Origin of the sequence: Photobacterium lipolyticum (assembly GCF_003026475.1) — a bacterium.
Lineage (GTDB): Bacteria > Pseudomonadota > Gammaproteobacteria > Enterobacterales > Vibrionaceae > Photobacterium > Photobacterium lipolyticum.
The window spans coordinates 1-82,550 of sequence record NZ_PYMC01000018.1 but is presented as its reverse complement, the minus strand read 5'-3'; the positions used below and the strand labels follow the sequence as shown (position 1 = coordinate 82,550).

Genomic DNA, 82,550 nt, shown 5'->3' with positions numbered 1-82,550 from the left:
GGGATCGTTGACGCCGTCTGTCACTGACACTTCGACCGTCAAGCTCTTCAGGTCCAGCTCGTCGTTGTTGACCGCGGCCACACCTGCGGCAGTCAGTTTCACGTCGGTGCCGTCGATGGTGAAGTAGCCGTTTGGATCGTTCTCTATCGCGGTGGTTAAGTTTTCGCTGTCGGTGTCGCTGACCTCGAAGCTCGCCACCACGGTGGCTGTGCTCACGCCATCTTCTGCGATGCTATCGACCGCCGTCACGTCGATGGTCGGCGCGTCGTTGACTGGGGTCACACCCACGTTAACACTAATCGTATCGGTGCCGTTGTTGCCGTCGCTGACCACCACGGTGAAGCTGTCGCTGCCGTTGTAGTCGGTGTTCGGGGTGTAGGTCCAGGTGCCGTCGGCACTGACGATCACGCTGCCATTCTGTGGCTCGGTACCTTTTTCGAAGCTCACGGTATCGCCGTCGATATCAGTGGCCTTCAGGGTGCCGCTGACCGGCTTGTCTTCCGAAGTGGTGACGCTGATGTCATCGCCCAGTGGCTTGTTGTTCTCACCCTCTAAGACTGGCGCGTCGTTGACCGGGGTCACGGTTACTGTCGCGGTGGCCGCGTCGGTGGCGCCCTGGCCGTCGCTGATTTCGTAGCTGATGGTTGCTTCGCCGTTGAAGTTGTCGGCCGGCGTGAACACCAGCTTGCCGTCGTCGATCGCCACGGTGCCTTGCTCGGCAGGGACGGTCGCTTTCGTGATGGTCAGCGTGTCGTTATCGACGTCGCTGTCGTTGTCCAGCACATCGATGGTCAGCGGCGTGTCTTCTTCGGTGCTCAGCTCGGTATCGTCGTTCGCCACTGGCGCGTCGTTGACCGATGTGACTCCAACATTCACCGTGATCGTATCAGTGCCGCCGTTGCCATCGCTGACCACCACGGTAAAGCTGTCGCCACCGTTGTAGTTTTCATTCGGAGTATAGGTCCAGGTGCCGTCGGTATTGACGGTAACACTGCCGTTTTGTGGCTCGGTGCCTGTCGCGAAGCTCAGGGTATCGCCGTCGACATCGGTGGCTGTTAGCTGGCCGCTGACCGGGGTGTCTTCCTCGGTGGTGACGCTGACGTTATTCGCTTCAGGTTGAGTATTATTGTTGCCTGCTGGAGTATTGGTGTCACTGTCAGAGACTGAATCATCAATAACTGAGCTTTCTTCATCACGATCTTCATCGACTAGTAGAGAGTCATCTTTTATTACCGCAGAGGTTGAATAGTCAGCATTCGCTATTGTTTCTTCGGCCTGGCGCTCGACATCAACGAAGTCGAATCCGCCGGTGTTGCCGGTTTGATTACCCGCTGCCGTTTCAGGAAGAGAAAGTGTCGGATCGTCACCTGAAGCAATCAGGGATTGAATTGCTGCAATTTCGTCACTGAGCAATGCATCTGTGGAAGCATCGGGAACGGATTGTTCATTACCAAGGGTAAGTACGGAACCATCTTGCTGAATAATGGCAATCTCCGTGCCATTGTCGAACAAAAGAGTGGCCCCATCAGGGATTACATCATCAACGGTCAGAGGATGTCGGGCATTGTTGAATTCAGCAACAGCATTGCCTTGTAGAGCGGTAATACGTCCTGATTGCGTTGTGATATATGATTCCATAGCCTTGAACTCTACCCTGGTATGTTATTGGTGTTTTTATAAATAGTTTGGTATCGCTTCCTGTATTTGCACGGTGAATCAGAGACTCAGCGATCACAACGCGCAGGAAGCGATATTGTAACATTCTGTCAAATAATTGGAATGAACATCTCGGCAGATGTCTGATTTTTGACGGTTGGGTCACTGGTTATGAGTGATTGTTTTTTTTGCCGTTTTTCTTACTTGAAAAGCGGTGAGAGTAGGGTTTGTTATTGGGCCTGATTGTGTATCTGGTCGAAATCAGCGAGAATAGCTCTAATTGGGTTCATCCTTCTTTTTTCTCTTTCTGTTGTTGTATGAGATTTGATCGTATCAACAGAGATCGGCTTTTACATATAAAGAATACTGTAATGTCACTAACTGAATTTCAAAGCGAAGTCTCTAAAAGACGTACTTTTGCTATCATTTCTCACCCGGATGCGGGTAAAACAACAATTACTGAAAAAGTATTGTTATTCGGAAACGCGATCCAGAAAGCCGGTACTGTAAAAGGTCGTGGCTCTAACCAGCACGCAAAATCAGACTGGATGGAAATGGAGAAAGAGCGTGGTATCTCGGTAACCACATCGGTAATGCAGTTCCCGTACAATGATTGTCTGGTAAACTTGCTGGATACCCCGGGACACGAAGATTTCTCGGAAGATACGTATCGTACTCTGACAGCGGTCGATTCATGCCTGATGGTGATTGATGCGGCTAAAGGTGTCGAGGATCGTACCCGTAAATTAATGGAAGTTACCCGTCTGCGTGATACGCCGATTGTTACTTTCATGAACAAACTGGACCGTGATATTCGTGATCCGATGGAGCTGCTCGATGAAGTGGAAAACGAGCTGAACATTGCATGTGCACCAATATCATGGCCAATCGGATGCGGTAAAGAGTTCAAAGGTGTTTACCATATTCACCGTGATGAAGTGATCTTATACGCAACAGGGCAGGGTCACACGATCCAAGAGCAGCGTATTATCAAAGGGTTGGATAATCCTGAGCTGAATGCTGCGGTAGGTGATTATTTAGCTGAACAAGTTCGTGAAGAATTAGAGTTGGTGCTTGGCGCATCACACGAATTCGATCGTGAATTGTTTCTCCGTGGTGAATTAACACCAGTATTCTTTGGTACCGCTCTGGGTAACTTCGGTGTTGACCATATGCTGGATGGTTTGACGGAGTGGGCGCCTACGCCATTACCTCGTCAGGCCAATGAGCGTGATGTGGAAGCAACAGAAGAGAAGTTCTCTGGCTTCGTATTTAAGATTCAGGCAAACATGGATCCTAAGCATCGAGACCGTATAGCGTTCATGCGAATAGTATCTGGTACTTACAACCAGGGCATGAAGATGAACCACGTCCGCACAGGCAAGAATGTTAGCATTTCTGATGCAGTGACTTTCATGGCCGGTGACCGCTCACGAGCTGAGAAAGCGTATGCCGGTGACATTATCGGTCTGCATAACCATGGCACGATTCAGATTGGTGATACGTTTACTCAAGGTGAACAGCTGAAGTTTGCGGGTATTCCTAACTTCGCGCCAGAACTGTTCCGTCGTATCCGTCTCAAAGATCCACTAAAGCAAAAGCAGTTGCTTAAAGGCCTGGTTCAGCTTTCAGAAGAAGGAGCGGTACAGGTATTCCGTCCGTTGCAGAACAATGATTTGATTGTTGGTGCGGTAGGTGTGCTTCAGTTTGATGTGGTTGTTGCTCGCCTGAAAGCAGAATATAACGTTGAAGCCATCTACGAAGGTGTAAACGTTGCGACTGCACGTTGGGTTGAGTGTGATGATGCAAAGAAACTGGAAGAGTTTAAGCGCAAAAATCAGATTAACCTGGCATTGGATGGTGGCGACAACCTGACTTATGTTGCGCCAACGATGGTGAACCTGAATCTGGCGAAAGAACGTTTTCCTGACATCGATTTCCGTGCAACACGTGAACACTAATCGTTAAGTACCGGTTACTAACAGCGAAAACGAATCAGCCGTCACATTTGTGGCGGTTTTTTTTGTTTGTTAAAAGATGATTATTACTTGTATACTCCAGCGGTTGCATATCATGCCCAGATGGTATTGTTCGGTGTAATTGGTATTAATTGTCAGGGAGTTGACGATGGACGTCGCGCAGAGTCGTGAAATATATCCCGGAGTAGGGGCTCCATCACCATTAGGTAGTTCCGTAAAAGAGACGGGGGTCAATTTCAGCCTGTATTCCAAAGATGCCACTCAGGTTACCCTGCACCTGTTTACTGACCGTAATTCTGATAGCCCTTTTCTCTCATTTGTACTCAATCCATTGATTCACAAACGCGGCCATTACTGGTTTATCTTCATTGCCAATATCGGTCATGGCCAGATTTATGGCTTTCAGGTTGATGGCCCGTGGGTACCTGAAAAAGGCCTGCGTTTCGATAAAGACAAAGTGCTGATAGATCCATACTGTCACGCTATTTGCTTTAGTGATCATGATAACAGGCAGCGAGCTATCGGGCCCGGAACCAATATGGATGCCTGCATGAAAAGTATAGTCGTCGATCACCGGGTCTTTGACTGGCAGGACAGCGAGTCTCCCCGTCATTCGCTGACTGAGACCATGATTTATGAAATGCATGTGGGGGGGTTCACCCGGCATCTGTCTTCTGGCATAGCGGAAGAGCATCAAGGCACTTTCGCCGGCATTATTGATAAAATACCTTATCTTAAATCTTTAGGGGTAACGGCCGTTGAGTTGATGCCAGTGCAGCAGTTTGATGTGTCGGATGCACCGGAGGGCCAAGAAAATTACTGGGGATACAGCCCGATTAATTTTTTTGCTGTGCATACCGATTATAGTGTTGGAAAACATCCGCTGAGTGCCATTAATGAATTTAAGGAGCTGGTCAGAGAGCTGCATAAGGCCGGTATTGAGGTCATACTTGATGTGGTGTTTAACCATACAGCAGAAGGGGGCGAAGGCGGGCCGACATTCTGCTTTAAAGGGTTACAGAATGGTGCCTATTATCTGATTAACCGGAAAGATGGTTCATACGCTAATTACAGTGGTTGCGGTAACACCTGTAATGCTAATCATAGTGTATTACGGCGGATGATCATTGATGCGCTGCATTATTGGGTGACCGAAATGCACGTTGATGGTTTCCGTTTTGACCTAGCTTCCGTTCTGGCTCGTGACAGTCGGGGAGTACCGATGAAAGAACCGCCGCTATTGTGGTCAATCGATTCAGATCCCATTCTAAGTGGCACAAAAATTATTGCGGAAGCCTGGGATGCGGCTGGTTTGTATCAGGTGGGTTCCTTTATTGGTGATCGTTGGAATGAATGGAACGGTAAATTCCGTGATGATGTTCGGGCTTTCTGGCGGGGAGACATTGATAGTGTCAGCCGTTTTGCCTCCCGTATGCTGGGCTCGCCCGATATCTATGGCAGCCGTCATCATTCGTCCCATCGTTCTGTCAATTTTCTCTGTGCCCATGATGGTTTTACCCTCAATGATTTGGTGAGCTATAACCAGAAACATAATCAGGCCAACGGAGAAAACAACCGGGACGGAGATAATCATAACGTGTCCTGTAACTATGGAATTGAAGGGCCTACCGATTTTACTGAGATTGAGACCCTGCGCCATCGTCAGTGCAAAAACATGCTGGCAACACTGTTTCTATCGCTGGGAACGCCGATGATCTGCATGGGGGATGAAGTCAGGCGAACCCAGCAGGGTAATAACAATGCGTATTGTCAGAATAACGAGATAAGCTGGTTTGACTGGCGGTTAGTTGATAAGCATGCCGATTTACTGCGGTTTGTAAAACTGCTCAGCCAATTCCGCCGTGCTGAGCCAACTATTGAGAGGAACATGCACTTGTCACTAAGCTCGGCATTAGAAAATGTCGATATTTGCTGGCATGGCCTTAAGCCTTATCAACCTGACTGGTCAGAGCATTCCCATTCGCTGGCGTTGACCGTCAGCCATCCGAAAACGAAAGATGAACTGTATGTGATTTGCAATGCGTATTGGGATCCGCTTGAATTCACATTACCAGAGCGGGAGCTAACGGGCTGGCATTTATTGATCAATACGGCTGAAAGCAGCCCGCGAGACATTTACGCGCTTGATGAAGTGCCAGCTTATCCTCATAAGACCATCTTGGTAAAAGGCCGTACTATGGTCGTGATGATAGCGAAATCAATATAAGCCGATTAATCTTACTGGATAAGAATAGGGGAGTAAGAAAATGCGGGAATGGTTGAAACAAGGTGTAGAGGAAACTGACTTGGTAAGGCCTCAACTGAATGATAATGAATAGTTTTATATGCTAATAGATAGCCATTGTCATTTCGACTTCCCGCCATTTTCAGATGATCCAGCACATTATCTTGAGCTGGCTCGTCGTGCCGGAGTGGGGGTTATTGTGATCCCTTCGGTAGGGGAGCGGAACTGGGCGCTTGTTGAGCAACTTAGCCTGCAGTATCCCAACCTCTATTATGCTTTGGGCCTGCATCCCTTTTTTAGCCATGAGCATAGTGACACCGCTATCTCTAATTTGGCTTCACGCTTAAGCGCTATCAGTGAAGGTGATGAAAAGAAAAAATGCGTTGCAGTCGGTGAGTGCGGACTAGACTTTGCCATTGCTGATGTTAATAAAGAACTGCAAATAGAACTGCTTAAAGAGCAGGTTGTGTTAGCGAACTGCATGGGTTTACCCGTCATTTTACACTGCCGAAAAGCGTTTTCCGAGCTGATGGTGGTTCTGAGGCAAAACCCACCGATTTTGGGCGGTGTGTACCATGGTTTTAGCGGCAGCACTCAACAAGCCAAGCAACTTATTGATCTAGGTATCAAAATTGGAGTCGGTGGAACGATTACCTATGGTAGGGCGAATAAAACGCGCCATACTATAGCCAGTCTGCCATTGGCAGAGCTTATGCTGGAGACCGATGCTCCTGATATGCCCGTTGCCGGCTTTCAGGGCGAACCTAACCGTCCTGACAGGCTATGTAACATTTTGCGAGTATTAGCCGAGATACGAGTGGAATCGGAACGGCAAATAGAAGAGGTGACAACCTTAACTACAGCTGAACTTTTTCATATTGCCTTGTGATATAGATCTCATTATCTGAACGGTTGCGCTAATCGGTTGCGCTAGCTGTCGGCGTGTTCGTGATCTTGCTCACGATTAGCACTAAACTTTTATCTCCTTTCCTTGGAAAGTGTGATGTTCGCATTACTTTATCTGTCTCCGCATGAGTATAATTCGCTGGACTCTTAATGAGCCAAATTGTCGAGACGCCAAACTTAACTACTAAAAGGGAAGCCATAAACTATGAGCGTGTTTATGAGCCTGGTTGGGATCGTAGTACTGCTAGGTCTAGCAGTTCTGCTATCAGATAACCGTAAAGCTATTAATTTACGTACTGTTGGTGGTGCATTTGCCATCCAATTCTTATTAGGTGCATTTGTTCTTTATGTACCTGTTGGTCGCGATGTGCTTTACGGCATGTCTCAAGGTGTAGCTAATGTAATTGGCTACGGTAATGACGGTATTAACTTCCTATTCGGCGGTTTGACGTCAGATAAGATGTTTGAAGTATTCGGTGGCGGCGGTTTCGTATTCGCCCTGCGCGTGCTGCCAGTTATCGTATTCTTCTCTGCATTGATCAGTGTGCTTTACTACCTGGGCGTTATGCAGATTGTTATCAACGCACTTGGTGGTGGTCTACAAAAAGCACTGGGCACTTCTCGTGCGGAATCCATGTCTGCGACAGCTAACATTTTCGTTGGTCAAACGGAAGCTCCACTGGTTATCCGTCCGTTCGTGCCAAAAATGACTCAATCTGAGTTGTTCGCAGTAATGTGTGGTGGTCTTGCTTCTGTTGCTGGTGGTGTACTAGCGGGTTATGCTTCTATGGGCGTGCCTCTGGAATACCTAATCGCGGCATCATTCATGGCTGCACCTGGTGGCCTGTTGTTTGCTAAGATCATCAAACCTGAAACAGAAACACCAATCGAGCAACTTGCTGGCGATGCTGACGATGAAGCTGACAAACCAGCGAACGTTATCGATGCAGCTGCTGCGGGTGCTTCTTCTGGTATGCAACTAGCACTGAACGTTGGTGCAATGCTTCTAGCCTTCATCGGCCTGATTGCACTAGTCAACGGTCTGCTGGGCGGTGTTGGTGGTTGGTTCGGTATGCCTGAGCTGACACTGGAACTGATCCTTGGTTATGTTTTCTCTCCACTTGCATTCCTAATCGGTGTGCCATGGGAAGAAGCAACCATCGCTGGTTCTTTCATCGGTCAGAAACTGATTGTAAACGAATTCGTTGCTTACCTAAACTTCGCCCCTTACCTGGGTGAAGCGGCTGAAGTTATTCTTTCTGAGAAAACTAAAGCAATCATTTCTTTCGCACTATGTGGTTTTGCTAACCTGTCTTCAGTAGCAATCCTACTAGGTGGTCTGGGTGGTCTAGCGCCAAGTCGTCGTCACGACATCGCTCGCTTCGGTATGAAAGCTGTAGCAGCAGGTACGCTATCTAACCTGATGTCTGCAACAATTGCAGGTCTGTTCTTGTCTCTATAATTACTGACAAGTTCAGCACTAAAACGCCACAGCCTTGCTGTGGCGTTTTTTTTTGAGCTGCGTTTTAGCAATACCAATGAATTTGGTATAAAAGTATTTTCAACAGATTTCGTAATAATGCGGTGTGGGCGTTTTTTTTTAACTCATAAAATCGATTGCGCTCCGCTTTCTACAATTTTCTTTTGTTAGCATTATTCCATTGGTTCAAGCGGCACCTTTTGGGCTGCAAGCTACACTCATAAATATGAACTGAAAGACAGAGTGATAGGTTTATGAGTGAAGTATTACTGGCAATCTTGGCGGGATTTATCGTCGGTGTGTTATTTTCGGCAATCAAATTACCCATTCCAGCTCCTCCGGTATTGCCGGGAGTAATGGGAATTGTTGGTGTCTATGCTGGTGGGGCTGCTTATCATTGGATTCTTGAGAAAATCATGACGGGTTAATAAGCTTTAAATTACTACTTATCAGTACCTTGATGCCGATTATGAATGTAAACAGATTGTCCACGTACGGAAACACGACTTTGGTGGTGACACGCATCAGACATTGCTATTATTGGTGAGCGCCATCATAAACTGACAATTGCTGTTTCAGTATTCCCCCATCGTGATGGGATTGCCGTCACGATTTTACTGAACGGCACAAACTAGCAAGGCGCTCTTTCTCCGGTCTCTGTGTTAAGAGCCGAGAGGCTGAGCGTCTAGCGCGGTGAAAAGGATATCAATCAGGTAATGCAATCTCGCGTTGTTTACCTGAGTCTTCAAGGAACCAAGTCCGCTCATCTAACTGTTCGCTGTAGGCGGGCCGTTTGGCGGTTTGGAAAAAGACTTATCGTCGAGCGTATGGAACAGTTTCTATAAGCTTGGTAGAAAATAACTGGACTGGAGATAGTCATGAGCGATTTAAAAGCTGCTGCACTACGTGCACTTAAATTAATGGATCTTACAACACTGAACGATGACGACACTGATGCAAAAGTGATCGAACTGTGTAAGAACGCCAAAACAGCCGTAGGTAACACCGCAGCAGTATGTATCTACCCACGCTTTATTCCTGTTGCTAAGAAGCAACTGCGTGAGCAAGGTACGCCTGAAGTCCGTATTGCAACGGTTACAAACTTCCCTCACGGTAACGACGATATTGAAATTGCAGTCGCTGAAACCAAAGCTGCTGTTGCTTACGGTGCAGACGAAGTTGACGTTGTTTTCCCTTACCGCGCCCTGATGGCCGGTAATGAAGAAGTTGGCTTTGAGCTGGTTAAGCAGTGTAAAGCAGCATGTGGCGATATTCTGTTAAAAGTGATCATCGAAACGGGTGAGCTTAAGACCGCAGAACTTATCAAGAAAGCATCTGAAATTTGTATTAAAGCAGGTGCTGACTTCATTAAGACCTCTACAGGTAAAGTGCCAGTAAATGCGACACCAGAAGCTGCTGAAATCATGCTTACTGTGATTAAAGACATGGGTGTTGAGAAAACAGTTGGTTTCAAACCCGCTGGTGGCGTTCGTACAGCTGAGGATGCACAAGCATTCCTAGCGATGGCTGACCGCATTCTTGGCGGTGACTGGGCTGACAACATGCACTACCGTTTTGGTGCATCTAGCCTGCTGGCTAACCTACTGCACACACTCGGTGAAGGCGAAAAAGCGGCTGAAGGCGGCTACTAAGTCTGAATCCATAAGGTGGCATTGTTGCCACCTTATTTAGTTTTACCTGCAACTATTCATTGTTCCAGCTATTACACAACAGCTTGTGTGGACTCGTGCATCTAAATGATGACGAAATATGGGAAATTACTGATATTTCTCATTCAAAAACAATCGAATAGTTATCTATCCTACGAATAACACAAGATTGGGAAATATCATGTATTTACCACAAGAAATTATTAGAAAAAAGCGCGACAACATTGTTCTAACTGCTGATGAAATTAACTTCTTCATTCAGGGCATTGCGAAAGAGACCGTTTCTGAAGGCCAGATTGCCGCATTTGCAATGGCAATTTACTTCAATGATATGACCATGGACGAGCGTGTAGCACTGACTTGTGCGATGCGTGATTCAGGCATGGTGATTAACTGGGACCACATGAACTTTGATGGCCCGATTGTCGATAAACACTCTACCGGTGGTGTAGGTGATGTGACCTCTCTGATGCTTGGCCCTATGGTGGCGGCATGCGGCGGTTATGTACCGATGATCTCAGGCCGTGGCCTGGGTCACACTGGCGGTACACTTGATAAACTGGAAGCGATCCCTGGCTATAACATTACCCCATCAAATGAAGTATTTGGTCAGGTGACCAAAGAAGCGGGTGTGGCAATTATTGGTCAGACGGGTGATTTAGCCCCGGCTGACAAGCGTGTATACGCAACGCGTGATGTAACCGCAACGGTTGATAACATTTCCTTGATCACAGCATCTATCTTGTCGAAGAAACTGGCTGCTGGCCTGGGTTCACTAGTGATGGATGTCAAAGTCGGTTCTGGCGCATTCATGCCAACGTATGAAGCATCAGAAGACCTGGCGAAATCTATTGTTGCTGTAGCCAATGGTGCAGGTACAAAAACCACGGCATTGCTAACAGACATGAACCAGGTATTGGCATCAACAGCTGGTAATGCGCTGGAAGTTCGTGAAGCCGTTCAGTTCCTGACCGGTGAATACCGTAACCCTCGCTTATTTGCCGTGACCATGGCATTGTGTGCCGAAATGCTGGTAAACAGTGGCCTGGCTACTGATTTGGAACAAGCGAACGCGAAACTGCAGGCGGTACTGGATAACGGTAAAGCAGCAGAGTGTTTCGGTAAGATGGTTGCAGGCCTGGGTGGCCCGGTAGACTTCGTGGAAAACTACGACAACTACCTGGAAAAAGCGGAAATCGCGAAACCTGTATTTGCAGAGACCACTGGTTTTGCTTACTCAATGGATACTCGTGGCCTAGGTATGGCGGTTGTTGGCATGGGCGGCGGTCGCCGTGTTGCTAGCGACACTATCGACTACGCTGTTGGCCTAAGCGATATGATCCGCCTGGGCGATGCAGTGAACGCAGATACCCCTCTGGCGGTTGTACACGCCCGTACCGAAGCGCAATGGGAAGAGGCGGCTCAAGCTGTTCGTAACAACATTACGATTGCTGACCAGAAGCCAGAACCAACCCCTGAAGTTTACCGTCGCGTTCGCCCTGAAGATGTTTAATGGAGTCAAAATGAAACGTTCAATTATCCTTGTTCTCGATTCTTTCGGTATCGGTGCGACAGAAGATGCCGTTGATTTCGGTGATGTAGGTTCAAATACTCTTGGTCATATTGCCGAGGCGTGTGCACGCGGCGAAGCCGACAATGGTGAGCGTAGCGGCCCACTGCACCTGCCTAACCTGAATAAATTGGGTTTGGGTAAAGCGTGTGAAGAGTCTTCAGGTACCTTCCCTGAAGGCCTGGATGCCAATGCCGAAATTACTGGTGCATATGGCCACGCAAAAGAACTATCGTCTGGTAAAGACACCCCGTCAGGTCACTGGGAAATGGCTGGTGTACCGGTATTGTTTGAATGGGGCTACTTTACAGATCACAGCAACAGCTTCCCGCAAGAGCTATTAGACAGCATCGTTAAGCGTGCGAACCTTCCGGGTTACCTTGGTAACTGCCATGCATCGGGTACTCAGGTACTGGATGACTTGGGTGAAGAGCACATGCAAACGGGCAAACCTATCTTCTACACATCTGCGGATTCTGTTTTCCAGATTGCCTGCCATGAAGAGACGTATGGTTTGGATAACCTGATGACGCTTTGTCAGATCGTTCGCGAAGAGCTTGCAGATTACAATATCGGTCGTGTTATCTCCCGTCCTTTCACAGGTTCGGGCAAAGGCAAGTTCGAGCGTACAGGTAACCGTCGTGATCTTTCTGTTGAGCCGCCTGCAACAACATTGCTGCAGAAGCTGGTCGATGAGAAAGGCGGTGACGTTATTGCTATCGGTAAGATTTCTGATATCTACGCTGGCTGCGGTATCTCGAAAAAAGTAAAAGCAACAGGTATCCCTGCACTGTTTGAAGCAACCCTAGAGCAAATCAAACTGGCGGGTAACAATAGCTTGGTATTCACCAACTTTGTTGATTTTGACTCAGCATATGGTCACCGTCGTGACGTTGCCGGTTATGCGGCTGCGTTGGAGTATTTTGACAAGCGACTACCTGAAATTCTTGAATTGTTACAAGAAGATGACGTGCTAATTCTTACTGCAGACCACGGTTGTGATCCAACGTGGGAAGGTACGGATCATACGCGTGAGCACATCCCTGTATTGGTAACGGGCTCTAAAATTAAGGCCGGTTCACTAGGTCGTCGCGAGACATTTGCCGATATCGGCCAGAGTCTGGCTGAGTACTACGGTACGTCTGATATGGAATACGGTAAGTCATTCCTATAAACACGATTTAATATCCCTGTCGCTGTTTCGTTCTATAGTTTCTGTAGTTCGAAGCAGCACTTTTCAATTTGATGATTGATAATTGATGTTGGGTTGAATCAGTCCAACGGATAAATGGAAGGAAATAACGATGGCAACTCCACATATTAATGCTGAAATGGGTGATTTCGCTGACGTCGTACTGATGCCGGGTGATCCGTTACGTGCAAAATACATTGCAGAAACGTTTTTAGAAGATATTAAAGAAGTCTGTAACGTACGTAGTATGCTTGGTTTTACTGGTACTTATAAGGGCCGTAAGATCTCAGTGATGGGCCATGGTATGGGGATCCCGTCTTGCTCTATCTATGCGACCGAACTGATCAAAGACTTCGGTGTGAAGAAGATCATTCGTGTTGGTAGCTGCGGCGCTGTACGTGATGATGTAAATCTGCGTGATGTTGTGATCGGTATGGGTGCCTCTACGGACTCTAAAGTAAACCGTATTCGCTTTGGTGATCACGATTTTGCAGCACTGGCTGATTACGGTATGGTGCAAAACGCAGTAGAAGCGGCGAAAGCAAAAGGCATCGATGTTAAAGTGGGTAACATCTTCTCTGCAGATCTGTTCTACAACCCGGATTTTGATTTCTTCCAGACAATGAAGAAGTACGGCATCGTTGGTGTTGAGATGGAAGCGGCGGGTATTTACGGTTTAGCCGCTGAGTTCGGTGCTAAAGCACTGACTATCTGTACGGTTTCAGACCACATTCTACGTGGTGAAGCGACAACATCGGAAGAGCGTCAGCTAACGTTCAACGACATGATGGAAATCGCGCTGGAATCTGTTCTGTTGGGCGATGCTGAATAAGCGATATCGACAGTAACACCAGAGCTAAAAAAGACGACCAATGGTCGTCTTTTTTATGTCTTGGTGTTGAGTATCGAGAGACGAGTGACTAGATACGAGTTACTCTCTACTCGAATCCTGTCACTTACTCGAATCTCGTCACTTGCCCCTGAAATTAATCCTTCGCATTTGCCGTTAGTAAGAATGGGAAATGCCAGATATCTTTACGGCGACCAAAGGTATAAGCCAGTAAGAAGCCAATAAATACTGCTGCCAGTACTAAGCCTCGGACGATATTGGTCATATCTTCGATCTGGCTAGTGGCGTTTTCAACCAGCTTGCCATGCTCCAGAGTAATACGAATAAATCCAATGACATGTTTATCCGATAAGATCGGCTCGACAATTTGCTGGCGACCGAAACTGGCGATCGATAATGGCGTCGATAAGCCTGTCACCTGTTCCAAGGGCATCGCGTCTTCAGTTTTCGCTAAAGTGATCCCTTCCAGGTCATAGATACTGGCATCAAGGATCAGCGACTCTTGAGAGATCTGCTGTACCAGTACCTGAAGTTTGTCCTGGTTATCCTCTAATACGTCTTTTTCTGCCGTTTCAGCAGCCTGGCGAACTACCATACGTGATAACGACTGAGTTTGCTCACTCAGCATCTGGTAGTTACGGAGATTAAGATCTGAGCCATATTCCAGCATGGTAACCAAACCACCTATGCAGATGATTAAGACAAAAATTTGCCATGCGCGCTGTAATCGTGTCTTCTTGAGTTTCATCATAACCAATATAAATCAGCAATTAGCCTTGTAGAACAAGGATAGAATAGCTTTATTCTATATTCTACATGGCGAAAATAAACGATTATCATATTGGGGCTTGCCCTGACAAATTGCAATAGGGTACTTTGATGGTAGAAGTAAAGAGTTGCGTGGGGTAAAAGCTGGAAACCTCAGTGATTACCCCCAGGCCGCTTTTGAATTAAATGGATAACATGAACATGGATGCGCAAAGAGTACTAACAGTAAAAAAACATTCCTCATTACAACAACGTTTTCCTGAAACAGTTGCGAGCTCTAATCTCGATAAGAAGCATGCCCGCTGGCTGTTATACGGTCGCAATATAACTCGTCAGCATATTGAAGACATAGGACAGCAGGCGAAAGAAGAACTGAGTGTTGTGGCGGCATGGAAAGTCGGATCTTATGATGCGTTATTGATCCTCAACGAGCTGTCTGATGAGGTCGCTGCCGCCGTGAGCCAGCAGCAGCTTGATTTTGCTCGCACTTCTGAGCTACCGGATCTTTCTGAACCGGGTTTGGTTGTCATGGATATGGATTCGACGGCGATTCAGATTGAGTGTATCGATGAACTTGCCGTGTTAGCCGGTGTCGGTGAACAGGTTGCAGCGGTGACTGAGCGTGCCATGCAAGGTGAGCTGGATTTTGAACAGAGCCTGCGTCAGCGCGTCGCGGCCCTGAAGGGAGCCGACGAGTCCATTTTAGAATCGGTGCGTTCAACCTTGCCATTGATGCCTGAACTGCGGGAGCTGGTGGCGACATTGCATCAGTACGGCTGGAAGGTGGCCATAGCCTCCGGTGGCTTTACCTATTTTTCAGATTATCTGGAAGAGGAGTTGGACCTGGTGCATACCCAGTCAAATACTTTGGAAATTGTCGATGGTAAGCTGACAGGACAGGTCGTGGGTGATGTTGTTGATGCGCAGGTGAAAGCGGATATTCTGCGTGAGCTGGCTGAAGATTTTGACATTGAGTTGCATAATACGGTTGCGATTGGTGATGGTGCGAATGATCTGGTGATGCTGGCGGCGGCCGGGTTAGGGATTGCTTATCATGCCAAGCCGAAAGTGGACGCAGCAGCGCCGGCGGCTATTCGTCACGCTGATCTGGGCGGAGTGATGTGTATTCTGTCTGCATCCCTGTTACCGCAAGGCATAAGCTGGTAGAGACTATTTTTGGGTTCGGAATATTAAGAAAAGGAGCCGTAAGGCTCTTTTCTGTTTTTAGTCCAATTCAGGTAATACATGGTGAGCAGGGGGGATTGTCATATTAATCAACAGTATCCTGCTGAAATTTACGTTTTAGCAACTTTTTATGGTTTTGCTGCAGGGCTTGTAAAAGGGATTCCTCTTTGAGTGGTTTAATCAGCACTGAGTTAGCACCGGCAGCAATAAAATCATCGTGGGTCTGTTGAAATGCATCAGCAGTTAAGGCAAAAATAACGGTTTTTCGATTTAAGTCATTGCGGATCATTTTGGTGGCTTCAATACCATCCATCATCGGCATATGGTTATCCATAAGGATCAGGTCAAAGTCATGTTTTTTGACCCGCTCTACGGCCTGTTGTCCGTTTTGAACGCATTGCACATGATGGCCTTGCTTTTCACAAAAAGTCTTCGCGACCAGAGCATTAATTTTATTATCTTCAACGACTAAAATATCGAGCCCTTCAATCTTTACCGTGTCCAGGTTGTCGTCCGGCTCAGGCTGTACAGCTGTATGTGATTTGGCCAGGGATAACTGCAACGCAAAAACGGTTCCCGTGCCAATAGTACTTTCCACGGATATCTCTCCGTCCATAAGTTCAACCAGTTTCTTCACAATGGACAAGCCTAATCCGGAGCCACCATATCCCCGTGTAGTTGAATTTTCCGCCTGAACAAAGGGTTCAAATAATTTGTCGATTCGCTCTTTTCGAACACCGATCCCGGTATCGGAAATAATTAACCGCAGGGTAACCATCTGGTCATTTTCAGCAATGAGTTCGAGGGTTAATTTTACCGTACCCAAGTGAGTAAACTTCACGGCATTACTCAGCAAGTTAAACAGGATCTGACGAATTCTGGCATCATCAGCGAACAGCTGAAGTGGTGTGTCAAGTGTGTTGCAAACCTCAAGGGTTAACCCTTTCTGATGACACAAAGGCTGATAAATATCAGAAATTGAGCGGATGATATCGTCTAGCTGAAAATCAACTTTATTTAACTCCAGCTTACCCTGTTCAATTTTTGAAAAATCAAGAATATCGCTAAGTAATGTCAGTAAGTGGTTACCACTCTCATAGAGCACTTTCATCTGCTGTTGCTGTTCATGGCCGGTCAGCGTTTTCTGGATGATTTGTGCCATCCCCAAAATACCGTTGAGCGGGGTACGTATCTCATGGCTCATGGTGGCTAAAAAGGCGGATTTTGCCCGGTTTGCCTCTTCAGCGGACAGGCGGGCATTATGACTGTCTTCCTCGGCCTGTTTTATCATAGATATATCAAGCCCTTGGGCGATAACAGCAGTCGTCTTACCGTTGACTATTACCGGTGCCATATTCCATGCAAATGAACGACCTTGCATTGTGCTGAGAACAATATTCTCAACAATCTTGCCGGCAGCAGCTTGTTGTAAATATTCAGCGGCATCGCGTTCAAACTGTTCAAAATAATTTAGAGAATGGGACTTCTTAATATGAAAGCCAAGGCATTTCTTTGCTGCCGGATTTATGTGCTGAAGCGTTAAATCGGTATTCCAAACAAGAATGGGGGAAAACGCAAAGTTAAACAAATCATCTAATGAACGCTCTTTCTCGCTAAGCTGAACCAGGGTTTTTTCAAAGGCTTTGCCTATACGGTTAAATTCGCTGATCTTGCCAGTATTATAAGGCTGGATATTGTTTTGCACCGTGGCATTTCGCGCATAGTTAACCAGTTGATTTAGAGGCGTCAACATACTTCGACGGAAAAAACAAACAACTAAAATGACCATGATGATGATCAGGGCAGCCCCAATCATTGCACTTTGTAGATATTGTGATTTCAGCGTAACGATATTGTTGTTACTGTGCAGGATAACAAAGGAAAGGCCATTTATATTCTCTTTAAGGTTAACCGGAATTTTATGCAAATAATCGCTTTCTGACATTTCCGGAGTCGATAGGGTAATATAACGGTACATGGTTAAATAGTCCGGGTCATCCGATCTGATCGATGACGCTAAAACCTGCCCGTTATAAGTGATCATCAGTGCTTTGTTACCACTGGCCTGCCGCATCATTTGCACCAACGCCGTGTTATCATTCAGTACCACGGCCACGTACAGTGCAGCCGCAATTTTTCCGGATTCAGGCAAAATAACAGGCGCCTGACGAAGGAGTATCTGGCTCTCACCGAGTACGGTTGTAACAGAACGAAGGTGCCAGCCGTTTTCCGGCAGGCGATCTCCAATCAGTCGGTTTAATTCAGTGATATCCAGGCCGAGAGAAAGGCTGTTGCTGTCATTCCAGATCACCCCGTGATCCATGGCGATAAATCGAAAGTCCGGGCTACTTTCAGGGGTGCTTTCATCAAGCCCTGAAAAGTAACGGTCTAATACACGGGGATCTTGTTTTTCAAGGTGCTGGTGAATAGCTAACTCAACAGCACTGCTATCCTGGCCATAACGTAGCGCGCCAAGCTGAAAGCTCAATACCGCGTGTAACAAGTGATCAATTTGCTCGAAATGGTGCTGGGTTTCCCGTTTTACTGCCTGGTACCCAGACTGGAAATTTAGCACCATAAGAGCAAAGAGGACGACGGAGAAGCTCGCCAGCAACAGTCTTAAGATAATATGCGAGAGAGGTTTTTCTTGTTTTTTTGCCATCATAATTACCTGACTTCGTTATTGGTCGGAATAACGAAAAGCACGGTGTTTTAAGGTATTGAGTCGCTCTTTGCTGATCCCTTTGGTGACCAGCACCAGTTCACCGGAATAAACTAGTGGAACAGGTCTGTTTTGCCGATCAAGCTTAATAGCTTCAGCCATAGCGACACCGGTATCATCGTTCATTCGCATGACTGTTACATCTAAGTCAGCATTTTCAATGGCTTCAAGTTCAGCCGAGCCGCCTCCCCAGCCGTTAACCCGTACCTTATTTTGCAATCCCAGCTGTTTTATCGCGTCAGCGGCACCAAGGGCAACATCGGTTGCACAGGCATAAAAAAAGTCTAAATTCGGGTATTCGCGCAATGTCGACAGGGCGGCCTGATAGGCTGACTCACGGTTCGCTTTGGTATAGTACGAGGTTCTAAGTTTAATGGTTTCGGCGCTTTGCATGGCCCCAATAAAGGTGTCGCCCCGAGCAGTACTTACGTAGCCCTTAGAGAAATACAACATGCCATAATCAGCACTTCGGGGGAACGCGGCTTTATAGTAATCCGCTAGCATCCGGCTGCCTGTTGCATGATCAAAGCCGACATATAAAAAAGGCTGCTTATCCTGCCACGCCTTCAAGGGCGTAGTAATATTTTGCAGGATAATTTTAGGCCGCCCCCTACTGACAATACGCTCGATAAATTTTTTATGGCGTAGGGTATCCAGGGTGAAAATCAGATAATCGGGATCGGACTTTAATGCTTCAAACAGATATCGGCTTTGTTCTCTCGGCTCTAATGAAGGCTTGGTGAAAAAAGGCTCCAGTTGATAAGGAATGCCAAGCTCTGCCATCCTGGACTGAAATGCCGAGATATTTCTGCGCCAATAATCGGACACTTGCTCAGCTGGGAGGACCATCGCGACTCTTAATGGTTGCTTGGCTCTCAATGTTGGCGGGCTTGCTGGTAGCTGAACTTGAGCAGAGAATGCTATGGACAACGGTATTTGCTCGGGATGGGTGGTTAGGTACTCGCTTAGTTCCCAATAATCATGCAGGGGAGCAGCTGGTACGAGGCTTGAAAAAAAGCCAATGACGAGCACAAAATTGAGTTTGATCAGCAAGTTGTCCATAACTAACAGTTCATCCTAAATCGATTTGGGTGTGCCGATAAATTAGACATACACATCATTAAAATAGTCTATATCATCAAATAATGTCCGATTTATTAACGATCTAACCGCAGCAGAATGGAAAAATACTAAGGTTGATGATGAAGGTCACCTTATTAGTTAATTTCGAGCCTGACTAAGACTTCATCGGTAATATTGAATATCTCGCCACAGCCAATTAACGAGGTGAATTCCATCTCCAGTGCGCGGGCTCGGTGCATAGTGAGGCGAGCCAGTTGGCCGAGATCTTCACGGATCAATGCCGTCATAGGGTTTAAAACCGGCACTGCGGTAACACGAATAGCAATAAACTCCCCGTGGCGTCGTGCTTTTTTGATAAAGCCAATGCGTTGCTCTGCATCATCAAATTCATCTAGTAGCCTACTTTCGATATGGTGAATAGTGTCGTCCTGGCGCTGTATCCAAAGGTACAATTCATGGATAAATGGTTGGCGAACCTCAACCGGGCGCATGGTTTCAGCCAGCATCCGGTTTACCCGGTTTTTAAAGACAGGATGCAGCGAAAAATGATTTCCGCCTGCTAGCTGGTTGAACAGCTTTGGTAGCGTAGGTAATGGAAAATTACTGCCAATTGCCTTGAGAGTGACCTTATGCTCGCACTTTTCGGCAAAATAGGGTACGCAGTTCAGACGTGTTAACAGCATTTGATGCATCGCCAGCAGAAGCTCCCCTGCAGGCAAGTTCTCCTGCGCTAACTTCAGCTTAGCTTCGTTGCGCTTGATCAGACGGCGTAAAAAAAGTTCCCCTTTTAGCGCCTCTTCTCCGCTGCCTGTCGCTAGCTGAATACTACGGCAATCAGGGCTAACCCGAACAATACGATAAGGCAAATTTCCCAATGGTGCGTTTTTATCAAGCTTTTGTAATTGAGTGAATTTAACCGTGACCTTATCGTCTCTTTTGGTCTGAAATGGTTCAGCCAGAGTAAGATGCAGCCCTCGACTGGAAAAGTCGACAGTCGCTCCGGCGACTGTTCCCATTTTAGGATGGTGAAGCTCGACAGGAGTCTGATAGATAAACCGGGATTCGCTTCGTTGCGGTTTCGGGTCGAAGAAAATGGCTTTGGCCTGACAGATTGGGTTACGCTGATGTCGGAATGATCCCAAGGTTTTTGCCGGTAGCTTAGGTTTGGCAGTCAAGCGGTAGTCATGCTGGGCTTGGGTATTGGTTAAGTCTTGCAATACGCCAATATGTGTCAGGTCTTGAAACTGTTCAACCGGCTCTTCTGCGATATCATGAAGGCGATTGAGATCTTCCGCGCTTAACGGATATACCGTTAAGCGGGTAACTCGCCAGCTCTTGCGTGATGCACCCACCTGCCAAAATAGCTGACGCTGCTCCTGAGTCATTTCCGGTAACGCCGCGGAATAAAAAAAGGTTTTCTGCTCATGTTCAAGATTAAAGCTGTAGATCAGGGTACTGCATTGCTTGAGTCCGGTTTTGCCCAGGCTCGCCATCCGCTCTTTTGATAGCAAGTGATTGAGTACGGGCTGATTACGCTCGTCGTGCCAGTCTTTCCATATATTGTGGTTCTGCTCTGTGAGCAGGCAGTACTTCAATTCTGTGCCGGAAAAAAACAGTGGCATACTGGAAGTGTGCTTCAGGAAGCAATGTTCATAGCCTTTGGTACGGGCCTGGATGACCTTGTCTTCGTGATTATTTCGGGTACGATTGTTGGCTGTTTTTTGATTGCGTTCAATGGCTTCTTTTATCGCAAGGTTGTCATCTAATGCGATCAGGCGCAGCCATTTAAAGCTATCGTTGTCTTTGTTGCTATCGATACCTAAAATTCGGTATTCCGTTCCTTTGTTCAGGCGGGCATCGTTGTACTCTTCAGCCAGCAAAGGGAAACGAGCAATGATTGTCTGACCTAAATTGTACTTAAATGCTGACGGTACTTTGAATTTAGCGCCAGAATAAGAGAGATCCGATGTCACCCCATGAACACTCTGGCCGAGAGGCAGGCTCAGATTGACCTGAGTGGCAATTTGCAGACGATTTTCCTCGCGGGTCAGGTAATGGCCGAAGCGAATAAGCGTGGCATCAAATTGGGTATCGCGCGCCGACTGGAGAGGGGTTTGCGGGTTAATCTTTCCTTGCTGGTGGAGTACTCGAAAGTTATTACGAGTATTGGTCAAGGCTTCATACAGGCCAGTACGATATTTCCCGCCATAGACTTTTATACGTCGGTGATAAGTATTTATGGCAACGTCATCAAGCCAGTGGGTGAGACCATGCAAATCGTATGGGCGGCATTCCCCCTTTACTCGTCCGCGAAGATCAATAATCTTCTGGCACGGAGCCATTATGCGATTAAGTTCAAACTTTATTTTCAGGCGAGTCGGCCCTGTTTCATCCACAGTCAACAACTGGAAGACGTCATTAAAATCTTCACTGTCATAAACGGGGAGAAGTTGTTCGATTAGTCCGCTATAGTCATCCATCAATATGCTTTTTTCTGATACATTACCCCTTGGTTTGTTATCTGCATTTTGCAGTAAAACTTTAGCCTGTATCAGGTTTAATCTGCTAAAAGCGACGTTTAAATACTCTTTTTGAAAATAGTGCGCGGTTGATCAATAAATTAGGATGCGAGATGGCAAAAACAAAGCGCGCTTATGTGTGTAGTGAGTGTGGTGCAGATTTTCCCCGTTGGCAGGGGCAGTGCAGCGCTTGTGCTGCCTGGAATACAATTACAGAGTTTACGATTCCTAAAACCAAGACAGCGATAGGCACATCAGCGACGTCCGGTAGTTATGCGGGAACGACAACGAAGATCCAGAAACTGTCTGAAGTTGAAAACAAAGATATGCCCCGTTTTAGTTCGGGGATCGGTGAGTTTGATCGCGTCTTAGGCGGCGGTATTGTACCGGGCTCGGTACTATTGTTATGTGGTGATCCAGGGGCCGGTAAATCTACCCTTTTATTGCAGAGTATTGGCGCTGTTGCTGCCGAAAAATCGGCACTTTATGTTTCGGGTGAGGAATCGGTTCATCAGATTTCCCAACGTGCTAAACGTTTGAGTACGCCAAACCTTGATAAAATCAGTGTGGTTGCTGAAACCTCGGTTGAGCAGGTGTTAAATCACGTTGTTCAGCAAAAAGCGGAGTTTGTCATTATTGACTCCATTCAGACCATGACGGTGGCACACTCCGATTCCGCTGCCGGTAGCCCAAGCCAGGTAAAAGAATCGGCTGCGGCGTTAACACGTTTTGCCAAAACCGAAGGGGTGACCTTCGTGATTGTCGGCCACATTAATAAAGATTCGAATGTGGCCGGACCCATGCAGCTGATCCACATTGTTGATGGTTTGTTTGCCTTATCATCAACGTCTGATGAGAAGTTCAGGGTATTGCGTACCTCAAAGAACCGTTTTGGTGCAGATTCGGAATCTTGTTTTTTTGCCATGACAGAACAGGGCATGAAGCAGGTTAAAAATCCATCGGCAATCTTCCTTAGCCGTTCGAATAAAAATCACGCCGGATCCGCCTGTACGACCTTGTGGGAAGGAACAAGACCGTTGCTGGTGGAAATACAAGCGCTGTGTAATAACTCGGTTACAGAGAATCCTCGTCGGTTATCCGTCGGTTATGATACCAACCGTTTGGCGATGTCGATTGCGGTGCTGGCCCGCCATGGCGGGGTCATGCTGTCAGACATGGATATTTTCGTTAACTGTGTAGGCGGTATTAAGATTGAGGAGACCTCTGCCGATCTGGCCGTGCTGCTTTCAATCTATTCGAGCTTTAAGAATGCACCGATCCCGCAAGATGTTTTAGTCTTTGGTGAAATCGGTCTGAATGCGGATATTCGTCCGGCAGCTAATGGGATAGAGCGGATCCGTGAAGCAGCTAAACAAGGCTTCACCCGGGTTATAGTGCCGAAAGCGAATGCCAGTCGCAAGATGAGTGGCGTTGAAGTTATTCCGGTCGAAGACTTGCAGGAAGCCCTGGAGGCATTTGAGCGCATTGCTCTGTAACTAGCATCTGATTAGCCCCAAAAAAGCGAGAGCATCGGCTCTCGCTTTTTTATTGCCGTCCGGCTTGTTGGAATTGGTATAACCCTACAGCTTCTGCTTATCGGTTGATACCGTCTGAGTACTGGCGGTATCAATGGATGTTAGCTGTTCTGGAGCACGGGTTAACTGCACCTGCATAGAGACAACGTTACTGATCATTTCAAGCAGTGCCGCCCATTGAACGGTTTTTTCTTTTTCAAACAACGAATCAAAATTTTCGGGCGTCCAGGTGACAAATGATCGCGGATTAAGGGCGCGGCCTAAAAAACGAATTTCATAATGTAAATGCGGCCCGGTTGATAGCCCGGTGTTGCCAGACATGCCAAGCAAATCCCCTTTACGAACAAATTGGCCTCTTTTTATCTTGAACTTACTCATGTGTGAATAAGTGGTCGCAAAGCCTAATGAGTGGTTGAGCTTAATGAAGTTGCCAGAGCCTTTATTACTTGGCCTGACAGCTTCCACTACCCCGTCAGCAGGGGCATAAATAGGTGTACCGGTGTTGGCCGCAAAATCGAGCCCTCGATGGTATTTTCTTTTACCGGTTACAGGATGTACCCGGGAACCAAAGCCTGATGACATTCGAATACCCGGGGTCGGGCTGCCATTCGGGATCAGGCGAAATAACGTCCCTCTTACCGCCGAGCTGATCGCGGCACTGTCGATGCGCTGTTCTAAAGTCACCTCTTCGCCGTTTTCATTTTGCAGCCCTAAGATGGTTTCAACATCATCAACACGCTGGGCCAGCAGCGCCAGTGCTGCATTTTTATCTTCCAGTTGTTGAGTAAGAGCCTGGTTGGCTGCGCTCTCTTCAGACAGCGATTCCGTGAGTTGCTCAGCTTCAACATTCAGCAGATCTAGCTGAGAGGATGAAAAGAGGGTTTGCTGGTAAAGGGCATAAATGCTGTAACTGCCGCCGATCAAAATAGCGGATAGTAATAAAAGGAAAAGGGCAAGATAGCGTTTTTTAAAGTGGTTGATCAGATAATGGGATGTTCCTCGGTGGTCTGAGATTGAGATGCAAAGATTGTTGGACATGATGATTGGTTAGCTTCTAGTGCTTGTTAAGGTGATTTTCTAAATCTGTCAGTTGTTCCAGTTCGCGATGTAATAGCTCATCAGTTCCGACATTTAGTTCGACAAGGCGTTTCAAATGGCTGGCACTGTCAATATCAAGGTGGTGAATTTTCATTCGTAAAAAATCGCGGCAGTGACTGATTAACTGAGTTTCCATCGTCAGTTCAATGTCGCATTCATGTAGGCAAAAGTTGACCGTGTAGTGGGGATCGGTGCTGGGCTGCCAGTCAGGCGGGCAGGTGAGCAATATCCCTTTTAATGATAAATCACGGACAACAGTCTGCCATTCACCTTCTGCCTGACGTAACGTAGCGGGTGATTGGTAGAGGATGCGTATGAATTGACGACGTTCAGTCATAGTGATCTTTTTTTAATGATTATCTTGTAAGTGTACGTATAAATGAGATTTTTCTCTAGGGATGTGATCACAAAACCATATATACCCAAGTAACCCTGTATTTAGTCAAACAGGTTTTTATGGAATTTGTTGAGAGATCAGGCATGAACAAAAAAGGGCTGCATTGGCAGCCCCTTTTTTGTCAGTAATACAATGTCAGTAATGTTCGTTTAGCAGGACATTACTTTGTCATGCGCTTGTACTTGATACGGTGCGGTTCTGCCGCTTGCGCACCAAGGGTTTTCTTCAACCAGTCGGTGTATTCGGTGTAGTTACCTTCGTAAAAGTTAACCTGACCTTCATCACGGTAGTCAAGAATGTGCGTTGCGATACGGTCAAGGAACCAACGGTCGTGCGAGATAACCATGGCACAGCCAGGGAACTCAAGCAGCGCTTCTTCCAGTGCTCGCAGCGTTTCAACATCCAGGTCATTGGTCGGTTCATCGAGGAGTAATACGTTGCCACCGGCTTTTAGCAGTTTTGCTAAGTGAACACGGTTACGTTCACCACCAGACAGATCGCCAATGCGTTTTTGTTGATCACTGCCACGGAAGTTGAAACGTGAAACGTATGCACGTGCCGGTACTTCATAATTATTGATGCGGATGATCTCTGCACCTTCAGAAATTTCCTGATATACAGTGTTGTCATCGTTCATGCTGTCACGGAACTGATCAACCGATGCCAGGCTGACTGTTGTACCCAGCTCGATCGTACCGGAATCAGGCTGCTCGCTACCGCTTAGCATTTTGAACAGGGTGGATTTACCGGCACCGTTAGCACCGATAATGCCGACGATAGCACCTTTTGGCATGCTAAATGACAAGTCATCAATCAGAACGCGATCACCAAATGATTTGGTCAGGTTTGTAACATCAATAACCTTATCACCCAGGCGCTCACCCGGCGGAATGAACAGTTCATTGGTTTCATTTCGTTTCTGGTGATCGCTGGTATTTAGCTCTTCAAAACGAGCCATACGGGCTTTAGATTTAGCCTGGCGACCTTTAGGGTTTTGGCGAACCCATTCAAGCTCTTTAGCGATAGTCTTCTGACGCGCATTTTCTTGTGATGACTCTTGCTGCAAACGTGCATCTTTCTGTTCTAGCCAAGAGGTGTAGTTACCTTGCCATGGAATACCTTCGCCGCGGTCAAGTTCCAGAATCCAGCCTGCGGCGTTATCCAGGAAGTAACGGTCGTGGGTAATTGCCACCACGGTACCGCTGTAATCACATAAGAAGTGCTCTAACCAGGCAACAGATTCTGCATCAAGGTGGTTGGTTGGCTCATCCAGCAGAAGCATGTCTGGCTTATCAAGCAGTAAGCGGCAAAGGGCAACACGGCGACGTTCGCCACCCGATAGCAATTTGATTGGAGCGTCCCATTCAGGTAGACGCAGGGCATCAGCGGCACGCTCAAGTGCGTTTTCAAGATTGTGACCATCTTTGGTTTCAATCAGCGCTTCAAGTTCACCTTGCTCTTTTGCCAGCACATCGAAGTCGGCATCGGGTTCTGCGTAGGCGGCATAAACCGCGTCAAGGCGAGTAAGGGCATCTTTAACGTCAGAGACTGCTTCCTCAACGATTTCACGTACAGTTTTTTCTTCGTCAAGTACCGGTTCCTGTGGAAGGTAGCCGACGTTTAAACCCGCTTGCGGGCGGGCTTCACCTTCGATATCGGTGTCGATACCGGCCATGATACGTAGCAGGGTTGATTTACCCGAACCGTTTAAACCCAGAACACCGATTTTGGCTCCAGGAAAAAAGCTTAAAGAAATATTTTTCAGAATTTGACGCTTTGGTGGAACAATTTTGCCCACGCGCGACATGGTATAGACGTATTCAGCCATATCTGTTTGCGATCTCTAATCTAATTGAAAGGGAGTATTTTACTCGTTCTCGACCTAACATTAACAGTACTGATCATAATTAGCGGTTAAAATGAATACAAATACCAGACTAAAACAGCAAACCGGAATGGAGTTTTCTAGTGTCTCGCTTTTTTGTCCATAAGGTCTTATCAGCCGTCTTGCTTATGCTGGGGTTAGGGTGCGCTCTGATCAGCCAGGCGGCACCGCTAGAACAGCAACGTGAGTGGTATGAACAGGCTGGCGTCGCACTGGAGAATAACAATCTAGACAAATATCGTCAGCTGCGAGAGAAGCTTGACGATTATCCGCTGTCCCCCTACCTCGACTATCGTGATTTTACTCGCCATTTGAAAGATAAAACGCCTGAGCAGGTCGAAGCATTTATTGACGATCATCAGTCCTTGCCGTTTGGCTCCACGATTAAAGAACGGTATCTGGCACTCTTGGCCAATACGAGTCGTTGGCAAAATTTCATTGATGTACAACCGATGCCCCCGGGGGGAGAGCTACTGAAATGTCACTACTATTATGCCCAGAGTAAGCTGGGAAATACGGCCGTTGCCTGGCAGGGGGCGCAGTCTCTCTGGCTGACGGGCAAATCGATCAGTGATGCCTGTGATCCTTTGCTCGCAAAGTGGCAAAAAGCAGGACAACGGACAGATACCTTGATCCTTGATCGCATGCTCTTGGTATATGCAGAAGGCAATAGCAGTCGTTTACAGTATCTGAATAAGCAGCTGACCGAAGCCGGTAAAAAGAAAGGCGACGACATCTTGGCATTATTTGAGAAGCCGGAACAGGTTTCGCGCTTTGCAAAACGTAGCAGAGTAACGCCTTTTAATCAGTATCTTACGGTGATTTCGTATAAACGTTTGGCGCGCAAAGATATCAAAGAAGCGGTGAAGCAATATCAGGCGGTGATGGACGGGCAACACTTCGGCAAGGCAAAACGTCAGGTGTTGGCTGACTATTGCGCGGCGCGGCTATTTTCGACCGAGAAGGAAGAGTTGATCCGGTGGCGCGACAGTAAAATTCGCACCAGCCGCCAAACTCACCTGCTTGAACGCCGGATCCGTTTAGCCATTAGAGAGGCGGACTGGCAAGGTGCCGAAGAGTGGATTAAGCACTTGCCGAAAGAAGTGAAGCAAACAAGCCGGTGGACATTCTGGCAAGCTCATTTACTGGCACAAAAAGGTCAACAACAAGCCGCAGACAAAATCTACACATCGCTACTTGGCCAGCGTGATTTTTATAGTGTCGCCGCCGCAACAGTGTTGAAGAAACCGATTCATTATCCGGTAAAAAAAGCTCCTTCGACATTGAAACTTAGTCAGGTATACGCAGAAACACTGAATCGGATCAGGGAGTTAATTGCATTGGATAAGATTTTTGCAGCCAACCGTGAGTGGACCTATTTGCTGAATGGCCTTGATAACGAGCAGCTTCAGATCCTGGCCTCTTATGCTGCTGCCAATAAGTGGCATCACCTGGCAGTGCAGGCGACGATTTCTGGCCAGTTATGGGATCACATCGAGTTACGTTTTCCCATTGCTCATAAATGGTGGTTTGATTTTTTCAGCAAAAGACGAGGCGTGCCAACGACGACGATGATGGCGCTGGCAAGACAGGAAAGCGCCTGGAATGCGGAAGCACAATCTCCGGTAGGGGCACGTGGTTTAATGCAACTGATGCCTGCGACGGCAAAAGATACGGCGGAACAATTGGGCCGGAATTACCAAGGTAAACACAGCCTGTTTGATCCTGGCGTCAATATTCGTTTAGGCAGCGGATACCTTAAGATGATGCTCGATCGTTACGATAATAATCGGGTGTATGCGTTTGCCGCGTATAATGCCGGGCCGACGAGGGTGAATCGGTGGCGCGAAGGAAGTGATAGTATGCTGGATGTATTCGCTTTTATTGAGGCGATTCCTTTTAATGAAACTCGGGGATATGTGCAGAACGTATTGATGTTTGAAGTGTATTACGGTGATCTGATTGGTAAGGAAACCAGCCTGCTGAATCAGGATGAATTATCGGCGCGTTATTGATACCAGTTTGAATCACGCAGATTGAGACGGTTTGGGGTAATCCGGTTGGTATAACCTTGGTGAAATTGCAATAACACGGTAAAATTCTTATCAGATTCAAAATGCTGTAATGAGGTTTAAATGTCCACAACTCCAGAAATGCCTGATTTTACTGACTGGCAACAGGTCGTCGATTTATTGCGTCAGGCTGCAAGTGAGCAAAAAGATGATGTCTTGTTAAAGTTCCTACTGACTCCCGATGAGAAGGATACCCTGCTGGGACGAGTAAATATTCTTCACGAACTGCTAAACGGGCAACGCAGCCAACGTAAAATCAGTGAGTTGCTTGGCGTTGGCGTCGCGACTATCACCCGTGGTTCAAATGAGTTAAAGCATCACGATGACGAAACAAAAGCTTGGTTGGCTGAGTTGCTGAAAAAGCAGCAATAATTGCCAACCGGTAGCTGAATCACGGCCTGTTTGGGGCTTCTGTTGGAGAAGCTAGCTCTTACTGGCTGGAAATAGCGTCTGATTCATGAAAGGGATCAGAGCTAGGATCAATGCCTGCTGATAGACAGAACTGCGGCTGAGTATATTATTGGTTAGCATTGCAATGGCCCCGCCTTTTTGCTTGATGTTCTGTTGATTGAACATTTCGTCCATCACATCACCCAATTCAATACCTTGTTGTATTTTTTCCAATGCCTGCGCAGGTAAAGGAAGCGAAGCAGAGCGAGCCTCACCGCGTTGATTTCCATTTTCAATTACCATCCAGGCGAAGGTATAGTGCCCATCTATACCCGCTTCCAGCCCGACATAGTAGTCAGCTTCCGGGCGTATTTGACGAGCATTCTTAACCCGGTTACGAGCACCTCGCAACGTTTCATCGGCAGATAGCGGCTGATCTCTTACTTCACTTGAGACACTTATCCCTTCGATAGAGAAAGACTGCTCAGGAAACGCTTCACAAAAAGCATCAGCGACGGCAGATATTTTGGCTGGATTCGCTGAGGCAACGATAATAGTCGACATATAGATACCAATTCATCATTTAACCTCAGCTATTTTACGGAGTTACAGCCTTAAGTCACGCTCGGCATGGCCTAAGCTGGATAGTTATCGATTATATGCCCAGTCAGACTGAATAATGTAACCGTGGATCTGGTACTCATCATTGTTCACAAACAGATTCGGAAAATCAGGCTGTGACGTTGAGAAAACGACACCGTCAGCTAATTGGGTCATGTGGTAAAAATCAGGTTCACTGCCTCGAACAGAGGCAAAAACCGGTTGCTTGGGGCTATAAGCTGCCGTTTTGGTTGCCAGGGCATAGCTACCCACAGGGGCACATTGGGCAATATTTTCATTATCCACGAACAAACCAAGGCACTCATCACGCTTAAGGTGTTGAGGAATAGCGCGTTTGCTAACAACGTCAACAGATCCCCCTTCGCGGTATGAAATGAAGTCTTTGCGATGAATAATCGGAATATAGGTACAGGTTGTACCTTGTGTCGATTCGTTGGTGATCGTTGTGGTTGCCTGTGTTCCAGTATCAATCTGGCCCGTCAGGATATAACTGATAGACGTATTCAGGGTGTCAGCTATTTTTTCAAGCTCACGCACCTCAATACCGTACTTTCCCGACAACTTACGGCTCATTGTGCCTTGTTGAAGCTCTAATGCTTCACCGAGTTGCTTTTGGCTGATGCCTTGAATTTTAGCTAACCGCTTAATTCTCTCTAAATATTCCATAATATTAGCGTCCTGCTCACAGTAAAATGAATGCAAAAGGCATTCTTAAAAGTCATATTCTATTTTACTGATAACGGCATTGAAGGAATCTATGGGGTATAAAAAGTGGGATTGATTTCGTTAAAGGAATATGCCCAAAAAGACTTATGGGTAAAAAAAGGTACAAATTTCGCGTGACGAAATAACAGGGTGGAAATAAGGTAGCTTAAGAGTCGTACAAAATTAGAGGGAAAGAAGCGGGGAATCCGGGGTTATTGCTGCCTTTATCGAAAAACGGCCTATCAATAAATCGACTGGTTGAATCTCACTTTGCAGTGTTTCGTACTGTATGTTCCGTGTTTTAAGCGATGAATTGCCTGTGGCGGAGATGATTCGCATCTAGGAGGCCTTTAGTAGGGATTAAAGCGATCAAGAGTATCTTTACTTGCTGACCTTTAGGTTTTGGTTGCTAGCTAATGCCTGCTTAAAACCAAATAACTAGCGGGTTGAAAGATAAAAAAGGCTGGTCATTGTTTTTGCATATCGTATTAACCAAAGCCAATCAAATGGAAGAAATACCAGTAATATGCCGGGAGGGGATGTTTGCTGCAAGGGGATGCGCAGACGGCTGGGCACCGAAGAATGATTTAATCAATTTTGGGGGAGATCGGCGTGTGATTCCACCCCCAGTAGCGAAGCTATCAGGATACACTCCAGCCCAAATGAGAAATAGCCTGCATATCCCAGTAAGGGCATCTCAAACAGATAGAAACGGTTTACATAGGGAATACTGTACTGCCAGTGTGCGGTACTTCCATAGTTCCACAACTCCCAACAAAAACCACACTGTAGACCGGCCAGTATCGGCAGACAGACAGGACGCCAATCCCCATATTGCACTGATGAAAATACCGTTCGATATCCAGCCAATACTTGTAATGACAGCAGTACAATCAGTGGAGATAGCCAAATGAGCGGGTAGAAATAATCAGGCCATCCCCCCAAGGCGAACAGAGATAAGGTCGACGCTATCAACCCTATTACCGCGAGTACACGAGGATAGGAAATTTTAAATGTCCAATGATTGGTATAAGCATGCTGCATGCGGCTGAAAGTCGCCAGCCAATACGTTGTACTCAGTACGGCGGGAAGTACGGTTGAAAAAGCCAGGCTGGCGGAGAGTATGCGGCTCAACGGAGAAATATCCCCCAATCCCACGTAATACCAGTTATGTACAAATTGGTTGAGATATTCGAAGAACCACCAAAACAGCGCACTGACGGCAAATAGCAGCAGGAACTTTCCCGGCTGAGACAGCATTAAGCAGCGGCCTTTACGCTTTACGCTCAGACCGTTCATCAGCAGGATGTATCCGAGCCAGAGGGGCGTGAAAGTATATCGCTGCCACTCGTTTGGTTCGTCAACGCTAGCCCAGGCCAGTGCCCAACTGAAGAGGAGCATCGCTATCCCCAACCACCCCCACCAAGGAAACGGTGCATGTTTGGCAACGGACTTGACTGGGGGGCCCTGTACCCGGAACAGGCGATACAGAAAAGGCATGACACAGGTAAAGATCAATAAAGTCAGTAGTATAAATATCGGCCAAGAAAAGGGGGGATGCTGTACATAGAGGGTCGAGGGCATAAAGTTCAGGTATTGTGCCAGAGGTTTTCCGGTAAGGAAGGCACCCGCCAAAGGGGGGATTACCAGAAGCGCGGCAGCCAATATCACCCATCCGCTCCATACCAACCACTTATCACAGCCCGCCGCCTTTAGTCCGAAAGTCATCTTTGCCGCTCCATGATCCAGCTAGTACGCCTCGCTTAGCACTAGAGTCGATCTTAGCACCCTTTAGGCCAGAATGTTTTTTGTCAATCGCGTTCAATCACATTGGTGCTTGCGCTGATAGAGAGGATTAACAAACAGTTAATTATTTCAAGGTAAAAAAAAGCTGAGCAAAATGCTCAGCAAAAGAAAAATACACAAAATAATTAGCAGTGGTTCAGCATCAAGCTGATGGTTAGAAGCATAACGTGTGAATATTGAATCTGAGCTGAATATCAGAAATTCAACTGTAACGTTTAGTATTAAAATGGCATGTTTGGGTGTTTTGCACGCATCAGCAATGCCTGAGTTATTGCGTCTATGGCAGGATCCCTCCGCTTAGTGGGTCATAAATAATTTTCTATTCGAAGGGTATAAGCTAATACTAATTACATACGTTAATATTCATCAGGTTGATTAAGAGATGCGAAAGGTTATTTTGGCTTGCCTTCTCACTTGTTGGTTTGCCTGCAGCGGGTTGGCTTGGGCTGATAATGACGTAGATATTAGTGAACAAAACGGTCAACAAGGTAATTACACCGATGCACTGGCGCATTTTCGTAAAGCGGCAGAGCAGGGTAGTGCAAAGGCTCAGCATCGCTTTGGCATTATGTATAAATATGGCCAAGGTGTCTCCCAAGATCACAACAAGGCCGTTTACTGGTTCCGAAAGGCTGCAGATCAAGGGTATATGCATGCGCAGTTCAGCCTTGGCTCGATGTATCGACATGGGCATGGTGTCAAGCAAGATCACCTGCAGGCTGTTTCTTGGTTCCGTCAATCTGCTGAGCAGGGATATATGAATGCTCAGCTCACTCTTGGATCCATGTATCGACATGGTGACGGTATTCCCCAGGATCTTGAAAAGGCGGTTTATTGGTTCCGCAAAGCTGCGGAGCAGGGGGATGCATTTGTCCAGCTCTCCCTTGGCTCTATGTATAAACACGGAGATGGCGTCGCGCAGGACTACCAGCAGGCGGCTCATTGGTATCGCAAAGCAGCAGAGCAGGGGGATGCACTAGCTCAGAACTTCCTAGGATCTATGTATGTCTTAGATAAAGGAGTCCCACAAGATTACCAGCAGGCTGTCTATTGGTTCCAAAAAGCCGCACAGCAGGGGAACGCAAATGCCCAGTACAATCTTGGCATCATGTACAACAACGGCCAAGGTATCCCACAGGATTACCAGCAGGCTGCTTATTGGTTCCGCAAGGCTGCTGAGAGAGGCAAAGCAAACGCCCAGTACAACCTTGGCGTCATGTATGGTAACGGAGATGGTATTTCGCAGGATTACCAGCAAGCTTATGCATGGTTTTCTGTATCAGCGGCAAGTGGATATCAAGATGCATTTAAAGATCGTGAGTTGGCGGCAGCTAATCTAGATAAAAAGGGACTCACTGAAGCTCAAGCGTTGGCAGAGAAGTATTCAAAGAAATATCGGCCTTAGTTGTGCTTGACTTCGTTTGGCCAGTAAAGATGCCATGGGGTTGGCTATTGAGTAGTATGCTTAAGGGGAATGGGTGTTGCATATAATATGCTTAAAAGTGTCGCGTAAATGCTTTAAATTTAGTAGCTTTGAGTCTTTAAAATTGTATTATGTAGTGAATTATCCTGCTAATTAGCCGTCGTCGAAAAAATCATGTGTGACCCAGCGAACATATCCGCCATTTGGTCTTGTTACAGCCATACCTGAATTGATTTAGATCAAAATTAATCATACCGACTGGACGGTATGATCTCGCCATGAATAACAATTACCACCGAAAAAAAGACCCAGAACGGGTACAGGAACAACTTCTGGAAGCTGCGAGTTTAATTGCGGCAAGGGATGGCATTGCTTCTCTGTCGCTCAATGCAGTGGCGCGCCAGGCTGGTGTCAGTAAAGGGGGATTGTTGCACCATTTTCATGGGAAACAAGAGTTGATCCACGCTTTATTTTCTCGCTTATTGGCGCATATGGAGGAAAGAATAATGGCGCTGATGGAAGCGGATCCTAATCCAGAAGGGCGTTTTAGCAGGGCTTATCTGATGTATCTTGCCGATATTGGAGAGACAGATGAAAGCCGCCAATTGGCTCTGCTCTCATTAGCGATGCCGAATGAGATGGTGTTGCGTAAATGCTGGCGTGACTGGATGTTGGGTCATTTGGCGCAAGCTGACGAATTAGATCGCAGCTACGTTGGTAATTTAGTGCGTTATGCCGCAGACGGCTTGTGGCTCTCGGAACTGACTGAGGGACCAACGCTTTCTCAAACAGAGCGGAAGGATCTGGTAAACAGACTGGCAGAGATGACCCAGGGAGGACGAGACAAAAGCATTCCCTCAGTGGGTAATGTTATGGGACAAGAATGAAGTATAAAATCAATGCCTTTCTTAATTACGATGCCACCGATGGCTCGTTGAAATTAGATGATACTGGCAAATCCGATACCAAACTTTCGATCACTGCTAACGCTCTGCTCTATGTCCTGATTCAGAATCCGGGGATAATGTCGCGGGATGATGTGATGAAAAAAGTATGGGACGATAATGGATTAGTGTCATCAAATAGTAACCTTAACCAGTACATTTGTTTATTGCGTAAGGCATTTCGTAGTTATGGGATTGAGAATATTATAGTCACCATTCCTAAAGCTCGGCTGGAGATCAACCCTGAACTAAAAATTGAGGTGGTTGATGACAATATGCTCCACCCTATCTTTCAGCAACAAGCCGTCAGTAAATCAAGCCATGAAAATGAACAGTCGGTGCCGGAATATACCGATATAAGCCTGGTTGCCGACGATAGTGGTGACAAATATTGGGGTTATGCAAGTGTGGTTATTTTTATGTTGGCATTCGCAGTATTTTGGGTGTCGATATTTTCTGAACGTCCACTGCAGATGATGACGCTTACTCCAGTGGAACATAGCCAGTGTGAACTGTTATCCACAGAAGCGATGATCAACGCAGCAGTAAAGGATAGTTATGGAAAAAGTTTTGACGCAGTGAAAGGAAAGCTCGCGCTCGATTGTGGCAAAGAAGAAAGATTTTTATTCTATTATGGCGACAAACTACAAACAAATGGACTGGGGCGAACTTTTTTGGCGCATTGCGCGGAAAACGAAGACAACCCGTTTAGTTATTGTGACAACTATTTTTACTATTCGTGGAAGTAAGTGATGCAGATAAAAAAAAGTGGAAAACTCTTCTTTTTCATCGCCCTTATTGCACTCATTTTTTCTTTATTTCCTCTGGCGTTGCAGAAGTTGCCTTCGCGCAGTGGCGAAATGAGCTGTTCGACTAAAGCTATTATGCACTTTGAAGATACAGTGACCGAATCGGTCAATGTCAATATTCACTTCCGTTTTGGCGAAAAGGGAAAAGGCTCGATTGTGGTCGAAGGGTATTCAGACTCAAAAGCAGGGTGGCTTTATTTGCAGAGATACGTGAAATTTAATTATACCAGCCAGCGTGTATCCCCCACGGATCGCTATTACCAAATCAATAACTGGGTAGCCAAGAAATCATCCATTGATGAGTCACCGGATGTTATTTTTGCTTATTTTATGCGCGAAATGTCCGACAGCCATGATGATTTATTGCTGAAGGCTAAGAAAATGAATGAGAAAACCGTATTGTTAAGTTCTCTTAGCTCACCATTATTTATTTGTGCCCTGAAGAGTGGCAGCAGTATTAATTAAACGTCAATTCATTAGCATTCAATGGGGCTATTTTAAATATTTCATTTAACCATTAATCAGGGCGAGCTGTTGCGCTTGTTCTATCCCCCCTGTACCAACCGGTATAAAGACGTAACCAATCAGTGATAATAAAAAGGCCTTGATTAAAAATACTTGGTTTGTTGGGCTTATCTATCAGAACTACGCCATACCGACGTTCAGGCCTTTAAAATCCCTTCTATTGGAAGTGTGTCAGACGCTTGATAATCACTCTCCATTAATCAAAATGGACAACGGTGATATATTCACAAATTTTGGCTATTCTGCAATGGCTGAAAAATGTCTTTGGGACGGCTCGTTATACCGGCGGATCTCCTACCCTTGATGCTTATTGCCAGCATCAAGTTAGATTCATTAACCGTATCCACGAATAATCTCAGCTAGAAAACAGTTTCAGCTAATAATACGGCCCGCATTTTTCTTTCCTTCTTTGCTGCTCTTATCGAGATAGCATCAATCAATAGCGTTACTTCGTAAATATACCCATTTTTCCATCAATATCAGCTTGTCTGCTTATTGGACAAAGTTGATTCAGATAACAGAAAAAATATCCTCATCATTGGTTCATTGACCTGCCGTTTTCAATCCCCACTCATTTTATTAACAATGCTTTCTTGTCGATTAATTAAGCATTATAAGTTCGATTTACACAAGGCGGTGAATGTTGAAAATTACGTACGATACAGTTTTTTTGGATAAATAGCTGTGTGATTAATGGTGCGTGACAATATAAAACTCTATTTTTTTGTATATTTTGGATTTATCTGTTTTTGGTTTTTCCGGGGGGATATAGTCATCACCACAGCCTGAGTGCGTTTTTATTAACCGTCGCTGATGGCTCGTTCCGGTCATTGTGATTCGGCCGGGAAATGAAATAAGAAAACCTACTTTACGGAGAAAACAAAAATGGGTGATGCATTAGGTTTAATCGAGACAAAAGGTCTGGTCGCGTGTATTGAAGCTGCCGATGCCATGTGTAAAGCCGCCAATGTTGAATTGATTGGTTATGAAAACGTCGGTTCCGGTCTGGTTACGGCGATGGTGAAGGGAGATGTTGGCGCGGTGAAAGCGGCGGTGGATTCAGGTGTTGAGTCCGCACAGCGTGTCGGGGAAGTGGTGACCTCCTTGGTTATTGCTCGTCCTCACAACGATATCAACAAAATTGTTATTAAACACAAAGCATAAATAACTGGCTTAGGGGTAAAGAAAAAATGCGTGACGCATTAGGACTGATCGAAACAAAAGGTTTAGTTGCTTGTATTGAAGCAGCAGATGCTATGTGCAAAGCGGCCAATGTTGAATTGATTGGCTATGAAAATGTCGGTTCAGGTCTGGTGACCGCGATGGTGAAAGGCGACGTCGGTGCGGTTAAGGCGGCAGTGGATTCTGGTGTTGAATCGGCACAACGAGTAGGCGAAGTGGTGACCTTTAAGGTGATTGCACGTCCGCATAACGATATTGAAAAAATCGTTTCCCAGTACGTAGTGACTGAATAAAAAGGATATACCTATGAAAGATGCGCTTGGTCTTATCGAAACACAAGGTCTGGTTCCTAGCATTGAGGCGGCAGACGCTATGTGCAAATCAGCGAACATTGAGCTGATTGGCTACGAAAATGTCGGTTCAGGGCTGGTCACTGTGATGGTTAAAGGGGATGTAGGCGCAGTGAACGCCGCAGTGGAATCCGGTATTGAAGCTGCAAGTAAAATTGGTGTTGTGGTGTCATCTCGAGTGATTGCCCGCCCACATAATGATATTGAGAAAATTGCTTCTCAGCATCAGGCATAGTTTCGATAAATTCATTGCTTTAGTTTTTAAAACAAGAAGTTACTAACTTCATTCTCGCCAACACTCAACTCCTTTAACGGAGAAAGACTAATGATCACATTAGACAAGGATTTGCAATCCGTACAATGTGCCCGTGAGCTTGTTAAAAATGCCAAACAAGCTCAGGCCGTTTACGCAACATTCTCGCAGGAAAAAATAGATAGCATTATTAAACATATTGCTACTGAAGCATCCCGTCATGCCGAAGAGCTTGCCAAATTAGCCAACGAAGAAACAGGCTTTGGTAACTGGCAGGACAAAGTGCTGAAAAACGTTTTTGCTTCGACAAAAGTTTACGAGTACATCAAAGACCTTAAAACCGTCGGCATCATTAAAGATGACCAGATCAACAAAGTCATGGAAGTCGGTGTGCCTTTGGGGGTTATCACCGCACTGGTGCCTTCAACCAACCCGACATCCACCATCTTTTACAAGACGCTGATTGCGTTGAAGGCAGGCAACGCCATTATTTTCTCGCCGCATCCTAATGCGAAGAAATGCAGCCAGAAAGCCATTGAGATAGTGAAAAAAGCGGCCGAAGAAGCGGGCGCCCCGGCAGGGATTGTGGATGGTGTCTCGTTGTTAACGCTGCAAGCGACAAGAGAGCTGATGCATAGCAAAGACGTCTCGCTGATTTTGGCTACCGGCGGCGAGGCAATGGTGAAAGCCGCATACAGCTCCGGTACACCGACAATTAGTGGTGGCCCTGGTAATGGTCCGGCATTTATCGAAAGAAGTGCGGATATCAAACAAGCGGTCAGTGACATTATTACCAGCAAGACGTTTGATAATGGTGTTATTTGTGCGTCAGAGCAGTCGATCATCGTAGAGAAGTGTATTTACGATGAGGTGCACCGCGAACTGCTGGCGCAGGGCGTTTACTTTATGAATGATGACGAGTCGAATAAGCTCGCCAGCATTCTTCTGCGCCCTAACGGCATGATCAATCCTGAAGTTGTTGGTAAAACAGCGATTTACTTGAGTGGACGTGCCGGATTTTCTGTGCCGTCAAACACCCGTGTTTTGATCTCATTACAAGACAGTGTCTCGCACAACAACCCTTATGCCAGAGAAAAGCTGTGTCCGGTACTGGGTTTGTACATTGAAGACGACTGGATGCGTGCCTGCAAACGTGTAGAGGCGCTTCTTACCAATGAAGGGCGTGGTCATACGCTGGTTGTCCATACCAAAAATCAGGATGTCATCAGACAGTTCGCGCTGGAAAAACCCGTTTTCCGCATGTTGGTCAACACCCCCGCAGCCTTAGGTGGCATTGGGGCGACAACGAACCTGATCCCTGCTTTAACGCTGGGCTGCGGTGCACTCGGCGGCGGTTCTAGCTCGGATAATGTGGGGCCGCTAAATCTGCTCAATATTCGAAAGGTGGGTTATGGCGTGCGCAGCATTCATGATCTGAAACAACCTGAGGTATCAGCGGTAAACCAACAGCCTGAAATTTCCTCGGCTAATTACGGCAATACCAGCATCTTTGAAGACACCCGTTTCTCTGGTGGTCATGTGGCTCCTCGCGTCGAAAGTGATACGGCTTTGTATGCCGCTGGCGACAATCGCTTTGGTACGAGTGAACTGACAATGCCTCAAGGCGACGATCGTTTTGGTGCGGGTGAGGCGACTTCTCCTCAAAGCGACATCAATGAAGAGAATGTTGAACAGATCATCAAAGAAGTACTTGGTCGATTAACTAAGTAACACATTGATATTGGGTGATATAAACCATGATTCTCGCAAAGGTAACAGGACATGTGGAAGCGACACAAAAAAGTGATGAGCTAAGAGGCTGTAATTTACTTTTGGTGACCGCAATTGGAGACGATCAGGAATTAATTAAAGATCGAACCTATGTCGCGGTAGACAGCGTAGGTGCGGGCCGAGGTGACTTTGTGTTAGTCGAAGAATATTTTGCTTTGCACAAAGAACGCTATAAGGCCATGTCTATTGTTGCCATTGTGGAGAAGGTCCATAAGGACTGTTAAGGAGTAAACACAGAAAATGAGTGAATTTCTGATCAAACCAAAAATCCACTTTGGCGCCAACGCACTTGAAAGCATCGGTGCTCTAGAAGCCCGATGTGCATTTATCGTGACAGATAAAGCGATGGTGAAGTTTGGCATTGCAGAGAAGGTTTGCACCATTCTGCAAAACAATAACATTGATTATCATCTTTATGATGACGTGGAGTCCGATCCCGATATTTCTGCCATCGTAAAAGGCATGAAATTGATGGATAACAACTATCCCGATCTTGTTATTGCCTTAGGGGGCGGTTCGGTTATCGATGCAGCGAAGGCTGTGATTTACTCACTGTGGCACTGCCGCAAAGAGAGTGGTCGCGCAAAACCTTGCTTTGTTGCTATTCCAACGACAAGCGGAACGGGTTCAGAGGTGACTTCTTTCTCTGTAATCAAAGCCCGCAAAGAGAAATTGGTTATTGTCGATGAGTTTATGTTGCCCGATATCGCCATTCTTGACCCTGAACTGGTGAAATCGGTACCAGCGTCTATCACCGCAGATACCGGCATGGATGTGTTATGCCACGCGCTTGAGGCTTATGTTTCTCGTAATGCCTCTGATTTTACCGATGCCCTGGCAGAGAAAACCGTCAAGCTGGTCTTCAAGCATCTGATTGACTGTTATCACCACGGCGACAACCTCGAAGCTAGGGAAAGAATGCATAACGCTTCGTGTATCGCAGGCATGGCATTTACCAATGCCTCGCTGGGAATAACCCACAGCCTGGCTCATGCACTCGGTGGGGTGTTTGGAATTCCGCACGGGCGGGCAAATGCACTGTTGCTCTCTCATGTTGTGGCATTTAATGCCGACTTGCATGGTAGCTGTAACACCGACGCCGGCCAAAAATATGCCGAACTTGCCAGACTCATCGGTTTGCCAAGCAGCAATACACGTGAAGGTGTTACCAGCCTGATTGTGGCGATCAACGTCTTAAAAGAAGAAATGAACATTCCCGCAGGTATCCGAAATATTGGGATTAGCGAACAGGATTTCTTAAATAGCATTAACGACTTAGTTGAGCAGGCTTTACGGGACAGCTGCACCCCTACGAATCCGAGAGAAGCCCGCGCGCATCAAATGGAAACACTGTACCGACAAGCCTTTGCCGGTGTGACGCATTCAATATAGCGGCGGATGAAAGATAAAGAACGCCTGACTTATCAGGCGTTACAACCGAATTATTAAACGCTGATCCGGCGAACGGCCAGACAGACGTGAAACGAATATCAGGAGAGGCTTATTATGGCCAATTATTCACTGACGCCACGCGTAAAAATGCTGGCGGAAAGATTGTTAGCAAAAAACAGCACCATTAGTACTGAACGTGCAAACATTATTGCGGCGATGGATGATGATATTGCAGGCATGCCCCAGGTAGTAAAAAGCGCCAAGCAATTTAATCAATTGGTCAACAACCTGCCAACGTATATCGGCCAGGATGAGCTGATCATCGGTAGTCAGTCGTCTAGCCCGCGCAGTGCGATTTTCCATACAGAAGCCGAATTGAAAACAGAATCAGTGTTTAACTTCCTGAGCCAGGGCAGCGTTGTCTCCCCAGACTATATGGCGGTGATCAGTACCGGTTTATTAGCTATTGAAGCGCAAATCCAAAATCGTGTTAAAAGCATCGGTAGCGCTGTCAGCAGAAATGGCCAGGATGAAGTTAACCAATGTAAAGCGATGATCTTTGCCTGTCATGGCGCGATGGATCTTGCTCGCCAATTCGCCCGCAAAGCGGAGAAACAGGCCGCGGTAGAAAGTAACCCTTACCGTAAAGCAGAATTGCTTGAATCTGCTGAAACTTTCAAAAAAGTGCCAGCAAAACCGGCAGAAAGCTTTAAAGAAGCTTGTCAGGGCTTCTATTTATTCCAGCTCGCGCTTCACCTGGAAAACGGCAGCTTTGCGGTTAATCCGGCAGGTTTTGATAAAGCGTTGTATGGCTTCTACCAGCAAGACATCAATTCGGGCAAGCTAACCACAGAACAGGCTTATGAAATCGTGGAATGCCTGTGGCTGAAGCTGTGTGAACTGTCTGAAGTTCGCGCCGCAAAAGACATTGATGGCTACCCGATGTTTGATTGGCTACTTCACGGTGGCAGCATCAACGACAGCGAAGTTGCGTGCAACGAATTATCTGAAATGCTACTGGCGGCACGACATAACATAGCTAGATTGAACAATGGCTTACAGGTTCGCTTGTATAAAGGTCAATGTGCAGCGCAAGCCCAGTCTCAATATGCTGCTCCAGCACAACCTGCTGAAACAGGAAAAGTGATGGAAGGCTTAACCCCAAGAATGCAGCGCCTGCGTGACAACTATCTGGGCCACCGTCCTAGCATTTCTATTCACCGCGCAATAGTTTCTACACAAATTGCCAAGAATAACCCGGGCTTGCCAGCTAATATTTTACGCGCCAAATCGTTCCGAGCGGCATGTGAAACGGCACCTCTGCTTATTCAAGATGATGAACTTATCGTCGGTCATGCATGTGGTAAACCTCGTGCGGGTTCTTTTTCACCAGATATTGCCTGGCGCTGGGTGCATGAAGAGTTAGACACCATGAGCACCCGCGATCAGGACCCGTACAATATTTCGGAAGAAGATAAAAGAATCATCCGAGAAGAGATTGTTCCTTTCTGGGAAGGTCGTTCGGTAGACGAAGTTTGTGAAGCGCAATACCGCGAAGCGGGTTTATGGGAGTTCAGTGCTGAGACGTTTGTCAGTGATCTTTCATATCACCAGATCAACGGCGGTGGTGATACCTGCCCAGGATATGACATTTTATTGTTCACCAAAGGTATGAACGGTATCAAAGCGGACGCAGAGGCAAGGCTTGCGAACGTTAATATGACAAACCCGGATGAAATAGAAAAAGTTTATTTCTATAAAGCGGCGATTGAAACCTGTGAAGGGGTTATGGCTTATGCCCAGCGTCTTGCTGATCATGCGCGAGATTTAGCGGCAAAAGAAACTGATCCTGTTCGCCGTGCCGAACTTCTGACCATTGCTGAAACCAATGAAAACGTACCGGCCAACCCGCCGCAAACGCTACAAGAAGCACTGCAAAGTATTTGGACGGTCGAGACATTATTTGAAGTAGAAGAGAACCAGACCGGGTTGTCTCTAGGTCGTGTAGACCAATATGTCTATCCAATGTATGAAGCTGACATTAAATCAGGCCGCCTGACTGAAGCGCAGGCGCTGGAAATGATGCAGGCATTTCTTATCAAGTGCAGTGAATTATTGTGGATGACCAGTAAAGATGGCGCGAAATACTTTGCCGGTTACCAGCCATTTATCAACTTAACGATTGGTGGCCAGAAACGAAAGGGCGGCGATGCCACCAACGATCTGACTTATCTGATTATGGAAGCGGTACGTACAGTTAAAGTCTACCAGCCAACCTTGGGTTGCCGTATTCACAATCAATCGCCACAAAAATATATGGAGAAGATTGTTGATGTGGTGAAAGCCGGTATGGGCTTCCCAGCCTGTCACTTTGATGATGCTCATATCAAAATGATGCTGTGTAAAGGATTTAGCGCCGAAGATGCGCGAGATTACTGCTTGATGGGCTGTGTAGAGCCACAAAAATCAGGTCGTATCTACCAGTGGACTTCAACGGGCTACACCCAATGGCCGATTGCCATTGAATTTGCGCTTAACCGTGGCCACATGAGCTTGTTTGATAGCACTCAGGGTATTGATACCGGTGACCTAAGTGCAATGAAAACGTTTGAAGACTTTGATAAAGCAGTGAAAATTCAGATCGCTCACATCGTAAAAATGTCAGCTATCGGTACTGTTATCAGCCAGCGGGTACACCGCGATGTTGCGCCTAAGCCGCTGATGTCAATCATGATTGAAGGTTGTATGGAGCAAGGTCTCGATGTCAGTGCGGGTGGTGCCGTGCTGAACTATGGCCCAGGTTTGATCTTCTCTGGTCTTGCTACTTACGTAGATTCAATGGCTGCCGTTCGTAAACTGGTATTTGATGACAAAAAATACACATTGGAGCAGATGCGCGACGGTCTTCGAGCAAACTTCGAAGGCTATGAAGAGCTACGCCGTGACTGTCTGAATGCACCTAAATACGGTAATGATGACGATTATGCGGATCTGTTCGCATTGGATGTGACTGAGTGGACAGAGAAAGAGTGTGGTAAATACGACATGCTTTACTCGAAACTGAGCCACGGCACATTGTCTATCTCTAACAACACCCCAATCGGTGAGCTTACCGCGGCCACTCCAAACGGTCGTCTGGCGTGGATGCCGCTGTCTGATGGTATCAGCCCGACGCAAGGTGCGGACAAGCATGGTCCGACGGCCATCATCAAATCTGTCAGCAAAATGAATTCTGAAACCATGAACATTGGTATGGTTCATAACTTCAAGTTCCTGAAAGGCTTATTAGATACGCCGGAAGGTAAAAACGGCCTTGTCACGCTACTAAGAACCGCATCTATCCTTGGCAATGCTCAGATGCAATTTAGCTACGTTGATAACGAAGTGCTCAAGCAAGCCCAAAAAGAGCCAGAAAAATACCGTGATTTGATTGTTCGTGTAGCAGGCTACAGCGCCTATTTCGTCGAGCTTTGTAAAGAAGTTCAGGATGAAATCATCAGCCGTACTGTACTAGAAAAATTCTAACCCAGAAATAAGGGGTCGAGAGGCCCCTAATTAAAGCCACTAAGCGTGAGCGAAGTGAGGAGAAAAAAATGACTGGGATAGCAGAAGTGAGCAAGGAAAAAGAACTCAAAGGGCGGATTTTTAATATCCAGAAATATTCCATCTATGACGGTGATGGGATCCGCACGTTGATTTTTTTCAAAGGGTGCAACCTTCGGTGTGACTGGTGTGCCAACCCAGAAGGGCTGAGCAGTCAGTTTCAAGTGATGTTCAGCCACGACAAGTGTGTGGCGTGCGGTAAATGTGCCCAAGTGTGTCCTGCCGGTGTGCATCTGATGAGTACCGACGCTGATGGCAATGCCGTGCACAAGATCAATAGGGCTGTTGACTGTATTGGTTGTCGTAAATGTGAAGAAGTTTGCATGGGAGATGCACTGGATGTGATGGGTAAAGATGTCACGGTACCAGAGCTGATGGAAATCATTATGCAGGATTATGACTTCTACATGTCTTCTGGCGGTGGTGTGACCCTGGGCGGCGGCGAGCTGAGCTTACAGACGGACTTTGCAACGGCACTGCTGACCGAATGTAAAAAGCAGATGATCAATACTGCGATTGAAACGCAAGGGACAACCAGCCTTGAAAATTACGAGAAACTGGCGACCTGCACAGATCTTTTCTTATTTGATATCAAACAAATAAATACCGTTCAACACCGTCAGTTATTCGGAATTGGTAATGAAGGGGTGAAGCGTAACCTTGAACGGTTAGTGGAGCTCGGCGCCAATATTGTGATTCGAATGCCTTTGATTCGTGGCTACAACGATTCTTACGATTCGATCACCGGGGCTTTCAACTATGTCATGGAGCTCGCCAAGCGCGGCAACATCCAGCGTATCGATGTGTTGCCATACCACCAGTTTGGCAAAACGAAGTATGACAAGCTCGACATGATTTACCCCATCACGCAAAACCTTGGCTACAGCGACGAAGAGCTAAACCAGTTGAGCGCCTTCTTTACTCAGTTTGATTTCGATATCAGGCTGGTTAGGCATTAATTAGGAGATAACGATGAGCATGAGTCTTGGAGTGATCGAAACACGTGGCCTTATTGCTGCGATTAGCGCGGCAGATACGGCATGTAAAGCGGCAGATGTCAGCATTACCAGCTACAAGAAGATCGGTTCAGGTTTGGTGTCGGTGTGTTTTAGCGGCGAGATCAGTGCCGTGAAAACGGCGATAGAGTGTGGTGTTGTGGCGGTTCATCCGCCTGAGCATGTACTGGCATCGCTAGTGATCGCCCGACCTGATCAAAGTGTGGTCAATCTGCTTGCTGGTATTCGTGGCAAAAAACAGCCCGTCACCGCAGAAGAGATAATCCCGACTTCTGTGGCGAAAAAGGCACCAAGCCAAAAACAGCCAACAATATCGACGCCATTAAAAAAGACCGAGCCGGTCAAGCTAGTCGAAGCTGAGGTAAAAGCGCTTGCTGTACCTAAGATAGCAGAGCCAGTTAAAAAAGCAGAACCAGCAGTTAAAGTGACTGAGGTTGCGAAACCAGAACCGACGATAAATGCAGGGGCTCTCAAAGCAGCAGAGGTGACGAAAGAAACCAAAAAAACAGCAGTGAAAAGCAAAAAGAGACCAAGCAATAAGCCGAGAAAATAAGGGTTACTGAAATGATAAATCAGTCTTTACTGGTAAAAATCAAAGAGAAACTACCAGGTGTTTGTTTAGCCAATCAAGCTATGGGTATTCCAACGGGTGTCTCTAATCGACATGTGCATCTGTCGGCCGCAGATATTGAAGCCTTGTTTGGTCAGGGGTACACGTTAACGCCGTTTAAAGATCTTAAACAACCGGGTCAATACGCGGCTAAAGAGTGCGTAATGGTTGTTGGGTCTAAAGGTTCTATTTCAAAAGTACGTGTATTAGGGCCTGCTCGACCAACCACCCAGCTGGAAGTATCAAAAGCCGATTGCTATACGCTGGGAATTAAAGCTCCTGTTCGTGAATCAGGCGCTCTGAGTAATTCTGCTGATGCACTAATGGTTGGCCCCGCAGGCCATGTTCACCTTAAATCTCAGGTGATTTGTGCACAACGGCACATCCATATGAATGGCCTTGATGCAAGGATGTTGAATGTCGTAAACGGGCAAAAAGTGCGGGTGAAAACAGAAGGTCAGTGCGGGCTTGTGTTTGATGAAGTGGTTGTTCGTGTGAACGAAGCCTATGCTCTGGAGTTCCATATTGATACCGATGAGGCCAACGCTGCAGGGTTAAGATCCAACGACAGTGTATTCATTACTGACTAAAAGATAACCGGATGGCGTTATGAATGAAAATATCGTGGAAACGCTGGTTGCCGAAATATTAAAAAGGCTGCAAAAGAAAGTGTTGTTGGTGTTGACCAATGCCGGAGGGTATCAAGATGAGATATATACCCGTATGTGTCATTACAACAACTTCTCTTTCTCTATCATGATTGCGGAAAATGCTGTTAATCAGCATGACGTTGATAAATGGCGTCAATTGGGAGACATTGTTAACTTTGATGAACATTCTCTTCCAGCGGCATTAGATAAATTTGACAGCTTATTCATTCCTTTTTTAGATTTTGAAACCATGGGAGACGTTGCTAACGGAATATTTACTACGGACGGTGCACAAGTTATTAATTACGCATTGATGAAAAACATTAATGTGCTGGCATTAGATTATAATTGTAACCCGAAAAGTGAACTTAATCAGGTGTTAGGGTTAAACAAAAATGCTGGTTATAACGAGCAGCTACAAACTAACATCAATAAAATTGTTTCTTCTGGAGTTCAACTTTGCACTATGAATGAAATCGAAAGTAATTTGAACCCTGCGGAATCAATATCAGAATCTGAGCCGCGAGGTATTATTGAGTCACCTCTTCGTTACATTACATTAAATGATGTAATTAATAGTGGTAGGGATAGTTTTTCGAATAATGAAAAATTAACTGACTTGGCAGTAGAGTACCTTAAAGCACAGAAATAATAACCTTTAATATATCAAGATAAAATTGGTGCATCTAAATTCTTTATGTATTTTTTATTAAGATCGGAAATAGTTAGGAGTAATAATTATGTCGAATAATTTAAAAAAATGGTTATGGCTAATTCTAGTAATTGCCTCAGAAACATCAGCGACGTCAACATTGAAAATGTTTGATAATAGTGAAGGTATGACGAAAACTATGCTGCTTGCTGGCATCGTCTTGCTTTATATCATTTGTTATTACTCATTATCAAAAGTCGTTAAGTATCTTCCTGTTGGTCTAGCTTATGCTACCTGGTCTGGCACCGGCATCCTGTTGGTTTCGACGATGGGTGTATTGTTCTATGGGCAACAGCCTGATATTCCTGCCATGATAGGAATGGGCGTTATTGCCAGTGGTATCGTCATCATGAATCTCTTCTCGAAGATGGGTGAAGATCTTGAAGATGAAGAAGACGTTATTGTAGATGCTAAACCACAAACTCAATCATAATAATAAGGAATACAACAATGTTTAATATCGGTTTCTTATGGCTAGCACTTTCAATTGGTTCTGAAATTACTGGCACTTCAATGATCAAAAAAACCAATGGCTTCCGTAACCCTGCGCCATCGGTGTTAGTTATTTCTGCTTATTGTATTTGTTATTTCGCTTTAACTAAGGCGATGGGCTATATTCCGGTAGGGATTGCCTATTCTCTATGGTGTGGTTTTGGTATTGTGGGGGTCACAATTGTATCTATGATTCTTTACAAACAAAAACCTGATTTGCCCGCTATTTTCTCTATGGGATTAATTATTTCTGGTGGCATCATTATGAATATGTTCTCTCAGATGTAAGCCTAAAGTGAAATATCCTTTAATTTGGTAATTAATTCAGATTAGGGGGTGGCAACATCCGCTGGCAGCAAGGTTGCTGCCAGCGGTAATAATCTAATCGCGACGGTATTTAAAAGACGGTTCTGTTGTTTCATCGTAATCAAAATGAAAGGAAGATAAATCTTTCCTTTATTTTGGCTAATTATTCGAGAACATTCAGAGCGCGATATTCATCATAAGCATATTGATCGGTCATACCACTGATATAATCCTGAATCAGACGAACACGGAAGTAAAACTCCCAAACCTCATCGTTAAAAGTGTAGGGTAGATATGGAATTTCCAGATTTTTATCTTTTTCCTCATCTAATGTTTTCATTGCGATTTCATAAGCCTTTAGATGCTTGTTCGGCAGCTTCTTATAGAGTCTTCTCTCGTATAATGGAGCGTCTTGAATGTTAGTAAAGGTCTTTTTATCCAGCAGCAGCAAAGGCTTATAGGCTTCTAATAATCCGGTGATAATTCTATACCCTTGTAACTCACTTCGTTCTACCTCTGGATCACAGAAGGCATAGTTCATTGCAACGTTTTTTAGTGTTTTAACAAGGGCGTGATTGACACTTTCATCTTCAATTAGTGCTCGATTAAATGTGCCGTGAAATACCTTTTCGATATTTTCAATGAATTGTTTGCAAGCATGCTGTGGTAAGCGTTTATTTATTTCTACGCGCAGAGTCACAAAAAAATGGCTATCCGCACAGTTATCTGCTCTCAAAGCACTATCGTAAGCGATGTTGATTATTTCTTGCATCGTTTTTTGCTCCGCTAATCCATATTGTTTAGCGAGCAATTGGAATTCTTTATCAAGAGCAATTTTTAGTTGCTCAATAGTCAGTATGCCCTTTTCTACAGCATCTTCGATATCAGCTATACCGTAAGAAATATCATCAGCAGCTTCCATTATGTATGAGAATGGAGATCGGCAATGGGAACCCATGGATAATACGGATTTTAAAGATTCAACATAACGGTGCTCACTTAGGTAGTAACCAACTTTTTTCATTAAGTAGTTATAGTCCTTGAGTTGAGCATTATCAGGCTGTTTTTTCGGAGATGCTTGATCTCCTCGGCGAGTATATTTAAATACCCCTGAAACTTGGGAATAGGTGAGGTTGAGTCCTAGAAGAGTGTGAACTAAGCGGATAGCCTGTGCATTACCTTCGAAATTTGTAAGATCTCGGTGGATGGGGGCTGGTAAGTCAATTCTTGGTTGCCCTTCCTCATTGGTTGTTAGAGAGACTATGTGTCGAGAAAACCAGTCATTTATAGCCTGCTCTCCAAAGTGGCCAAATGGTGGGTTACCCACATCATGCATTAAACATGACATTTCGACGATAGACTCTATTTGGCGTTCTAAGCCTGCAAGTTTGTATTGCTCAAGTGTTTCTTTCGGCAGCGTATTGAAAATTAGCTGAGTGATATAACGACCAACTTGTTGAACTTCTAAGGAGTGAGTCAATCGGCTACGAACGGCAGCATTGCGCTCTAAAGGGAATACTTGAGTTTTCTGCTGAAGCCTTCGAATGGCTGCTGAATTGAGAATTCGCCCTCGGTCACTTTCAAAGCTTCCTTGGTGAGCAACTTTGTCTGGTTCTTCGAGTTGGCGAGGTCTAGTGGCTTTCCCGTTATGGTAAACCCTTGTTCCACGTACTTTTTGGTTGAAGTTAATAGCCATAACTTTCTCTCATCAATGGTAATGAGTGTAAGTTATATCGAATATGCCGATGCATCCATATCAATCAATCATTAGTGTGACAAGGTAAAGCATTCACTTGAACCTTATCAGTTACTTAAACTTTTAGTTGCTGGCTTCCTGTTACGGAGAGAGGCCAGCCTTTGGCTGCTTCTTTGATATGTCCACACCACTCGAAGAATGATGAGCACTTCTGGATATAATCCTTAACACTTTCAGGGCTGAGTATCGGCATTTTATGCTTTTTATTGGCTTTGATTAGTTGTTGTCCCTCAAGACCGTCAAACTGCTTATACTTCTTCGCATTAACAGGGTATTGCCCTAGCAACCTGCGAGCTTCCTCTGTCTCCATTCTGCGGATCTCTTTAATACCTTTCTTTTTAAGCAGTGTTAGAACCGTATAGCACTTAGCATACGCCATACTAAGTGTTTTAGGATTAACAAGGTCTTTCTTCGACTCCCTGTATTATTCAAGGCACTTAAACGGGTTGGGTGATGTTGTGGGAGGGGTAACAGCTTTAGGTTCGCTAATGGCTGTTTGCGTGGCTTTTGTCGTGTGTATTAGCGCTGTGTTGGTTTGAATAGAGGTGCGGATCTTAAGCTTAAGTTTCAGAGGCTTAATGACGGTTTATTGTTTGTTGGATGTATGAAGCGATTGCTTCAGTTCATAGCGATTGGCAAACAGACGTCTGTGTTGTGCTGATATCTGATATCGGAAGTACCAGTTGCCAGATTTAGAAATTTTTAGATATCGCATGTTTAGTACCAGTTTTTAGTACAAACAGCTAAACATTTGATGTTTTAAATACAAAAAGGGCAGTAAGTCAACGACTTACTGCCCTTTCCAAACGTTTGGTAGGCTGGCGTAAGTTCATCTTAATCTTTAAGTTATTGAAATGAAAGGGTATGTGTTGGTTTGACTTTTGTTGATGTACCTTGCGGTGTACCCATTTGTAATTGTTACCTCTGATTTCATCATAAAATTAGTAGCCTCTCTAGAATCTAATATGATTAGGTGAAGCGAAAAACAACTTAACTGTTGTTAGCAATTATCAATACAACTTAAAGGTTGTTAATTATCTCATTTACAACTAAAGTGTTGTTTATGTGGTTGGTACAACTCTAATGTTGTTTTGAGGCTAATGATGAAAAATATCGATGAAATTGCAGAACTGCTAATTGAGCGACGTAAAAAGCTGGGCATCGAGCAAAAAGACATGTACATGCGAATTGGCATGAAGCAGCAACAGTATCAACGTATCGAAGCAGGCAGTGACGTAAAGCTGTCGACCTTACTCAGAGTCTTAGAAGGGCTAGATTTAGAGTTGTCCATTACTCCGAAAGATAGGAAAGCACCTCCAGTATCAGTGCATGAAGCCTCAGCAAACCTTAACAAAGAGGGACTGCAAGATGACACCGATGATCTAGATTTTTGGTTTGGTTCAGAGGGTAAGTCATGAGCAAGCAAATTGAGCAGGTGGAAGGCATCAGTATTCAATTGCATGGAATCGATGTTGCAGTCATCGCGCATTATGCTGGTGGAAAAAACATACTGACCTTTAATCCCGATTTTGTTGCGATGCCAACAGAGACGCGGCCTGTTTTTACATTAAGGCAGTTGCTGGATTCTAGCTATTTGAATAAACCTCAAATCCGAACCGAGAAGATCCCTCCTGTTCTATCAAACCTACTACCTGAAGGGATATTAAGAGATCTGACAGCCAAAGCACTTCAATGTCACGTTAACAATGAGTTCTCAATCCTCGCCTACTTGGGTTCCAACCTACCGGGCGCACTATTAGCCAAACCGATAAAAGCTGGAGACGTACCTACTTGGGCGCTAGAACAACGTCTATCAACAGAACCTCAGCAGATTAATGTTAAACACGCTGACACCAAATTTTCACTCGCTGGTGTGCAGATGAAATTCTCTTCATCTCATGTTGATGGCCGTTATCACATCGATCAGGAAATATCTGAAGATATGTGGATCATCAAGACGCCATCAACGGTCCATAAAGGTGTTCCGGTCAATGAATATACGTGCATGAAATTAGCTGAAGCAGTCGGAGCTGAAGTTCCAGAAGTGCGGCTAATCGAGTTAGATGAGCTAAAAGGGTTACCAAGCATTAGATTGCCCGATGAACAATATGCTTATGGTATTAAGCGGTTTGACCGTAGTGATAATGGGCGTATTCATACGGAAGATTTTGCCCAAGTATTTGGGTTGTATCCCTCTGACAAGTATCAAAAAATAAATTATGAACAGCTTGGAAGTGTGCTATATCAATCAAGTTCTGAGCGCTTGAAAGATATTCAACAAATGGCGAGAAGATTGCTCATTAACATCTTGTTGGGTAATGGTGATGCCCATCTGAAAAATTGGACATTGATTTACAGCGATACTTACTCTCCTCGTTTATCGCCTCTTTATGATGTGGTATTCACTGTGCCATACATAGATCATGATAATCTTGCACTCAAGATGACAGGTACCAAGAAATGGTTTGATATCACGATGAAGCACTTTGAAACATGGTCTGAAAAAGCTGGATCTCCTTGGGTTGCCATAAAGCCTCATCTGCTAGATGTGATGGATAAAGCCCGTAATCAATGGCCCAATTTATTGCAAGAACTGCCAATGTTAGAAGATCACAAGTCCGCATTAAAGCTCCATTGGAAGCGACTGGATAGAGATTTCAAGGTTCTATAAGAAAGTTAGTCGAGACATGTTATTAAGATTGAACAATCATGTGTTCAGAGTTTTGGTTGGTGTATCTCTTGAAAGCGGCTTTGATTCCAGTCAGAGGATTCGCCTGAATCAAACCACAGTTCGTAGCGAAGTTCATCACTTCATTTAAGCGTTGAGCTAAGCGTTGACTGTTTCTAGGCTACCTTTCGCTTCGATTGGTTTCAATAACTCGATTATTTGTGGAGCAGTGATTTCTGTAACCGGAATGTCGGATAGGTCAGGGAAGATATGAAGCTCAAGAGAGCGCCAGATATCAACGGCATAATCTGGGGTTACATCGTCCTTTTTGATCTCAAACCACTCTTTAGACACATTGACAAACGTGTGCTGGTGGATAGCTTTGTGCTCTTGCTGCTGGCGTTTCCTTTCTTCTTGAGGATCTATCCCTTGAGCGAGTAGTTCTTTTGCTTCCTGTGAGGTCTTGCGGGCGTTAGCAAGGGAGAGGTCTGGGTATTTACCAAGACTTAGATTAGTACGTTTTCTTTTGATGGGGTGTGTATAGTTTAGCAGCCAAAGCTTTGAGCCATTTGGTTTCACCCTTAGACGTAATCCGACCCCATCAGAAAGTATGTATTCTTTTTCTTTAGGTTTAGCTGATTTGATCTCTTTATCACTCAATCTCGTCGTTACTTTAGCCATGATTGGTCCATCAAAATAAGTACACCTGAGCAGTGTACCTTTAGGTGTACCCATAAATAAAAGAAGCGGTCGGGCGTCAGTAGACGTAAAAAGACGGTAAGCTATTGATTTTAGTTTGTTGCGGATACAAAAAAGGCCACCCGAAGGTGGCCTTTTCCAAACGTTTGGTGGGCTGGCGGGAGTTGAATCGGGCGATTAATGCCTTGTTGTATATTGCTTTATTTGATTTATTTTTAGTTGGTACTACTAATGGTACTACTAAGGAAAAATGTCACTACAAATTTGATCAAAAGTTAAGTGGTGAGTAATGACACATATGTATTACATTTTATCTATCTAACAATTGTAGAGGCGAGTATGGATTCTAAGTGGATGAAGGAATAACTCAGGATATTTAAGGACTCTACTATCAAGCAAAAGCTGATCTACCTAATGTAATGTATTCTGGTTATTACCCGGACTATCCTCAAAAGATATGTAATTTGGTGGATACATTGCAACGTCATGTTGGGATAATTCTTTATATAATCCCTTTGAAACTGAGACGTTCATTGAAAACATTGCGTCGGTTAATCTGGTTGATATCACTTCAATATTGACTTGGTGTTGTTGTAGATAAAGGGTCTGTGATGGTCATTGGTTCAAGGTGTTATAAGAAGAACGAGTTAACTAGCTTGGGTTCAAAGCTAGCATTGTGATCACGTGGCGCATCGATGGTGACTTCCCCATCATCGGTAATGAGAGTCTTACTGGAGTAGCTATTACTGCTGTTATTCGACGGGTGTTCCGCGTGTTTTTCATAGCTAAGGTGCTCGCCTAATTTGCATTGAGAGCCGTTTCAACGGTCACCTTGGTAAGCTTTGAAAAATCGTCTTCATGCATCTAGAGCGATGTAGGTAGCTTATACAAAAGCTTCGCTTTCAATTAATAGCACCAAATTCATTTCTAACACATCAGTATAAACAACTTAAATTTGAGCGTATAATCTCATTTTTCGGATTTGGATACAGTTGAACATCGCCCATCTTACGTAGTCTAATACTTAGCCCAAAAGACTATGTTCAACGAACGACCATTCTTAAGTTTGAGCTAATTTTTTGCTGAGATAACTAAATGAAAAACCAAAATCAAATAAAAAAGAACTCTGATCTCGTATGGGATATTGCTAACTTACTGCGCGGCCCATACTTGCCAGCACAGTATCGACGCGTGATGATCCCATTTACAGTGCTTCGCCGCCTTGATTGTGTTCTGGAAGGCAATGTTGACCAAGTGCACAAAGAGTATGAAGCACTATCTGCAAAGTATGAAAAGCTTGAAAATAAAGTTGAAGTCATTGAAAAGTCGATCAATCACAAGTTTAAAACACAGTTTTTCAATACCAGTGGCTTCACCTTTAAAAAGCTAAAAGGTGACCCAGATAATCTTGCCTCAAACCTTAATAAGTACATTGCAGGTTTTTCTACCCGTGCACGACTTATCTTAGAAAAGTTCCGTTTCGACCAAGAAATTGAACGTTTGGAAGAAGCAAACCGCTTATTCCAAGTATTTGAAAAAATTGAAGGTGTTGATTTTCATCCCAAAAAGGTGAGTAACTCGGATATGGGTTACATATTCGAAGACCTCGTACGACGCTTTAACGAACAAGCAAACCAAGAGGCTGGTGACCACTTTACGCCCCGTGAAGTAGTTAAGCTTATCGTCAATCTAATGTTTACTGGTGAAGAGCAAATTTATACCGCAGGTAAGCGTATTAAAATATACGACCCTGCTTGTGGTACTGGTGGCATCCTCTCAGAAGCAGAAAAAGAAATCCTCGAACAGAATAAAAAAGCCAATATAGAGCTTTTCGGTCAAGAGTATAACCCAGAATCATTTGCTATCTGTGGCTCTGACTTAATGATCAAAGGTGAAGAAGCTGAAAACATTGTCTTCGGTGACACTTTGGGCACAGGTATTGACCGCGATGACCGAGTCGATGGTGATGGTCACCCAGATATGCGCTTTGACTATATGGCTGCTAACCCGCCATTTGGTGTGGAGTGGAAACCAGAGAAAGATTATGTCACCAACGAGCATGAAAAATTCGGTTTTAAAGGTCGCTTTGGTGCAGGCTTACCACGTATTAATGATGGTGCATTGCTTTTCTTAATGCACATGATGTCCAAAATGCAAAACCCACCGAAACAATTTCCACTGCACAATAATGAAGAAGATGAAGCAAGTGGCTCACGTATTGCCATCGTATTCAATGGCTCGCCGTTATTCACTGGTGATGCAGAGAGTGGTGAAAGTAACATGCGCCGCTTCATTATTGAAAACGACATGCTTGAAGCGATTGTCGCATTACCTGACCAATTGTTTTATAACACAGGTATCAATACCTATATCTGGATAGTCTCTAACCGTAAGTCTGATGGCAGCGACAATACGTCGAATCGCCAAGGAAAAGTGCAACTAATCAACGGCACTGACTTTGCGTGGAAAATGAAAAAGTCGTTAGGTGATAAACGTAAAAAAATTGGCGAAGGTCCGAGTGAAAGCAATAAAAACGAGCCAGATCATATCAGCATGCTGACACAAATTTATGCTGACTTTAAAGATGAAGACACGCGCATACTGTCAGACATCAATACCAATGTTGAACTGCCGAAGAATAAAGTACGAGGTATGGACAAGGTCGTGACCGTCAGTAAGATATTTAAAAACCAAAAATTTGGTTACTTGAAAATTACTGTTGATAGACCACTTCGCCTTAACTTTACCGTCAATCAAGAGCGTATCGATGCATTCAAAGAAAGCGGCTATTTCATTGGCTTAGCCGAAAGTAAAAAGCGCAAGAATAAAGAAATTAAAGCAGAAGAAATTGCCGAAGGTATAAAGTTACAAAATAACATTTTAGATGTGTTAGCAAAGCTTAAACTAAACTTTGCCGATGCGCAGCTAATTAAAAACCGTAAAGATTTTGAACAAGTGCTAAGTAAAGCGTTTGCCGCTAGCCCAATTAAGTTAGATAGTCCTCTTAAAAAAGCACTATTGGCACCGGGTAGCCTTGGTGAAAAAGACCCAACAGCAGATGAATGCTTAGATGCTAAAGGCAACAAAGAGGCTGACGGTGACTTACGTGACACCGAAAATGTACCTTTACCTAAAGATATCCCACTACCGTTGCCACTTGATTATGAAAACAAAAAGCTAAACAAAGGTAAGGTCGATAAAACTGCACTGCTGGTTTTAGTGAAAGACCATTGTGAAGAGTACTTAGAGCAAGAGGTATTACCGTATCGCCCAGATGCATGGATTGATCACAGCAAGATTAAACTTGGTTACGAAATTCCATTTAACCGCCATTTCTACGAATACGAACCACCTCGTAAGCTAGAAGACATCGAAGCCGATATTAAAGGCCTAGAAAAAGAGATTATCGATATGTTAGCGGAGGTGGTTTGATGCACGCTAATCCTTACCCAAAATATAGACCAACTAATATTGGTTGGTTATCAAAAATTCCTTCTGAGTGGAAGGATACTTTAGTAAAGTTTTGCTTTGATATTCAATTAGGAAAGATGCTTCAACCTAAACAACAGAGCTTGAACGATGTTGAATATCCGTATCTAAAAGCTCAACACGTGAAGTGGAATGGTGTTGAAACTGAAAACTTGCCAAAAATGTTTGCATCTAAAAAAGATATAAATAAATATTCCGTGCGCGAAGGTGACCTTTTAATTTGTGAAGGTGGCGAAGTAGGTAGAGCTTCCATATTAAGACAGTTGAAGGAGCCAGCTATTATTCAAAATGCTTTGCACAGAGTACGTAATAAAGAGTTAGGAGACATTAACTATTTTTGTTACATGCTAAGAAATATTTCTGATACTGGTTGGTTTGATATCCTTTGCAATAAAGCGACGATAGCTCATTTAACAGGTGAAAAGTTAGGTGCAATTAGATTTCCTGTTCCTTCTATTGAAGAACAACAACAAATAGCTGCCTTCCTTGACTTCAAAACCCAACAAATCGATAGGCTGATTGAAAAGAAAAAAATGCTTATTGAAAAGCTTGAAGAAAAGCGTATCGCGATGATCACTAAAGCGGTGACCAACGGTCTAGATAAAAACGCTAAACTCAAACCATCTGGCGTTGATTGGTTGGGAGGTATTCCAGCACATTGGAGAGAAATGCAGTTTAAAGATCGTTGTAGAGTCGTCAGCGGGCAAGTAGACCCAACCGGACCAGACTATGAAAGTCTGCCATTAATAGCACCTGATCATATTGAAAAAAATTCTGGGCGACTAATAGAATTAGTTTCAGCTAAGGAACAAGGCGCAATTAGCGGAAAATACCTTTTTGAGAAAGGAGATATTTTATACAGCAAAATTCGCCCAGAATTAAACAAACTATGTATTGCGCCTAGCCAAGGGTTGTGTAGTGCTGATATGTATGCAATCAGAACAGAAGAAGAATTATCGCCTCTCTTTTTGTTCTATATGATGCTGAGTAAATACTTCTTTCAGTATGCTGTTCTTGAATCTATGCGAGTGGCTATGCCAAAGATAAATAGAGAATCGCTTGGTTCCTTTAAGATATTGGTGCCACCTAAAAATGAGCAGAAGAAAATTGTTGCTCATATTTCATCCGAGTTGAAGCAAATAGAAAAGAGTATAGACGTTTCTCTACGATCCGTATCAAAATTAGAAGAATACCGCTCAGCACTTATCACTTCAGCTGTTACGGGTAAAATCGATGTACGTGAGGTGGAAATACCTAAGGCTGGCGCATAATGGCACTAGATGCAAACGGATATTTTCATCATATAAAATCGTATTTTAATCTCGCCCATTATGCTGTGCCTATTCCAAATGCGGGAGAATTGGTGCTAAAAGAAAAGATTGATGTGGGCGGCAAGAAGAAAGAATTTATTGTAAGGCTTAACTATATTGGTGAAGTCTTTGCAATAAAACTCGATAAGGAAGTACGACGCGGACATCATGAGCCGTTGTTTCATTTTCTGGATAATCAAGGTAAGCCTTGGTCAAAACGTTGCGATTTTGTGATATTTCAACTCGATAAAAAGCAAATTAAAGCCTATTGCCTAGAGTTTAAAAATACATCGGTAGATTCAGAAAGCGTGGTTGCTCAGCTCAAAGCCAGCGAAAACTGGTGCCGAGCGTTAAACTCAATCATCAATATTTATACAGGTCATAAAAGAAAAATAAAACTAACAAAGTACTTAGTTACTGATTGTACACCCGAGCGGGCGGCTACCTATTTAGATGCAGCTAACGAGTATTTAGCGCGAGACCCATCTATAAGACATTATTTATACTCAGAAATTGACCGGATGAGTCTTAGTGATTTAGAGCACGCTATCGTAGAAACAGTTGGTTAGGGGGTAAGGATAGATAATGAAAAAGCATACTGAAGATCGCTTAGAAGATGCCATTGAATATCACCTTGTTGAAAATGATAAGTACATTAAAGGTGATTCAGCTGATTATGATACTGGCATGGCACTAGAACCCAAGCGGTTTATTGAATTTATTAAAGAAACACAATCAAAAACATGGCAAGCATTAGAAAAGATCCATGGTGATAATACCGCTGCTATGGTTTTGGCCGACCTAACGAAACACCTTGAGACTCAAGGGATGCTAAATGTACTGCGTTACGGATTTAAGTGTTACGGTAAAAAGCTTAAAACAGCGTATTTCTTGCCAAATAATAATTTAAATGAAGACACCCTAGCGCTGTATAACCAAAACGTATTATCTGTTACCCGCCAGCTCTATTTTTCTAGTGATAATACCAAATCAATTGATTTAGTGATTTTTTTAAATGGCCTACCTGTTATCACTATCGAGTTAAAAAATCCGCTTTCTGGTCAAACAGTTGAAGATGCTAAGAAGCAATACAGAGATGATCGAGAGCCGAATGAAAAGCTATTTCAATTTAAAACGCGGGCATTGGTGCATTTTGCGTTAGACCAAGATTTGGCTTTCATGACCACGCATTTAAGTGGCAAAAAAACCTTCTTCTTACCGTTTAATTTAGGCTTCAATGAAGGCGCGGGTAACCCACCGGCAAAAGATGGTGGCTACCGGACGGCTTACTTGTGGCGTAACGTTTTAAAAAGCGATAGCTTATTGGACATTCTTAGTAAGTTTATGCACTTACAAGTTGAAGAAAAGAAGATCCTGAAAGATGGTGTGATCAAAAAAGTTAAGAAAGAAACCATGATCTTCCCGCGCTATCATCAGTTAGACGTGGTGCGCAATTTAATCAGTCATTCAAAAGAACACGGCGCAGGTAAGAATTACTTAGTTCAACACTCTGCGGGCTCTGGTAAATCAAATTCTATTGCATGGTTAGCGCATCGTTTATCTAGCTTGCATGACCAAGACGACGAAAAAATATTTCATTCAATTGTTGTAGTAACAGACAGAAAAGTACTCGACCAACAACTGCAAGACACCATTTATCAATTTGATCATAAGCAAGGTGTTGTGGTGAAAATTGATGAGGACACTCGTCAGTTGGTTAAAGCGTTAGCAAGTGGCACGCCAATTATCATTACTACCGTACAAAAATTCCCTTTTGTAACAGAGACCATAGAAAAGCTTAAAGAGGAAGAAGGCGAAGATTCAATTCACCTTGATACCACAGGTAAGCGATTTGCAGTAATTGTGGATGAAGCGCATAGTTCACAGTCAGGCGAGACGGCCATGGATATGAAGTATGTACTTAATAAACAAGGTATTGAAGAAAAAGCTACTGAATACATTGCTGAACATGGTGAGGATGACGAAGAAGACGAAGTGATCCGCACTATGTTACGACGTGGGAAACAGGAGAATATTAGCTTTTACGCATTTACCGCAACACCTAAATACAAAACGAAAAAAATATTCGATGAGCCGGGTAAAAATGGGAAATCACCTTTTCACAATTACACTATGCGCCAAGCGATAGAAGAGAAATTTATTCTCGATGTGTTAGCAAGTTACACCACGTATGAGACTTATTTTAAGATCACTCAAACAGCGGAAGACGATAAACACGTTGAGCGAAAAAAAGCAGCTCGAGCTTTAGCCAGATTCTTAACCTTGCACGCCCACAACATATCGCAAAAAACGGAAGTAATGGTTGAGCATTTTCGTACTCATGTAAAACATAAAATTGGTGGTCGTGCCAAAGCTATGGTGGTGACTGACTCACGGTTACATGCCGTACGTTATAAGCAAGCTTTTGATAAGTATATAAATGACAAAGGTTACGACGATGTGAAATCGCTTGTTGCGTTCTCTGGCACAGTAGATGACCCAGATGCGCCTGGTAAAAGCTATACCGAAGTTGCTATGAATAATGGTATCCCTGAAAAGCAATTACCAGAAGAGTTTTCTACCAACGAGTATCAAGTTTTGTTGGTAGCTGAAAAATATCAAACCGGATTTGATCAACCGTTTTTACACACCATGTATGTTGATAAAAAACTATCTGGAATTCAGGCAGTTCAAACGTTATCACGCTTAAATCGTATGGCTGCGGGAAAAGAAGATACCTTTGTTTTGGACTTTAGAAATAAACAAGAAGAGATCTACAAAGCATTTAAACCTTTCTACAAAGTCACAGAAGCGGAAGAGTTAACTGACCCTCATCATTTATACCGACTACAAGGACAAATTGAAGAATTTCAAATCATATTTACGCTGGAAATAAATGATTTTTGTAAGGTCTATTTTGCTCCAAAACGAAAAGAGTCCGTACACGATCATGCCAAGATGAACGGTATTCTTGATTTAGCGATTGAACGCTACAAAGAGCTTGCTGAAGAAGAACAAGCTGAGTTTAAATCGTTATTAGTGAATTTTAGAAATATGTACAGTTTTTTATCTCAAGTCATGCCTTACCAAGACTCTGATTTAGAAAGGCTTTATACATATTTGCGCTTTTTACTGACTAAGTTACCAAGAGATGCTTCGGGCCCGGGGTATAAATTAGATGAAGATGTAGAGCTTGAATATTACAGACTTCAGAAAATAAGCGAAGGTTCAATTAATCTTGAACCGGGATCGGCAGACCCACTTAAAGGGGCAAGTGAAGTAGGAACAGGCAAAACAACGGAAGAAGACATTGCGTTGTCTGAGTTGATTAAAATTCTTAATGACCGATTTGGTACTGAGTTCACAGAAGCAGACCAACTATTCTTCGATCAAATTGAAGCTGAAGCTAATGCTGATGAAGATCTAAAACAAGCAGCTCAAGCTAACTCCATGAGTGACTTTGAAAGTATCTTTGAAAAGGCATTTGAAGGACTAGTTATCGACCGAATGGATGGTAACGAAGACATATTCACACGTCTAATGGGGGATGCTGAATTCAGAACAATGGCATCTAAAAACTTGATGAAGAAAGTTTATAAGAAACTGTCATCAAGCAATACCAGTGAAGAAGATCAAATTAAGCTACTTATTCTCGACGGTGAGTCAAAACTCCTTGAGTTCAAACAGACTTTCTCAATGGATGTGAAAAAGCAATCTCAAGAGAGTCACATTGAGAAATCTGCATTAAAAACAATTGTAGGTTTCTTAAATTCCGAAGGTGGTAACTTGCTAATCGGTGTTAATGATGGAACAGTGCTAGGGGTTGATACAGAAGTTCGTAAGTTTTTCAAAAACAATGACAAGTATCTGTTAAATATCAAAAATAACTTGAAAGCCAAGATTGGTCGAGACTTCTACCCACTAATTGATCCCACCATAATTACAGTGGATAGAAAATCAGTGCTGAGGGTTAACTGTACTGCATCTAATACGCCTTGCTTCTTAGAAGACAAAGAGTTCTACGTGAGAAATGGTCTTTCGAATGATTTACTTGAAGGTAAAGCTCTGCATAACTACATAACAGAGCACTTTTAAAACGGTAATCAAGGCAATGAGAAGCTTAAATATACATTTGTGGCTAATAAATAGCCCCATACAGTAATAAATAATGTTTATTTGCATATTTAGGCTTTTCAACCTCGATTAACTCACTAAAAAGTTACCACGAACTTTCTAAGACGAGTACGCCCACAGATATAAGTAAAGTATGACAAAATCACATAAACAAGTTGTGAATGAGTCACGGCTCTAAATGAAAATGGGACCTAATTAAGACAGATTAAGTCTGATCAGTACATATTATGTGGCAGGCTTTGTCAGTTAACATCCATATTTTTATTAACCGGTTCTTGTTTACCCACCTCCCCAAACATCCGATCAAACTGCTCGAGTGATAGCTTCAAATACTGCCTCTCAAGCAGCCTTAACTTTGCGGTAGCAGTATCAAAGGTGTTATAACGCATCCATTTAGGTTTTGGCCATAGAAAAGAGTTATCACAAAGGTTATTCAATCCGGGGCAACTAGCGCCCCATATGCTTTTACGAATGTCACGAATTTTTCTGGCTAAGCGTTCCAGTTTGCATTCGCTCTGGCAAGCGTAGCTAAGTTTCAAGCAAGTGCGGCAGGCATATGCTTCTGATACCGCGTAAAGGTGCTGTCGTTGCCTGGAGCAATAAGGGCAAACTAGATATAGCTTATTGCTAGCACTTCGGTTATCCAGCTTTAATGGAATGAGGTGTTTACGACTTTGGATGTTGAAAATCATCGCTCGGCCCCAATTGCTTGAAACTATCAGCCTGAATATTTGGTGTTCTTGTCCCAGGTTACTATTGCCTACTCTGTAGATTCCTGGATTGGCGTTTAGCATTGGGCGAAAAGTTTTCGCTGATATACGAAAATATTGTTCTGTGTAAGATCTGGTTCGCTCTGTAGACATTACTGTGATCCTCTTTTGCTTAGTACGAAAAACAGGCTATAACTTGATGTTTTAGGTTAATAAAAAGGCGACTGCATATTACAGATAGCTTTTCTCAACCATTTATTGGCCTGAAACCGTGCGCGACCTTCTTTCTTTATAACCACCTGTTCTTCTGTAAATGCTATTAGGTAATGCTTTGAATACTCCTCGGCAAGTTGTGGTCGTTTGCTGGGGGCGGCTTGCCTAAGCTTTTTGGCTATCCATTCTGTATCACTTCCATAACCATGAAATTCTTCGGCTCGGTAATGATGGGTAGGCAAGCACTCCCCATCAATATGTTCGACTAAATTTAAACCTGTTGGATGTGGCGACAACGGCGACAACGGCGACTTTTCAGTAATGGCGGGGTGTTGCGGTGGCGACATATTGGCGACATTTGGCGACACGATGGCGGTTGCCATCAAAGGCTTACCCTGAGTTGGGGCAGATAACTGCCCCGATTGCTTTGCTATGGCTTTTTGAAGGTCAAATAGCATTGGTCAGCCTCCATGCCTCCTTTGTTGGTTTTCCGCCGATATCTACTCCTTTAGGTAGTCGAATTATCCAATTGTATTCTTCTAGTAGTTCCAGTAGTGCTCTTGCATCTTTGGCCTTACGGGCAAACCTTGGTGCATTCCGGCAAACCTTACGTAGGTTAAAATTTTGCCAGCCTTTGTTTATTAGCCACTGGTAAAGCTCATTAGCATTGGCAAGTTCGGGGTTCACCTCGATTTGCTTTTGAAGTCGTAATTGCTCGTTGAGATAGTAACCGATCAACACTATTGCACTACTTATGGTTTCGTTCGTGATGCTGGTGGCATCGGGGTTCTCAATTAAAGTGAGTACGGCGGCAATTCTAAGTGTTTGCTCTGCTGCTTTACTTGCTTCAGCCTTAATATTACCTAGCTCCTGATGATTGCCTATGGCTGTTTCTATGGCGTTGTAGGACTTGATCCATGACATCTTGGCTTTTGCAGATAATGGCAGCTCTCGGGGTTGTAGATTTCCGTTCTCATCTAGTGAAGGCTCTATATCATGTGCTTTGCTTAATGCTTGCCTATATCGCTGCGCTGCTGGTTTTTGGCTTATATCCATTCCATTGTACAGACGTGTTCCTGCGATAGACTCAGGAGCGACAATCAAGAAACGAGCTAGCAACCCTTGACCAGATAAGATGGGATCGCTTAATACACGTTTGGCTACAATAGGTTGAATCATTAAATGAACTGAGAGCCTGGGGTTACAAATAAACATGCTTTCGCCTTCACCCGCTCTAGTTCTTGCTTGGTCGCTGCCATCCCAAAGGCGGCTTAATCCTGCTGCGCTTTTTAGTTGTTGCTCAGCGCTCATAGCATGGCCACCAAAAAACTGGCCACCCTCATCATTAAATAAACCCTGGCTTGGTAACCCTTTAGCAAAGCTTTTTTGCAAACCTTCTATCGTTGGTTCATCTGCCAATAGATTTGGCTGCTTTGGTGCGATAGGTTCTTTTAATTCGTGAAGTCTGGCTCTTGTTTCATCTGGACCTAATTTTTTATTATTCAGGATAAGTTTTTTCTCTTTTTCAAAAACTTGAATATCATCCTGATAACATTTGACTGAAGCTTTATAGTCGCTTTGTAATTTTGCTTGAGCTTGTTTAGCTGGGGCTAGAGCACATTTATCAGTAGCTGATTTACGATCTCCTGATTCGGCTATAGTTAGACAAAAAAGGCTTATGGGGTAAGAGCGTCCGTCAATGTTTACATTAGCTATATGTTGAACCGCTAGCGCGGCGGCAGCTAACACACTGTTACCAGCCATTGCTGGTGGAACTTGTATACCTTCAGCTATAATTTTCGCGGCATTGCCGAGCACGGCCCCCAGAGCATCAAGTGGGTATGGTTCTGATTTTATAGCCTCCGGAATAAGAGGTAGAGGTTGTAGATCCTGCTCTGGTTTTATAGCAATAACATCACTCATTCGGTTACCTCCATTAGCAGAGGCTCAATCAGGTTCCTTACTTTGTAAAGACCTTGGTTGACATGAATATCATTAAAATCTGTACTTTTGTCCTTTGCATCAAACTCAGGTATTACCAGAAAACAATGGGCTACTTTTGCCGCAGATTTTGCTTTTGTAATTCCTGGATTACCGGGAGTAAGATGATCATTATCGGCACATATGATCAGTGTGGCGTTTGGGTGCTGGCTACTTAGATTTACCGCTACAGGGGCTAAGTTGTTGGCATTAAATGCACATACAACGGGTAAGCCGGTAGCTTGATGAAGCGTTGCGGCAGTGGCGTAGCCCTCACATATAAGTATTTTTTTTGGGGCTGTGTTATCACTAAGCCAGCACATGCCACCTATAGTCCGTCCACCAGCTTTAAAGTATTTATTTCCATTTGGTTGAATGAATTGAAGGCTGATTAGTTGGCCGTTTATGTCATATATGGGCACTAATAAGAATTTACCTAACAGGCGGCATCCATAGAGGTTTATTTGCTTATTTGTTGCGTAAGGATGCGTTGTTGCCGATTTTGCTTGCTGCCATAACTCACAGCATCTTCGTGCTGCTTGGTATTGGCGCTCGACCAGCTCCTGCTCGGCTTGCTGTCTCGCATTACTGATTATTTGATTGATATTAAATGATTCTAGCTGGCAGGAATTACCATCAACCCAATTAGATGTAATGCCGGTTTTCCAGCTACCAAATACTACAATGGGTAAGCCATCATTAAAGGATAACAACCATCCATTTTTACTATCTGGCTTGTCTTCTTTGATATTAAATCGTTGGATCTGGCCATAATCACAAAGACTAGGCATCGTCGTGGGGAAAATGCCTACTTGAGACATTGAATCTAAGAGTGAGGATATATTCATTATTCGCCCTCACCAGATTCAAGCTTTGATCGCTCTTTGATAAGAGACCTAACTAAGGCTTTAATTTCTTCCTTACTTTTACCTGCGATCATAGCTGTTAGTACGGTTGTATTTTCCTGCTCAACCCAGGCTACAGCACGGTTACCAAGAGATACTGGAGGTGGGATTAATCCGTCTTTGATACGGGTATAAAATGTGGATCTAGATAAGCCATAGCGCTTGATTACCTTTGGCATGCGCTCTAGTTTGGTAGCCGCTTGTGTAGTCATGTCTTATTACCTCTTATAAGAAGTTATTGAATGTGACTACAAGCATATTGGGGCCGGACATTTACTTCAGGTAAAAACGTCGAAAACTATTTCGCGTATTTACTTGAACTTGTTCCTAAATTACTGTAGGTCAGTTTTGGATGTGTGATGATGGATATAAATGGTGCGGTATCATTGCCACAATTATGAATGCTAGCCGAAACATTCAATTGATATTGTTGAATATGGAGTGTTGAACCTTGATTTCACTTGTTGATATGGGGTGAAGGCAGTTTTAGTGGTGAATGTAAGATGGGCTCCGGCTAGGGCGGAGGTCCATTTTGCTATGCTATTACTATTCATTTGGTTATGGTGGTGAGTAGTGCTTGGTGTGTGGGTTCAACGAACTCAGGTGGGTTGGTAGTTTATTTTTATGCCGCTCTGTTTAGATGCCAGTACCTCGTCGATTGTTATTATCGCTTCGGTCAATTGTCGCTTAAACTTTGTAAGGTCCCTTGGATACTTGATGTCTTTCCAGGTCGTTACTCCGATAATTTTGACTTCTGTCAGTGTTGTTTGATTGTGAATTCTTTCAATGACACTTTTTTTCTCACATTCAGGTAATGAACGAAATTTAGCTCTCAGGTTAATAATCAGGCTTTTACATTCTCGATGTTTTTTGCCCTCTATTTTTATATTTAATGCATCAAAGCGTTTTTTGATCACGTCTTCGTCAGCATCGAGAATGATACAGCAAAAGGTTATGGCATCAGCTTTCGTTGGAGTGAAATCATATGTGTCAGCATACTGGACCCATAGGTTGGCAAGAGTATCAAGCAAGTCTTCACTTTTTTTCTTATCGTGTAGTTTAGTCTTTAAAAATGAAGATTCTATGCCAATCAGGTTAAGAATTAACGGCAATTTATCGATGACCTCTCCAGCATATTCTTCCCAAAACTTTGCGTCTACTGGGTTATCAAGGCTGGTTAGCTGGGACAGAAGGTTCTCTCTAAGAGAGCAAGCCAGCTCAAAACGAATGGCAGGATCGGACCTGGTTAAGGCTCTAGATAATATTTTTACAGCTTTGGGTATATCATCAAGATATTCTGTTTCTCTAATATATTCATTTGCTTTGCCTTTTTCGGGGGTTGGATGTGATTGCAGTTTTGCCCCCAGCACATCAAGAGCCTCTTTGATTTGTTCGCGGTTACAACCATTGCTTTTAAGTAGTTGCCTGATAGGTTGTTTTTCGTGCTCATCAATAAACATGTTTATTCCTTATTGTTGTATTTTGTCGCCATTTGTCGCCAGTGTGTCGCCATCGGCAGGCCGCATAAGCACTGGTTTGTCGCCGTTGTCGCCGTTGTCGCCACACTATATGCGATAATATTTAGCTGTTTATAGCTCTTAGCCCCTGGTGGTTTCCGGCAGCGAGGCTCATGCTGCCAGTGGCTGCTGTCTCGATATATTCACTCCACCAGTACATAAGTGCCTTACGGCGTTCTAAGTAGTCAGCACGGTTATAAGCTCTTCGCACTTCGTTCTTATCTATATGGGCAAGGGCGGCTTCGATGACGTCAGGATCAAATCCCTGCTCGTTTAAGGTGGTGCTTGCTAACGCACGTAAACCGTGAGCGACTAAAATTCCACTAAAGCCCATGCGCTTTAATGCAGCATTAGCTGTTTGCTCGTTGGTGTGCCGAGTCGGGTCTCTATCTGCCGGGAAAACATGTTCACGGTGACCACTAATGGGTTTCATGGCTTCGAGTAAGCTAAGTGCCTGTGGTGAGAGTGGTACTGTATGATCTTTTTTCTTTTTCATGCGTTCGGCTGGGATATTCCATAAGCATGCAGCGAAATCAAATTCGTTCCAGCGAGTACCAGCCGCTTCGCTTGGTCTTGTCATGGTATGCAGTTGCCATTCAATCAGGCCGCGTGTTGTTTTCTTTATACTTGCCGTAGACAGTGCTTTCATCAGTTCAGGCAATTGCTCTGGTTTGATAGTTGCCATGTTTTTCTTTTTTGGTGCCTCAAACGCCTTTTTGATGCCTGCGAGTGGGTTGCTTTCAATTAACCCTGTATTAACGGCATATATCATGATCTCATTCATGCGCTGGCATAAGCGCTTCACAGTTTCCAGGCTGCCTTTTGCTGCAATTGGCCGGATCACTTCAATGGCTTTAGGGGCTGCAACTTTATGAACTGGTAGGGGGCCTAGGGTGGGGAAAATATGTAGCTCAAGTGATCGCCAGATATCTTCGGCATAATCAGGTGTGACATCGGCTTTTTTTACTTCAAACCACATAGAGGCAATATTCTGAAAGGTGTTTTGGTGGGCCTCCTTCAGTATTTGTTGTTTTTGGTCTCTGTGCTCTTTGGGGTCGATATCCTTGGCCAGCAGTTCTCTGGCTTTTTCTCGCTCACGTCGTGCGTCAGCAAGTGATACTTCGGGATATGTGCCAAAACTAAGGCTTGTACGCTTTTTGGTATAGGGGCGGTAGTAATCTAATAGCCAGAGTTTTGAACCGTTGGGCCTAACTCGAAGAGCTAACCCGCCACCGTCTGAGAGATTGTAGACCTTCTCTTTTGCTTTGGCCTGCTTTACTTCCGTGTTAGTCAGAGGTTTCGTTATTCGTGCCATCGTAGTAGTACCGCCATAGTAGTATTGAGCTGGTACTACTAAAGGTACTACTAAAATTGCTGGATGTCCTAAGATTTTATCGGACGTTATAAATACAAGAAAGCCCGGTAAGTCATCAACCTACCGGGCTTTCTGGACATCCTAGGACGTCTTCGTATACGAATTTGGTGGAGCTGGCGGGATTTGAACCCGCGTCCAAAATCAATCTAACCATAGGCGCTACATGCTTAGTCTATCTTTATTCTCGTAAGTACACTGCGAACAGACACGCCATGTAAATACATACCAGAATTCTATTTCGCGGTTCAGCTCTCTAGTCAAAGCTTCCCTCGCTATCTCGTTTGGGTTTGAACTTCTATGATTCCCCGTCTTACAAGCGGAAGCTAGGGTAGAAGTGCTCTAACAGGTTATTAAGCTGCTAGTGCGTAGTTTTCGTCGTTTGCGACTATTTTTTTGCGGCTTTTTACGTGGCAAACCGCCCCACGGCATGCTCCACAAGCCTTCATGATCCTGTCGAATCCAGAATCAGCCCCAGAGTTTGTTACGAGAGCGATAGTAGCATAAAAATCTTTCTCGTCAACGAAATTACCTTTCCCTTAGTAATTATGGTTAATAAACCATCGCTTAACAAGTCGTTCTAGTCTATCTCGTGCTGTGTTTCATGATCCGCTGCTTATCACGCTGCCAATCACGGCTTTTGCTATCAGCACGCTTATCGTGAAGTTTCTTACCGCGCGCCGTGCCGATCTTTATTTTAACCCAGGATGCCTTCCAGTACATCGATAATGCGACAATGGTTTCACCATCTCGGTTAACGGCACCTAGCAGCTTGTCAATTTCACGGCGGTTTAATAACAGTTTACGTACGCGGGTAGGATCTGCGACGACGTGTGTCGATGCCGCATTAAGTGGTGTAATCGTTACCCCTGAAATAAAAGCTTCACCGTCGCGCAGGAATACGTAACTTTCTGAAATATTGACTTTACCATCTCGAATAGCTTTTACTTCCCAGCCTTGTAGTGAAAGACCGGCTTCGTATTCGGTTTGAATGGAAAATTCGTGGCGGGCTGTTTTGTTCTTTGCAATGGTATTGCTGCCCGGCTTACTTGGTTTTTTCTTGGCCATAGATACTCATTAATATATGTTGCTGTCCCAATTTGATGATTCATCATTTCGGTCGAAGAGAGTAAATGATCTTTTACTCAGCAGAGTTATACTGTTGAAAAGAAATCGAATTCGCTCTGATTTTGGCTGTTTGTCGTCTAATGGTATCATTGCGCTTCCTCTTCTCATAGATTTTGATTCTGAGTATTAAAATCTATGGGCTGAGGGACTTCTAAGGGTTAAGGAGAAACTATGCCTCAGATCACTCGCTCTGCACTTGTCCCGTTTAGTGCACAGCAAATGTTTGAACTCGTTAACGATGTTGAGTCTTATCCAACATTTTTGCCAGGTTGTTCAGGAACCAAAGTATTAGAAAGCTCTGATAAGTATATGACGGCGTCTGTGGATGTTGCTAAAGCCGGTATCCGCAAGACTTTTGTTACCCGCAATCAGCTGGTTGATTTTAATGCGATTGAAATGCAGCTAGTGGATGGACCATTTCAGAAGCTGGTTGGTGGATGGAAGTTTATTGAGTTAGACACGATGGCATGTAAAGTTGAATTAAATTTGGACTTTGAATTTACCAATGGGCTGGTTGAAGCGGCGTTTGGCAAGGTGTTCCGCGATCTGACTGGCAATATGGTCAGTGCGTTTACGCAGAGAGCAAAAGAAATCTATGATTACTGAAGATAAGTTGATCCATGTTGAGGTTGTTTATGCCCTTCCTCAAGCTCAGCGAGTGATAAAGCTGGCGATCACGCCGGATACTCAGGTTCATGAGATTATTGAGCAGTCTGGGGTACTTGAAATGTATCCGGAAATTGATCTCAAGAAAAATAAAGTGGGTGTTTACAGCCGTAATGTAAAGCTAAGCGCGACGGTTCGTGACGGTGATCGTATTGAGATATATCGTCCGCTATTAGCTGATCCGAAAGAGATCCGCCGTAAGCGTGCTGAGCAGGCCAAACAAGAAGCACTGAAAGCGAAGGCGGAAAGTAAAGAGAGTTAATTGCCTGCTAACAAAATAATGATACTAATCATTTGGTTGTACTGATTGGTGCTGGTTAAGAGAAAGCTCGCATAAGCGAGCTTTTTTATTAGTTCATGGCATCCATAAAGTTTGGCCCTGGCTGGTAATCGCCAGTCATACCAATCAATAAGTTTTGATCATCAAACGTTAAGATCAAATTTTTCTGTATGCTTTCTTCATGACCTGGCTGCTTGTAATACACGTAGTACCAAGTATTAGGATAACTTGGCTCTACAAGCATTGGCGAACCAAGTACAAAGCGGACTTGTTCTTGGTTCATGCCAAACCGAAGCCTATTGACGTCTGTCGCTTCAAGGTAGTTACCTTGGTTGATATCGATACGATAAACCAATCGTTCTATTACTGAGCAGCCACTAAGTAGACTTAACGCTAACGTTAGTGCGGCAAGGTTTTTCCAACTCATAGCATCCTGGCTTTTTAGCTTAAACTGCTGCGATGATAAACAAGCTCTTGGCAGAAGTAAAAAAGTGGTAAATAAAAAAACTCTAAGTGAGACTACTGTCAGACCCAATAGTTGCATTTCTACCCAGTTTATTTCATATCAGCCAAAATGATTAGCGATATGTTCAACTTATTTGACGGTGGAACATATCGTCAGGCTGCAATCAGCAGTTCTTTGGCGTTGGCCAGGGTTATGTCGGTGATTTCACTACCACCAAGCAGTCTTGCCAGTTCTGTTACTCGGGCTGGTTCATCTAATAGGCACATGCTAGTTTCGGTTTGGCCTTTATGCGTTTTTTTCGCAACAAACATCTGCTGGTGGCCGCACCCTGCTACCTGAGGTAGGTGAGTGACACACATTACCTGAGTCGAATCCCCAAGAGTACGTAGCATCTTGCCGACAATTGCCGCGGTTGGGCCGCTGATACCGACATCGACTTCATCGAAAATCAGGCTTGGTGTCTCGATTTTCTGAGCTGTGATCACTTGAATCGCCAGAGAAATACGCGAGAGTTCACCTCCGGATGCCACTTTACCTAAAGGTTGAAGTGGTTGCCCCGGGTTGGTTGAAACCAGGAAGGTTATAGTGTCAAAACCGAGCGGGCTAAGCATACCTTCAGGATCATTTTGAATGTCAATCTTGAAAATACCGTGTTCCATGCTGAGCTGATGCATACTTTCCGATATCTTTTTATCCAGCTCTTTCGCGTAACGCTGACGGCTTTTGCTGAGTTTTTCGGCAGCAGATAAGAATTTCTGGCGCTTGTTTTCTACTTGCTCGGCAATTTCTTCCAGTCGTTCGTCACTGCAATCAAGCTCTGCAAGTTCTTTCAGCAGATCCTGGTGCTTCTGATAGAGTTCATCGGGCATGACGTAATGCTTACGAGCAAGCGACAAGATTTTTGCCAGACGTTCTTCAAGATAGATTAAACGCTGAGGATCCATATCCAGATTATCCAGATAACCGCGAAGTTCCTGGCTGGCTTCCTGAACTTGAATGATGGCTTCTTCTAGCATTTGAGGAATAACATTCAAGTTGCTATCAAGTTCGCCCAGTGAAATCACTTGCTGACTAGCCATTTGAAGTAGCTGCAGGGCATTGCCATCATCATTGTCGTAGAGAGCAGATAATGCCGCTTGGCTGGAAACTACAAGCTCGCCACTATTTGACAGGCGTTTATGCTCTTCTTCTATCTCGTTGTATTCATCTTCAGCGAGTGCTAACTCATTGAGTTCTTTGATTTGATATTGGATTAGCTGCTTTTGTGCTTCATTCTCTTCACGGTTTTGGGTTAGGCGTTTTAATTCGTTATTTGCCTGGCGCCAGGCTTGGTAGGCCTTGCGTGTTTTATCCATTAACAGGTGGTGACCAGCGTATTGATCCAGCATTTGCTGCTGATAATCAGCTCTCATGAGTTGTTGGTGGGCATGTTGACCATGGATGTTGATCAACAATTGCCCTAACGCTTTTTGTTGTGAAGCGGGCACCGGGCTGCCATTAATGAAGCCACGAGAGCGGCCTTCTTTGGTGATCACCCGTCGCAGAATACACTCATCCCCTTCAGTTAGTTCGTTATCTTCTAACCAGCGGCGGGCTGCTTGATTGTTCTGTAATGAGAAGGTTGCAGCAATTTCTGCTTTGCCTTCATTGGGGCGAACCATTGCGGCTTCTGCTCGATCGCCTAAACACAGACCTAGAGCATCAATGGCAATAGATTTACCAGCACCAGTTTCACCCGTAATCGTGGTCATTCCTGGTTTCAGTTCAAATTCGAGGTTTTTGACAATTGCAAAGTTAGAGATCGTCATATGAACCAGCATATGTTCACCTGTTTAAATAAACACCTGTTTTTCCATACAGTATATACTGTATGGAAAAACAGTAAAGTGCGGATGTTGATTTTTCTTAAAAAGTTTGACGTTAGTTAACGTTATGAATTTAAGGAATAAAAAAGCCAGCATTAAAGCTGGCTTAAGGTATGGCGAAATGAGTCGGTTAGAACAGTTTGCTTGACCAGCCAAGCTTGCCTCTCAGTACGCTGTAGTAGCTGTAGTTTTTCGGATGGATAAGCTGTAATTGTTCGGGGCTCTGATAGATATGGATCTCATCTCCAGGGCTAACCGGTAACGATACCTGGCCATCACAACTGACTTCTAGTGTGCTGCCATTGGCTGGTGAAACCAGAAGTTTGATGCAACGGTTACCATCAACAACCAATGGACGGCTTGAGAGGGTGTGGGGGAACATCGGTACTAATGTGATGGCATTTAAGCTTGGCGATAAAATAGGACCGCCGCCAGACAGCGAGTAAGCTGTTGAGCCGGTTGGCGTGGCAATGATTAAGCCATCGGAACGCTGAGAAAAAGCGAAGATGTCATCGATATACACCTCAAACTCGATCATATGCGCTATTTTGTCTGGGTGAAGTACGGCTTCATTTAATGCTGCATTGCGACTTTTTATCTGGCCATGACGGTGAACTTCGGCCTCAAGCAAGAAGCGATGTTCAGTGACAAATTCACCATTTAAGACCAGCTCAAGATCTTGCTGAATACTGTCGGGATCAAGATCGGTCAGAAAGCCTAAGTTGCCTCTGTTTACGCCAATCACTGAAATATCAAAGCGGGAAAGTACGCGGGCAGCCCCAAGCATATTACCATCCCCGCCGACAACAATAGCGAGGTTCGCTTTATCACCAATAGTCAGCAGATCACATAAAGATTCTTGAGGAACGTCAAGATCATTAGCTAATCGATGATCGACTAATACGCTGTAGCCTTTGGCCGTTAACCAGTCATAGAGGCTTTTGTGAGTTTGCAGAGCATCTGGGTTTCTCGGCTTACCAATTAACGCGATTGTTTGAAAAATGCGCTTCATGTCCTTGATCCGACGAATGATAGTTGAGCCAGTATAGCCCTTGATTTGGAGACTTGTCGCGCTTTGTGAACGATCTCGGCTTGAATCATTGAACTTCATCCCCATAATAGGCGCAAGAACGTTTTTTTGAGTGGGCAATACGCATTTTATTCACTCACATTGATGAACAACGGTACTGATGTAAATAACAGTACCTTGGCGGAGAAGCGAAAGCATGAGCAACGAAGATAAAAAAGTACAGGATGAGCAGCTACAGAAAGACATTGCCGAAGCAGTTGAGACTGAAACAGCTGCCGAAGAAGAATATGTAGAGATGACAACAGAAGAGCTTCAGGCAGCGCGCATTGCCGAGCTTGAAGCTGCTCTGCTGACTAGCGAAGCTAAATCGAAAGAAGCGCAAGATGCAGCTCTTCGTGCTCGCGCTGAAGGCGAAAATGTACGCCGTCGTTCAGAATTAGAGATCGATAAGGCGCGTAAGTTTGCGCTGAGTAAGTTTGCCGAAGAGCTGTTGCCGGTTATTGATAACATGGAACGTGCTATCGACATGGCTGACAAAAATGATGATGCGATTAAGTCAATGATCGAAGGTGTTGAACTAACACTTAAGACTATGATTGATACGGTTGGAAAGTTTGGTCTGAAGCAAATCAATCCTGAAGGTGAAGCTTTTAATCCTGAGTACCATCAGGCAATGGCTCTTCAGGAAAGTGCAGAGCACGCCCCGAACACTGTGATGCTTGTAATGCAAAAGGGTTATGAGCTAAACGGCCGTGTGGTTCGCCCGGCAATGGTAATGGTATCTAAAGCCGCAGCGGGTAATATCGATACCCAAGCGTAATCATGTGCGGTGCTTTCAAAAGCCCGCTTCGGTGGGTTTTTTACTTTTTTACAATTTATTTTGATGTTGCCCCTTGAAAACAAAATGACTGGCCTTATTTAGTAGTCATACGACATCGTAAATACATTTTGTCTGGGGTTGAACCCCACATAGCGACTCCTCATTTTGGGATTCGCAAGTAAAACTAAACGAATTTCGGAGAAAAGCCTGATGGGTAGAATCATTGGTATCGACTTGGGTACAACCAACTCTTGTGTAGCAGTACTTGATGGCGATAAACCACGTGTAATTGAAAATGCAGAAGGTGAACGTACAACTGCATCTGTTGTCGCTTACACCCAAGATGGTGAAACTTTAGTTGGTCAACCGGCTAAGCGTCAGGCGGTAACAAACCCTGAAAATACATTATACGCAATTAAGCGTTTGATCGGTCGTCGTTTTGAAGATGAAGAAGTTCAGCGTGATATTAAAATCATGCCTTTCAAAATCGTTAAGGCTGACAATGGCGATGCATGGGTAGAAGTGAAAGGCCAGAAAATGGCTGCTCCTCAGGTATCTGCAGAAGTATTGAAGAAAATGAAGAAAACTGCAGAAGACTACCTTGGTGAAGAGGTAACGGCTGCGGTTATCACAGTACCTGCATATTTTAACGATGCACAACGTCAGGCAACGAAAGATGCCGGCCGTATCGCAGGTCTTGAAGTTAAGCGTATTATCAATGAACCAACAGCGGCTGCGCTGGCTTACGGTCTTGACAAAAAAGGCGGCGACCGCACTATTGCTGTTTATGACCTTGGTGGTGGTACGTTCGATATCTCAATCATCGAGATTGATGAGGTTGAAGGCGAGAAGACATTTGAAGTTCTTTCTACGAATGGTGATACACACCTTGGTGGTGAAGATTTCGATAACCGCATGATCAACTACTTGGTCGCTGAGTTCAAAAAAGACCAGGGTATTGACTTGCATAACGATCCATTAGCAATGCAGCGTCTGAAAGAAGCAGCTGAGAAAGCGAAAATTGAACTTTCTTCTGCACAACAGACTGATGTGAATCTTCCTTACATCACTGCGGATGCAACGGGTCCTAAGCACATGAACATCAAAGTGACTCGTGCGAAACTTGAGTCGCTGGTTGAAGATCTAGTTCTACGTTCTATTGAGCCTCTAAAAGTTGCTCTGGCTGATGCCGATCTTTCTGTCAACGAAATCACTGACGTAATTCTAGTTGGTGGCCAGACGCGTATGCCAATGGTTCAGGCTAAAGTGACTGAGTTCTTTGGCAAAGAGCCACGTAAAGACGTGAACCCTGATGAAGCAGTTGCTGTTGGCGCTGCGGTTCAAGGTGGTGTACTTGCGGGTGATGTGAAAGATGTTCTTCTTCTTGATGTAACGCCACTATCTCTTGGTATCGAAACCATGGGTGGTGTGATGACTAAGCTTATCGAGAAGAACACAACGATCCCAACTAAAGCAAACCAGGTGTTCTCTACTGCTGAAGATAACCAAAGCGCGGTAACAATTCACGTGCTGCAGGGCGAACGTAAGCAAGCGACTTATAACAAGTCTCTTGGCCAGTTTAACTTAGAAGGTATTCAGCCTGCACCTCGTGGTATGCCTCAAATCGATGTAATCTTCGATCTTGATGCGGATGGTATCCTGCACGTATCTGCGAAAGATAAAGGTACAGGTAAAGAGCAGAAAATCACTATTCAGTCATCTAGTGGCCTGAGTGATGAAGATATCGAGAAAATGGTTCAGGAAGCTGAAGCTAACAAAGAAGCGGACAAAAAGTTCGAAGAGTTAGTGACGGCTCGTAACCAGGCTGATCAACTGGTTCACGGTACTCGTAAGCAAGTTGAAGAAGCTGGTGATGCACTTCCAGCAGACGAAAAAGCGAAAATCGAAGCTGCTGTTTCTGAACTAGAAGAAGCACGCAAAAGCGAAGATAAAGAAGCCATTGATGCCAAAGTTCAAGCATTGATTGCAGCTTCTCAGAAGCTAATGGAAATTGCTCAGCAGCAAGCTCAGGCTCAACAAGCACAAGGTGCTGGTGAGCAACAAGAAGCACAGCAAGACGATAACGTTGTTGATGCTGAGTTTGAAGAAGTTAAAGAAGATAAAAAATAAGATAGTTAATTCATAATCTTATTTTAAGCACGGGCGTTGGGGGATACTCTTACGCCCGTAGCTGTATTTAGGCAGGTGACAGTTAAGTATGTCAAAACGCGATTTATACGAAGTTTTAGGTGTCGGCAGAGACGCCGCTGAGCGTGAAATTAAAAAGGCTTATAAGCGCCTTGCAATGAAATTTCACCCTGACCGTAATCAGGAAGATCCTGATGCGGGAGAAAAATTTAAAGAAGTCAAAAACGCTTATGAAATTCTGACCGATCCTCAGAAAAAAGCGGCTTACGATCAATATGGTCATGCTGCTTTTGAACAAGGTGGTATGGGCGGCGGTGGCGGCTACGGTGGCGGCGCTGATTTCGGCGATATTTTTGGTGATGTATTTGGCGATATCTTCGGTGGCGGTGGTCGTCGTAGTCAGCAGCGCGCACAACGCGGTGCCGATCTTCGCTACAACATGGAACTGACTTTAGAAGAAGCGGTTCGTGGCTGCTCGAAAGAAATTCACGTACCGACGCTGGTTGGTTGTGATTCTTGTGATGGTTCTGGTGCGAAAAGAGGCACATCGGCAACGACTTGTGGCACCTGTCATGGTCATGGCCAGGTGCAGATGCGTCAGGGATTCTTTGCGGTACAGCAAACCTGTCCACACTGTCACGGTCGCGGCAAAATCATCAAAGATCCGTGTAATAAGTGCCATGGTCAGGGGCGTGTCGAAAAGACCAAGACATTATCGGTCAAGATCCCTGCAGGCGTTGATACGGGTGATCGTATTCGTCTTGCTGGCGAGGGTGAAGCGGGTGAGTTTGGTGCACCAGCTGGCGATCTGTATGTACAGGTTCATGTTGCTGAACACGCAATTTTTGAGCGTGATGGTAACAACCTTTACTGTGAAGTTCCTGTCAGCTTTACGATGGCAGCTATCGGTGGTGAGGTTGAAGTGCCTACCCTTGATGGCCGTGTAAACTTGAAAGTGCCATCAGAAACCCAAACGGGTCGCATGTTCCGTATGCGCAACAAGGGTGTTAAATCTGTCCGTGGTGGTGCGGTTGGTGATTTGATCTGTAAACTGGTCGTCGAAACCCCTGTTAACTTGAGCGCTCGTCAGAAAGAACTGCTTCAGGAACTTGAAGAAAGCTTTGGTGGGAAAGCGGCAGGTAAGCACAAGCCGAAATCGGAAGGCTTCTTTGATGGTGTGAAGAAATTTTTTGATGATTTGACTGGTTAATGTTTGATTAGTTAGTAAAGAATAAATTAGAAGCCGGCGAAAGCCGGCTTTTTGTATTTATAGCAAATATAGAGTTGTCTAAAAAAACATAGCAAACTGTGTTGGTAATAGTTTATTTCCAACAATCTGTAGGCGTTGTTTCGCCAGTACTTTTAAGGGTCAGATCGCCACAGGTGTCGCTGCTTTGTAGTGCTGTTTTAATTGCGGATAAAGTATAACTCGTGGCTGTTGATGTAATCCCGTAGTTATACCGTTCACCACTATTATCACAAATAGTGCAAAGGCTGGAAGATATTGAACTAGGATAAGCAATGCCGTTTGTTCTGTTTTCTTCAATTGCCAATTGGATCATTGCCAAATCACTCATCGCTTTATTTCGATAACTCTTCAAGACATGTGATTGATAAGAAGGATAAGTAATAGCGGTCATTACTCCAATCACAGCGACAACAACCATCAACTCGATCAGGGTCACGCCATTTTGTTTGTCCATTGACTGTACTCTCTCATTTATCCGAGCTAACTCGATAACCTTTCTATTCTAATCAAAGACATTTTGCTGTGGTGATAACATATGAATCAAGTTGATATTGAGCTATCAGCATCTTTGAAAAGGGAGTTGGGTTATGGCTCGCGGAACATCTGGCAGATTACATTTCACATACAGCAATAATCTGAAGGTTAGCGGATTTACTCTGCTAGAGTTGTTGATTGCCATCGCGGTCATGACGATTCTGGCGACTGCTGCAGCACCTTCTTTTAGCTCGTTAATTGAGAGCAACAAGCTTAAACGGTTAGCGACAGAGATTGAGTGGTTGTTGGTTCAGGCAAAGTCTGAAGCGGTAATGAGAAATGAAAATTTGAAAGTGCATTTTGTTAGGGATGATTCTGGTGAATTGACATATCAGGCAGATGGTGAGTGGATACTTGCTGTGACATTAAAAGCAGCAGTGATTACAGATCGAGTTTCTGCAAAAAATGCAGCTATTGCATTAATAGATGGACAAGATTTTAAGGGAGTATCCATAAAAGCTTCAAATAATTATGTTAGCTATACGATTGATCCTATTCGTGCAACACCGAGCAATTCAGGGAGTTACGGGTTATATATAGATTCGAATCAAAACGTTAAAGTTATGATTAATCAATTAACTGGTCGGGTAAGAACGTGTGGCAAAACAGGGAAGTATTATGGCTATAAACCGTGTAGCTAACCATGTTCACCTTCAGCGAGGAATATCGCTAGTTGAATTGCTGATTGCGTCGAGTTTAGGTTTGATTGTTTTTACTTCTGTTGGGAGCATTTTTCTCAGCGGTTATAATATGGCAGCTGAGCGAACAAAGCAGCTTATGTTAGCTCAAGATGTGAATGATGCGATAAGGATTATGAAGGATGACATACAGCGAGCAGGTTATAGCTCAGATAATTCAGGATCTTTAACCTTATCAGGAGCCTCTTCGACCATTATAGTTGGTTCCGAAAATGATTCAATCAGCTATGTATACGAAGATGAAAGCGCGAAGTGGCGAATTGTGAAGTTTCGATTTAAATCGGCATCGCCGAATGTGATTCAAATGTGCGTAAATACGGTGCCAAAGTCATTAGGTGGTGTAGTCCTGAGTGATGCGAGTTGCGGAAGTGGGACTGTTTCATCATTGATGGATCAAGCTTACATAAACGTTACCAATTTTAATATTCAGCAAACGGCTCTATCTACCTCTTCTGCAACATCTTCACTTATCGATATTAGCTTATCTGCGACACTAAAAAATGCGAGTTATACAAAAACGGTATCAACAAAAATTAAAACAAGGAATTGGCACTAATGAAAAGTCAAAATGGAATGGCGACTTTATTAATAACAACCATGTTATTAGTGGTGTCATTATTGTTTTCATTAGCATCCTATAAAAATGTGTTTTACCAAATAAAGCGAACCCAGAATGAAGTATTAGCAAGACAAGCGCATTGGTTGGCTGAGGGAGGGCTGGAGTGTGGTTTTGCATCTATTAATAGTACTGGTGGTGTAAATGCAGCATTAATACCTTTAATTAGTGAGTGTGAAACCAAAACGGACTCTGATATTAATATTAATGCCTTGGGGACTAAATATGTAATGTCGTCCTTGGTATTAATTGATAATAAAGCTAAAGCATCTATTACTAAATCATTTCTATTAATATCCCAGAGTAGTGGTGCATTTAAATCGACATCAAATGTTACATTTGATGTGACTGGCGGTAATATGGATGTTTATCCTGACCCTAATATAAAAAATGGTGATGGATATGATTGTGTATTAGCTAGATTTTCTGGGGATGTTACTGTAAAAGGCACTCTCTTGAATAAAGGTCTCGACTCGACTTATCCACCATATTCAGACTTCGACTTTTCCGGGCCTCCAACTGCTGAATGTAATAGTAAATATAAGACAGTTTCAGTAAGTAACACATCATATTCATTGACTCCTGCTAGTTTTAAAAAAGATTTTATAAAATCAGCCAATTTAAACCCGTTTAAAGAACTGTTTGGTTACCCTAAAGAACAATGGAAAGAAGTTAAAAAAGAATTTGTTTCCATTACTCAAGGGGAAAGCTGTTCTGAAGCCATTGCAAGTCAAATTAGAGAAGGTGAGCAACGTATTTGGATAAACGGTAGTTGTGATTTTAAACATAACGCTAGTAAAATTAATACGGCGATGGAAGCCCCCGGGGCTGCTAAGTCAGCACTGATTCTTATCCAAGATGGTGTGGTTGGCTTTAATGGAGCGGCTACAAGTCTTAATATTATTATTTATCAGTTTCTAACACCTAAAACGGCACCTGATACGGCCTGGAAACCATCTGAAATTGAGTGGAATACTACGACGGTGGCCCCTCACGTAACGGATAAATCAAAATATGTGCACTATCAATATGGTGCTTTGCATACGAAAGGTGGATTTGTGTTTGATATGCCTGGTTATGATGCGAACATAAATGGAAGTGTGAATTTTTCATTTAATGGCGATATATTGAAAGAAGTTTTAACACCTTTTGCGAAGCCAAGATGGATCAAAGGATCATGGCATGATTTCTAAGTCTAAAGGGTTCAGCCTGATTGAAGTATTGATTTCGCTTGTTGTGCTTTCTGTCGGTGTGTTGGGGCTAGTGAAGCTGCAAACCTATATGGAAGTGAAATCCGAAAATGCGCTTTACAGTATAGATGCCCTGCATCTGGCTGAGGAGAAGCTGGAACTGTTTCGAACACGCTCCCAAAGTGCAGCAACGGGTACAATGGCATATATTGATATTAAATCTTCGCCTTCGCCTGAGTCTCTATCTATGGCAGGGATGACAGTAAGCCGAGTTGTCACAGTGAAAGATGATACACCTGTCGCTGGGGCCAAAAAGATTAAGGTGACAGTTAGCTGGACCGATCGCTGGAATAACACACAGAGTGTGGCTTTAGAGACTGTCATCTCTAAATACAGCGAGTTTGATTAGCTCTTATTTGTCATTTCTGTCATCAAAAGCGATAGCAGCACACTCAAAATAACCGATATTGCGCAAAAAGTGCGCAGTCGGTTTTTTTATTAAAAAAAACTATTGTCATCCTCAATTATCTCCCTATAATTCGCTTCCGTTGTCACGACAAACTACGAGTAGATAGCCGAGATAACAACGTTCTTTAACAATTTGACCATGCAATCTGTGTGGGCACTCGTGAAATGATTAGTCAAAAAGATTTATCAATGAACTGAGTGACCGAACGATATGGTTCCTGCAGAGGAATGGTATTGGCACAGTCAA

General features: G+C 44.4%; 69 protein-coding genes, 1 other RNA gene and 2 pseudogenes. 45 read left to right on the top strand and 27 right to left on the bottom strand.

Going from position 1 to position 82,550, the window contains the following annotated elements:
- Positions 1 to 1,638, bottom strand: a 1,638-nt coding sequence (locus C9I89_RS19045) for a retention module-containing protein (RefSeq protein ID WP_146155085.1), incomplete at its 3' end; no start/stop codon positions are given.
- Between the two features lie 389 nt (positions 1,639 to 2,027).
- On the opposite strand from C9I89_RS19045, the gene prfC reads away from it, so the two are divergent.
- The 9 genes from prfC (at position 2,028) to deoD (ending at position 13,530) form a co-directional block, all read left to right on the top strand.
- Positions 2,028 to 3,617 (top strand): peptide chain release factor 3, encoded by a 1,590-nt coding sequence (gene prfC / locus C9I89_RS19040; protein WP_107284900.1) that lies wholly within the window; start codon positions 2,028 to 2,030, stop codon positions 3,615 to 3,617.
- A 166-nt stretch (positions 3,618 to 3,783) separates the two neighbouring features.
- Positions 3,784 to 5,862: a glycogen debranching protein GlgX gene (gene glgX / locus C9I89_RS19035; protein WP_107284899.1), complete on the top strand. Its 2,079-nt coding sequence runs from the start codon at positions 3,784 to 3,786 to the stop codon at positions 5,860 to 5,862.
- Between the two features lie 118 nt (positions 5,863 to 5,980).
- Positions 5,981 to 6,769, top strand: a complete 789-nt coding sequence (locus C9I89_RS19030) for a TatD family hydrolase (protein ID WP_107284898.1) — start codon at positions 5,981 to 5,983, stop codon at positions 6,767 to 6,769.
- Positions 6,770 to 6,991: 222 nt separating this feature from the next.
- Positions 6,992 to 8,248: a NupC/NupG family nucleoside CNT transporter gene (locus tag C9I89_RS19025; RefSeq protein ID WP_107284897.1), complete on the top strand. Its 1,257-nt coding sequence runs from the start codon at positions 6,992 to 6,994 to the stop codon at positions 8,246 to 8,248.
- A 272-nt stretch (positions 8,249 to 8,520) separates the two neighbouring features.
- Positions 8,521 to 8,694 (top strand): XapX domain-containing protein, encoded by a 174-nt coding sequence (locus C9I89_RS19020; protein WP_107284896.1) that lies wholly within the window; start codon positions 8,521 to 8,523, stop codon positions 8,692 to 8,694.
- A 450-nt stretch (positions 8,695 to 9,144) separates the two neighbouring features.
- Positions 9,145 to 9,918 carry a deoxyribose-phosphate aldolase gene (gene deoC, locus C9I89_RS19015; RefSeq protein ID WP_107284895.1) on the top strand — a complete coding sequence of 258 codons (774 nt, stop codon included), beginning with the start codon at positions 9,145 to 9,147 and terminating at the stop codon, positions 9,916 to 9,918.
- Between the two features lie 199 nt (positions 9,919 to 10,117).
- Positions 10,118 to 11,449: a thymidine phosphorylase gene (deoA, locus tag C9I89_RS19010; protein ID WP_107284894.1), complete on the top strand. Its 1,332-nt coding sequence runs from the start codon at positions 10,118 to 10,120 to the stop codon at positions 11,447 to 11,449.
- 10 nt (positions 11,450 to 11,459) lie between these two features.
- Positions 11,460 to 12,680 carry a phosphopentomutase gene (locus C9I89_RS19005; protein ID WP_107284893.1) on the top strand — a complete coding sequence of 407 codons (1,221 nt, stop codon included), beginning with the start codon at positions 11,460 to 11,462 and terminating at the stop codon, positions 12,678 to 12,680.
- A 130-nt stretch (positions 12,681 to 12,810) separates the two neighbouring features.
- Positions 12,811 to 13,530: a purine-nucleoside phosphorylase gene (deoD, locus tag C9I89_RS19000; protein WP_107284892.1), complete on the top strand. Its 720-nt coding sequence runs from the start codon at positions 12,811 to 12,813 to the stop codon at positions 13,528 to 13,530.
- A gap of 154 nt (positions 13,531 to 13,684) precedes the next feature.
- On the opposite strand, the gene C9I89_RS18995 is transcribed toward deoD, so the two are convergent.
- The gene (locus C9I89_RS18995) at positions 13,685 to 14,299 is read right to left on the bottom strand and encodes a YtjB family periplasmic protein (RefSeq protein WP_107284891.1); all 615 of its coding nucleotides are present in this window, start codon (positions 14,297 to 14,299) and stop codon (positions 13,685 to 13,687) included.
- A 218-nt stretch (positions 14,300 to 14,517) separates the two neighbouring features.
- Between C9I89_RS18995 and serB the strand changes: the two genes are divergently transcribed.
- Positions 14,518 to 15,483, top strand: a complete 966-nt coding sequence (gene serB, locus C9I89_RS18990) for a phosphoserine phosphatase (protein WP_107284890.1) — start codon at positions 14,518 to 14,520, stop codon at positions 15,481 to 15,483.
- A gap of 103 nt (positions 15,484 to 15,586) precedes the next feature.
- Here the strand turns inward: serB and C9I89_RS18985 are convergent, their stop codons facing one another.
- From C9I89_RS18985 to C9I89_RS18975, 3 genes are all read right to left on the bottom strand, one after another.
- Positions 15,587 to 18,163, bottom strand: coding sequence for a LuxQ periplasmic sensor domain-containing protein (locus C9I89_RS18985; RefSeq protein ID WP_170107740.1), 2,577 nt, complete (start codon positions 18,161 to 18,163; stop codon positions 15,587 to 15,589).
- 18 nt (positions 18,164 to 18,181) lie between these two features.
- A complete protein-coding gene (locus C9I89_RS18980) occupies positions 18,182 to 19,285 on the bottom strand; it encodes an autoinducer 2-binding periplasmic protein LuxP (RefSeq protein WP_107284888.1) in 1,104 nt (367 codons plus the stop codon).
- Between the two features lie 155 nt (positions 19,286 to 19,440).
- Entirely contained in the window at positions 19,441 to 21,786 is a 2,346-nt protein-coding gene (locus tag C9I89_RS18975) for a PilZ domain-containing protein (protein ID WP_245905527.1), read from the bottom strand.
- A gap of 152 nt (positions 21,787 to 21,938) precedes the next feature.
- Between C9I89_RS18975 and radA the strand changes: the two genes are divergently transcribed.
- Positions 21,939 to 23,321 carry a DNA repair protein RadA gene (gene radA, locus C9I89_RS18970; protein ID WP_107284886.1) on the top strand — a complete coding sequence of 461 codons (1,383 nt, stop codon included), beginning with the start codon at positions 21,939 to 21,941 and terminating at the stop codon, positions 23,319 to 23,321.
- A gap of 84 nt (positions 23,322 to 23,405) precedes the next feature.
- Here the strand turns inward: radA and C9I89_RS18965 are convergent, their stop codons facing one another.
- From C9I89_RS18965 to ettA, 3 genes are all read right to left on the bottom strand, one after another.
- Positions 23,406 to 24,398, bottom strand: a complete 993-nt coding sequence (locus tag C9I89_RS18965) for a M23 family metallopeptidase (protein WP_107284885.1) — start codon at positions 24,396 to 24,398, stop codon at positions 23,406 to 23,408.
- 16 nt (positions 24,399 to 24,414) lie between these two features.
- Positions 24,415 to 24,795: a PilZ domain-containing protein gene (locus tag C9I89_RS18960; RefSeq protein WP_107284884.1), complete on the bottom strand. Its 381-nt coding sequence runs from the start codon at positions 24,793 to 24,795 to the stop codon at positions 24,415 to 24,417.
- Positions 24,796 to 25,015: 220 nt separating this feature from the next.
- Positions 25,016 to 26,683: an energy-dependent translational throttle protein EttA gene (gene ettA / locus C9I89_RS18955; RefSeq protein WP_107284883.1), complete on the bottom strand. Its 1,668-nt coding sequence runs from the start codon at positions 26,681 to 26,683 to the stop codon at positions 25,016 to 25,018.
- A gap of 140 nt (positions 26,684 to 26,823) precedes the next feature.
- Between ettA and sltY the strand changes: the two genes are divergently transcribed.
- Together sltY and trpR are read left to right on the top strand one after the other, a co-directional pair.
- Positions 26,824 to 28,755, top strand: a complete 1,932-nt coding sequence (gene sltY, locus C9I89_RS18950; RefSeq protein WP_342750175.1) for a murein transglycosylase — start codon at positions 26,824 to 26,826, stop codon at positions 28,753 to 28,755.
- Between the two features lie 120 nt (positions 28,756 to 28,875).
- A complete protein-coding gene (gene trpR / locus C9I89_RS18945) occupies positions 28,876 to 29,184 on the top strand; it encodes a trp operon repressor (RefSeq protein ID WP_107284882.1) in 309 nt (102 codons plus the stop codon).
- A gap of 51 nt (positions 29,185 to 29,235) precedes the next feature.
- On the opposite strand, the gene yjjX is transcribed toward trpR, so the two are convergent.
- The 3 genes from yjjX to C9I89_RS18930 all read right to left on the bottom strand — a co-directional run bounded on the left by yjjX (position 29,236) and on the right by C9I89_RS18930 (position 32,256).
- Positions 29,236 to 29,766: an inosine/xanthosine triphosphatase gene (gene yjjX, locus C9I89_RS18940; RefSeq protein WP_107284881.1), complete on the bottom strand. Its 531-nt coding sequence runs from the start codon at positions 29,764 to 29,766 to the stop codon at positions 29,236 to 29,238.
- An 84-nt stretch (positions 29,767 to 29,850) separates the two neighbouring features.
- Complete coding sequence (locus C9I89_RS18935; RefSeq protein WP_107284880.1) at positions 29,851 to 30,489, bottom strand: helix-turn-helix domain-containing protein; 639 nt, start codon at positions 30,487 to 30,489, stop codon at positions 29,851 to 29,853.
- A 630-nt stretch (positions 30,490 to 31,119) separates the two neighbouring features.
- Complete coding sequence (locus tag C9I89_RS18930) at positions 31,120 to 32,256, bottom strand: hypothetical protein (protein ID WP_107284879.1); 1,137 nt, start codon at positions 32,254 to 32,256, stop codon at positions 31,120 to 31,122.
- Between the two features lie 460 nt (positions 32,257 to 32,716).
- On the opposite strand from C9I89_RS18930, the gene C9I89_RS18925 reads away from it, so the two are divergent.
- The 17 genes from C9I89_RS18925 (at position 32,717) to C9I89_RS18845 (ending at position 48,374) form a co-directional block, all read left to right on the top strand.
- Positions 32,717 to 33,739: a tetratricopeptide repeat protein gene (locus C9I89_RS18925; RefSeq protein WP_107284878.1), complete on the top strand. Its 1,023-nt coding sequence runs from the start codon at positions 32,717 to 32,719 to the stop codon at positions 33,737 to 33,739.
- 296 nt (positions 33,740 to 34,035) lie between these two features.
- The gene (locus C9I89_RS18920; RefSeq protein ID WP_107284877.1) at positions 34,036 to 34,644 is read left to right on the top strand and encodes a TetR/AcrR family transcriptional regulator; all 609 of its coding nucleotides are present in this window, start codon (positions 34,036 to 34,038) and stop codon (positions 34,642 to 34,644) included.
- Positions 34,641 to 35,450, top strand: coding sequence for a winged helix-turn-helix domain-containing protein (locus C9I89_RS18915; RefSeq protein ID WP_107284876.1), 810 nt, complete (start codon positions 34,641 to 34,643; stop codon positions 35,448 to 35,450). Before C9I89_RS18920 ends, C9I89_RS18915 begins: the two co-directional genes overlap by 4 nt.
- A gap of 3 nt (positions 35,451 to 35,453) precedes the next feature.
- Positions 35,454 to 35,975: a FidL-like protein gene (locus C9I89_RS18910; protein ID WP_211315280.1), complete on the top strand. Its 522-nt coding sequence runs from the start codon at positions 35,454 to 35,456 to the stop codon at positions 35,973 to 35,975.
- Positions 35,976 to 36,920: 945 nt separating this feature from the next.
- The gene (locus C9I89_RS18905) at positions 36,921 to 37,199 is read left to right on the top strand and encodes a BMC domain-containing protein (protein ID WP_004249182.1); all 279 of its coding nucleotides are present in this window, start codon (positions 36,921 to 36,923) and stop codon (positions 37,197 to 37,199) included.
- 26 nt (positions 37,200 to 37,225) lie between these two features.
- Complete coding sequence (locus tag C9I89_RS18900) at positions 37,226 to 37,510, top strand: BMC domain-containing protein (RefSeq protein ID WP_107284875.1); 285 nt, start codon at positions 37,226 to 37,228, stop codon at positions 37,508 to 37,510.
- Positions 37,511 to 37,523: 13 nt separating this feature from the next.
- The gene (locus C9I89_RS18895) at positions 37,524 to 37,802 is read left to right on the top strand and encodes a BMC domain-containing protein (RefSeq protein ID WP_107284874.1); all 279 of its coding nucleotides are present in this window, start codon (positions 37,524 to 37,526) and stop codon (positions 37,800 to 37,802) included.
- 90 nt (positions 37,803 to 37,892) lie between these two features.
- A complete protein-coding gene (locus C9I89_RS18890) occupies positions 37,893 to 39,551 on the top strand; it encodes an acetaldehyde dehydrogenase (acetylating) (protein WP_107284873.1) in 1,659 nt (552 codons plus the stop codon).
- Between the two features lie 26 nt (positions 39,552 to 39,577).
- Positions 39,578 to 39,835: a EutN/CcmL family microcompartment protein gene (locus C9I89_RS18885; RefSeq protein ID WP_107284872.1), complete on the top strand. Its 258-nt coding sequence runs from the start codon at positions 39,578 to 39,580 to the stop codon at positions 39,833 to 39,835.
- Positions 39,836 to 39,851: 16 nt separating this feature from the next.
- Complete coding sequence (locus tag C9I89_RS18880) at positions 39,852 to 41,003, top strand: 1-propanol dehydrogenase PduQ (protein WP_107284871.1); 1,152 nt, start codon at positions 39,852 to 39,854, stop codon at positions 41,001 to 41,003.
- A gap of 114 nt (positions 41,004 to 41,117) precedes the next feature.
- Positions 41,118 to 44,528: a choline trimethylamine-lyase gene (cutC, locus tag C9I89_RS18875; protein WP_107284870.1), complete on the top strand. Its 3,411-nt coding sequence runs from the start codon at positions 41,118 to 41,120 to the stop codon at positions 44,526 to 44,528.
- A gap of 68 nt (positions 44,529 to 44,596) precedes the next feature.
- Positions 44,597 to 45,565 (top strand): choline TMA-lyase-activating enzyme, encoded by a 969-nt coding sequence (gene cutD, locus C9I89_RS18870; protein WP_107284869.1) that lies wholly within the window; start codon positions 44,597 to 44,599, stop codon positions 45,563 to 45,565.
- 13 nt (positions 45,566 to 45,578) lie between these two features.
- Positions 45,579 to 46,175 carry a BMC domain-containing protein gene (locus tag C9I89_RS18865; protein WP_211315279.1) on the top strand — a complete coding sequence of 199 codons (597 nt, stop codon included), beginning with the start codon at positions 45,579 to 45,581 and terminating at the stop codon, positions 46,173 to 46,175.
- Between the two features lie 11 nt (positions 46,176 to 46,186).
- Positions 46,187 to 46,822, top strand: a complete 636-nt coding sequence (locus C9I89_RS18860) for a phosphate propanoyltransferase (protein ID WP_107284868.1) — start codon at positions 46,187 to 46,189, stop codon at positions 46,820 to 46,822.
- A 19-nt stretch (positions 46,823 to 46,841) separates the two neighbouring features.
- The gene (locus C9I89_RS18855; protein ID WP_107284867.1) at positions 46,842 to 47,534 is read left to right on the top strand and encodes a hypothetical protein; all 693 of its coding nucleotides are present in this window, start codon (positions 46,842 to 46,844) and stop codon (positions 47,532 to 47,534) included.
- A gap of 88 nt (positions 47,535 to 47,622) precedes the next feature.
- Complete coding sequence (locus tag C9I89_RS18850; RefSeq protein ID WP_107284866.1) at positions 47,623 to 48,027, top strand: DMT family transporter; 405 nt, start codon at positions 47,623 to 47,625, stop codon at positions 48,025 to 48,027.
- Positions 48,028 to 48,044: 17 nt separating this feature from the next.
- Positions 48,045 to 48,374, top strand: coding sequence for a DMT family transporter (locus C9I89_RS18845; protein WP_107284865.1), 330 nt, complete (start codon positions 48,045 to 48,047; stop codon positions 48,372 to 48,374).
- 181 nt (positions 48,375 to 48,555) lie between these two features.
- On the opposite strand, the gene dgt is transcribed toward C9I89_RS18845, so the two are convergent.
- A complete protein-coding gene (gene dgt, locus C9I89_RS18840; RefSeq protein ID WP_107284864.1) occupies positions 48,556 to 50,088 on the bottom strand; it encodes a dGTPase in 1,533 nt (510 codons plus the stop codon).
- 115 nt (positions 50,089 to 50,203) lie between these two features.
- Positions 50,204 to 50,458, bottom strand: coding sequence for a hypothetical protein (locus tag C9I89_RS18835; RefSeq protein ID WP_146155084.1), 255 nt, complete (start codon positions 50,456 to 50,458; stop codon positions 50,204 to 50,206).
- A gap of 790 nt (positions 50,459 to 51,248) precedes the next feature.
- Between C9I89_RS18835 and C9I89_RS18830 the strand changes: the two genes are divergently transcribed.
- A complete protein-coding gene (locus C9I89_RS18830) occupies positions 51,249 to 51,566 on the top strand; it encodes a helix-turn-helix domain-containing protein (RefSeq protein WP_245905526.1) in 318 nt (105 codons plus the stop codon).
- The gene (locus C9I89_RS18825; RefSeq protein ID WP_107284861.1) at positions 51,563 to 52,819 is read left to right on the top strand and encodes a type II toxin-antitoxin system HipA family toxin; all 1,257 of its coding nucleotides are present in this window, start codon (positions 51,563 to 51,565) and stop codon (positions 52,817 to 52,819) included. The genes C9I89_RS18830 and C9I89_RS18825 overlap by 4 nt, the downstream gene beginning before the upstream one ends.
- A gap of 49 nt (positions 52,820 to 52,868) precedes the next feature.
- Here C9I89_RS18825 and C9I89_RS18820 read toward each other — a convergent pair.
- Positions 52,869 to 53,497 (bottom strand): annotated as a pseudogene (locus tag C9I89_RS18820) (integrase arm-type DNA-binding domain-containing protein); the annotation flags it as partial.
- Positions 53,498 to 54,164: 667 nt separating this feature from the next.
- A pseudogene (locus tag C9I89_RS18815) lies at positions 54,165 to 54,358 on the bottom strand (transposase); the annotation flags it as partial.
- 252 nt (positions 54,359 to 54,610) lie between these two features.
- Here C9I89_RS18815 and C9I89_RS18810 point away from each other — a divergent pair.
- The 4 genes from C9I89_RS18810 to C9I89_RS18795 are packed head-to-tail and all read left to right on the top strand — an operon-like array spanning position 54,611 to position 62,409.
- Entirely contained in the window at positions 54,611 to 56,947 is a 2,337-nt protein-coding gene (locus C9I89_RS18810) for a type I restriction-modification system subunit M (protein ID WP_107284860.1), read from the top strand.
- Positions 56,947 to 58,275 carry a restriction endonuclease subunit S gene (locus C9I89_RS18805; RefSeq protein WP_107284859.1) on the top strand — a complete coding sequence of 443 codons (1,329 nt, stop codon included), beginning with the start codon at positions 56,947 to 56,949 and terminating at the stop codon, positions 58,273 to 58,275. Before C9I89_RS18810 ends, C9I89_RS18805 begins: the two co-directional genes overlap by 1 nt.
- Positions 58,275 to 58,883: a hypothetical protein gene (locus C9I89_RS18800; RefSeq protein ID WP_107284858.1), complete on the top strand. Its 609-nt coding sequence runs from the start codon at positions 58,275 to 58,277 to the stop codon at positions 58,881 to 58,883. Before C9I89_RS18805 ends, C9I89_RS18800 begins: the two co-directional genes overlap by 1 nt.
- Positions 58,884 to 58,899: 16 nt before the next feature.
- Positions 58,900 to 62,409 (top strand): RNA-binding domain-containing protein, encoded by a 3,510-nt coding sequence (locus C9I89_RS18795; RefSeq protein WP_107284857.1) that lies wholly within the window; start codon positions 58,900 to 58,902, stop codon positions 62,407 to 62,409.
- Positions 62,410 to 63,367: 958 nt separating this feature from the next.
- On the opposite strand, the gene C9I89_RS18785 is transcribed toward C9I89_RS18795, so the two are convergent.
- The 8 genes from C9I89_RS18785 to smpB all read right to left on the bottom strand — a co-directional run bounded on the left by C9I89_RS18785 (position 63,368) and on the right by smpB (position 70,213).
- Positions 63,368 to 63,829 (bottom strand): hypothetical protein, encoded by a 462-nt coding sequence (locus C9I89_RS18785; protein WP_107284855.1) that lies wholly within the window; start codon positions 63,827 to 63,829, stop codon positions 63,368 to 63,370.
- On the bottom strand, positions 63,819 to 65,294 hold the full coding sequence (locus C9I89_RS18780; protein WP_107284854.1) for a YfjI family protein: 1,476 nt from the start codon (positions 65,292 to 65,294) through the stop codon (positions 63,819 to 63,821). The genes C9I89_RS18785 and C9I89_RS18780 overlap by 11 nt, the downstream gene beginning before the upstream one ends.
- Entirely contained in the window at positions 65,291 to 66,199 is a 909-nt protein-coding gene (locus C9I89_RS18775; protein ID WP_107284853.1) for a toprim domain-containing protein, read from the bottom strand. The genes C9I89_RS18780 and C9I89_RS18775 overlap by 4 nt, the downstream gene beginning before the upstream one ends.
- Positions 66,199 to 66,468: a helix-turn-helix transcriptional regulator gene (locus C9I89_RS18770; RefSeq protein WP_107284852.1), complete on the bottom strand. Its 270-nt coding sequence runs from the start codon at positions 66,466 to 66,468 to the stop codon at positions 66,199 to 66,201. The genes C9I89_RS18775 and C9I89_RS18770 overlap by 1 nt, the downstream gene beginning before the upstream one ends.
- Positions 66,469 to 66,855: 387 nt before the next feature.
- Entirely contained in the window at positions 66,856 to 67,716 is an 861-nt protein-coding gene (locus C9I89_RS18765; RefSeq protein WP_107284851.1) for a hypothetical protein, read from the bottom strand.
- Between the two features lie 121 nt (positions 67,717 to 67,837).
- Positions 67,838 to 69,088 carry an integrase domain-containing protein gene (locus C9I89_RS18760; RefSeq protein ID WP_107284850.1) on the bottom strand — a complete coding sequence of 417 codons (1,251 nt, stop codon included), beginning with the start codon at positions 69,086 to 69,088 and terminating at the stop codon, positions 67,838 to 67,840.
- Positions 69,089 to 69,253: 165 nt separating this feature from the next.
- Positions 69,254 to 69,621: a transfer-messenger RNA gene (ssrA, locus tag C9I89_RS18755) on the bottom strand.
- Between the two features lie 109 nt (positions 69,622 to 69,730).
- Positions 69,731 to 70,213, bottom strand: coding sequence for an SsrA-binding protein SmpB (smpB, locus tag C9I89_RS18750; protein ID WP_107284849.1), 483 nt, complete (start codon positions 70,211 to 70,213; stop codon positions 69,731 to 69,733).
- Positions 70,214 to 70,444: 231 nt separating this feature from the next.
- Between smpB and C9I89_RS18745 the strand changes: the two genes are divergently transcribed.
- Both C9I89_RS18745 and C9I89_RS18740 read left to right on the top strand, forming a co-directional pair.
- Entirely contained in the window at positions 70,445 to 70,879 is a 435-nt protein-coding gene (locus C9I89_RS18745) for an SRPBCC family protein (protein WP_107284848.1), read from the top strand.
- Positions 70,869 to 71,201 (top strand): RnfH family protein, encoded by a 333-nt coding sequence (locus tag C9I89_RS18740; RefSeq protein WP_107284847.1) that lies wholly within the window; start codon positions 70,869 to 70,871, stop codon positions 71,199 to 71,201. The genes C9I89_RS18745 and C9I89_RS18740 overlap by 11 nt, the downstream gene beginning before the upstream one ends.
- Before the next feature lie 88 nt (positions 71,202 to 71,289).
- Here the strand turns inward: C9I89_RS18740 and bamE are convergent, their stop codons facing one another.
- The 3 genes from bamE to nadK form a co-directional block, all read right to left on the bottom strand.
- Positions 71,290 to 71,646 (bottom strand): outer membrane protein assembly factor BamE, encoded by a 357-nt coding sequence (gene bamE / locus C9I89_RS18735; protein ID WP_107284846.1) that lies wholly within the window; start codon positions 71,644 to 71,646, stop codon positions 71,290 to 71,292.
- Positions 71,647 to 71,837: 191 nt separating this feature from the next.
- A complete protein-coding gene (recN, locus tag C9I89_RS18730) occupies positions 71,838 to 73,505 on the bottom strand; it encodes a DNA repair protein RecN (RefSeq protein WP_107284845.1) in 1,668 nt (555 codons plus the stop codon).
- A 175-nt stretch (positions 73,506 to 73,680) separates the two neighbouring features.
- Positions 73,681 to 74,562, bottom strand: coding sequence for an NAD(+) kinase (gene nadK / locus C9I89_RS18725; protein WP_107284844.1), 882 nt, complete (start codon positions 74,560 to 74,562; stop codon positions 73,681 to 73,683).
- A gap of 214 nt (positions 74,563 to 74,776) precedes the next feature.
- Here nadK and grpE point away from each other — a divergent pair, with 214 nt between their 5' ends.
- The 3 genes from grpE (at position 74,777) to dnaJ (ending at position 78,758) form a co-directional block, all read left to right on the top strand.
- A complete protein-coding gene (gene grpE / locus C9I89_RS18720; protein ID WP_107284843.1) occupies positions 74,777 to 75,400 on the top strand; it encodes a nucleotide exchange factor GrpE in 624 nt (207 codons plus the stop codon).
- Positions 75,401 to 75,610: 210 nt separating this feature from the next.
- Positions 75,611 to 77,530 (top strand): molecular chaperone DnaK, encoded by a 1,920-nt coding sequence (dnaK, locus tag C9I89_RS18715; RefSeq protein WP_107284842.1) that lies wholly within the window; start codon positions 75,611 to 75,613, stop codon positions 77,528 to 77,530.
- Positions 77,531 to 77,618: 88 nt separating this feature from the next.
- Complete coding sequence (gene dnaJ, locus C9I89_RS18710; protein WP_107284841.1) at positions 77,619 to 78,758, top strand: molecular chaperone DnaJ; 1,140 nt, start codon at positions 77,619 to 77,621, stop codon at positions 78,756 to 78,758.
- Positions 78,759 to 78,870: 112 nt separating this feature from the next.
- On the opposite strand, the gene C9I89_RS18705 is transcribed toward dnaJ, so the two are convergent.
- Positions 78,871 to 79,251, bottom strand: a complete 381-nt coding sequence (locus C9I89_RS18705) for a type IV pilin protein (protein ID WP_107284840.1) — start codon at positions 79,249 to 79,251, stop codon at positions 78,871 to 78,873.
- A gap of 133 nt (positions 79,252 to 79,384) precedes the next feature.
- Here C9I89_RS18705 and C9I89_RS18700 point away from each other — a divergent pair, with 133 nt between their 5' ends.
- Genes C9I89_RS18700 through C9I89_RS18685 form a run of 4 tightly spaced genes read left to right on the top strand, consistent with a single transcriptional unit; the run spans position 79,385 to position 82,244 of the window.
- Positions 79,385 to 79,972, top strand: coding sequence for a GspH/FimT family pseudopilin (locus tag C9I89_RS18700; RefSeq protein WP_107284839.1), 588 nt, complete (start codon positions 79,385 to 79,387; stop codon positions 79,970 to 79,972).
- Positions 79,950 to 80,585, top strand: a complete 636-nt coding sequence (locus C9I89_RS18695) for a PilW family protein (protein ID WP_107284838.1) — start codon at positions 79,950 to 79,952, stop codon at positions 80,583 to 80,585. The genes C9I89_RS18700 and C9I89_RS18695 overlap by 23 nt, the downstream gene beginning before the upstream one ends.
- A complete protein-coding gene (locus C9I89_RS18690) occupies positions 80,585 to 81,838 on the top strand; it encodes a hypothetical protein (protein WP_107284837.1) in 1,254 nt (417 codons plus the stop codon). The genes C9I89_RS18695 and C9I89_RS18690 overlap by 1 nt, the downstream gene beginning before the upstream one ends.
- Positions 81,828 to 82,244, top strand: coding sequence for a type IV pilus modification PilV family protein (locus C9I89_RS18685; protein ID WP_107284836.1), 417 nt, complete (start codon positions 81,828 to 81,830; stop codon positions 82,242 to 82,244). Before C9I89_RS18690 ends, C9I89_RS18685 begins: the two co-directional genes overlap by 11 nt.
- Positions 82,245 to 82,550 lie beyond the last annotated feature (306 nt).

Excerpts from the sequence above, each read along its gene's own strand:
- prfC (WP_107284900.1), top strand. The coding sequence starts at position 2,028 with ATGTCACTAACTGAATTTCAAAGCGAAGTCTCTAAAAGACGTACTTTT.
- glgX (WP_107284899.1), top strand. The coding sequence starts at position 3,784 with ATGGACGTCGCGCAGAGTCGTGAAATATATCCCGGAGTAGGGGCTCCA.
- C9I89_RS19030 (WP_107284898.1), top strand. The coding sequence starts at position 5,981 with ATGCTAATAGATAGCCATTGTCATTTCGACTTCCCGCCATTTTCAGAT.
- C9I89_RS19025 (WP_107284897.1), top strand. The coding sequence starts at position 6,992 with ATGAGCGTGTTTATGAGCCTGGTTGGGATCGTAGTACTGCTAGGTCTA.
- C9I89_RS19020 (WP_107284896.1), top strand. The coding sequence starts at position 8,521 with ATGAGTGAAGTATTACTGGCAATCTTGGCGGGATTTATCGTCGGTGTG.
- deoC (WP_107284895.1), top strand. The coding sequence starts at position 9,145 with ATGAGCGATTTAAAAGCTGCTGCACTACGTGCACTTAAATTAATGGAT.
- deoA (WP_107284894.1), top strand. The coding sequence starts at position 10,118 with ATGTATTTACCACAAGAAATTATTAGAAAAAAGCGCGACAACATTGTT.
- C9I89_RS19005 (WP_107284893.1), top strand. The coding sequence starts at position 11,460 with ATGAAACGTTCAATTATCCTTGTTCTCGATTCTTTCGGTATCGGTGCG.
- deoD (WP_107284892.1), top strand. The coding sequence starts at position 12,811 with ATGGCAACTCCACATATTAATGCTGAAATGGGTGATTTCGCTGACGTC.
- C9I89_RS18995 (WP_107284891.1), bottom strand. The coding sequence starts at position 14,299 with ATGATGAAACTCAAGAAGACACGATTACAGCGCGCATGGCAAATTTTT.
- serB (WP_107284890.1), top strand. The coding sequence starts at position 14,518 with ATGGATGCGCAAAGAGTACTAACAGTAAAAAAACATTCCTCATTACAA.
- C9I89_RS18985 (WP_170107740.1), bottom strand. The coding sequence starts at position 18,163 with ATGGCAAAAAAACAAGAAAAACCTCTCTCGCATATTATCTTAAGACTG.
- C9I89_RS18980 (WP_107284888.1), bottom strand. The coding sequence starts at position 19,285 with ATGGACAACTTGCTGATCAAACTCAATTTTGTGCTCGTCATTGGCTTT.
- C9I89_RS18975 (WP_245905527.1), bottom strand. The coding sequence starts at position 21,786 with ATGGATGACTATAGCGGACTAATCGAACAACTTCTCCCCGTTTATGAC.
- radA (WP_107284886.1), top strand. The coding sequence starts at position 21,939 with ATGGCAAAAACAAAGCGCGCTTATGTGTGTAGTGAGTGTGGTGCAGAT.
- C9I89_RS18965 (WP_107284885.1), bottom strand. The coding sequence starts at position 24,398 with ATGTCCAACAATCTTTGCATCTCAATCTCAGACCACCGAGGAACATCC.
- C9I89_RS18960 (WP_107284884.1), bottom strand. The coding sequence starts at position 24,795 with ATGACTGAACGTCGTCAATTCATACGCATCCTCTACCAATCACCCGCT.
- ettA (WP_107284883.1), bottom strand. The coding sequence starts at position 26,683 with ATGGCTGAATACGTCTATACCATGTCGCGCGTGGGCAAAATTGTTCCA.
- trpR (WP_107284882.1), top strand. The coding sequence starts at position 28,876 with ATGTCCACAACTCCAGAAATGCCTGATTTTACTGACTGGCAACAGGTC.
- yjjX (WP_107284881.1), bottom strand. The coding sequence starts at position 29,766 with ATGTCGACTATTATCGTTGCCTCAGCGAATCCAGCCAAAATATCTGCC.
- C9I89_RS18935 (WP_107284880.1), bottom strand. The coding sequence starts at position 30,489 with ATGGAATATTTAGAGAGAATTAAGCGGTTAGCTAAAATTCAAGGCATC.
- C9I89_RS18930 (WP_107284879.1), bottom strand. The coding sequence starts at position 32,256 with ATGACTTTCGGACTAAAGGCGGCGGGCTGTGATAAGTGGTTGGTATGG.
- C9I89_RS18925 (WP_107284878.1), top strand. The coding sequence starts at position 32,717 with ATGCGAAAGGTTATTTTGGCTTGCCTTCTCACTTGTTGGTTTGCCTGC.
- C9I89_RS18920 (WP_107284877.1), top strand. The coding sequence starts at position 34,036 with ATGAATAACAATTACCACCGAAAAAAAGACCCAGAACGGGTACAGGAA.
- C9I89_RS18915 (WP_107284876.1), top strand. The coding sequence starts at position 34,641 with ATGAAGTATAAAATCAATGCCTTTCTTAATTACGATGCCACCGATGGC.
- C9I89_RS18910 (WP_211315280.1), top strand. The coding sequence starts at position 35,454 with ATGCAGATAAAAAAAAGTGGAAAACTCTTCTTTTTCATCGCCCTTATT.
- C9I89_RS18905 (WP_004249182.1), top strand. The coding sequence starts at position 36,921 with ATGGGTGATGCATTAGGTTTAATCGAGACAAAAGGTCTGGTCGCGTGT.
- C9I89_RS18900 (WP_107284875.1), top strand. The coding sequence starts at position 37,226 with ATGCGTGACGCATTAGGACTGATCGAAACAAAAGGTTTAGTTGCTTGT.
- C9I89_RS18895 (WP_107284874.1), top strand. The coding sequence starts at position 37,524 with ATGAAAGATGCGCTTGGTCTTATCGAAACACAAGGTCTGGTTCCTAGC.
- C9I89_RS18890 (WP_107284873.1), top strand. The coding sequence starts at position 37,893 with ATGATCACATTAGACAAGGATTTGCAATCCGTACAATGTGCCCGTGAG.
- C9I89_RS18885 (WP_107284872.1), top strand. The coding sequence starts at position 39,578 with ATGATTCTCGCAAAGGTAACAGGACATGTGGAAGCGACACAAAAAAGT.
- C9I89_RS18880 (WP_107284871.1), top strand. The coding sequence starts at position 39,852 with ATGAGTGAATTTCTGATCAAACCAAAAATCCACTTTGGCGCCAACGCA.
- cutC (WP_107284870.1), top strand. The coding sequence starts at position 41,118 with ATGGCCAATTATTCACTGACGCCACGCGTAAAAATGCTGGCGGAAAGA.
- cutD (WP_107284869.1), top strand. The coding sequence starts at position 44,597 with ATGACTGGGATAGCAGAAGTGAGCAAGGAAAAAGAACTCAAAGGGCGG.
- C9I89_RS18865 (WP_211315279.1), top strand. The coding sequence starts at position 45,579 with ATGAGCATGAGTCTTGGAGTGATCGAAACACGTGGCCTTATTGCTGCG.
- C9I89_RS18860 (WP_107284868.1), top strand. The coding sequence starts at position 46,187 with ATGATAAATCAGTCTTTACTGGTAAAAATCAAAGAGAAACTACCAGGT.
- C9I89_RS18855 (WP_107284867.1), top strand. The coding sequence starts at position 46,842 with ATGAATGAAAATATCGTGGAAACGCTGGTTGCCGAAATATTAAAAAGG.
- C9I89_RS18850 (WP_107284866.1), top strand. The coding sequence starts at position 47,623 with ATGTCGAATAATTTAAAAAAATGGTTATGGCTAATTCTAGTAATTGCC.
- C9I89_RS18845 (WP_107284865.1), top strand. The coding sequence starts at position 48,045 with ATGTTTAATATCGGTTTCTTATGGCTAGCACTTTCAATTGGTTCTGAA.
- dgt (WP_107284864.1), bottom strand. The coding sequence starts at position 50,088 with ATGGCTATTAACTTCAACCAAAAAGTACGTGGAACAAGGGTTTACCAT.
- C9I89_RS18835 (WP_146155084.1), bottom strand. The coding sequence starts at position 50,458 with ATGGAGACAGAGGAAGCTCGCAGGTTGCTAGGGCAATACCCTGTTAAT.
- C9I89_RS18830 (WP_245905526.1), top strand. The coding sequence starts at position 51,249 with ATGATGAAAAATATCGATGAAATTGCAGAACTGCTAATTGAGCGACGT.
- C9I89_RS18825 (WP_107284861.1), top strand. The coding sequence starts at position 51,563 with ATGAGCAAGCAAATTGAGCAGGTGGAAGGCATCAGTATTCAATTGCAT.
- C9I89_RS18810 (WP_107284860.1), top strand. The coding sequence starts at position 54,611 with ATGAAAAACCAAAATCAAATAAAAAAGAACTCTGATCTCGTATGGGAT.
- C9I89_RS18805 (WP_107284859.1), top strand. The coding sequence starts at position 56,947 with ATGCACGCTAATCCTTACCCAAAATATAGACCAACTAATATTGGTTGG.
- C9I89_RS18800 (WP_107284858.1), top strand. The coding sequence starts at position 58,275 with ATGGCACTAGATGCAAACGGATATTTTCATCATATAAAATCGTATTTT.
- C9I89_RS18795 (WP_107284857.1), top strand. The coding sequence starts at position 58,900 with ATGAAAAAGCATACTGAAGATCGCTTAGAAGATGCCATTGAATATCAC.
- C9I89_RS18785 (WP_107284855.1), bottom strand. The coding sequence starts at position 63,829 with ATGCTATTTGACCTTCAAAAAGCCATAGCAAAGCAATCGGGGCAGTTA.
- C9I89_RS18780 (WP_107284854.1), bottom strand. The coding sequence starts at position 65,294 with ATGAGTGATGTTATTGCTATAAAACCAGAGCAGGATCTACAACCTCTA.
- C9I89_RS18775 (WP_107284853.1), bottom strand. The coding sequence starts at position 66,199 with ATGAATATATCCTCACTCTTAGATTCAATGTCTCAAGTAGGCATTTTC.
- C9I89_RS18770 (WP_107284852.1), bottom strand. The coding sequence starts at position 66,468 with ATGACTACACAAGCGGCTACCAAACTAGAGCGCATGCCAAAGGTAATC.
- C9I89_RS18765 (WP_107284851.1), bottom strand. The coding sequence starts at position 67,716 with ATGTTTATTGATGAGCACGAAAAACAACCTATCAGGCAACTACTTAAA.
- C9I89_RS18760 (WP_107284850.1), bottom strand. The coding sequence starts at position 69,088 with ATGGCACGAATAACGAAACCTCTGACTAACACGGAAGTAAAGCAGGCC.
- smpB (WP_107284849.1), bottom strand. The coding sequence starts at position 70,213 with ATGGCCAAGAAAAAACCAAGTAAGCCGGGCAGCAATACCATTGCAAAG.
- C9I89_RS18745 (WP_107284848.1), top strand. The coding sequence starts at position 70,445 with ATGCCTCAGATCACTCGCTCTGCACTTGTCCCGTTTAGTGCACAGCAA.
- C9I89_RS18740 (WP_107284847.1), top strand. The coding sequence starts at position 70,869 with ATGATTACTGAAGATAAGTTGATCCATGTTGAGGTTGTTTATGCCCTT.
- bamE (WP_107284846.1), bottom strand. The coding sequence starts at position 71,646 with ATGAGTTGGAAAAACCTTGCCGCACTAACGTTAGCGTTAAGTCTACTT.
- recN (WP_107284845.1), bottom strand. The coding sequence starts at position 73,505 with ATGCTGGTTCATATGACGATCTCTAACTTTGCAATTGTCAAAAACCTC.
- nadK (WP_107284844.1), bottom strand. The coding sequence starts at position 74,562 with ATGAAGCGCATTTTTCAAACAATCGCGTTAATTGGTAAGCCGAGAAAC.
- grpE (WP_107284843.1), top strand. The coding sequence starts at position 74,777 with ATGAGCAACGAAGATAAAAAAGTACAGGATGAGCAGCTACAGAAAGAC.
- dnaK (WP_107284842.1), top strand. The coding sequence starts at position 75,611 with ATGGGTAGAATCATTGGTATCGACTTGGGTACAACCAACTCTTGTGTA.
- dnaJ (WP_107284841.1), top strand. The coding sequence starts at position 77,619 with ATGTCAAAACGCGATTTATACGAAGTTTTAGGTGTCGGCAGAGACGCC.
- C9I89_RS18705 (WP_107284840.1), bottom strand. The coding sequence starts at position 79,251 with ATGGACAAACAAAATGGCGTGACCCTGATCGAGTTGATGGTTGTTGTC.
- C9I89_RS18700 (WP_107284839.1), top strand. The coding sequence starts at position 79,385 with ATGGCTCGCGGAACATCTGGCAGATTACATTTCACATACAGCAATAAT.
- C9I89_RS18695 (WP_107284838.1), top strand. The coding sequence starts at position 79,950 with ATGGCTATAAACCGTGTAGCTAACCATGTTCACCTTCAGCGAGGAATA.
- C9I89_RS18690 (WP_107284837.1), top strand. The coding sequence starts at position 80,585 with ATGAAAAGTCAAAATGGAATGGCGACTTTATTAATAACAACCATGTTA.
- C9I89_RS18685 (WP_107284836.1), top strand. The coding sequence starts at position 81,828 with ATGATTTCTAAGTCTAAAGGGTTCAGCCTGATTGAAGTATTGATTTCG.